The organism is Streptomyces diversicolor (genome assembly GCF_057537855.1).
Genome location: NZ_BAAJXA010000018.1, coordinates 55,728 through 169,251, shown reverse-complemented (window position 1 = coordinate 169,251; position 113,524 = coordinate 55,728). Strand labels below are relative to the sequence as shown.

Genomic DNA, 113,524 nt, shown 5'->3' with positions numbered 1-113,524 from the left:
CCCTCCTGCGACAGACGGCGACGCACCTCACGGACCCGAGTCGTTCCGTCATCCGTGTTCGCCATTACTGACCACCCCTCCTCGGCAAGACAGCAACGGACCTCACCCTCACCATAGGAGCGACGACCTTCCAGCGGGCAAGTTCGTCTCGGGGAACCCGGCGGCGGCCACGGCCATGGCCAGGCGGACGGCTCCGGCGGGCTGCGCCCTCGCTCACCGCTACGCGGCGGCAAGCACCCAGTGACAACAATTCACACCGACATTGATCACGAGAACGCTCAGTGAGTGACTTTCGAACTCACGTCGAAACGAGACCCACGGAGAGCGGCACAGCCAGCAAAATGCCGGACCGCCCCGGGCGTGAACTGCCGTGCTGTCAGCCACGCCAGGGGCTGGCGAGCCGTCTTTCAGCTCAGAGGTGTCGGCGTACACCTGAACGTCCCCAGCCACGTACGGATGAACGCGGCCAGGTTCTGACGCGCCGAAGACCGTGCAGTGGCACCCTGCTGCTCGGTCGGTGTGGGGCGGCAGAGGACGGCTGACGATGGTTCTGGATCCGCATCGCTGGTTGGAACTGTCAAGTTCTATGTCCTGGAAGCCCGTCCCAGGATCGCTGAGGAACTCGGCATCACGCCGCGGAGACTGCCCGCCGCCCGCCGTCGCCTTCCCGTTGCCTGACCCCACCGCGGCTAACGCAAGGATCGTCAATTCCCGCCGTGCGCCCAGCGCCCACTGCGAGAGTGCGCACGCCTGGCATGATCAGCAGTGTGAGTCTTGATGCTTCGCTGGAGTCACCGATGGATGAGACCGCGTCACGACACGCTGCGCGAGTCTCCGCTCACGCGACCGTGGGAGCACGGCTGTCTCTGTTCGGCGATCGGCAACTTGCGGATGCCCTGGCCGCCGCGCCGGGCCTGGGCTCCGGTATCGGCGGTAGGTCGGCGGAGATGGAAGTCGAGGGGAGGCACGTCTTCATCAAGCGGGTCCCGTTGACGGACATCGAGTTGCGGGCGGAGCACCTGCGGTCGACCGCGAACCTGTTCGAGCTTCCCCTCTTCTACCAGTACGGAGTGGGGTCGACGGGGTTCGGCGCCTGGCGTGAACTGGCCGCTCACCTCATGACCACAGGCTGGGTCCTGAAGAACGAGTACGCGGGTTTCCCTCTTCTGTATCACTGGCGGGTCTTGCCTGACTGCCCTCCTTCTGGCTTCGCCGACGAGTTCGGGGGCGTTGAGGGGGCTGTGGCGCATTGGGATGGGTCATCGGCCGTGCGCCGTCGGCTGGAGGCCATCGGCCGGTCGGCCTTCAGCCTGGTGCTCTTCTTGGAGTATGTGCCTCAGACACTCGCCGGCTGGCTCGGCGAAAGGCGTGATGCGGCCCAGACGGACCTACGAGGCGCATCGCCCTATCGGTGGGCCGAGGAAGAGCTGCTGCGGGGGACGGAGTTCATGAGTACGCACGGACTGGTCCACTTCGACGCGCACTTCGCCAACCTGCTCACCGACGGCCGGCAGGTCTACTTCGCGGACTTTGGGCTTGCGCTGAGCCGCGAGTTCGAACTCGCGACGGAGGAGGTCGACTTCCTTGCCGATCATCTTGTGTACGACCGCTGCTATGCACCTGCCCACCTGCTTCGCCATCATCTGCCAGTCGGCATCCGGGGCGGCATCGAACACGGGGCGTTCCTGCGTGAATGGGTGAAGGGGCGCCGACCCGACGGCGTTCCGCCCGACATCAGCGCGATCATCGACCGGCACGCCCAGCACTCCATCGTCCTGGACGACTTCCACCACCGACTCCTCACGCAGAGCAAGCGCACTCCATTTCCCGCCCGCGAGGTCCGGCGGGCCCTCGCCGGCACGTCAGCATCGGGGTAGCCCCGGCCGCCGCAGTCGCTCCGCCGGCCGCGAAACAGTGAGCTTCATCGGAGTATGACCTGCTGACCCTCGCTGCAGTGCCCGCCATGTCACGGACATCCACGCGACGCAGTCATGCAGTTCACAATCCATCCGGTGAGAACGGCGCTCGGTAAAGGCCCAGTTGCGGCGCAAGTGTTTCTCCGGCGCCCGCCTGTGGGCCGCTCGCAGGGCCGGGACGGGCGGCAGCGGTTCGAGACGGCCCAAGGACCTCAAGCTCGCCCATACCTGTCGGTCTGGCGCCCGCGCGCCCTCATCGTCGAACGACCTGCGGTTGCAGTCCGCTGCGCCAGCCCCGGCCGGGGCCTACTCGGCGGACGGGTCCGCGGTGCGGGCCTCGCGGAGGCGGAGGGCGATGGTCGCGCGGACATCGGCACGCAGGCGGTCCTGCTCGGCGGCCTGGCCCGTGTCGTGGTCGTGGGCGATCAGAGGACCGAGGTCGCGACGCAGGCGCGCGATGACGGCGTCGACCTGTCGGCCCGTGTTCTCGCCGGGCCGCCGCACCCACTCGGCGATCACCCGCAACCCTTCCCCCAGCAGAGCCCGCTCCCGCGGGCCGACGCCTTGCAGGGCGTCTGCGGCATCGACGGCCGGGGCCGGGGGCGCGTCCGGCCCTGGGGCAGCTGCCTCGGCGGCCCGTTGCCGCAGCCGCTCCGCGGACTCGCCCCCGAGCGCCGCCAGTGTGGCCAGCAGCCGCGTCATCGCCGCGTCGTCCACTCCGTCGCCCGTCACGTGTGTCCCCCTACGGCCTCGGGCGGTTCGTCGGTGTCGAGCCGGGTCTCGTGCCCGTCGATGATGGTCCAGCACTCCAATCCGTAGGGCCACAGCCGCGGGAGGTGTGCGCGTGCCTCGTCCGGGTCGAGGAAGACGAATGCGATGGCCTCGACGGGCTGTTCGGGGGCCAACGCATTGTCACGGAGGGCTGCGCAGGCATCGCGCATTTCGACAGACGAAACCGTCCGCCCCAGAACAACGACCTTCAGTACACACCGGTCCGCGTCATAGAAGCCCTTGATCTCATTGCGATAGGTGTACGGCTCGTGGAGGAATCCGCCCTCGTCGGAATGACCCATGCGTTGATGCGCGGGCCGCGCCATTTCCAGTGCGGCGGAAGCGTCCAGACCGAGGTCATGGAACTGTACCAGCGTGGTGTCGTCGGGGCCGTGGTGAAGGCGCCACGGTCCGGTTTCCAGCCAGCGGCGGGAGACCAGTCTGCGGTGCCCTTCGCCTCGGAAGGCGCAGGCCCAGCCATGCGGGTAATGAACCCCGCCGAACCCGGGCCCCGCGTAATTCCAGTTGACCTGCCACTCCCGGTGCCTGCTCCTGAAGGAGGCGATGTCGAAGGGGTAGCGGCTCAGCGTTTCCACAAGCTGCTCCGGCCCTCCGTCGAAGTCGAAGGTTGCTTTGACGAGTCGGCCCATGTGGAGGACCAGGCCGCGACTGTTGCTGGGGCCGTAGAACGCGGCCACCGAGTCGGAGGCGTGCGCGTGCCGGTCCAGCCAGTCCGCTGACGAAGGAACCGCATGGCCGTCCACCAGCACTCTTTGCGGCGTCTCCCCCTGAAACCACTGCTCGCTCAGCGTTCGTGTCAAGCCGGTGGGATCGGCGCCCGCCAGCGCCAGGCCCAAATCTTTCAACGTCATCCTCCGCCTCCCTTGGGCGCCTTCTGATCACCGAGCCATTCGCTCAGAGGCTTGCCGCCGCATCCCTCCGGGCTCAACGAGCGCAGCCCCAGGGAGAAATCCAGCCCCGAAGCCGCATGGATCACCACTCTTTGCCCGCTGGCGTTGAATATTTCGAGTTGGAGATTGAGGCTCTGGTTCACCTCAAGGAACGACAGAAGCCAGTCCGCATTCGTCCGGAAGCCTGTGGGGTCCAGAACGCTGTACACCACGCCGTTGACACTCCTGTAGCCGTCTCCGACGGGAACTTCGTGGCCGATCATGTTCACGAGATCCTGGAGTTGTTCCTTGTACTTCTTCTCGTTCCTGGCGGTGATGTTCTTGATCTCCCGGATGGTGTTCCCGTCGAGGAGGTCTATTCTGCGTTCCGTGCCGAGCGTGAAACCCGAGTCCTGGGCCTGTCTTGGGGTGACGGTCACTTGCGGTGTCGCATTCTGTGCGTAGTGATGTGCGTACCATGCCTCGCCCAGGCTCCCCTGGTCCCCGCTGCCGAGCGTTGTGCCGGCCGCCAGCAGTTCGGCGTGAGTCAGTTTCTCCGCCAACTTCTCGATATAGCCGTCCTTGGCGTTGCTCCGCACCGTCCTGTGGGTGAGGCCACCTGGTTCCTGCATGCTGCTGATGAATGTCTGCTTGTCGGGGATCAGGCCCTGGTCCTCCAGGAGTTTAATGAAAGCCCCGAACTCGTCGCCAGGGTTGTTGCCACCGAGCCGGTCGAACGCCTCCTCCTTGGTGAGCCCCTCGGGGAACCGCGGCTCCGGCTTCCTGGTCGGGGCTGGGAGACGTTCGCCGGTCTCGGGGTGGTAGTCGCCCAGCTTCTCGGCCGAGGTGCCCAGGCGGCTGCTCCAGTGTTCCAGCCTGACGATGTCCCCATCGGAGTCCAGGCCGACGCGGAACTGTTCGGGCGGTTTGAGTTGCGGCAGTCTCCCGGGGTGATCGGCCTCGATCCTGGCGGCCAGTTCGGCACCGGTGAAGTCCGCGGCGACGTAGCCACGGCCGGGGTCGAGGTTCCAGTCCTTGAGAGCCTGGGCGTGGGCCTCGACCTGGTCGATGAGGGAGGCGAGTTCGGCTTCCAGTTCCGCGCGGGCGGCCGGGTCGGCGTCGGCGTAGGCGCGGGCGCGGTCGGCGACGACCTTCGGAAGCTTCTGGAGTTCGAGGTGCGCCTCCCAGGCGCGGGAGCCGACCGGGGGAGCGCCGTGGATGCCGATCCACTCCGCGGCCTGGCGCAGCACCTGGCGAACGCGGCCGGTCAGGCCGCCGTAACGGAGCATCGTACGGGCCGTGGGGATGTGGAGGCGGATGTCCGCCGGAGTGGCGGACGCGCCCGCGACCATGCGGACATCGGTGATCAGACCGTCTGCGTCGAGGTCGTAGTGGACGCGCACGGAGCGGCCGGGCAGGGCGGGGTCGACGGTGATGTCGACGCGGCCCGCCAAGGGGCCGAGCGCGGTGCGCAGTTCCGCGGCAATGGCGCCGGGGTCGCGGGGGCGCACCGGGCTGTGGGCGCTGCCGGCGCCGCCGCTCGGGTCGATGTCGGACGGGTTCCAGGAGATGGCGCCGTCGGGGCCACGGCCCGGTTGGGGGGTGGCGCCGGACGCACCGCCGTCGGCTCCCGTGCCGGTGATGCTGCCCGCTCCGGTCGACGGGGCCTCGACACCTCCCGCGTCGGGGGCGCGGGGAGTGTCGGGTGCCGGGACGTCGGCACCTGCGCCAGGGACGTTGATCCCGATTTTGCCCAGGCCCGCCGAGACGCCCGCCTGGACGCGGGCCGTCATCGCCTCCACCCGGGGGTGGGCCATCACGCCGGAGACCGCGACCGTGGTCACGACGCTCAGCAGCACGTCCTCCCAGCCGAACGCCCGGCCGCTGATGGCCGCGTCGGCGGCGCCCAGGCCGACGTCCGTCACCACCTCGACGGCCATCTCGACGCTGACCCGCGCGACCGTGCCCAGGCCCGAGCGCAGCGCGGCGGCCGACGCACCGCCGCCGATCGCCCCGCCGATCGCGCCGAAGACGGCTGCCTTGACGACGCCGTCCAGCAGCGGCTGCCCGTTGAGCGCGTTGCTGACCACCTGTCCGACGGCGCCCGCCGCCGCGCCCACGATCGCGCCACCGACGATCAAACCGATCGCGCTCGCCGCGGCCCCCGCGCCCAGCGCCGCCGCGCCCGCCGTGACGGCGCCGATCACCAGCGGCCCCAGCGCGATCGACAGCGCGATCACGACGACGATGACGATGACGATCGTCAGGACGGACTGCCAGCGCGGCTTGACCTTGTCGGCTGCCTTGTCGGCCTCCTCGGTGATCTTGGGATGGATGTCCTGCGTCGCGGCCTTGGTCAAGGCCGCGGCCACCGCCTGTACCTGGCCGTCCGCTCCCTGCTGGAACTGGGAGGCCAGCTCGGTGTACGCCTTGTCGAGGCCCTGGAGGACCTGGTCGCAGGCATCCTGGTGGCCGTCTCTCATGGCCTGCGCCGTCCGGGCGTGCCCCTGCTGGAGTTCCCTCAGGCCGCTTGCGGTCTGCGCGGCCGTGCGGCCGAGTGTCTGCCCGGATGCCGCGGCGCTGCGCCGGGCGGAGGACGCCGCGGCGCCCGCGGTCGCGGACATGGCGCGCTCTGCGCCCTCCGCAGCAGAGCCCAGCGACGTGGCGGTCCGTCCCGTCAGCGCCTGCAACTGCTGGGCAGCGCTGTCCGCATGACCGTCCATCCGGGTGCCGGTGCGGGTGAGGACCTCGTCGAGCTGACGGGGGTCGGGCACCTCGTCCTGTGACAGGACTTGCAGGAACCCTGCCAGGCCGTCGTCCAAGCCCCGGCGCGCGGACGCCGCGCCCTTGCTGATCGTGGCGGATGCGGCGGACGCGCCGCGCTCCACGGCCTGCCGCTGCCGCGCCGCCTGAGCCTTGATTGCCGCGGTCTGCGACGCCTGGAGCTGCGCGAGGCTCTCTTCGGCGGAGGCCAGAGCCTGGCCGATGGCCTGGTGGGCGGTCGCCATCGCGTCCTGGGCTCCGTGCGCCGACTGGGTGTGGGCGCCGGCGAGGGCTTTCTTGCTCTGCGCCAGGACCGTGGTGAGGGTGCCGCGGACGTCGTCGGCAATGGAACGCACGGTCGCGTTGGCCTGCGGGCGGCCCTTGCGCAGGTCGGCCACCGGCTCGTCCACCGCCTTCGGCAGCTCGTCGCGGTAGGCGTCGCCGACGGCCGTAGCGGCGTCGGCGCGGGCCTTGCACCGGTTGTCGGTCAGTGGGCCGTCGAGCCAGCTGTCGTCACGGTGAATCATCTGCGCGCGGTACTGCCGGGCGCGTTGCGCCGCTGCGCCGACGGCCTGGCCGCCCGCCTGCGACGCGGCGGCCCGCATCCGTGTCTCCGTGTTGCCGTACAGGGTGTCCAGGACGGCCGTCCTGGACGTCACCCGTGCCGTCACGCCCTGGTTGGACGCAAGGTGGCCGCTGTTGACGGCGGTCCGTGCCGCCGCGGTCGCCTCCTCCATCGCCGCGGCCGCCGCCGCGTGGGCTGCCGCCACCTGGCCACGTGCGGCCTGAGCCTGAGCCCGGACATCCGACAGCGCGCCGGCGACCGCCGACCGCACCGCCGCCACGCCGGACGCCTCCGCGGAGCCGATCCGCGCCAGCGCCGCGGCCCGCGCGCCGCCCACCTGCTGCACCAGTCGGCGCCCAAGGGCCGCCAACTGCGCCGAGCGGGCGCGACGCTGCCCGGCGAACGCCGCGACCTTCGCCTGTGCGGTGCCCCGGTCCTGCGCCAGCTCCTGCCGGTAGACGCGCACCTCGTCGGCGTGCTGCTGGGGTGACTGACCCCACAGGGGCGGGAGGAGCGGCTCAACGTCCAGTTCGGTGAACCCGACCGCCTCGCCGCGGATCTGGCCCCCGGAGCCTTCGGCCGCGCTCGTTGCGGTTTTCTCTTCGACGGTGGGGTGGTCGGGCTGCGGTTGCCGGGGACCGGTGTCCTCTGCGGCCTCGCGGGCTGTACCGGTCGTGGCGGCCGCGGTGGTCTGCTGCTGCTTGAGCAGGGCCGCCCCCGGGCGTGGCCCGGACCTTGCCGCCGCCAGTTCGCCCTGGTGGGCGCGAGCGGCGCTCGCGGCCGCGGTCGCGGCACCGTCGGGAAGCCGTTCCGGGACGGTGGACGCGTCTGCGGACGGTCGCGGACGGTCCGGGCCTTCGACGGTCACGGCCCTGTGGACCGCGGGGGCACCAGAGCCCGGCCGCCCCCACCCTGTCCCGGCCCCCTCCTGCTGCACCGGGCCGCCGGACGTCTGCTCCAGGGTGCCGGGAGCGGCCGCTGGGGCCGTCGCTGCCCTGGCGGCCCCTGCTTCGCCCTGACGGAGCGTCGGTCCCGGGGCACGTCGTGCCGCCAGGAGCCGGGCGACGGCCGCGTTGCCCGCACCGCGCTGCAGCCGTTGCACAAACCGGGCGTCGAGCGTGCTGGATCCGCCGCCTGTCGGGCCAGTGGGTCGTTTTCGTCCGTCGCTGTCGCTTTCGGAGCGGATCTTTGGGGTGTCGGTTTCGTCGCTCTCGGGTGCGCGTTTGTCAGCGTGCACGTGGGGGTGGTCCCCTCAGCGGAGTACGGGGTGATGCGCAGTCCGTATCGAGCCTCTGACGAGGGCGGCGCTGTGGGGACCGGGCGCGGGGGCAGCACCACGGGCACCCGCCATGGCCCGTTTGGGCAGCGGTCGGGGCGGTTTCCGTGCCCGAGACATTGAGGTGCTCCTTGCCCGTTCGCCGCTGCTCCGGCGAGAAGGTTTCGTCCCGGCTCGCGGGTCGCGTGGGCCAGCAATCCGGGCGGTACGGCGGCAATTGGGTGCGAGACCGGTCGAACGGCCTATGGCGCGACGGGGGCTTCGTCGACTGGCGCCCGCGCGACGGACGCCCTCACCTATGCGCTGCCCATGGAGCTGGACGATCCCGCCGCGCTGGAACATCGAGGCACACCGAAGGCGTCCAGCTGCTCCTGGACCGCGATGGCCCTCACGGCACAACCAGGCGCTGGGCTTCTTCCGCAAGCAGGGCGGGAAACCCCTGGGCGTTACGGACTACGCGGAAGCCCTCTGCAAGGACGGCCGACCGCTGCCGTTCGATCGCAGCCGCATCTTCGCCTACGCCTTCCGGCCCACCTGCGCCCAGCGCCACGCGGATGCTGGCAACGCGGGAACGGCCGCTCGTCGTGGTCATCGACGACGTGCACCACTGCGACGACCTCACCCAGCAGGCGGTTCGCACGCTCACCGTGCAACTCGCCGACCTGCCGGTGCTGTGGATGCTCTACCTGCACACCGTGCGCGACCTCATCGACTTCTAAGTTACCGGTCTTGAGGCTAGCGTCTCATCGGTTGGAGGCGATGCGGTGGGTGTTCTCGTGGGTGGCGATGCCGTTCTCGGTGATCAGGATCGGCATGCCGTCGGTGACCTCGATCACTTCACTGGCACGGTCTCCCCGAGCGTGATTCCGCCTTCGCCGAACGCGGCCACCGCGACCCAGTAATCGGCTCCGGAGTTGAGGCAGCGCAGGTCGAGACCGGTCTGCTCGTACACCTGCCAACTGTGGTACAGCTTCCGCGGATGGCGGCCGTAGTGGATGGTGTAGCCGGTCGCCCCGGTGGCGGCATCCCACTCGATCCTGGTGCTGCGGCCGTCGACACGGTGGGCCCGGACGTGAATCGACGCCGGTGCCGCGCAGTCACTCGTGCCGAAGACGCGTACGCCGCTGAGTGCGAAGTCGCCCTCGAAGGGCATGCGGCCGCCGGTGACCCGGACGTACCTGGCGGGTACCGGTTCATCGGGCACGATGAACGCGTGCGGGGCATCGGTGTTCGTTCCCCGGGTGTCGTGCAGGACGGTCCACCGCTGTGCGTCCTGCGAGACCTCCACCGCGATCTCGGCCGGCGCATGGGTGGGGTAGACACCGCGCCAGATGCGGCGGTTCCAGTCCGTTCCCTCGGGGACCTCGGGGGCGCTGTCGCCCAGGCGATGATCCGCCAGGTTGACCTGGAGCGCGTGCACCGTCTTGGTCGCGCCGAGGTCGAGGGTCAGGGACTGGCCGGGTTCGCGCTTGCCGGCCGCCCACCACGTACGGATGTCCTCGTCGGCCGCCGACGCGGGGGCGTGGCCGGGGAGGGAGGACGAGGCGGTGGCCTCGGCCTTGTAGGACAGCAGCATCCAAGCCGGGGGCGTCCACGGGTCGAAAGGACCGTCCGGGACAACGAAGGGGTAGTCGGCGTAGTTCTGGTTGCAGAACAGGACCCCGTCCTCGTCGAATCCCGCGGGGAAGATCCCGACGCGCCGTTCGAAGTCGTCGTTCACCGAGATGCGCATGGTCGCCGCATGCCACCAGTTGCCGTGCCGGTCCTGGAAGGTGCTGCCGTGGCCCGCTCCTGTGATGAAGCCGCCCGGCTTCGACGAGAAGGGGCTGTCGAGCGAGTACGTGAACGGGCCCAGCGGGGACGAGGACGTGTAGTAGCCGTCGGCGTAGGTGTTGAGCTGCGTGGCGGGCGCCGCGTACTGCAGGTAGTACGTTCCGTCGTGCTTGGTCATCCAAGCGCCCTCGATGTAGGGCTTGCCCTGGAGCCGGGCGAGGACTCCCTCCTGCTCGGGGCGCGCCGGCGTCGTGAGGTAGTCCTCGCCGACCTGTTCCCAGCCGTGCGTCGCGACATCGGACAGGAACAGGGGTACCGGTTCGCCGATCCGCTCGAAGGTGCCGGACAGCCGCACCCCGTAGAGGGGCGCTTCGTTGTCGCAGCCCCAGTAGAGGTAGACCTCGCCGTCGTCGTCCTGGAACAGGTTCGGGTCCCAGAAGGGGAAAGTGCCCGGCGTCACCTCGACGAAATCGTCGGCCAGCGGGTCGACGCTGCGGAAGAACGGGCAGTTGGCGGTCTTCCTCGACGCGCTGATATACAGCGCGCCGTCGACCTCCCGGACGTCCGGCGCGTAGTCGAGGACGGGCAGCTTGGCGGTCGGACGGTACTCCCACCGCAGCAGGTCCTGTGAGTGCCAGAAGCCCGCCGACATCGAGACGAACATGTAGAAGCGGCCCCGGAACAGTACGACCGAAGGGTCCGCCGCCTCCCGGTGGACAGAGCGACGTACGCCGGTGCTCGTGCCGTCGGTGGTACGGATGTCCTGGTAGCGGTACGGGAGGTCGAGGGGATTGCAGAGCACGCGTTGGGCAGAGTGCATCGATGCGTCTCCTGCCGTGTGTGACATCGGATGGTGGGTGAGGTGAAGCGGAGGCCGGGTCAGCCGCGTTCTGTGAGCACCTTCACGTCCCAGGGGCCGAGTTCGACCGACTCGCCCGCCTGGTACGCGGTGGGGGTGAGGACGTCGTCCGCGGCGACGGGCAGCGTGACGGACACCGAGTTCCATGACCAGTTGTGCAGGAAGCGGACGCGGCGGCCGTCACGGGCGCCGGCCGACGTCGCCGTGACACTCGGATGCGGGCGGCCCCAAGCACCCTCGGGAGCAACCCAGTTGAAGAGTGCCTCGCCGAAGGCCGGGTCGGGCACCGTGCCGACGTAGGTGATGCGGCCGGCGCCGTACGGGCGGGTCGTGGCCGCGGGCCAGCGGCCGAGGTGCGGATCGTTGTAGGTGGCGAGTACGTCGGCGCCGTCCGGGACGAGGAAATCCGCCCAGTACAGGGCCCCCGCCTGGGGAGGCAGCGGGAGTTCGGTGCTGCCCCGCACCTCAACCGCCGTGTCCAGGTTGGTGAATTCGTCGTACGAGACTCCGGCGGGCCCGGCGAGGCGGGCCGGCTGGACGTCGGTGCGGGCCCGGGCTTCGTGGTCCGCATAGCCGGTGCGCGGGCCGATCACCAGGTGGCCGCCGGACTGCGCGAAGGCGAGCAGCCGGTCCAGCGTCGCGTCGTCCGCGACATAGAACGCCGGGGCGACGAGGAGCGGTGGCAGGTCCACCGTCCCCAGTTGGCCGGGGTGGACCAGGCGTGCCTGGAGGCCCGCGTCGAACGCACCGCGGTAGAAGGCGTCGAAGACGGTGGCGTGGGAGCGCTCGTCAGCCGCACCGTCCGGCGTGGCCAGTGCGGGCGTGGCCGCCAGCGCCCACTTGCTGGGCAGCGAGTACAGGAAGGCGACGTCCGCGTCCGGAGTGAGGGCGGCGACCAGGTTGCCTGCTGTCTCCAACTCGGATCCCAGGGCAGCGAGTTCGTGGTACATCCGGCCCGGGCGGCCGCTGTGGGGGAGGATGCCGCCCACGTAGGTCTCGGTGCCGAAGCGCAGGGTGTGCCAGTGCCAGTACTCGATCATCGAGGCGCCCCGCGCGACCAGCGCCCAGGCCGTCTGGCGCCACTGCCCGTCGTAGGCGGACTGGTTGCGCCACGAGGGGCCGATGCTCTGGGCGTTGGTCTCGGTGACCAGTAAGGGTTCCTGTCGGGAGGCGTAGATACGGTCGGCGATGCGGTAGAGCGCCCAGGTTCCCTCGTTGGCGGCCGCGGTCTGGCGCGTGGGGTGCGGGTTCGGCAGGGCGAGGGAGTCCTGCATCGGGTAGTAGGGGTTGCCGGCGGTGACGTCGAGGGTGCGGGTGAGCGCGTCGTCCTCGACCGCGGGGCGGTCGTAGGCGATACAGGTGGTGACGAACTGGTCGGGGCTCGCGTACCCGCGGACGATGTCGGCCTGCCAGTCGATGAACTCGGTGGTGAGAGCGGCCTGGAAGCGGCGCCAGGCCAGGTCGTACTGCGGCTGGCTGTTGCCGTCCGGTGTCCACAGGTCGGCCCAGGTCGACAGGCGGTGCGACCAGTAGGTCAGGCCCCACTCGCGGTTGAGGGTGTCCACGTCGCCGTAGGTGTGGCGCAGGTGGTCGACGAAGCGGTGGAAGACGCCGTGGTTGTGGAACAGTTCCAGACCGGGTTCGTTGTCGACCTGGAACCCGATGACGGCGGGGTGCTCGACGTACCGGGCGACGACCTTGCGGATGACGCGCTCGGCGTGGAAGCGGAACGCCGGGTTGGTGTAATCCACCTCCTGTCGGGAGCCCCAGCCGATGCGCTGCCCGGTGCCGCGTTCGCCGGCGATCTCCGGGTACTGACGGGCGAGCCAGGGGGGTATCGCGTAGGTCGGGGTACCGAGGACCACGGCGATGCCGCGCTGGTGCGCGCCGTCCAGGACCGGCTGAAGCCAGTCGAGGTCGAAGCGGCCGTTGTCGGGTTCCCAGGTCGACCACACCGACTCGCCGACGCGAATGACATTGAAGTGCGCCTCGACCATCAGGTCGAGGTCGTCCTCAAGGCGTTCGTAGGGCTGGTACTCGTGGTAGTACGCGGTTCCGAACAGGACGCGCTGGGGCAGCTGGAACATGGCTCTCCGTAGGTTTGTGAGGCGGCCCGGGAGGGCCCGGGCGCTCCGTCATCCGTTCGCGAGCGGGTCCGGGCGCCGGTCGCGTTGCACGCACTGGTCCGGTGCGAAGGAGTCGGCGAGGGCGGACCGGCGTGCCGTCATGGGTGGTCAGCCGGTGCCGGAGGCATTCGGCAGAGGGCTGGGGAACACGCCGTGGGAACGGGGCGCGGATGGTGGCGCGGTCGACGCCGGGGGATCCTTCGCGGTGTGGTGGCGGACATTGAGCGGTGGTGGAGCAGAGGCGTTCGAGGACGGTCGGCCGTGGGGAAGGGGCTGTGGTCGGTTTCGTGGACTGCGGGCGTCGCGTCGTCGGCGGTGATCCGTGAATGCCAGGCGTCCAGCCTCAGGAGGCGGCGCGGAACAGGCTCAGGGCAAGGCGATGGGGTCTTCCTCGACGGGGTGGGACCAGGGCGGAGACCCCCGGCAGCCGGTGACGGCGCGTCCAAGGGCGGGCTCCCGGATCAGTCGCGCGGCGGCTGGGTTGACTCCCGTACGACCAACTGCGTTGCCAGCTCGACGTGGTGGGAGTCGATCTTCTCGTCGGCGGCCAGTCGCAGCGCGGTGCGCAGGGCCACGGCCGCCATCTCCTGGACCGGCCCGTGGATGGTGGTCAGCGGCGGGGAAGTCACCTCGGCCAGCCGGGTGTTGTCGAAGCCGACGACGCTGAGATCCTCCGGTACGCGCAGGCCACGTCGCCGGGCGGCCTCGATGACCCCGGCGGCCAGTTCGTCGGATGAGGCGAACACCGCGGTGGGTACGGGGTCCACGGCCAGCAGTCGCGTTCCGTGCTCGGTGCCCTCGGCGGCGTGGAACGTACCGGCGTGGCGGATCAGTTCGGGTAGCACTGGTGCGCCGGCCGCCTCCATCGCGCTGCGAAAGCCGTGCAATCGAGCCTGGTTGGAGCCGGCGTGCTCCGTTCCGCCGAGGTAGGCGATCCGGCGGTGGCCGAGGCGGAGCAGATGGGTGGCCGCGGCGTGGCCGCCGGAGAAGTTGGTCGCACCGACACTGACGATCGAGTCGTCGGGCAGTGATTCCGGGTCGAGCAGCACCAGCGGTATCCGGTAGCTGCGCAGGGCGTCGCGGACCGGCGCCGACAAGGTGTTCGCCGTGACCGCGATGACGGCACGCCGTCCGGCGGCGGCCAGACCGCGGGCCCAGGGCACGGGATCGGCCGTCGGGTCCTGGTTTCCGCGCCTGCTCACCACGACGGCGATGCCCTCGTCGGTCCCGGCGTCCACCACGCTCTGAATGATCTCGGTGTGGTAGATGCTCAGCCGGTCGAAACCGAAGAGCAGCTCCACGGTGGGGTGCGAGCGCAGATCGTCCCGGTTCCCGCCGTAGTTGTAGCGGCGCAGGAGGTCCATGACCTTGTCGCGCGTCTGCTGGGCCACGTCCGGGCGGCCGTTGATGACCTTGGAGACGGTGGCCACGGAGACGCCGGCGGACTCGGCGACCTTCGCGAGGGTGACGCGTTGAGGCTCGGATGCCATGGCTCTCCCAGGGGGCAAGGAGGCGGGTCAGTGGCCCGCGCTGCGTAGCACCGTAGCACCGAAATTTTTTTCGAAACACCTCTGAGTCAAGACTGGCTGGACGCTGGGAAATTCGCCGTGCCGTAAGGATTGACGAAGGTGTGTCGTGAGCCTGGCGTTCACCGCCAGCGCGATTGGCAGAAACATATTTCGAGTAATGAGGGCCGGTCTTTTCGGTCCTGTGTGGCCGCAGCCCCCTCGCGCGACGTCTTCGCCACTCACTCAAAGGGACGGACCCACGATGAAGCGATTCCACACGGCGGGCACGACAGGTTCGACCACCTCCACGGGACCCTCCCGACGCGGCTTCCTCCTGGGAGCGGTCGGGACCACCCTCGCCGCCACCTCGCTGGCGGCCTGCGGCTCCGGCGACTCTGGCGGCTCGGGCGGCGGCTCGGAGATCGTGTTCATGAACCAGTCCCGCGGCCAGGCCGCGACGCTGAAGAAGCTGGCCGAGCAGTACACGAAGCAGACCGGCGTGAAGATCAGGATCGACGACGTCGGCCCCACCGATTTCCTGACCAAGCTCCAGTCGAGCTCGCAGTCCCGCGACATGCCGGACATGTACTCGGTGGTCGACGGCCACTCCATGGCCCCCTACTACAAGGCCGGCTGGGCCATGGACCTGACCGACCGGATGAAGGGCAGCTGGGGCGACAGCTTCAGGCCCGCCACGCTCAAGACGACGGCGTTCGGGGCGGACAACCCGCAGGGTGTGAAACCGGGCATCTACAGCGCCCACTGGGAGGCCCCGGCCCTGGGCGTCTTCGTCAACGCCGCGATGTACCAGGCCGCCGGTCTTGACCCGGACAAGGCGCCCGCCTCCATGAGCGAGTTCATCGATCAGATGCGGAAGATCAAGAAGTCCGGGAAGGGTCCCTTCTGGTTCGCGACCAGCCTCTCCAATCAGGTGGTCCAGTCGTACGCGTCCAACTACATGACCGACGAGGAGCTGAACGCCACCTTCGTGGGCAAGAACAGCTGGAGGAGCGAGGGTTGGCGCAAGACCCTGCAACTCGTGGTCGACCTGCGGGACGCCGGCGTGATCGCCACCGGCTCGCTGCCGAGCGGCAACACCGACAACCCCACAGTGGAGAAGGCCTTTTTCAACACCCAGGGCGTCGCGGCCGTCTTCGACGGCACCTCGGCCGTCGGCGTTGCCCGTGCAACTGCCCCGGACTTCACGGACTTCCGCTCCTTCCCACTCCCCAAGGCCGACGACGGCACGCAGACGCCGCGCCTGGTCAGCGGCGCGGCCAAAGGCGCTGCGGTCAACCCCCGCAGCAGGAAGGCGGCCGAGGCGCTGAAGTTCCTCCAGTGGCTGACCGCCGCGGACCAGCAGCGGGTCTGGGCCACGGGGGTCCCTCTGATCCCCTCCGCGCGCGCCGTTTCCGACAAGAACGTCCCCAAGCAGCTGGCCGGCGTCGCCGCGGAGATCTCTCACATCCAGCTCGTCCAGAACCAGATTGTCGAGCAGGTCAACACCGCCTTGCAGAAGGGCACTCAGGCCATCGTCCTCAAGGAGCGCACGGTCGCCCAGGTTCTCGGTGACCTCGACACGGCGCAGAAGAGTGCGTGATGAGGCGCCGCAACCGGATGCTGGCGGCCTGGGTATTTCTGGCACCGGCCCTGGCCGTGATCGCCTTGTTCACGGTGGTTCCGTTCGTGCAGGGCATTCTCCTGAGCTTCCAGTCCTGGGACGGGGTGAGCCTGGACACGCCGTACATCGGGCTCGACAACTACCGATACGTGCTGCACGACACCCAGTTCTGGGGCTCGATGAAGAACGCCGTCCTCTACGGCGTGGTCGGCCTGATCGTGGCCAACGCGGTGTCGATGGTGATGGCGCTGGCCGTGCACCGGGTCCGCCGCGGGTCCGCGTTCTTCCGGACCGTGTACTACCTGCCCGGCGTGTTCTCCACGGTTGTGGTGGGCGTGACGTTCTCGTGGTTCCTCGACCCGAACATCGGGATCGTCAACCAGATGCTCAAGACGGTCGGTCTCGGCGGGCTTCAGCACAACTGGCTGGGGGATCCCAAGACGGCGGTGATCGCGGTCGCCGCCGTGTTCGTCTGGTACCACTGGGGATTCGGTTTCATCCTCTTCCTGGCCGGCCGGCAGGACGTGCCCAAGGAACTGTACGAGGCCTCGTCACTGGACGGGGCCCGGGGATGGACTCAGTTCCGCTACGTCACCTGGCCCGGCATGTCGCATGTCACCGGCATCGTCAGCGTGCTGACCCTGCTGAGTGGTCTGCAGATCTTCGGCACCGTCCAGGTGCTGACCAACGGCGGCCCCGCCGGTCACACCGAGGTCCCCACCCTGCACATCTACCAACAGGCATTCCAGTACAGCGAGTACGGCCGCGCGGCCGCGATGTCCGTCGTCTTCGGGCTGTGTCTGGTCGTCCTGGCCTGCGTTCAGCTGTGGGTCTCCCGCCGGCTCGGCGCAAGCACCGACTCCCGGACGGAGAAGGGAGGACGTTGACCATGAACACGCTTCTGGAACCGGCACAGGAATCCGATGCGTCGTCGGTGTCGCATCCGGCACCGGGCCCGAGCCGCCGCCGCAACCGTCTGCCGCGGATGGCTCTGTACGGCCTGCTGATCGCCGGAGCGCTTGAGGCTCTGGTGCCGGTGCTGTGGGTGCTGAGCGGATCCCTGCAGAGCGCGAAGCAGCTGTACAAGGGAACCGACCCCCGTCCCGCACCCGTTCGCATGGGGCAACTTCGCCACCGCGTGGAACGAGGGCGGCTTCCGTCAGTACCTGCCCAACAGCCTCCTTTACACCACGGCCGCAGTCCTCGGGATCCTGATCACCGCGAGCCTGGCCGGGTACGCGCTGGCCCGCATCGAGTTCCCCGGCCGGAGCGCGATCGTGGGGTTCATCCTCGTCATCATGATCATCCCGCTGCCGGCCTCGTTCATCGCCCAGTACAAGCTGCTGATCACGCTCGGGCTCGCCAACACCCGCATCGGCTACATCCTCGTCCTCATCGCGGGCGGCCTGCCGATCTCCATCCTGATCATGCGCGGATTCTTCGCCAGCCAGCCCAAGGAACTGGAGGAGGCCGCCGCCATTGACGGCGCCTCCCTGTTCGGCACCTTCTGGCGCATCATCCTCCCCCTCGCCAAGCCGGGTCTGGTCGCGGTGGCCGTCATCCAGGCCATGCAGGTCTGGAACGAGTACCTCATGGGCCTGGTCCTGTTCAACGACAGTTCCCTGATGCCCGTACAACGCGGACTCACCAACTTCGTCTCGGCTGATTCCCCGCAACAGCAGATCCTGCTCGCCGCCTCGCTGATCGCGGTGCTCCCGATCGTCATCTTCTACGCGATCGCCCAGCGCCACATCGTCAGCGGGCTCTCGGCGGGCGCGCTCAAGTGACCAGGGCTTGGGTGGCCAGGCCTCCAGCGACACGTCTCAAGTGACCCAGCAACGACCAGTGAGGGAGCCGCAGTGTCCATAAGAGCTGGAAGAAGCATGCGTTGCACCCTCGTGAGAGGTGCCGCGGCCGCCGTACTGGCGCTCGCCGCGGCCCTCTCCAGCGCCCAGGCCCAGGCGGCCGTCGGCCCGTCCACGGCCCCATCGACGGCGGCGGACACGTCGAGCGCGCGTCAACCGCAGGTCACCATCAGCGAGTTGCCGGTGCCGCCGACTGTCCCCGAGGACGGCGTGTGTACCCACTCCACCGGTTGTGTCTCGGCCGACTGGGGTGGGATCGGATCTCCCGGCCAGGCCAGGAACGCGAAGTACGTGTTCCTGGGCATCACCTACGCCGGGGCCCCGGAGTCCGGCCCTGTGAGCATCTACACCGGCCCGCAGGTCCTGGTGGTCCGCACCGACGGCACCACCTTCCCGAACGGCGAGGCATGGAAGTGCCTCACCTGCGGGGTGTCGTACGGCTCCGAGATCGCCACCAGCCAGTTCACCTACCCGCCCGCGAACGAACTACCCGACCGCAAGCGCGTCCTGGTGGGCAACGGCATCCTGTCGTGCGGTACCGACGGCGCCGAGTACGCGGTCACCGACCCGCGCTGTACCGCCGCCAACACCCGTATCACCCCCATCTACTGGAACGACAGGCCGCTCTTCGAGCCCGACAGCAACGGCATCGACAACGGCCGGGAATGGCGGCTGAGCCCCGACGGCGTGCACCTGGTGTGGGATGTCCTCGACTACAGGCTCCTCTCGGAGATCCCGTACGTCGGCCGGATCACCTACGACAAGAAGAACAGCCGCTACGAGCTCACCGGCGTCTCGGTCCTCGCCAACCCCTCGGCCGCGTACCAGCCCCTGGTCGTCGAAGACGGCGGCAAGCTCCGGCTCAACAACGCCGGCATGGTCGGCGAACCGCGCGGCTTCACCGCCGACGGGCGGGCGACCCTCGGCATCCAGAGCGCGAACTCCGACAGCATGGACGCCTGGGCCACCGACCTGGCCACCGGCGCCTCCCACCCGGTGACCCGGAACGCCCAGTACACCGACCCGATGGCGGCATCGCCCAACGGCAAGTGGCTGCTCGCCGAAGAGGTCAGGGGCTCGGACCGCCTCGACTTCATCGCCGGGATGCCGGGAATCCCGGCGCTCACCGCCCACGTGGGCACCGCCGCGTACGTCGCCGGGATCCGCAACGAGGGCAACCGCCGCTACTTCTCGCCCTGGCTCGTCGACCCCAGGACCGGTGACGGCTTCCAGCTCAACGCCGGGTCCGACCGGGACTGGAACGCCGCCGCCGACCCGGCGTGGCTCGCCGACAGCACCGCCGTCGTTTACACCGAGAACCGCGCCTGCGGCGCCAACCCGGCACCGCACCGCTGCGCCGGCTCGACCGAACCCGGCGGCCGCAACAGCCGGCTGATGATCGCCCGCTTCCTGGACCTCAGGCCCACCGCGCCGGTGACTCCCGCGCAGGTCTCCGACAAGACCTGGGGCGTGCCCTACGACCCGGACGCGACGCCGCCGACGGCGAGGCAGATCCCCAACGGCACGTACACCCTGCGCGGCAAGGCCCGGGGCTCGGCCACCGTACAGATCACCAACAACAGCGCCGGCACCCAGCCCCTCAGCGTCGCCGTCGACTACAACGACTACAGCGACGACGGCATGAACATCATCAACGGCACCGAAAAGGTGGAGCGCGCGTCGAACACGGCGCTCGGCTGCACGCCGGGTACCGCCTCGGCCCTCGCCTGCCTCACCTGGACCGAGGACCTGACCCTGTCCGGCCGGCACACCGGTACCAAGCGCACCGGCCCCGACGGATTCACCCTCGGCCCGTCCGTGATGCTCAGCAACGAGTTCCATGCGGTCGGCACACTCACCACGACCATCGACGGCACCCCCCATACGCAGCCGGCCGACGGCCACTGATCCCAGCGGATCCAGATCCGGACACCGGAGGAAACAGACCGGATGACTCACCAGGCCCCCGACACACCGTACGAGCTGTGGATCGATGGTGGCGGCGACCGGTTTCCGGTGTCCGGCAGCCACCCGCGCCTCTCCTGGAAGCCGCCCCGGAGCGCCGGAGCGCCGGACGACCCATACGAACTGCAGATCCACATCGACGGGCGGCCGGTGCAAGGAGCCCTGACCGTCGGCCACCTGTTCACCGACTGGCCGCTGTGCCCGCTGCGCAGCGGGGAACGCGTGCGTTGGCGGGCACGGCTCCGTACCAGCACCGCGGCCCGCGCGTGGAGCGCCTGGCACGCCTTCGAGGCCGGCCTGCTCGACGCCGACTGGACCGCGTCCTGGATCACGCCGGCCGACGACCCGCAGACCACGCACCTTCGCCCCGGCACACGGCCGGCGCGCACCCTGCGCGCCACGTTCAGCACCTCAGAGGTAGTGCGGGCGCGCCTGTATGCCACGGCCCTCGGGGTGTACGAGGCGTTCCTGAACGGCGAACGCGCCGGAACCACCGAACTCGCGCCCGGCTCGACCTCGTACGACCGCACTCTGTACGCCCAGGCGGCCGACGTCACCTCGTTCGTCCGCCCCGGCACCAACACCCTTGAGATCGTGCTCTCCGACGGCTGGTACCGCGGCCAGGTGGGAGCCTTCCGCAAACCGGCCGGCTGGGGCGAACTCCTGGCTGCCCGCCTGCAGTTGCATCTCGATCGCGCCGACGGGACGCGACAGATCGTCCGCACGGACGAGCACTGGACCTCCTGTGCGGGACCCGTCGTCCGGGCCGACTTGATGGACGGTCAGATCACCGACTTCCTCAGCGCGTCCGGCGAGCAGCGGCCCGTTCTCGTCGACGCCGTGACGGCACCCCCGATCGACTGGTCCCCGGCCCCGCCCGTACGCGCCGTCGAAGACCTTCCCTGCATCTCGCTTACCCGGCTGCAGGGCGGCGCCTGGATCGCCGACTTCGGCCAGAACGCCTCCGGTTGGATCATCCTCACCGATCTGGGCCCTGCCGGCACCCGTACCATGATCGACTACGGTGAACACCTCGACCCCCTGACCGGGGATCTGACCACCACCCATCTCGACTGCCAGCGCCCCGGCGACCCGGTGACCGTCTTCGTCCAGCACGACGAGGTCGTCTCCTCGGGCGCCGCCGACGAGGTCTTCGAACCCCGCCACACGGTGCACGGATTCCGCTACGCCCGGCTGGAGCGCGGCGACGCACCGCTGAACACGCCGAGCCTCACCATGCGGGTGGTCCACACCGACCTGCGGCCCACCGGCACCTTCGCCTGCGGCAACGAAGACCTCAATCACCTGCACTCTGTGGCCCGTTGGAGCTTCAGGGGCAATGCCGTCGACGTGCCCACCGATTGCCCGACCCGTGAACGGATCGGCTGGACCGGGGATTACCAGGTCTTCGCGCCCACAGCCGCGCGCCTCTACGACATCCACGGATTCAGCCGCAAGTGGCTGCGCTCGGTCCGCGACGATCAGCTCGACGACGGACGCATCGCCAACTTCTCCCCGGACGGACGGCGCATCAAGCTCCACACCGACCAGCGCCTGGACACGATGACGGGCTCGGCCGGCTGGGGCGACGCGGTCGTCCTGGTGCCGTGGCTGCTGTACGAGACGTATGGTGACCGCCAAGTCCTCGCCGAGAACTGGGACGCGATGGTCGGCTGGGTCGAGTGGGCCCTGGCCACCGCCCGCACGGCTCGGCACCCCTCCCGCACGGCCCGGTCCGCCGAACCCTTGCCGCACGAGGAGTTCGTCTGGGACGGCTCTTTCCACTGGGGGGAGTGGTGCGAGCCGAAGCCCCGCGCCCGTGACGGCTCGATCATCGAATGGGCTCCGGGCGAGCCGGAAGCCTGGATGGCGGCAGACAAGGGAGAGGTGGGCACCGCCTTCCTGTACCGCTCCACCGCCACCCTCGCCGCGGTCGCCGACCTCCTGGGCCGCGCGGACGAGGCCGCCCGGTACACGCGCCTCGCGGAGCGGATCAAAGACGCCTGGTGCACGGAGTTCCTCGGCGGCGACGGCCGCACCACCGTGGACACGCAAGCGAGTTACGTTCGTGCTCTGTCCCTCGGCCTGGCCCCCGAGAAACTGCGCGACGCGGTCGCAGCGCGCCTGGCCACACTGATCCGTGAGGCCGGCACGCACCTGGGCACCGGCTTCCTCTCCACCGCCGACCTGCTTCCCGTCCTCGCCGACACCGGCCACGCCGACCTGGCGTACGAGGTCCTGCTCCAGCGCACCTCACCGTCCTGGCTCGGCATGCTCGACCGCGGCGCCACCACCATCTGGGAGGACTGGGACGGCGTCGACGAGAACGGCGACGCGCACGACTCGCTCAACCACTACAGCAAGGGCGCGGTGATCAACTTCCTGCACACCCACACCCTCGGTCTGCGTCAGGCGGAGGGTTCCGTGGCCTGGGAACGGTTCGTTGTCGCGCCGGTACCCCACGCCTCTGTCGGCTGGGCGCGCGGCTCCTTCGACAGCCCGCGCGGCACCATCGTGGTCGAATGGCGCACGGAGGACGGCGAGTTGGCGATCACCGTCGATGTCCCGCCCACGGCTTCCGCTGCCGTAGTCCTCCCTGACGGTGAGGAACTGAGGGTGGGCCCGGGCCTGTCGCACATCGTCAGGCGACAGACCGGCCTCTTCGGGGTGCCCCGGCCAGCGGCACGGCCGTGTCGGTGAACCCGGCGGGCGCCCGTCCGGTCCCGGTGACTTCCCGAGCGCGGACTCTCCCGTGGTGCCCGAGGAGGCGAGCGTTCTGCAGCGCGGGCTCGGCCTTCGCGGAGCCGGCCCGGCGGCTGGCTGTCAGCCACAACTTCATCAACGACCGCTACGGATCCAAGGCGGTCTTCTGGCGCGCCGTGATCGACTCCGCTTTCGGACCTCAGCTCGCGCGTGTGCCTCAGGCCGACCCCTGACCGTCGGCCCCCAACCAGCAGTTCCCGGCCGTGTCGGCCAACGGTCCGGCACTCGGACCGCCAAGGCCTGCTCGGTCCAGGTCAGCGGCTTCAGTGCAGGCCGGGTGCGAAGACCGCTCGGCCACGGCCGGTTTCACCCATGAACGACTGCCCGCCCCTGTCGATCCGGGCAGGTGCGATCGGAGCGCAGGGCCGCATCTGGCCGCGGGCGCCACGTCGGCCGACTCGGCCGACGGCTCTGGTAGGTGCGACGTCTGAGGTGACGACCGTATCGACGGGTGCCGCCCGGTAGCTCACGAGGAGCTGAGCGAGTCGGCTCGGGCCGACCCGCCTCGGGCGTCGGCGAGTACGGCGAGAACGTCCTGAGCCGCGGCGCGCACGGTGGCCTCCGTGGGCGGCACGGTCGGTTCGCAGAATCTCCTGATCACCTGGCCGAACAGGTCCGCGCGGTGTTCCGCCGGGGGAACCTGGTCCGCCGGTACGGCGAGACCGCCGACGAGGAACCCCGTCAGGACCGTGTCCACCACGTAGACGTGGTCCGCGGGCGACGCGTGGGCTGCCAACAGGAAGTGCTTGCGCCACACGTCGACGAGGCGTGCGAGCAGGGGGTGGAAACCGAGCTCCAGGCTGATCGGGTGTCCGTCGCCGGTCACGGCGAGTGCGCCGAGAACCTCACTGTCACTTGTGTGGATGGCCCGGGCGAGGGGGCGTTCAAACTGTTGCGCGAATACTTCTCGGGTCAGCCGGTCGGGCAGCGCTGCGGCCGGATCCTGTTCGATCCGGGCGGCGACGGCCGCGAGCACGTCGTGGAACTCACGTCGCAGCAATTCGGTGAAGAGCATGTCCTTCGTCTTCCAGTGCAGGTAGACGGTCCCCTTGCCGATGCGGGCGCGGCGCGCGATCTCGTCGATGGTGACCCGCTTGTAGCCCCATGTGAGCAGGAGTTCACGGGCGGTGGCGAGGATGCGTTCGGCTCGCTCACCCTCGATCGACGCGGGAGTGGCGGAATTTCTCACGGTCATGGTCTCAGCATTCCACCACAGAACTGGATGACCGAATATCGAAACTGGTCATCAAGTTTCGATCTAGGATAGGGTCGGTTCATGACCGCCAAGGCATTCCTCCCACCGTCCGCCCGGCGCGCCCTGATCATTGGCTCAGGTCTCTCCGGCCTCGCCGCGGCCCTGACCCTGCACCGTGCCGGCTGGCAGCCCCTGATCGTCGAGCGGGCCCCCCAGCGCCGTACCGGCGGCTACTTCGTCCGTTTCTTCGGCCCCGGCTACGCCGCCGCCGAACGCCTGGGCCTCCTCGACGCACTGCCCAACCGTCAGCAGCCGGACAGTCGCGGTTTCGAAATCGACCTCCACGGCCGGATCACCCCCGGCCTGACCTTCCCGAGCCGGGTCAACGGCAGCCCGCTGCGGCTGCTGCTGCGCAGTGACCTGGAGCGCGTCCTGTACGAGGCCGTCCACGACCTGGTGGAGATCCGCTACGGCGTGGGACCCGCCGCCATCTCCCAGGATCGCCACCAGGTGACCGTGACCATGACCGACGGATCGGTGGAGACCGCCGACCTGCTCATCGGTGCCGACGGCATCCACTCCACCGTCCGTTCCCTCGTCTTCGGCCCCGAAGACCTCTACCGCCAGGATTTCGACCACATCGTGGCCGCCTGCGTGATGGACGGCTCACTGCCCGGCGTGCGCGACGGCGACGCCCTGGTGGCCACAGCCCCCGGGCGCTCGGCATGGATCAACACGTACGTCGACCACCCCCCGGTGTCCTTCCTGCTCTACCGCACACCCTGGCCCGCCGCCGAGGCCCGCAGGAACGCCGCCGAAGCGGTGCGCGAGGCGTTCGGCGACTTCGGTGGCGCCGTCATGCCGACCGTGCTGGAGGCGATCGACCGCTCCGACGCCGTCCTGTTCGATCAGGTCAGCCAGATCCACATCAACCGTTGGAGCCAGGGCCGGGTGGTCCTGCTCGGTGATGCCGCCTGGTGCATGAGCCTCTACTCCGGACAGGGTGCCGGCATGGGCATCGCCGGCGCCGAACTGCTGGCCAGGCTGCTGGACGAACACGACCGCCCGTCCGCCGCCCTCGGCACGTGGGAACAGCAACTGCGCCCGCACGTCACCCGCTACCAGAAGGAGGCCATGCTCATGCAGCACTTCTTCATGCCCGTCAACCGCTTCGGGCACCTCGCCCGCCGGGGCCTGGTCCGTGTGGCCGCCCATCCCGTCGGCGCCAAGATCGCCCAAGCCATCATGAACTGACGCTTCATCAATCCAACGGGACATGGCAGCCGGGGCGTATTCGGCTCCGGCAGGAAACGAACCGGGCGGCCGAGCGCCGGGCCCGGCCCCGGGGATGGCGCATGGCCGGGCCGGAACGGAACACCCGGATGCTCCTCCAGGAGCGTCCGCGGCTGATCATTGCATGGTGATGGTGAGCGTCCCGCAGCCGGCGGCGGCCGGCTGTGCGGCCACTTCTCCGAACTACTTGTTTGTCTGGCGGCCTTTTCGCCATCCTTCAGCTCTTGGCGTGCGCTAGTTCTGGCTTGTGGGACTGTGGAAGGTCGCGCTCGCGTCGCATCGGGCTCGTGGCGAGGATGAGCCAGCTGGGCGCGACGACCCCCGTCATGATCCACATGGCTGGCCGGTACCCTACGGTGTCGCCGAGCACGCCGCCGAGCAGGGACCCGAGTGGGATGGTGCTGTGGTTGATCATCATGGCCGTCGCGACGACCCGGCCGAGCATGTGCGGCGGGCAGTAGGCCTGCCGGAAGCTGCCGACCACGATGTTGGCCACGGAAATGCCGATCCCGACGAGGAACGCTCCCATCGCGAACAGCAGCAGTCCCGGCCCCGTCGTGGTCATCGGCAGGAGCAACGCGAACGGCGCGGTGGCGCCCTGCAGGAGAAGAAGCCCGCGCGCGGTACCGAACCGCCGGCTGATCCTCGTGGCCACCAGCGCGCCCACGATGCCACCGGCGCTGCCGCTGGTCAGCAGCAGACCGACCATGGCGGGGTTCAGCTCGACGGTGCGGACCAGGAAGACGACCTGAACCGCCTGGTAGCCCATCAGCGCCATATTGATCACGGCGCCCCAGGTGACCATCGGCCGCAGATACCGGTCCCGGCCCACGAAGCGGAGCCCGTCGCTGATCTGCCGGCGGAGGGGGACGCGTTCCTCGTCCGGAGCGCGGTCCGGCTCGGCCACGCTGATCCGCTTCAGGCAGACCGCGGATACCAGGAACGTCACCGCGTCGGCCACGAGTGCGATGACCGCGCCGAACGCCTGGGCGAGCACTCCCGCCACCCCCGGCCCGGCAACCTGGGTGGCGGCCTCGCTGCCTTGCAGCTTGGCGTTGCCCTCCAGCAGGTCGCGGCCGTCGAGCACGATCCGGATGTACGAGTGGTAGGCGGTGTTGAAGCACACCGCCGCGGTGCCGCATATCAGCGCGACAGCGACCAGGTGCTGAAAGGTGAGCGCGTCGAGCCACGCCGCCAGTGGAATGCTCACCAGCGCCGCGACGGCCACCAGATCGCACGCGATCATCAGTGGCCGCTTGCGTATGCGGTCCACCCATGCGCCTACTGGCAGCCCCACCAGCAGCCAGGGCAGCCAAACCGCCGCGGCGAGCAGGCCGACGGCGGTGGAGCTGGCGTCCAACATTTCAACCGCGATCAGCGGCAACGCGACCACGGTGATGCTGTTGCCCAGCCCGCTCACGGTCTCGCCTGTCCAGAGCAGGCGGAAATCCGGTTGGGTGAATACTCCCCAGGGGGCTCGGGGCCGGTCCGGCGCGTCATTGATCGAGTCCACACGGGGCATCATGCCGTAGCTCTTCAACCTGCCGTACCCGTTATGGATGGACGCCCCGCGGCCGCTCCACTCGGCGGCTCTTCGTCCATGTAGCGGGCGGCGGATGGCCCCGGCCTCGTCGGCCGGCACAGCGGCGAGGACTCTGACGGCGGCTCGTTCCGCCGGATCTCTGTGCGCGGGTGGGACGAGTGGCTTCGACGGCTCGGTGTCGTCGGGTATGACGTCATCGCGTGGGCGGCCGCCGCAGTGGTCCGTCCCTGCGGCGGCTCCGCCGTCATGCTGGGCGCTCTGGTCGGGGAACTCCTCCTGGCGAAGGCCGGGAGCGCCGGCATCGATGCCGAGGCCGCCGCCGGGCTCGGGCGCGGAACCGCGCCGCAGCCCGTACCGGTGGCATCGGGCGGACCGAGCGTGAGTGCCCCGGGTCACGCGCTCGTGGTGCGGCCGTCGGCCGGGTGGCCGGATCCGGGCTCGGGGGTGCCCTCGATCCGCTGGAGGACCCGCTCCACGAGGTCGAGGGTCTCCGTGTGCCCGGCGGTCATGCCGAGGGACCTCTCCATGACGAGGACACGGGCGAGCGCCGTTGTCACGACGAGCAGTGCGACGGGAGGTACGTCCGGCAGACAGAGCCCCCCCTCGGCGGCCTTGCGGACGATGATCTCCTCCTGCGCCCGGCGGTAGCGTTCCGCGTGGGCGGAGAGTTCGGCGTGGATGGCTTTGCGGTGGTTGGCCAGCGCCATGAACTCCGTGATCAGGGCGGCTCCGGGCTGGCTGCTGAGCTCCCACAGGGCGTGCAGCGGCTGCGGGGAGTCGAGCACGCGCGCCGAGATCTCCAGTTCCTGCTCCGCCCGCCGCCGCAGCACCGCGAGGAAGAGGTCGTCGAGTGTGCGGAAGTAGTAGAGAACCAGCGCGGGCGCGACATCGGCCTCCCGCGCCACCCGGCGGATGCCGACGGAGGCGTATCCCTCCTTGAGCATCAGCCGCTCGGTGATGTCCAGCAGCCGCAGGCGCGTTCTGGAGTTCTCGGTACCCATACGGCGAGGCGCAGTCATGGGGCCATTGTCCTTGACGGGCCCGGGGCCCGGTGTTAAACAGTTGTTCAGCGCGCCTGTTAAACAGTCGTTCAGCACCGGGCTTCTTCGGGCTGATCCACCCATCACCGGCATGTGGGCCGGGTGAACGGAGGGCGAGGCCGATGGCAGGGACCACGGACGAGGCGGCGACGGCCGGCTCCTTCCAGGCTCTTTGCTCCGATCGAGCAGGGCAGAGCCCGTACACGGGCACCCGCACCCCGCGCGTTGAGGACCCGCGGCTGCTGACCGGCACCGGCACCTATGTCGACGACGTGGTGCGGCCCGGGATGCTGCACGCCTGCTTCGTACGCAGTCCTGTCGCACGGGCACGCATCACCGGGGCGGACGTCTCGGAGGCGCTGGCCCTTCCGGGTGTCCACGCCGTCTTCGTCGCGGCCGATCTCAATCGCGGCGTACACGAACAGTGGTACTCGCTCAACGGGCGGGACGACCCCGACACCCCCCGCCCGCCGCTCGCCGAGGGTGAAGTGCGCTTCGTCGGAGACCCCGTGGCGATGGTCGTCGCCGTGGACCGCTACATCGCCGAGGACGCGGCCGAGCTGGTCGTGGTCGACTACGAGCCCCTGCCACCCGTCGTCGACTACACCACCGCGCTTCAGTCGTGCGAATCGGTCCACGCCACCCACCCCGACAACCTGGTGGGCCGGCTCGGCGGGCGTCCGATGGACGAGCTCGCGCCGGTCTTCGAGGGCGCGGCGCATGTGGTGAGCAGCACCGTCCACCAGCAGTCCCACGGGCCGGTGCCGATGGAGACCCGTGGGGTCGTCGCCGAATGGTCGGCGCCCGCCGGTGAGATGACGATCTGGGCGGCGACCCAGTCCCCGCACGAGGTCCGCTCCTTTTGCGCGCGGCTGCTCGGCGCCGACGAACACCGGGTGCGTGTGGTGGCGCGGGACACCGGCGGGGGATTCGGGCAGAAGGTGCTGCCGCAGCGCGAGGACATGTGCGTCATGCTGGCGGCGGTCAAGCTGCCCGTGGCGCTGAAGTGGATCGAGGACCGGCAGGAGCATCTGCTGGCGGCCGGCCAGGCGCGCCACGAGCACGGCGAGGCGAGGATGGCCTTCGACGACGACGGGCGGATCCTGGCCGCCACCCTCGACCACGTCCAGGACGCGGGCGCCTACCCGACGCCGTCGCCGGTACAGAGCGGCATCGCCGTGGGCATGTTGTTCCCCGGCCCGTACCGCATCCCCGAGGGCACCTTCTCTTCCCGGTTCGTGTTCTCGAACACCAGCGGCCGGGTTGCCTATCGAGGTCCCTGGCAGTTCGAGTCGATGGCGCGCGAGGTCCTCCTCGACACCGCCGCGCGCCGGCTGGGCATGGACCCCGTCGAACTGCGGCGCCGGAACATGCTGCGCCGCGAGGACCTGCCCACCGCGAACTGCCTGGGGATGCCCTACGACCACATCACTGCCTACGAGACCTTCGAACAGGCGCTGGAGATGCTCGACTACCCGGCCTTCCGGCGGGAACAGGAACGGGCCCGCGCCCAGGGGCGCCACCTCGGCGTCGGCACCTGCACCTATGTCGAACCCACCGCGGGCGCCACGGCGTTCCACGGCACCGAGGGCGCGACCATCCGTATCGAGCCCTCCGGCAAGGTCAATGTCTACGTCGCCGGCGGCTCGTGCGGGAACAGCCTGGAGACAACCGTCGTCCAGCTCACCGCCGACGCGCTCGGTGCCGCCATCGAGGACGTCAGCACCATCCAGGGCGACACCGCGGTCACCCCGTTCGGCGGCGGTACGGGCGGCAGCCGGTCGGGGCCCATGACGGCCGGCGCGATCGCCGAGACCGCCGCCGGACTGCGGACACGCATCCTCGCGATCGCGGCGCACCGCTTGGACGTCGCCGTGGGCGAGGTGGAGTTCGCCCGGAGCCGGGCATCGGTGAAGGGCAGCCCCGAGCGCGGACTGACCCTCGCCGAGATCGCCGACATCGCCTACTTCCAGGTCCACGCCCTGCCGCCGGGCGTGCCGGCCGGACTTGAGGCGAGCGGCCGCTACCGCACACCGCACCCCATGATCTGGGCCAACGCCACGCACCTGTGCACCTGCGAGGTGGACGTGGTGACCGGCGGCGTGCGACTGCTGCGGTACATCGTCAGCGAGGACTGCGGGCCCATGATCAACCCCAGTGTGGTGGAGGGCCAGATCCTCGGCGGCACCGTCCAGGGAATCGGCGGCGCCCTCTACGAACACCTCGCCTACGACGCCGAGGGCAACCCGCTGGCCACCACCTTCATGGACTACCTGCTGCCCACGGCCACCGAGGTGCCCACCATCGAACTCGGGCACGTCGAAACCCCCGGCCCCGGTCCCGGGGGATACAAGGGGGTGGGCGAGGGCGGCGCGATCGGCTCCGCCCCGGCCGTCGTGAACGCCGTCGCCGACGCCCTCGCGCCGTTCGGAGTGGAGATCACCAGGCTGCCGTTGACACCGGCGTCGATCGTCGGGCTCCTCGAAGAGGCCAGGACCGGGCCGCGCGGGGCGGTGGCCGTATGAAACCGGCATCGTTCGAGTACCACGCCCCCGCCGACGCCGAGGAGGCCGTCGCCCTGCTCGCCGACCTGGGCGACGAGGCGAAGGCCATCGCCGGCGGGCAGAGCCTCGTCCCCATGCTGGCGCTGCGCCTCGCGTCCTTCGGACACCTCGTCGACCTGCGCCGCCTGGACGGACTGCGGGGCATCGAGCACCGCGCCGGGGCGCTGCGGATCGGTGCGACCACGACCCAGGCCACCGTGCAGCGATCGCGGGAGGTACGGACCGCCGTGCCCCTCCTGGCCCGCGCCACCGCGCTGATCGGCCACTTCCAGATCCGCAGCCGCGGCACCGTCGGAGGCTCGCTCGCCCACGCCGACGCCGCGGCCGAGTATCCCGCGGTGGCACTGGCCCTGGACGCCGAACTGGAGGCCCTGTCGGTCCGCGGACGCCGCACCGTCCCCGCCGCGCGGTTCTTCACCGGCATGTGGAGCACCGCCCTGGACGAGGACGAACTGCTGACGGCCGTGGTCTTCCCCGTCTGGCGCCGCCCCTGCGGATTCGCCGTCGAGGAATTCGCCCGCAGGAGCGGCGACTTCGCCCTCGCCGGGGCCGCCGTCGCCGTGGGCCTCGACTCCGGCGGACGGATCGACCGGTGCGCCATCGCCCTGTTCGGCCTCGGCCCGGCCCCCCGCCGGGCCGAGACGGCGGAGACGGCGCTGATCGGATCCGAACCCGCCGAGGAGAAGGCCGACGACATCGCGGACCTCGCCCTGTCGGCCCTCGACTCCATTCCGTCCGATCTGCACGGATCGGCCGGCTATCGCAAGCGCGTGGGCGCGGCCATGGTGGCCCGCGCCTGGCGGCGCGCCGTACGGGAGGCAGTCCATGGCTGACATCGGCATCCAGATGCGGATCAACGGCGTCCCGCGCCGTGACACCGTGCCTGCCCGGCTCACCCTCGCCGACTTCCTGCGGATCAACTGCGGGCTGACCGGCACACACCTGGGATGCGAGCACGGGGTCTGCGGCGCCTGCACGGTCCTGCTGGACGGCGAGGCAGTCCGGGCCTGCCTGGTGTTCGCCGTGCAGGCCGACGGCTCGGAGGTGACCACCGTCGAGGGGCTTGCCTCGCCGAACGGTGAACTCTCCACCGTCCAGGAGGCATTCCGGGAGCAGCACGGACTGCAGTGCGGGTTCTGCACTCCGGGTTTCGTGGTCTCGGTCACCGCGTTCCTCGCCGAGAACCCCAAGCCCACCGACGAGGAGATCCGCGACGCCCTGTCGGGGAACCTGTGCCGCTGCACCGGCTACCAGGCCATCGTCAACGCCGTCCGGGCCGCCGCCGACACCGGGGACTTTGCATGAAGCTGCAGAACAAGCTCAGCATTCCTGCGCCGGCGCAGGAGGCATGGCGGGTCCTGCTCGACATCGAGCGTGTCACCCCCTGTGTGCCCGGCGCGACGCTCACCTCCCGCAGCGGCGACAGCTACCACGGCTCGATCAAGGTCAAGCTGGGGCCCATCGCCCTCACCTACCGCGGGAGCGTGAGGTTCCTGGCGCGGAACGAGACGGACAGGACCGTCGTGCTGGAGGCCGGCGGCCGGGAGACACGGGGCAACGGCACCGCCAAGGCACGGGTGACCTGCCGCCTGGTCGGCTCCGGCGACGCCTCCACCGACGTGTTCGTGGACACCGATCTGGCCATCACGGGCAAGCCCGCCCAGTTCGGACGCGGCACCCTCGGCGAGGTCGCGGGCACGCTCATCGGTCAGTTCGCCGAGAACCTCGCCCGCGAGCTGGCCGGGAGCTCGCCTACGCGTCCGGCGTCCGCCGGACTGTCGTCCGCAGACCTGTCGCCCACGGGTCCGCCGTCCGTCCCTCCGGCGTCGCAGGACCGGACGCCCGCAGAGCATACGCCAGCGGGTTCGCCGCCCGCCGACGGGGCGTCCCCGGGGCCGCCGTCCGCCGGCCGGCTGACCGGCGCCCCGCCGTCCCCCGATTCGATGTCCTCGGGCCCGCCCCCTGGCAACACACCGTCCGCGGAGGAGTCCCGTGCCTGCCCGGCGGACGGTGAACGGCCTCTGCGGACCGCGGACTTCGGTCAGGACGCGCCGGGCCGCGCCGCACCGCGCCGGACCGCTGAACCGATCGACCTCATCGCCGCGGTCGGCGCGGGATCCGTCAAGCGCCTCGTGCCGCCCGTCACGGCACTCGCCGCGCTGCTGATCATCGCGCTCGTGCTGCGCGGCCGGCGACGCGACGACCGGTGACCAGGTCTCCTCGTCGCCATGACCATGCCCCCCAATCCAGGAAACGAGGTAGTCATGTCCGGACGAGTCGCAGGCAAGGTCGCCTTCATCACCGGCGCGGCACGCGGCCAGGGACGCAGCCACGCCGTGCGGCTGGCCGAGGAGGGCGCCGACATCATCGCCGTCGACGTGTGCAAGCAGCTCGACGGCGTGCAGTTCCCCATGTCCACGCCCGAGGATCTGCAGGAGACGGTCAACCGGGTGCAGAAACTGGGCCGGCGCATCATCGCCGCACAGGCGGACGTGCGCGACCACGACGCGCTCAAGTCGGTGGTGGACCACGGTGTGGCCGAACTCGGCCGTCTGGACATCGTCGTGGCCAACGCGGGCCTCGGCAGCGAGGGCAGCCGGCTCGATGTCATGTCCGAGAAGACCTGGCGCGACATGATCGACGTCAATCTGACCGGCGTATGGCTGACCACCAAGGTGTCCACCCCCCATCTCCTCGCGGGCGGTCGCGGCGGGTCGGTCATCCTGACGAGCTCCGTCGGAGGACTCAGGGGCCACGCGAACATCGGCCATTACATCGCCGCCAAGCACGGTGTGGTGGGACTCATGCGCACCCTTGCCTGGGAGCTGGGGGAACACGGCATACGCGTCAACTCGCTGCACCCCACCCAGGTGAACACGCCGATGGTGATGCACGAGGGCACCTACCGTATGTTCCGTCCGGACCTGGAGAACCCCACCATCGACGACTTCGCGGCGGTGTCGCAAGACATGCACCTGCTGCCCACCGCGTGGGTGGAGCCGCTGGACATCAGCAACGCCGTCCTGTTCCTGGCCTCCGAGGAGGCCCGCTTCGTGACCGGCGTGACGTTGCCGGTCGACGCCGGCGCCCTGCTCAAGTGAGCCGCCGGACACCGGCCGCAGCAGTGCGAACGAGGCACGCGGCCGGCACAGATCCCGTCGCACACCGTCAGGAGGTGTGTCCGTGACCACTGCCGACACGATCTACTGGGACCCCTACGATCCCGCGCTCGCGCGCGACCCCTACCCCGTGTACAGCCGGCTGCGTGAGGAAGAGCCGCTCTACTACAACGACAAGCACGACTTCTACGCCGTCAGCCGCTTCGCCGACTGCCAGCGCGGCCTCGCCGACTGGCAGACCTTCTCCTCGGCGCGGGGAGACATCCTGGAGATCATCCAGGCGGCCGTCGACCTTCCGCCCGGCACTCTCATCTTCGAGGACCCTCCCGTCCACGACATCCACCGCCGTCTGCTCGCCCGGGTGTTCACACCACGTCGGATCGCCCTGCTGGAGCCGCGGGTACGGGCCTTCTGCCGGCGGGCGCTGGAGCCGGTGACCGACGCAGAGCGGTTCGACCTCGTCGGGGCCGTCGGCGCGGAGATGCCCATGCGTGTGATCGGGATGCTCCTCGGCATCCCGGAATCGGACCAGTCGGCCATCCGCGACCGCACCGACGAGACGCTGGGCACCGAGGACGGCGGAAAGATCAACCAGGAGGACATCCTCAGCACCGAGGCGTTCCGCGACTACATCGAGTGGCGCAAGCAGCACCCCTCGGACGACCTCATGACCGAGTTGATGACCGCCGAGTTCGAGGACGAGCGGGGAGCCACGCGCACGCTCACGGACGACGAGGTCCTCACCTACTGCACCGTGGTGGCCGGCGCCGGGAACGAGACGACGGGGCGCCTCATCGGCTGGTTCGGCGCCCTGATGGCCCGTTACCCCGAGCAGCGCCGGGAGCTCGTGGCCGACCCGTCGCTCATCACGAACGCGATCGAGGAGATCCTGCGTTTCGAGCCGACCGGCCCGTTCACCGCGCGCTACGTGACGCAGGACGTGGAACTGTACGACCGGACCGTGCCGGCCGGGAGCGCCGTCCTGTTCATCCAGGCCGCCGCCAACCGCGACCCCCGGCGCTTTTCCGACCCGGACCGGTTCGACATCCACCGGGTCACCCAGCACCTGACCTTCGGCGTGGGCGCCCACTACTGCCTGGGCGCGGCTCTGGCAAGGCTGGAGGGCCGGGTGGCGGCGGAGGAGATCCTCAAGCGCTTCCCGGCCTGGGACGTGGACTGGGACCACGCGGAACTGGCGCAGACCTCGACCGTGCGCGGCTGGAAGACGCTGCCGCTCGTCATCGAAGGAGCGTCGCGGTGACCGATCGCTGGAAGGTCGCCGTCGACCCGCGGGTCTGCGTCCGCACGGGGCTGTGCGCGGCCTCCGCGCCCGCGGAGTTCGAACTGGACCGAAACGGCCGGGGACGCGCGCGCTCCGAGACGCTGCCGGCCTCCGAGGCGGTGCTGGAAGTGGCCGAGTCCTGCCCCATCGAGGCGATCTCGATCACCGACGCGGACACCGGAAAAGGGGTCTTTCCGCCGGAGCCATGAGTGAGCGGCCCGGACGGCGCGGCCAAGCCGTGCGCCGCGCCGCTTCGCCCCGATTCCACCCGGAACGCCGGGCGCCGGCGCTCCCGCAAGAGGAAACGTATGCCGCGCAAGCGGTCAGCGATGCGCCGCGATCACCGGCTGGGGTCCGCGACCGGTGGGCAGTGGGGCCCGTCGGCCATGTGGCGCGAGACGACCGCGACGCGGACCGGACGTGACACCTCGCTCACCAGCGCGGGACTCGTCTCCCACGAGCCCTGCACCGACGGCGGCGGGATGCACGGCCCAGGTGTTCGATCCGCTGCCCTCGGCCCACGTCCGGACGGCGTGTCCCCGCACCATCGACGTCACCGTGCGGCTGCGGGGCGGACGGAACATCATCGAAGTCGTCCGGGACATGGCCCTCTCGTACCGGTGCCCGGCCCGCCGCACGCGGCTACCGGAAGGTGTTCACCGCGCCGCTCACGCCGGACGGCCCGAGTGGTCTCGGCAAGCGTGATGCCCCGGCGAGGGCGACCGGCCCGCGCGGCGCGATCGGCTCTCGCCGGCACCCGGGAAAGGCCCGGCCGGCCCACCCGTCCGCGTCCACCGGGTGGTCCCCGGGAAGTCATGTCCTGGGCGTCTCCTGACCGTCGTGTCGACGTGCCGGCGGGGTGCGCCGGAGTGCCGGCCGGTGCGGGAGGGGCAGGCGCACTTTCGGCAGCAGCGGGGCGAGTGAGCGGTGGCGCCAGGCCGAGGCGGTCACACCGGTGCCGTACGCCAGGTCGTCGAGGCATCTGAGGGCCGTCCACCGTCCGAGATCCAGGGCGGGGCCGCGCACGGCCCACTCCGCGACGATGGGGGCGAGCATGGCGGCCGAGGCCACGCGGGCGGCCCTGCTGCGGTGCGCCGCCCCGAGACACAGCAGTCCCAGCGGCCACCACTCGCGGCGCAACGCCAGCCCGAGCATGGCCGTGTCGGCGACCAGGCCCTGAGCCGCCACGGACGCGCTCAGCCCCGTCGAGCCCGGCGTCCCCTTCAGGCGGTGTCGTAGCAGCGCCGCGGCCAGCAGGGTGCTCACGACCGCCGAGCGCGGGTGCCCACCGGCGGCGCAGGCCAGGGCGAGGAGGCTCCAGGCGGAGGGCCGGGCCGGTGCGAGCCTGCCGGGGTGGCGGTCGGCCAACGCCGCGGCGGACGTGCCGTACTCATGGCGGCGCCGTGCCCAGTCACGCCGGCCGAGCCGGGGCGTGTGGGCGACGCGGGCCCGCGGCTGGTACCGCACGTGCAGGCCGCGGTCGTGCAGCCGCCAGACGAGGTCGACATCCTCGCCGATCCGCAGGTCCTCGTCGAAGGCGCCGTCGCGCAGCACGTCCCTGCGGACGAGGAGCGTGGCGGTCGGTACGAAGCCGACTCGCGCGCCGGGACGTACCAGCGCCTGGTCCTGCCCCAGGTCGAGGGCGGAGCGGGCGGCCTCGTAACGGGCGAGCAGACCGGTCGGTCGCAAGGGGACGGCCGGCACGATCCGCGGGGCGACGGCGGCGACCTTCGTGTCGTCGAAGGACGGGACGAGGATGTCGAGCCAGCCGTCCTCGGGGCGGCAGTCGGAGTCGACGAACGCGACCAGCGGGCTGCGGACCAGAGCCAGACCGGTGTTGCGGGCCGCCGCCGGGCCACGGTTGACCGCGTGGCGCACCAGGCGGGCTCCATGGGCCTCGGCGGCGGCGCGCACCGGTGCGGGGTCGGGCGAGCCGTCGTCCACGACGATGACCGGCAGGCCCCGCAGTGAGGCCAGGCAGCGGTCCAGTTCCGCCGGCCGTCCGAAGGCGGGGACCACCACCGTCACCGGGTGCGGACCCGGCCGGGGCGCGGGTACCGGGTGGGCCAGACCCCGGTCGAGCAACTGCCGGGCCAGGACGCGCCCCACCGTCGTACCGGGGGAAAGACCGGCCCGCCCGGCGCGGCGCAGTGCGGCGAGATGGGGGAGCGCGGCCTCCTTGAAGAGGGCGACTCCCCACGGGGCTCCACCGGTCACCACACGCCCTCCGGCCCGGAAGACGAGACCGCGGTCGAGTGCGACCGGCAGCCCGCGCGGTGCGGGCGACGACGGTCCGTTCGTGCTCATCGCATCAGCCTCCCCAGGCCGTCGACGCGCCAGGCCGTGATCCGCCCGGACACGTCCGACACCAACTCCCTCAGCATGCGTCTGCCTTGGTCCGCGCTCGCCCTGGTCGGATCGCCCAGCACGCCGGTGGGAGACACCGAGCGGACTCCGTCGGTCCGCAACCGGGGCATGATCGCCGCGAGCGGCCGGCGCTCACCGGGGGCGGCGCGTGGCATGAGCACCCGTTCCGGGGCGAGGTGCAGCAGCAGCGAAGTCTCCGTGACACCGGCGTGGGCGTCGCCGCCGGGGACGTCGCAACAGGTCCAGCCGACGTCGTGCCCCTCGCGGCGCAGCGCGCCGACGGCCGCTTTCAGGGTTTCGAGGTTGCCGCCGTGCCCGTTGACGAACGCGGTCCGGCCGGCCCACAGGTCCAGGGAACGCACCGTTTCGACGAGCACGGCCCGCAGGGCCTCACGGCCGAGGGAGACGGTGCCGGGGAAACCCGCGTGCTCCCCGCTCGCCCCGTACGGGAGCGCCGGTGCCACCAGTGCCGTACCGGGCAGGAGGCCGGCGGCTCGTTCCGCCACGGCCCGTGCGATCACGGTGTCGGTGGACAGGGGCAGATGGGGGCCGTGCTGCTCGGTGGAGCCGAGCGGGACGAGGACCAGGGCGCCGTATAGAACGTCGGGCCAGAGCGTGTCCGCGAGCCGGCCGGGCACCTCAGCGCCCCGCGGCGGGGCCGCCGCCGAGTCTCACGGTGAATCCGGGCGGCAGGTGCAGGTCCTCCGGGCACAGTTCGTGGACCGAGGAGCGGCCGAGTCCGAGGACCGCGGAGTCCAGGCCGCCGCGCAGGATGTCGAGGACGTTCTCCACACCGGCCTGGCCGTTCGCGGCCAGCCCCCACAGACAGGCGCGGCCGATGAGCACGGCCCGCGCGCCGAGGGCGAGCGCCTTGGCGACATCGCCGCCGCGCCGCACCCCGCCGTCGAGCAGCACCTCGATCTCGTCCCCGACCGCCTCGGCGATCGCGGGCAGCAGCCGGATGGTCGCGGGTGTGGTGTCCAGGTTGTTGCCCCCGTGATTGGACACGGAGATCGCGTCCACCCCCGCGTCGACCGCCCGCCGCGCGTCGTCGACCCGGCACACTCCCTTCAGCAGGAACGGCCCGTCCCACTCGTCCCGCAGCCACTTGACGTCGTCCCACGTCGGTGGCGGGGTTCCCATCCACTCGCCGTACGCCCCGAAGAACGTCGGCGCGGACTGTCCCGGCGCCGCCAGGTTCGGCACGGTCAGCTCCGGTACGCCGCCGGAGCGCGCGAACCGCCACGACCAGGCGGGCCGGGCGAGGACCTGGGGCGCCATCCGCAGCGCCGTCCGCATGTCGATCCGCTCCGGGATCTGCGGACTGCCCCAGTCGCGGCCCTGCGAGAACGACCAGTCCAGGGTCGCGATGAGCGCCTTCGCCCCGGCCCGGCGCGCCCGGTCCATCCGTTGCACCATCACCTGGCGCTCGCCGCTCCAGTAGACCTGGAAGAACACGTTCGGATGGGCCGCGCAGACCTCCTCCACCGGCTTGCTCGCGAACGAACTCAGCCCCATGATCACACCCCGGTCCGCCGCCGCCCGGGCGACGGCGACCTCGCCGTCCGGATCGACCGCCTGGACGCCGGTGGGGGAGACGACCACGGGGAAGGAGCTCTCCACTCCCATCACCGTCGTGGCCAGCGCACGGTGGCCGTGATGTCCGGCCACCCGCGGCGCGAAGCCGAGGTCGGCGAAGGCGGCGGTGTTGTCGCCGGCCGTCCGGCCGCGTTCGGACCCGGCCAGCAGCGCGCCGTAGACACTGGCGGGCAGGCGCCTGCGTGCCCGGCGCTGCGCCTCGGCGACCGTTTCGAACCAGGGATTCCTGCGGATGGGACTCATCGCGTGTGCCTCCTTGGCGGACGCGACCCGGACAGGGGGTTCTCGTCGCAGGCGGATACGGGCGGCCGGCGGGACAGGGGGACGAGGACCGGCCGGGAGTGATCGGCGCCCGGGCGTGGCAGGTGTGCGCGGTCGGCGGGACGTCGCGCCAGGAGCTTCTCCCCGAAACCGCGCACGCATTCGGGGTCCGGTCCGTCCAGCGGCAGACCGGTGAAGAACTTGGCGGCCATGCAGCCGCCCTTGCAGGTGTCGTAGAAGGCGCACGACGCGCAGGCCCCGCCCGTCTGCGGCGCCCGCAGGCGCCGGAAGAGGGGCGAGGTACGCCAGACGCCGGTGAAGCCGCCCGGATCGCGGACGTTTCCCGCGAGGAAATCCTCGTGGATCGCGAACGGGCAGGCGTACACGTCACCGACCGGATCGATCAGGCACACCACGCGCCCGGCCCCGCACAGGTTCAGCCCGGGCAGGGAGCGTCCGTACGCGGACAGATGGAAGAAGGAGTCCCCGGTCAGCACGTCGTCGCCGTGGGCGAGCAGCCACTCGTACAGCTCCCGTTGCTGTTCGGGGGTGGGGTGCAGCTCGTCCCAGACGTCGGCGCCGCGTCCCGACGGCCGTAGCCGGGTCAGTCTCAGCTGCGCGCCATAGCGGTCGGCGAGCCGCTTGAACTCCTCGATCTGGGGGATGTTGTGGCGGGTGCACACCACCGACAGCTTGACGCCCCGCAGGCCGGCCTCGGCGAGGTTGCGCAGGGCCCGCACGGCGGTGGCGTACGAACCCGGCCCGCGCAGTGCGTCGTTGACCTCCGCGGTCGCCCCGTCGAGCGAGACCTGGACGTCCACGTAGTCGTTGGCGGCCAGCCGCCGGGCGGCCTCGGAGGTGATCCGCACCCCGTTGGTGGAGAACTTGACGCCGACCTGGTGGGCGGTGGCGTGGTCGAGCAGGTCCCAGAAGTCGGGGCGCACGGTCGGCTCGCCGCCCCCGATGTTGACGTAGAAGACCCGCATGGCCCGCAACTCGTCGATGACGGCCCGGGCCTCGGCCGTGGTCAGCTCCCGCGGATCGCGCCGGCCCGAAGCGGACAGGCAGTGGGCGCAGGACAGGTTGCAGGCATAGGTCAGTTCCCAGGTCAGGCAGATCGGCGCGGCGAGACCTGACTCGAACAGCTCGGTCAGGCGCCGTGGCTTCGCGGGGGCGGTCATGGGCACCGGGTCCTTCGGGTCGTGGGGTCTCTGGCACGTTCAGGCGCGGACGGCGGTGTCGCCCGGGTGGTCGTGATGGAGGGGCCCGCAGGTGCTCCGCAGGGGCAGCGCGCTGCCGCCGTGCCGGAGGGCGACCGTCTCGGCGGCGATCGCCACCGCGGTCTCCTGCGGAGTGCGCGCACCGAGGTCGAGCCCGATGGGGGAGCGCAGGCGGGCCAGTTCCCGGTCGGTGAGCCCGGCCTCACGCAGCCGGGCCAGCCTCTCGTCGTGCGTCCTGCGTGAGCCCATGGCGCCCACGTAGCCGACGGGCAGGCGCAGGGCCACCGCCAGCAGCGGCACGTCGAACCGGGAGTCGTGGGTGAGCACCACGACCAGCGTGCGCGTGTCCGTCGGGGTGGACGCCAGGTAGCGGTGCGGCCAGTCGGCCACCACCTCGTCGGCGTCCGGGAAGCGCGCGGGTGTGGCGAACACCGGGCGGGCGTCGCAGACCGTCACGCGGTAGCCGAGGAATCTCCCGACGGACACCACGGCCCCGGCATGGTCGGTCGCGCCGAAGACCAGCATGCGCGGCCGGGTGGTGTACGAGGCGATGAAGACCTCCGTGTCCGGGCGGCAGCGGACCGCGCGGATCCCGTGGGCCCCGACGTCCAGCATGGCCCTCGCCTCGGCGACGACCGCGGCGTCGACCTCCGCCGAGCCCAGACTGCCGTGGTGGACATCCGGGCCCACCGCCACGGTGGTGCCCCGGCTGTGGAGGAGATGGGCCACGGCCACCGGCCGGGAACCGGCCACCGCCCGCACCACCTGGGGCCCGGGCTGCGGCTGCACGAACACCTCGATCGTCCCGCCACAGGTCAGCCCGGCCTCCAGGGCGGTGCCGTCGGAGTAGCCGAAGCTCTCGCGTACCGCGACACCGCTGTGGATGACCTCGCGGCACCGCTCGTACACCGCGCCCTCGACGCACCCTCCGGACACACTGCCCAGTGCCTCACCGTTCTCGGCGACGGCCATGGCCGCCCCCGGCCCGCGGGGCGCGCTGCCGGTCACCGCGATCACGGTGGCGACGGCATAGCGCAGCCCGGCCCGGTCCCAGGCCGAGAGCCCCGCGGCGATCTCACGCATGCACCCGCTCCGGCCGGGGGGACGCCGGTGCGCCAAACGTTCGGTCGACGAGCATGCCGGTTGCGGCCAGCGAGGCCAAGGCCGCCTGGAATACGGGCAGTTCATCGTCCGGGACGCCGCAGGACGCGCATGCGGACCGTGCCGAGGGCGCGTCGGGCAGACGGCGGACCACCTCGACGAGCCGGGGGTCCTTGAGGAACGTCAGCCGCCGTGTCCCGAAGTGGTAGAGCAGCGCGCCGAACGGCTCCGGGCGCAGCGAGACCCGGGGGTGCAGCGCCCACGCGCGGTCGGGGTCGAAGCCGGGCATCAGTAGACGCCGCACATGCCGTCGATGGAGACGTCCTCGATCAGCGAGTCGGCGAGGACGTCCGCGTCGGGGGCGTGGTCTTCCGGGGTGTCCGCGCGCTCGGTCCTGGCCGCGTCCACCGCGTTCGTCTCTCCCATGGAAGCTCCTGCGCGTCAGCTAGATAGGATAGTTCTCGAATACCGAGAATCATATTTCCGTCAAGCGCGGAAGGGAACCCCGGGACTGTGCGGAACCCAGACGTTGTGGTGGTGGGCGCGGGTGCCGGCGGCGCCGTGCTGGCGGCACGGCTCAGCGAGGACCCGGGCTGCGACGTGTTGCTGCTCGAAGCCGGACCGGTGCCCCGGCACGGGTTCGGGCAGGAAGCGCTGGACGCCCGGCTGGTCCCGGGCGCGCAGCCCGGCCACCCCTACGTGCGCCCGTTTCCGGTACGTCTCACCTCCGACCGCCGGTACGCCGCGCCCAGGGGCCGCGTGCTCGGCGGCTCCACGACCGTCAACGGCGGTTACTTCGTCCGGGCGCGGCGGGCGGACTTCGAGCGGTGGTCCCGGGTGTGCGGCGATCCGCGCTGGTCGTACGAGCGGGTGCTGCCGTCGCTGCGGGCACTGGAGACCGACCTCGACCACCCGCACGACCCCGGGCACGGCGCCACCGGACCCGTCCCGGTCCTGCGGACCTCCCTGGCCCACCCGGCGGCGGCGGCCTTCGCCGCGGCCGCCGGCGAGTTGGGACATCCCCCGGAACCCGACAAGAACGCGCAGGATGCTCCCGGCATCGGCCCGGTGCCGACGAACACGCTCGGCGGCCTGCGCGTCAACACGGGCCTGGCCTTTGTGCTGGGTGTCCTCGACCGGCCGAACCTCACCGTGCGCGGCGGCAGTACGGTCCGCTCGGTCGTCATCACCCGGGGACGCGCGACCGGTGTGGTCGTCGAGACCGACGGGCGCCGCACCGTCGTCGCGGCCGGTGAGACGGTGCTGTGCGCCGGGGCCCTCGCCACGGCGCACCTGCTGCATCTGTCCGGGGTGGGCCCCGGAGCCCGGCTCGCGCGTCTCGGCATCCCGGTCACGGCGGACCTGCCCGCCGTGGGCGCCGCGCTCAGCGATCACCCCCAGGTGGCCCTGGCGTGGCGCCCACGGCACCCCCTGGCCGACCCCGTGGGCGCCTGGCTCGGCGGCGCGCTGCATCTGACGTCCTCCGTAGCAGAGCCGGGCGCGGGGGACCTGGAGATCCTTCAGTCGCTGCTGCCCATGGCCGCCCTGACCGGTGGGACCACCACGGCCGGGCGGGCGCCCCAGGTGTTCCTGGTGTCCGTGCAGACGCCCCGAACGCGCGGCGGGCTGCGGACCGTGTCCGCCGACCCGGACGTCCCGCCGTGCGTCGACCACGGCTACCTCGGGACCCCGGCCGACCTGGACGGTCTGCGCGAGGCCGTGCGGGCCGCGGCCGACGTGGTCGGCACGAGGGCGTTCGGCGAGGTCAGCGCGGGACTGTCCGATCCGCGAGCCGGCGTCCTCGATGACGACCGCGCTCTGGACGGCTGGATCCGGGCACGCCTGGGCACCGCCCAGCACACCTGTGGCACCGTCCCGATGGGTCCCTCGGGAGCGGTCGACGCCCACGGGCGGGTGCACGGCGTCGCCGGCCTGCGGGTCGCCGACACCTCGATCCTGCCGGACGCGCCGTCCCGCGGCCCCGCCGCGACCGCCGTCCTCATCGGGGAACTCGCCGCCGGCTCCCTGCGGCGCGGCGCCTGAGGCGGGCGCGGACCGCCGGCATGGGGCAGGTGCCATGCCTCTTCTGCCTGAGGGCTAAGGCAGTTGACTTCCCCGACAGGGCGTGATTCGATGCCCGTCATACGGAAATTGCATTCTCACGAACACGAAACATAACTCTCTCAAGGGGTCCGGTGTCGTGGTGCGACCGTCCGTCAAGGAACAGATCGTCCTGGCCGCCGAGCGCCTGTTCGCCGAGCACGGCCTCGACGGTGTGTCGCTGCGTCAGATCAGCGCGGCCGCCGGGAACGGCAACAACACGGCGGTTCAGTACCACTTCGGCACGAAGGACCGTCTGGTGCAGGAGATCTTCGAGTTCCGGCTGCCGGGCCTGAACGAACGCCGCAGGCTGCTGGTCGCCCGCCGGCGCCCGGACGACCTCGCCTCATGGGTGGAGTGCCACGTCCTGCCCGTCCTGGAACAGGGCGAACAGGAGGGCAGCCACTATCTGAGCTTCGTCGCGATGCTCCAGCAGCACGGCCGCCGGGACGTCTTCGAGCGCCTGACCGAGGAACTGAGCAGGCCCACCGCCGAGTTCATCGAGCGGGCCGGTGCGCTGCTCACACACATCCCCGAACCGCTGCGCGGCCACCGCATCGCCCAGGCCCTGGCCTTCAGCGTGCACGCCACGTCCGAACGCGAACGGACCCGGGCCCGTGACGGGAACGTACTGCCCTTCGCCGCGCACGTCGGGGACCTGCTCGACGGCCTGACCGGTTTCCTCCGGGCCCCGGTGTCCCCGGCGACGTCCTCGGCACTCGCGGAGACCGGTCCGCGCCTTTTGGCCCTGCCGCTTCATCCCTGAGCACGTGAGTACATGAGCACCTGAGCAAGTACCTGAGCGCCGCCCGCCCATCCGTCCCTCCCTCTCTCCTTCCTTCCTTCATTCCGTCCTTCCGCGAGCAGAGGAACCACCGTCCGATGAGCATCGAACTGCACAACGCCGTGGCGGTGGTCACCGGCGCCGGCAGCGGGATCGGCCGCGCCACCGCCCATGCCCTCACCCGGCGCGGTGCGCGCGTGGTGGTCACCGACGCCGTCGGCGAGCGGGCGCACACCGTCGCCGGTGAACTCGGGCCCGGTGCCGTCGCCGCGGTGTGCGACGTCACCAGCCTCAGTGACCTGGAGGCGGTCCGGGAACTGGCCCTCGACCGCTTCGGCCGCGTCGACCTGGTGATGAACAATGCCGGGATCCTGGCCGTCGGGCCCGTCGAGGCCGTTCCCCTGCACGCCTGGCAGCACGTCATCGACGTCAACCTGCTGGGCGTGGTGCGCAGCAACCTCGTCTTCCTCCCCGTACTGCTGGAGCAGGGCTCGGGCCACGTGGTCAACACCGCTTCCACCGCGGGACTGCTGCCCTACGGATCCGACCGGCTGCCGTACACCGCGACCAAGCACGCGGTCGTCGGGCTCTCCGAGGCGCTCGCGCTCTACCTGCGGCCCCGAGGCATCGGAGTCTCGTGCCTGTGCCCGGCCGGCGTCGCCACCAACATCGTCGAACAGATCACCGTCTACGGGGAACCGGCGCCGCCGCGCGGCCCGAGCTTCCCCGTCCTCGACGCGGCATCCGTCGGTGAACTCGTCGCCGACGGCGTCACACAGAACCGCTTTCTCATCCTCACCGCACAGGAAGCCGCCGACGAACTGCGCGAGCACGGAAAGGACGTCGACGCCTACCTGTCCCGTCTGACCAAGGACGCCCTATGAGCACACTCGACCGGCTACGCCTGGACGGCAAGGTCGCCATCGTCACCGGCGGCGCCGGAGCCATCGGCCAGGTCTACGGCCGCGCGCTGGCCGAGGCCGGCGCCGCCGTGGTGCTGGCGGACCTCGACGCCGACGGCGCCGAGCACGCCGCCACGAACCTGGCCCGCGACGGTCTGCGCGCCCTCGGCGTGCGGGTCGACATCACCGACCGCGCCTCGGCGGCCGACCTGGCCGCGAAGACGACCGCCGCCTTCGGCGGCATCGACATCCTCGTGAACAACGCCGCGCTCATGGCCGAGATCCCCCAGGTGGACATCCTGGACCTGCCCATGGACTGGTTCGACCGGGTCATGCGGGTGAACGTGCTGGGCGCCGTCGTGTGCGCGGGGGCGGTCAAGGCGTCGATGGTCGAGCGCGGTGGCGGGCGGATCGTCAACCAGGTCTCTGCCGGCGCCTTCATGGGAGGCGGCATCTACGGGGTCAGCAAACTCGCCCTGGTCAGCGTCACCGTCGGTCTCGCCCGTTCACTCGGCCCGCTGGGCATCAACGTCAACGCCATCGCGCCCGGCCTGGTCGAGAACGAACCGGGCCTGCGCAGCCTGCCCGCCGACCACCCCGCACGGGCCGCCCTGACGGCGTCCATCCCGGGCAAGAAGTCCGCGCCCGCGGACGACCTGCTCGGCACGCTGCTCCTGCTGGCCTCTCCGGCCGGCGAATGGATCAACGGCCAGACGATCAGCGTCGACGGCGGCTGGGTCACCCGGCTGTGACGGCGCACCCCGGCGAAGCCCGCTGCGGTTCGGCAGCGCCCCGAAGGGGCGCGGGGAACTGTGCGACCGGCCGCGACGGCGCACCGGAGGCCCGGCGGCGCATCGGGCACACCCCGGCGACGCCGGAGCGGTCGCCTGCGCCGTGAGCACCGCACAGGCACCAGCGCGCAGGGCGCGCCCATGACGGACGAAGCGCGGCTCCCGCACACCGCCCACCCGGACGACAGCAAGGCGGAACCGACATGACCTCCACCACCTCCGTGTCCCACGACCTCGGCACCACCGGCCCCCTCCTCGACGGCACCTGGCCCAACCGCACGTCGGCCGGCGAGACGGACCACATCGATCCCGCGACCGCCCGCGTGAACGGCACCGTCCTGCTGAGCGGGCCACAGGAGGTCGACGTGGCCGTCGCCGCGGCCAGGGCCGCCTTCCCCGCGTGGCGGGCGACGTCCCCGGACGAACGCCGCCGCATCCTCCAGCGCGTCGAGGAGCTGATGCGGGAGCGCCTGCCCGAGCTGGGCCGACTGAACACCCTCGAACTCGGGGCCCCCTTGAGCACATCGGCGGCGCTGGCCCACCTGTGCGCCGGATGGTTCGGCTACTACGCCGGCTGGACCGACAAGATCGAGGGTGCCACGATTCCGCCGAGCCCGCGGATGGTCCCGGGGCTCGACTACACCGTCCCGGAACCGTACGGGGTCATCGGTGTCATCCTGACCTGGAACGGCCCGATCATGTCGGTCGGCATGAAGGTGGCTCCCGCGCTCGCCGCGGGAAACTGTGTCGTGGTCAAGTCGCCGGAACTGGCTCCCTTCACGGTGGCCCGGTTCGCCGAGATCGCCCTGGAGGCCGGGTTGCCTCCCGGTGTGCTGCACGTTCTGCCCGGCGGCCCGGAGGCCGGCGACCACCTGGTCCGGCACCCCGACGTCGCGAAGATCTCCTTCACCGGCGGGATACCGACCGCGAAGAAGATCCTCGACGCGGCGCGTCACACCCTCAAGCCGGTCCTGCTGGAACTGGGCGGCAAGACGGCCGCCCTCGTCTTCCCCGACGCCGACCTGGACGCCGCCGTCACCGAGACGGTCCGGTCCTGCTACACCCTCTCCGGCCAGGGCTGCAACCTCACCACCCGGCTGCTGGTACACCGCGAGGTGTACGACCGGGTGGTCCGCTCCACCGCCGACGCCGCGGCAGCGCTGCGCGTCGGGGACCCGTTCGACCAGAGGACGGCACTCGGCCCCGTGATCGGCAAGGCCGCCCACGAGAGGATACTCGGGGTGATCGAGCGGGCGGCCGAGGACAGCCGGGTGGTCGTCGGCGGCCGTGTCCCCGACCGGGCGGCGCTGGCGCCCCGGATCCGCGACGGCTACTTCATCGAACCGACGGTCCTGGCCGACGTGGACCCCCACAGCGAGGTGGGCCGGCAGGAGGTGTTCGGGCCGGTGCTGTCCGTCATGCCCTTCGACAGCGAGGAGGAAGCGGTCGAACTGGCCAACTCCACTCCCTACGGCCTGGGCACCGTCCTGCAGACCCGCGACGTGTCGCGGGTGCAGCGCATGGTGCCTTTGCTGCAGTCGGGCACGGTGCTCGTCAACGGCGCGTCTGGCCAGCCGCCCGGTGCCCCGTTCGGGGGCTACAAGAACAGCGGTTACGGCCGCGAGGGCGGCAAAGAGGGCCTGTACGAGTTCCTTCAGACCAAGAACGTCTTCATCCGGGCGTGACCGGCTCACTCCCGGCTCTCTGCCGACGTTCTCCCGCGTTCTTCTACCGGCATCAGGAGGCACTCATGGACGACGGCCGCGTGGAGCGGACCATGACCGAGGTCATGGCCGGCGGCGAGCCACCGGCGGCGACCACCCCGTTCGGCCGGGCCTCGCGGGACTTCCTGTTCGGCGAGGTGTGGTCGCGCCCCGGACTGAGCCGCAGGGACCGGCGGTGGGTCACGCTGACGTGTGTGGCCGCCGCCGACTCCCCGCGGCCCATCGAGGACCACGTCCACGCGGCACTCGCCGGCGGCGACATCGGACTCGAAGCGCTGCTGGAGTTCGTGCTGCACTTCGCGGTCTACTGCGGCTGGCCCAAGGCATCGCACCTGGAGGGGGCCATCGCCCGGCAGTGGGACCGCGTCCACCGCGATCGCGGCGAGGAGCCCCCGCCATGGCCGCTCCTCGCCGGCGACACGCTCGGCCCCGGCGCGTGGGACGAGCGGATGAAGCGCGGCGTGCGGGAGTTCATCGACGTCAACCTCACGCCCGCGCCGCCGCCCGACTCGCCGTACCGGCACGCCGGCATCCTCGGCTTCGTCTTCGGCCACGTCTGGCAGCGGCCCGGACTGAGCCGCCGGGAACGCCGGATCGTCACCGTCGCCAGTGTGGCGCTCGACGACTCGCCCGTCCCGCTGCGGACACATGTCACCGCCGCGCTGCACTCGGGCGACCTCACCAAGGAGGAACTGGACGAGATCGTGCTGCAGTTCGCCGCGTACTACGGCTTCGCGAAGGGGGACGCGCTGGCCGACGCGGTCGAGGCGGCCTGGGCGTCCAGGCCGAACCGACCGTGAAATCCACTGTGGTTCGGCGGCGCCCTGCAGGCGCGGGGGACCGCGCGACCGGCCACGACGGTGCCGCGGACGACCGACGGCGCATCACGGCATGTCGCGCGGAGCACTTGCCCCCGCGCGTCCTTACTGTCAGGTCTTGCCGCGCGAGGCCCGGGTCGGGGCGGTCCCGGCCGCCGTGCCCCGCGAGGAGGCCGTCTTCTTGGCGGGCACCCTCTTCGCCGCAGGCTTCTTCGCCGTGCTCGCCGGGGCCTTCGCCCTCCTGCGGGCCGGGGTTTGTACGGATACCGGGGGGCCCGCCGGGCCGGTGATGCCGCCCAGGCAGAACTCCCACACCTCCTCCGCGGTGATGGGGGAGGGCAGGCCCCCGACCGGAGCCGAGGGGGCCTGGGGTGTGAACATCGCCGTCTGCATGATCAGGGACGCGGTGCGGCGCGGCTTGGCGGCGACGGCCTGGCCCGCCGCGACGGCCTGTTCCACCAGCTCGGTGAAGAAGCCGAGCAGCGGCAGATGGGCGGTCGCCACCTGGTCCGGGTGGCTGACCAGCAGCTGAATCGCGAAGTCCGTGAACAGCGCGGACTGTCCGCCCGGTCCGGGCTGCGAGGAGTGGTAGAGCAGGTCGACCGCGACGCGCAGCCGGTCCAGCGGATCCCGCCCCGCCGCGGCCTTCTTTCGGATCTCGCCGGCGGACCTGGACAGGGCGTCCTCGAAGAGGGCGAGCAGCAGTTCGTGCTTGCCGTCGAAGTGCTGGTAGAAGCTGCGCAGTGACTGGCGGGAGCGCTCCACGACCTCCTGCACGGTGAAGTCGGTGGTGCCCTTGTCGGCGATCAGTTCCTGTGCCGCGTCCAGGAAGCGCTGCACGCGCTGCTCGGCGCGCAGCTTCGCGGCCCGGGTGGAACGCTCGACGGCGCGCTGCCGCCAGGCGGGCTCGGGGGTCTCGACGGGCTCTGCGGGGACCTCGCTCATGAGTAGAACGGTACTGCACGCAGCTGAAAAGCGAACAGCGCCCCCCTACCGCATCGCGCTCCACGAGAAGTAAGACTCCGAGTTTCTCTACGCGAGAACATTATTCTTTCAGTGGCTCATCCCTCCGTCGTCCATGCCCGGATCGGGCTCCACTGCGAAGGTGTTGTAGGCCATGGCCAGCAGCGTGTACGTGCCGACCGTGAACACGAAGTCCATCAACTGCCGCTCGTCGAGTTCCTTCGCGAGTTCGGCATAGGTCTCGTCGCAGAGAGCGGACGTGGCGGTGAGTTCGTCCACGGCCCGGTTGACCAGGGTGCCCGTGCCGCGGCGCACCTGGTCCAACTCTTCTTCGCTCACGCCTGCCTGACGTGCCGTCAGTACGTGATGGGCCCACTCGTACCGGCAGCGGTGCCGCCAGGCGGTCCTGAGGACCGTCAGCTCGCGCGTCTTCGCCGGCAGGGTGCTGCGGTATGCCAGTTGGGTACTGAAGGTCAGGAACGTCTTGGCCAGGCGCGGATGGTTCAGCAGCAGACCGAGGGCGTTGGACGGGGGGACCGTGCGCCCGCCCGTGAGGGGGCGCAGGGCGTCGGGGTCCCACTCGTCGTAGGGAACCGGGGGCAGTCGCGTCATGTGTTGCGTCCTCCGTTCACACCGATGATCTGGCCGGTGACGTAGCCGGCTTCCTCGCTGACCAGGAACGCGCAGGCCGCCGCGATGTCCTCCGGCCGGCCCACCCGGCGCACCGGGGTGCGCGCGATGTGGTCCTCGATGGTGCCGCCGAGCCGGTGGTCGCGCTCGGCGGTGCGCAGCATCGGCGTGTCCACGAATCCGGGTGGGATCGCGTTGACGGTGATGCCCTTCGGGCCGAGTTCCAGCGCGAGGGACTTGGTCAGGCCGTTCACCGCGGACTTGGCGGCGACGTAGTGCGCCATGAACGGCTGGCCGGAGTGCGTGCTGGACGAGGAGATGTTCACGATCCGGCCCCAGCGGGCCTCGGTCATGTCCGGCAGCGCCGACTGCACACAGTGGAAGACCCCGTTGAGATTGATGTCGAGGACCCGTTGCCAGTCCCGGAAGTCCAGATCGGCGAAGCGGGTGAAGCCGTCCCTGCCCGCCGCGTTGACCAGTACCTGGATCGGGCCGAGGCGCTCGCGCACCGTGGCCAACGCCTTGTCGACCTGGCCGCGGTCGGTGACGTCGGCCGTGAGGGTCAGAGCGTCCTTGGCAGGGGTCAGGTCGAGTACGGCGACCCGCATGCCGTCCGCGGCGAGCCGGCGCGCGATCGCCCGGCCGATCCCGGACGCCCCGCCCGTCACCACGGCGGTCCTCATGCGAACGCCTCGTCGCCGACGAGGGTCGTACGGTGGTCGCGGGTGGGCACGGTGCGCCGGCCCGTCGGCTCCCTCTGTGCCGGATGCGGGTGCACCAGGCGCTGGGAGGCGCCGAAGTGCCAGTGGAGCACGCCCCGCCATGTCAGTGCCTCGACGCGGCGGTGGCGGAAGGCGCCGTCGAGGGGGTCGGCCACTCCGGTGGACTCCACCCCGAGCGACGGGCTCAAGGCCCTCGATTCGATCATGGAAACTCCCCTTCCCTATGTGGAGAATCATATTCTCCACCTCTGCCGCGCAGGAAGCCCCGCGCAGGAGGGGGTACTCATCGGTGATGCGGCAGTTACTGTGTGCGGGCACCTGTCCGGTGGAGGAAGGGGCCACACGTGATGTCGGCGCGGCGTGAGCAGATCCTGGAAGCGGCGCTGGAGGTCTTCGCCGCACGTGGTGTCAAGGGCGCTTCGATCGACGCGGTCGCCGAGCGCGCCGGCCTGACCCGGCAGGGTGTCCTGCATTACTTCCCGAGCAAGAAGCGGCTGCTGCTGGAACTCCTCGCCTTCCGGGAACGGCTCAACCGGGAGCACCTGTCCGACCGTCCGGCGGACAGCGACTGGGCCGCCGACCTCGCCGAGGCGGTCGCCTTCGAGCAGGAGCACCCGTCGTTCGCGCGGGTGCACAGCGTGGTCCTGGCCGAGGCGGTCGCCGGGCAGGAGCCGGCCGCCGGATACGTCCGTGAGCGCTGCCGCAGCCTCCAGGACCTCCTGACCACATACCTGGCCGGGCGGTACGGGGAGCGGCTGCCGAGCGGACTGAGCGCGCCGACCGCCGCTGCCGCCGTGCTCGCCCTGATGGAGGGTGTCCACCAGCTGTGGCTGGTCGACCACGAGGCGGAACGGTACCCGCCGATCGTGCGGGAGGCATTGTCCGTGCTGCTCGGCTCGGACCGCGCCGGCACCCCGCTGCCCGCGGACACGGAGGACAGGCCGCCCGCGGTGAAGGAATAGCCGCGGGCGAAGCCGGCGCGCCGGGCTGCCCCGCGGTGAACCCCTGCCGCACCGCCTCAGTCGCCCAGCAGCCACCGGCGATCAGGCGAGCGCCGCGGTGAACGGGGGCAGCTCCGGGGTCGTACGGATGCCGGGGGCCGCCGCGCAGACGGCGGGGACGGCGTTGACGGCCCGGTGGGCGGTGTAGCCGGGGGAGACGGTGCCCATCCGGTCGACGGGCACGGGGAAGCGCATGTCGATGTCGAGCGGTGCGTCCCCGTCGACCGTCAGGTGCCAGCCGGTGGGGCGGACGTCCCAGGCGGGGGTGAGGTCCGTGGTGCAGTACCAGGTCGCGTTGAACTGCAACAGCGTACGGCCGTCGCGTACACCGGACAGCGTCATCCGCTGCGCGGCCACTGTTCCGGCCCGCAGGCTCCCCGCGGCGATGCGGGTCGTGCGGGCGGCGGTGGCCAGTCGCCCGTGTGCCTCGACGGCGTCGAGGGGCAGGCCGAGGGCGTCGGCGACCAGACGCAGGGACGGGCCGAAACTCGACCGGGCGTGCGTGAGGCGGCGCTGGTCGAACTCGGCGGTCGGGGCTCGGCCGAAGCCCATTACGTCGAACAGCAGCCCGGGTGAGTCCCGCCGGGACAGGTCGGCGTATTCGTGGATGGTCAAGGTGTCCAGCCGGCGCTGGACGGAAGCCAGCACGAGCGGCACCGCCTCGGTGATGAACCCCGGGCTGCTGCCGGTGCTGTGGATCGAGGTACCGCCCTGCTCGCATGCCTCTTCGACGCGTTCCAGGTCGGCGGGATCCAGGCCGGCCGGGTGGTGGAACACGCCGCACGTGCTGACCACATTCGCGCCGGACGCGAGCAAAGCGCACACCTCGTCGTGGTCATGGGAACGCGGCATGTACAGCACGCAGTCGGCGCCGAGGCCCAGGATCTCGGCGCGGTCGTGGGTGGTGGTGACGCCCGTGGCACCCATCCCGCACAGCTCGCCGGCATCGCGCCCGGCCTTGTCCGGAGCGTGGACGTACACACCCGCCAGTTCCAGGTGCGGATGTTCGAGAGCGGCGCGAAGCGATCGCGTGCCGATGGTGCCCGTGGCCCATTGGACGACGCGAAGCAGCCTCGGGCGGTCCGTGCGATGAGAACCGGGCAGGGAGCCGGGGTACTGCATGTCCACCACCTTGTCGTCGGGTTGCGGGACCCGGTCGGCGCGTGCGGGCCGTCTCAGTCCACCGCGGCGGCGCGCTCCGGGCAGCTCGCCGCCGCGGTGCGCGCCGCCGACTCGTACTCCGGTGGGACGTTCGGGAGCAGGACGATGGCGTACCCGTCGTCGCTCAGGTCGAAGACCTCGGGACACACCGTGGAGCAGACGCCGTGTCCGCGGCAGCGGTCCTCGTCGACGGCGGCCCTCACCGTGTGCTCCCGCCGGCCCGGGTGAACTCCAGATGGAGGCGGGTCAGGCCCCGCAGCATGTACGTCGGCAGGTAACGGTAGCGGCGCGCGTCCGCGGGGCCGTGCACGCGCTCGGAGATCCTGATGTCCGTCGTGCGGTCCAGCAGGCGCTCGACGGCCACGCGTGCCTCGGCCCGTGCGAGCGGCGCGCCGGGACAGGTGTGGATGCCGCGGCCGAAGGAGATGTGGTGCCGGGCGTTCGGGCGGGCGGGGTCGAAGACGGCGGGGTTCTCGAAGCGACGCGGGTCACGGTTGGCCGCTCCGTTGACCACCATGAGCGTGGTGCCGGCCGGGACGGCGACGCCGCCGACCGTGGTGGGGACACGGGAGAGGCGGAAGTCGCCTTTGACCGGGCTCTCCGTACGCAGCGTCTCCTCGACGAAGTTGGGGATCAGGTCGCGTTCCCCGCGCAGCAGTTCCTGGACGTCGGGGCGTTCGGCGATCACCATGAGGGCGGAGCTGAGCAGACGGACGGTGGTCTCCTGCCCGGCGGAGAACAGGTTGGCGGCCACCCGGACCGCGTCGGTGACCTCGGGCAGGGACCCGTCGGGGAACGTGGCGGTGGCCAGGCCGGTCAGTACGTCGTCGCGGGGCTGGCGGCGCCGGTCCTCGACGTAGTCGGCGAACCGCCCGTACAGGAACTCCAGTGGTGAGTGCGCGAGCGTGTCGTCGCCGGTGCTGCCGATCGCACCGCCGGCCCGAGGCCGGCGCTGGAGCCGGTCGAGGAACTCCTCCCGGTCCTCCTCGGGCACGCCGAGCAGATCGGCGATGACGAGAAGCGTGAAGGGTCCGGCGAACTCGCCGATGAACTCGCCCTCTTCGCGGGCCAGGAAGGTGTCCAGCAACCGGTCGGCGATCTCCCGGACGGCCGCCCCGTTCTGCTTGAGGCGCTTGGGAGTGATCAGCCGCATCAGCAGCCCGCGATGCGCGGTGTGCACGGGCGGGTCGAGTGTCGGCAGCTGGTCGCTCATCGGGAGTTCCGCGCGGTGCCGCTCGATGAGGTCGCTCACGTCGTCCCCTTCGAGCGGTACCGGGAAGCCGGGGAAGGGCCCGGTCACCGACACGCACGCGGAGAACGTCCGGGAGTCCTGGAACACCTCGACCGCTTCGTCGTATCCGGTCACCATGACCACGCCGTGGTGGGGTTCGCGGTGCACGGGGCACCGGGCGCGCAGAGCCTCGAAGTAGGGGTACGGATCCGCCACCAGTGCGTCGTTGCGGAAGAAGTCGATCGCGTCGATGTCGTCGGACGGCTCGTCGTAGCGCGCCACTGGCCCGCCTCCTTCATGGTGCGACGGCAACAGGGAACGGTCATTGTGTTCTCTTCAGAGAGAATCTAGTTCTCGAAGTCCGTGATTGCTAGTCGGCTGCGCCGGTCCGGGCGGCGCAGGCGAGGCCCGGCCCTTCGTCGATCTCGTCGACCAGCCCCCAGCGCTGTGCTTCCATGGCCGTCAAGGAGGCACCGGTCAGGGCCAGATACGCGGTGCGCTCCCGTCCGATGCGGACCGGGAGGCTCGCCGTCCCACCCGCACCGGGGATCAGGCCCATGCCGGTCTCCGGCAGCCGGATCACCGTGTCCGGCGCGGCCGTCACCCGCCCCGCGAACGCCGCCAGTTCGATGCCCGCCCCCACACAGGCGCCGTGCAGGTGGGCGGTCACCTTGGACGCGCACCGCTGGAGCAGCGCGGCCGGGCTGCGGTGCACCCGCACGCGATGGGCCGCGGCCGGATCACGCGCCGTGCCGAACTCGGCGAGGTCACCTCCGCTGCAGAAGGCGGGACCGCTGCCGTACAGGTCCACCCGGGTGATCGTCGGGTCCGCCGAGGCGACCTCCAGCGCCTCGCACAGCGCGTCCCGCGTGGCCGCGTCGAAGGCGTTGCGCACCCAGGGCCGCTCCAGCGTGACGGTGAGCCGGTCGCCGTCGCGACAGAGCCGGACGGGCCGGGCGGCGGGACGGTGAGTGCGGGCGGGCGCCGAGGCCAGCCAGTTCCGGAACACCGCGCCGGCTTGCAAGGCGGAGTAGGCGAGGGATTCGACGATCAGCCGGTCGGACGGCGCGAGAGCGGAACCCAGGCGGAGCACCTGGACGAGCGCGAGACAGGCGTCGGGCAGCCGGGCGACGGTCTCCTGGAGCCGGCGTGCGGTGGTGTACGGATCCGCGGACGGCACCCAAGGGCGCGGCGGGTCCGGGGCGGCCGTGATGAGTACGTCGAACTCCCCCTCCACAGGACGCGGTTCGGCGGCCAGCGCGACCCGAACCCGCTGGCCTCCCGGCGCGGCGGGCGCTGCGCGGTCCAGATCGACCAGCAGGAAGGGCGGCTCCATGGCCAGCGGAGTGTAGTCTTGCCTCACCGCTGGGAGAAGGGTGTTCGCACAATGAAGAATGCCGCTCTCGATGACTGGATGAGCACCGTCGAGCCCCGCCTGGGCCCGCTCTCCGCCGTCGTGGACGACTTCTCGGGCCTGACCGGAGTCACCGTCGACCTGCCCACCACGCTGTTCCTGCGCGCCCGGCTCGCCGGGTACGCCCTGCCCGGCAGGTGGTCGGCGGGCGGCTCGTGCCGCCTTGTCGCGACCGCCGACGGCTGGAGCGCGGTCAACCTGGCACGTGCCGACGACCACGCGTCCCTTCCCGCCCTGCTCGCGCTCCTCGGCGCACCCCACGCGGACCTGGCAACGGCCGCGTGGCGCAGCACGGCGGTCGAACTGGCCCGCAGCGCCCAACTGCTGGGCATCGCAGCCGCGGCGCTCGGCTCGGCCCGCGGCGACCGCGGACCCGTACGCGTCGAGCGCCATGGGGAGCCCCGGCCGCGCACGCTCGCCGGCCTGCGGGTCGTCGACCTGTCCGCGCTGTGGGCGGGGCCCCTGTGCGCACGGTTGCTGGGGCTGGCAGGCGCGCACGTGACGAAGGTGGAGAGCACGACGCGGCCCGACGGGGCCCGCTTCGGGTCGCCGGCCTTCTACCACTGGCTGCACGAAGGGCACGAGAGCCTGGTGCTCGACTTCGCCTCGGGCGCCCTGGCCGCCACGGTCGCCGACGCCGACATCGTGATCGAGGCGTCACGGCCGAGAGCACTGCGCCGCCTCGGGGTGCGCGCCGAGGACTTCCTGACCGCACGCCCCGGCCGGATCTGGGTCGGCATCACCGGGTACGGCCGCGCCGACGACCGCATCGCCTTCGGCGACGACGCCGCGGTCGCCGGCGGACTGACCGGCCGCGACGCCCACGGCGCCCCGGTGTTCCTCGGCGACGCGCTCGCCGACCCCGTCACCGGCCTGTACGCCGCCCGTGCCGTCGCCCGCGCCGTCGACCGGGGAGGCGGCGAACTGCTGTGCGTGTCCATGGCGGCCTGCGCGGCATCGCTCTCGACAGGCCAGGTACGGCCGTGCTGATCAGGGACGTGGAGATCGAGGGCCGGGGCCGGGTGGACGTGCGCGTCACGGGCGGCCGGATCGCCGCGGTCCAACCGCGCCTTGCGGGCCCCGCCGACGTCGACGGGCGCGGCGGGGCGCTGCTGCCGGGCCTGCACGACCACCACATCCACCTCGCGGCGCTGGCCGCCGAGGCGTCCTCGGTGCGGGTCGGCCCAGCCGACGTGGCCGGACGCGACGGCCTGGCGGCGGCGCTGCGGGCCGGAGCGCCGGGGGAGTGGGTGCGGGCCACCGGCTACCACGAGAGCGTCGCCGGGGACCTCGACCGGTGGGCGCTGGACGCGATCGTGCCCGACCGGCCGGTCCGGGTGCAGCACCGCGGCGGCGCCCTGTGGATCCTCAACAGCGCCGCCCTGCGGGCGGCCGGGCTGGACAACGGCGGTGGCGACGGATGCTTCTGGCGGGAGGACGAGCGGCTGCGGTCCTTCGTGCCGCCCGTGCCGCTCGACCTGGCCGGGCTCGGACGGCGGGCCGCGCGGCTCGGCGTCACCGGCTTCACCAACGCCGACCCGCACCCTGCCGCGGGCCTCAGGCAGCTGCTGTCCGTGCTGCCCCAGCGGCTCGTCGTCATGGGCGTCGACGCGCCGGTGAAACTGATGCTCGATGATCCGGTTCTGCCCACTCCCGCGGACCTGGCCGCCACGGTGGCCGGCATACGGCCCCGTCCGGTCGCCGTGCACTGCGTCACCCGGGTACAGCTGATCGTGACGCTGCTCGCACTTCGGGAGGCGGGCCCGGTCGAGGGGGACAGGATCGAGCACGGGTCCGTGATCCCGGCGCAGACCGTCGGGTGGCTGCGGCGACTCGGCGTGACGGTGGTCACCCAGCCGCACTTCCCGGTCGAGCGGGGCGACACATATGCCACCGACGTCCACGCCGACGACCGCCCGCACCTCTACCGCTGCCGGAGCCTGGACGAGGCGGGCGTCCCCGTGGCCGCCGGAACCGACGCGCCGTACGGCACCCATGACCCCTGGGCGGCCATGCGGGCCGCCGTGGCCCGCCACGACGGGGAGGGCGTCACGCCGCGGGCGGCCCTGCGGCTCTTCCTGGGCTCGCCCCGACGCCCCGGCCGGGTCCGGAGGCTGACGGTCGGCGCGGCGGCGGACCTGTGCCTGCTGCATGTGCCCCTGCACGAGGCGCTGGACGCGCTGTCCGCCGACGTGGTGCGGGCCGCCTACGTCGGCGGCCGGCCGGTCTTCCCATGACCCGGACCGCGGTTCACACGCTGTAACCGCCGTCCACCCCCAGCGCCTGCCCGGTGATGAACCCGGCCCGGTCCGAGGCGAGGAACCCGACCGCCTCCGCGATGTCCTCGGCCCGCCCGAAGCGGCGGAGCGGGATGTTGCGCCGGGTGATGTCGAGGGCTTCCGGGGAGAGTTCACCGGTGCTGACGAGCCGGCCCGCGATGCCGTCCGTGAGCATGCCGGGAGCGACACAGTTGACGCGGACTCCGTAGCGGCCCTCCTCGGCGGCCAGGGCCCGTGCGACCGCCTCGACGGCCCCCTTGGTGCCCGAGGACAGCCCGTCGCGGACCGGGAAGCGGCGGGTGGCGACCGTCGTCACGGCGACCGCATTGCCCCGGCTCTCCCGCAGCAACGGCAGCGCGGGATGGACGAGGTTGAAGAACGCCACCGCGTCGGCTTCGAGCTGCGCGCGGTACTGAGCGGGTGTCACCTTGCTCAGATGCGTCATCGGTACGTGCGGTCCGGCCGCGTACACAAGGGTGTGCAGGCCGCCGCCCGCCGTGGCGAGTTCGGTGACGGCCCGCGCCGCGGCCTCCTCGTCGGTGAGGTCAAGGCGCAGCGAGTCGACGCGGCGGCCGTACGCCCTCACTTCGTCGGCGAGGGCGGTCGCCGTCTCCTGGTCGGAGCGATAGGTGAAGGCGACGGCGCTACCACGCTCCGCGAGGAGCCGGACGACGGCCGCTCCGATGCCGCCGGTGCCGCCCGCGACGAGGGCGACGCCCGGCCGGTGGGAGAAGTCGGTCACGGACATGTCTCACAGCCCCAGCGACTTGGCGATGATGACCTTCATGACCTCACTCGTCCCGGCATAGATGCGGGTGACGCGCGCGTCCGCGTACAACCGGGCGATCGGGTACTCCAGCATGTAGCCGTATCCGCCGAAGAGTTGAAGACAACGGTCCACGGCGCGCGCCTGCGTCTCGGTGCAGAACAGCTTGACCTTCGCGGCGTCCGCCCCGGACAGCCGGCCCTCGACCAGTTCCAGGACGGCCCGGTCGAGCATGGTCTGCGCGGCCTCGACCTCCGCGGCCACGGCGGCGAGTTCGAACTTCGTGTTCTGGAAGGAGGCGACCGGAGCCCCGAACACCCTGCGTTCCTTGACGTAGGCGATCGTCATGTCGAGCGCGGCCCGGGCCTGGGCGACCGAGCCGACCGCGACGGTCATCCGCTCCTGGGGCAGGTTGTGCCCGAGGTACTCGAACGCCCTGCCCTCCTCGCCGAGCCGGTTGGCGACGGGCACCCGGACGTCGTCGAAGGACAGTTCCACGGTGTCCTGCGCCTTGATGCCCACCTTGTCCAGCACCCGGCCGCGCGTGAACCCGGGCATGCCGTCCTCCACGACCAGCAGGGTGAGCCCCGCCCTGCGGTCGTCCGGGTCGGTGGAGGTGCGTGCCACCACGATCACCACATCGGCGAGCAGCCCGCCCGTGATGAAGGTCTTGGCGCCGCCCAGGACGTAGCAGTCCCCGTCGCGCACGGCGGTCGTGCGGATCCCGGCGAGGTCGGAGCCGGTGCCGGGCTCGGTCATCGCGATCGCCGTCAGCAGCCGGCCGGAGGCCAGGCCGGGAAACCAGCGCTCGCGCTGCTCGTCGTCCGCGTAAGCGAGGAAGTACGGCAGCACGACGTCGAGTTGGGTGCGGACGGTGCCCAGGGTGACCAGGCCGCGGGCCGCCTCCTCCTGGAGGACGACGTTGTACCGGTAGTCGCTTCGCCCGTCCCCGCCGTACCTCTCCGGGATCGCCACGCCCAACAGACCCAGGGACCCGAGCCGTTCGAAGAACTCCCTGGGCAGCCGCCCCGCCTCCTCCCACGCGGCGTAGTGCGGCACCACCTCCTTCGCCACGACGTCCCGAACCAGCTCACGGAACGCCTCGTGGTCGGCGGTGAACAGATCCCGTCGCACGGCAACCACCGCTTTCAGTCGATGAGTTCGACGAGCGTCGCGTTCGCGGTGCCGCCGCCCTCGCACATGGTCTGCAGGCCGTAGCGGATCCCCCGCGCACGCATGTGGTGGATCAGGCGCGTCATCAGGACGGCCCCCGAGGCGCCCAGAGGATGCCCGAGCGCGATCGCCCCGCCGAGCGGGTTCAGCCGTTCTGGGTCCGCGCCGGTCTCGGCGAGCCAGGCCAGCGGGACCGGAGCGAATGCCTCGTTCACCTCGAAGACCCCCACCTCCGAAAGCCGGACCCCCGCCTGCCCAAGCACCTTCCCGGTCGCCGGGACGGGCCCGGTGAGCATCAGCACCGGATCGGAGCCGACCACCGCCCCGGCCCGGTGGCGCACCAGCGGTGCAAGCCCCGACTCCCTCGCCTTCTCCGGGGTGGTGACGAGGAGCGCCGCCGCGCCGTCGGAGATCTGCGAGGCGTTGCCGGCATGGATCACTCCGCCGTCCAGGAAGGAGGGCTTGAGGCCCGCCAGCGTCTGCACGCTGGTGCCCCGGCGGATCCCCTCGTCCGCCGCGACCCCGGCCACCGGCACGATCTGCTCGTCGAAGGCCCCGCCGTCCTGCGCGGCGGCCGCCCGCTCGTGCGACCGGGCGGCGTACGCGTCGAGCCGGTCCCGCGTCAGGCCCCACTTCTGCGCGATCATCTCGGCGGAGATCCCCTGGTTGAAGGAGAAGTCCTGGTAGCGGGCGAGGACTTCGGGGCCGTACGGCACACCGCCCGCCTTGGCCGAACCCAGCGGCACCCGGCTCATCACCTCGACCCCGCCCGCCACGACCACGTCGTGCTGCCCGGACATCACCGCCTGCACGGCGAACTCCAGTGCCTGCTGGCTCGATCCGCAGGCCCGGTTGACCGTGGTCCCGGGGACGCTCTCGGGCCAGCCCGCCGCCAGCACCGCGTAACGGCCGATGTTGCCGGACTGGTCGCCGGTCTGGGACACGCATCCCCAGATCACGTCGTCGACGATCTCCGGATCGAGCCCCGTCCGCTCGACGAGCGCCTGGAGCACGGCCGCGGACAGGCCGGCCGGATGCATGCCGGCCAGCCCGCCGCCGCGTTTGCCGACGGCGGTACGGACCGCGGCCGCGATCACCGCTTCCCTTGTCATGCGCCGTCGCCCTCCGTTCGCCGGGGCACCGCCCAGCCGCCGGTGAAGCGTGGATCCCTCTGGTCGGCGAACGCCGCGTACGCCTCCGGGACGTCGCTGCCGGCGAAGTTCACCGACTGCGCCCGCGCCTCACTCGCCAGCGCGTCCCGCAGCGTGCGGTCCGCGTTCTCGTTGAGCAGAGCCTTGGTCTGTGCCAGCGCCACCGGAGGGCCGGCCGCCAGCCGCGCGGCGAGGTCCCTCACGAAGGCGTCCACCTTGTCGGCCGCCACGACCCAGGCCACCAGGTTCAGCATCCGTGCCTCCTCGGCGTCGATCACGTCGGCCAGCAGGGCCAGCCTCTTGGCCTGCTGGAGTCCGACGAGTTTCGGCAGCAGCCAGGAGCCGCCGCAGTCCAGGGACAGTCCGCGCCGCGCGAAGATCTGCGAGAACCGTGCTTCGGGAGTGGCGACGACCAGATCGCAGCCGAGGGCCAGGTTCCAGCCCGCGCCCACCGCCACGCCGGTCACCTGGGCGATCGTGGGGACGGGCAGCTCGTGCAGCAGCAGGGTGACCTCGGTCAGCGTCCGCATCCGGTTCAGGGGGTGGGCCGCGCTCACCCCCTGGGAGATGTCCGCGCCGGAGCAGAAGGCGCCTCCAGCGCCGGTGAGGACCAGTACGCGGACCGAGTGGTCACGGCCGGTCTCGACGAGGGCGTCGCGCAGCGCATCCCACAGCGCGGCGTCGAGGGCGTTCCTGCGGTGCGGGCGGTTCAGGGTCAGGGTCCGTACGCCGCCGGCGTCATCGGTGAGGAGCCCGGTCATCGCACGGCCCCCTGCTCGCGGAGCGCGCCGATCTGCGCGCGGGTCATGCCGAGTTCGCCGAGTACGGCGTCCGTGTGCGCGCCCAGCGCGGGCACCGCCCCCATCGGCGGCTCGTATCCGGCGATGACGGGGGGCGGCAGCAGTGCCGGCACCGGCCCGCCCGGGGTCTCGATCTCCCGCCAGCGGTCGCGGGCGGTCAGATGCGGATGCGCCAGCACGTCGGCCTGCGTGTTGAAGCGGGAGTTGCCGATCCCGGCGGCGTCCGCGCGTTCCTGCGCCACGCGCAGGTCGTGCCGCGCGCACCAGGCGGCGATCTCGGCGTCCAGGACGGCACGGTGCGCCACCCGTCCGGCGTTCGTGGCGAACCGTTCGTCGTCCGCGAGGTCCGGCCGGCCGAGCACGTTTTTCGCCAGCCGCTGCCACTCGTGGTCGTTGGTGGTGCCGAGGACCACCGTGTGCCCGTCGGCGGTGCGGTAGGCGCCGTACGGGGCGACGGCGGGCGAGCCCATGCCGAGCGGTTGCTGCTCGACCCCGGAGTGCCGGGTGTAGGTGAGCGGGTAGCCCATCAGCTCCGTCATCGTGTCGAACATGCTCACCGCGACCGAGGCGGCGGGCCGTCCCCGCCCCTTGCTGTGCAGCAGCGCGAGGACGGAGAGCGCCGCGTACAGGCCGCTGCACACATCGGCCACCGGCGGACCCGGCTTGGCGGGCGCACCCGGGTGTCCGGTCACCGCGCACGCTCCCGACTCGGCCTGGACGAGCAGGTCGTAGGCCCGCTTGTGGGACAGGGGTCCGCCGGGGCCGTACCCGTCGATCTCCACGGCGATCACCTGCCGGTGGCGGACCTCCAGGTCGGCGGGGGACAGGCCCAGCTTCGCGGTGGTGCCGGGGGCGAGGTTGGAGACCAGCACGTCGGCGCGGTCCAGCAGCCGGTGCAGCACGGCGAGTCCGGCACCGGACTTGAGGTCGAGCGCGACCGACTCCTTGCCCCGGTTGACCCAGACGAAGTGGGCCGCGAGGCCGCCCACCACGTCGTCGTAGTGCCGTGCGAAGTCTCCTCCCCGAGGGTTCTCCACCTTGATCACGCGGGCGCCGAAGTCACCGAGGGCACGGGTGCACATCGGTGCCGACACGGCCTGTTCCAGCGCCACCACGGTGACCCCGGACAGCGGCCCCTCCATCAGCGCTCACCGTCCTGGTACCGGGCGCGCAGATCGTCCTTGAGGACCTTCAGGCCGGCGTTGCGCGGCAGCGCGTCGACGAACCGCACGTGCCGGGGCACCTTGAAATTGGCCATGTGGTGCCGTGCCCATCCCACGACGTCCTCCTCGGTGAGGCGGGCGCCCGGCGCGGCTACGACGAAGGCGCAGCCCACCTCGCCCATGCGCGCGTCGGGCACGCCGACGACCGCGACCTGTGCGATGTGCTCGCAGCCGAGCAGCAGCTTCTCGATCTCGGCCGGGTAGGCGTTGAAGCCGCCGACGATGTACATGTCCTTCTTGCGGTCGACGATCACGAGGTTGCCCGCCGCGTCGAGCCGCCCGATGTCGCCGGTGTGCAGCCAGCCGTCGCCGTCGATCGCCGCCGCGGTGGCTTCCGGGTCCTCCCAGTAGCCCCGGGTGACGTTGTAGCCGCGTACCCGGATCTCCCCGTCCCGGCCCGGTGGCACCTCTCCTCCCGAGGCGTCGGTGAGGCGGACCTCGACGTCCGGGATGGGGCGCCCGGCGGTGCCGGCCACGGTCTCCTCGGGGTCGCCGACGCGGGTGGTGGTCACCAGCGCGGCCGACTCGGTGAGCCCGTAGGCGCTCAGCACGATGTCGAAGGACAGGTCCTTCTTCATGGCGTGGACCAAGGACTCCGGGACGGCCGAGCCGCCCGTCATGGACACCCGCAGGGACGACAGGTCGCGGTCCCGGCGGCCGGGGTGACGGAGCAGGTCGTGGAAGATGGTGGGCGGGCCGAGCAGGACGCTGACCCGTTCCCGCTCGATCAGCTCCAGCGCCCGTCCCGCGTCGAAGACGGCCATCGGTATCACCGTCACGCCGTGCAGGAACGCGGCGAGCCATCCCGCCTTGTAGCCAAAGCAGTGGAAGAACGGCGGGATGACCAGGAAACTGTCCGAGGCGCGGAAGCCGTACTCCGCCGACATCCAGCCGTAGGCGCGCAAGGACTGCCCGTGGGTGAGCATGACGCCCTTGGGGTGGCCGGTGGTCCCCGAGGTGAACATCACGTCGCTGACCTGGTCCGGGGTGAGCCGGTCGATGGCCTTGTGCGCCGCGCGGGACGCGGTGCCCAGGCCGAGGAACTGTCCCCACGTCAGGCCGGCCGCGCCGCTTGCCCCCGGCAGGGACACGGTGGTGGTGAGCGCGGGCAGGCCGGCATCCGCCCGTTTCAGTTCGGCCGTGTAGTCGGTGCCGAGGAAGGACGCGGCGGCGAACAGGGCTCTGGCACCTGACCTGCGCAGAACGTAGGACAGTTCCCGCGCCTTGAACCGGGTGTTGAGCGGTACGACGATGCCCCCGGCTCCCTGGATGCCGAGGGCCGCCACGATCCACTCCACCGAGTTGGGCGCGCACAGGCCGACCCGGTCGCCGGGGCCGATGCCCAGGGCCTGCGCCGAGGCGACCGCCCGGACCATGTGATCCTCCAACTCGCGAAAGCCGATGCGCCGGTCCCCGTCGACGAGTGCGGTGGAGTCACCGAACCGCCGCGCGGCGGCCCTGACCACGTTCGGGATGCTCTGGAATGCCAGGTCGTGTCGCATGACGGGACTCCGTTCAGCCACGGTCGTCGGCGGTGAGGCGCAGCAGCCGCTTGGCGATGATGTTCCGCTGGATCTGGGACGTGCCGCCGTACACGGACGCGGCCCTGGAGTACAGGTAGTCCTTGAAGACCTCCCCGCCCTCCCCGTACAGCTCCTCGGGGAACACCTTCAGCGCCGTCTCGTACAGCCGCTGCTCGGCCCGGGTCATCAGCAGTTTGTCGACGGAGGACTCCGGGCCCGCGGCCCGTCCGGCCAGTCGCTCGGCGGTGCGGCGGCGGGAGTGGGCGACCAGGACGTGGTAGTCGACCACGCACCGGCCGATGTCCGACAGCAGCCCGTCCGGAAGGCTGCCGCGGCTCTCTCGCGCGCGGTGGCGCAGCCGCTCCACCAGCAGCCCGTACTTCGACAGGTGTCCGGTGTCGAGAGCGTTGCGCTCATACGCCACGGTGGTCATGGCCAGCGCCCAGCCGTCCCCTTCGGCGCCGACGCGGTCGGACTCGGTCAGGCGGACGTCATCGAGGAACAGCTCGCAGAACTCGTCGTCGCCGCTTGCCGCGCGCAGCGGGCGCACCGTCACACCGGGGCGGTCCAGGGGCAGGACGAACGCCGAGATGGAGGCGTGCGCGGGCGCGGTGAGGCCGGTGCGGGCCAGCAGCAGACACAGATCGGAGTACTGGGCGTAACTCGTCCACAGCTTCTGGCCGTTGACGGTGTAGTGGCCGTCTTCGCCGCGGTCGGCGCGGGTGCTCAAGCCGGCCAGGTCCGAGCCGGCGCCCGGTTCGCTGAAGCCCTGGCACCAGACGTCGTCGCCCGCGAGCATCCGCGGCAACAGACGCCGGCGCTGTTCCTCGGAGCCGAACTCCAGCAGCGCGTGTGCGAGATAGCCGATGCGGGGCACTCCGGGCGCGCCCCGGGCCCCCAGTTCGTCGCTGACCGCGACCTGGTGCAGGGCGGTCAGTCCGCGTCCGCCGTACTCCCGCGGCACGTCGAGACCGACCCAGCCGCCGGAGTGCAGCATGCGGTGCCAGCGGTGCAGGAAGACGGGGACCGGCTCGTCGGCGCCGCGCGCGGGGAGCGGGTGGCCGGCGAGCCAGGCGCGGAAGTCGCGGCGCAGGCGGTCCAGGTCGCAGGGGTCGCCGAAGTCCAGCGGCTGATCACTCATCGCGTCATCTCCGGTCCGGCGGGGGCCGGGGCGTCCTCGGCCGCGGCACAGCGGGACTCCTCGGCCAGGACCGGCAGCAGGTCGTCCGTGGTCGCCAGCAGCCGGGCCCCGACCAGGACCCGGCGCAGGTAGAGGTGGGCGACGTGCTCCCAGGTCTGGGCGATGCCGCCGAACACCTGCATGCCCGCGTACACCGCCTCGACCGCCGAGGTGTTCACCTCGGCCTTGGCGACCCGTGCGGCCGTCAGTGCGAGGTCCGGCGGCTCGTGGTCCAGGCACCAGGCGGCGTAGCGGGTCGCACTGGTGCAGACCTCCACCAGGACCCGGGCGTCGGCGAGCAGGTGCTGTACGGCCTGGAAGGACCCGATCGGCCGTCCGTACTGGCGGCGGTCGCGGGCGTACCGCGTGCTCAGTTCCACGAACGCGTGCGCCGCGCCGACCAGTTCGGCGGCCACGACGACCAGGGCGTACGCCTGCCAGCGCCGCCGGCCGTCGGGGCCGAGCCGTCCGACGACCTCCCCGCCGCCGTCGCCCGGGACCGCGCGCACACCACGGAGCAGATCGGCGGTCCGCACCGGCGGGCCGAGGCCGGCCCGCCGCACGGTCCCGTCGGGCTCGACGCAGAGCGCGCCGTCGGCCGCGTCGCTGTCCCAGGCGACGAGCGGCGACCGATGCGGACCGGGAAAACGCAGGTCACGGGCGAGAGCGATGGTGGGGCGGGACGCCGCGGCCGGATGTTCGAGCAGGCGCAGCAGCTCCGGGGCGAGGAGAGCCGTGCCGAGCAGGGACGTCGTCAGCGGTTGCCTGCCGTGCTCCTCGGCGAGCAGCGCGCACTCCTGCGCCGTCGCGGCCGGCGGGGAGGCCAGGCGCAGTTCACCGAGGCCCAGTTCGTCCAGCGCCTGCTGCGCGGTGGCGCGGGCCAGCGGGTTGATCTCGTCGGCGCGGTCGACGCGGTGCCGGGCCGCGAACGACCGCAGCGCGTCACGGACCAGGGTGAACTCCTCGGGCTCCACGCTCAGTCCACCTCGGATGCGGCCGGGCGGCGGTCCGCACGGGAGGCCAGTTCGTTGATGACTCGGATGTGGTCCGGGCTGGTCATCGTGGACCGCTCGGCCAGCAGGGCGGCCTCCATGCCGCCTCGCGACACCTGTTCCACCACGGCCGCCAGTGCCGCCTTGGTGGCCCGCAGCGCCTCCGCGGGCTGGGCGGCCAGCCGGTGGGCGAGCGCGAGAGCGTCGTCCATCAGGTTTCCGGCGGGGACCGCGCGGTTGGCCAGCCCCAGTTCGACGGCGGTGGCCGCGGGGATGCGGTCGCCGGTGAAGAGGTACTCCTTGACCCGCAGCAGGCTGGTCAGCAGCGGCCACAGCGTCACACCGCCGTCGCCCGCCACCAGGCCCACCGACACATGGGGGTCGGCGAGGTAGGCGTCCTCGGCCATCAGGACCAGGTCGCACCCGAGGGCCAGGCTGCAACCGAGCCCGACCGCCGGTCCGTTGACGGCCGCGACCACGGGAAGGGGAAAGCGGATCAACTCCGTCTGGATGGTCCGGTCGAGGCGGATCGAGCGCTCCCGCAGCTCCGGGTCGTGATGGTGGCGGAGCAGGTGGTCGAAGTCGCCGCCCGCGCTGAACGCCCGTCCCGCCCCGGTCAGGACGACCGCCCGGGCCCCGGGGTCCTCCGCCAGCTCGCGCCACACCTCGGACAGCCGGCGGTGCAGTTGCTCCGATACACCGTTGAGTCGTTCGGGCCGGTTCAGGGTGACGACGCGGACGTCGCCGTCGGCGGCCACGGTCAGGACGGGGCTCACGTCGCTCATGCGGCGATGGTATTGAAGGTCGGACCGATACTGTCAATGGCCTTGCCGAAATACGAGAATTCCATTCTCGAAGGACGATCCGGTGTCGCGGCGCTCGACCACCGCGGGCACGCCGTAGGGCAGGAGTCAGTCGTCGGCTGCCGGCAGGTCCACCAGCTCTCGCCCGTCCACCTCGGTGGCGGCCCGTGCGAAGCCGCACACGTGGCGGCTCATCCGCCGGTGTGCCGCCTCCGCGTCGCCCGCCCGGATCGCTTCGGTGATCCGCGCGTGGGCGCGGGCGGTGAGCCGGCGGATGCGCACGTCCATGAACTGCGCCAGGTCCGTGGAGGCGTGGATCGACTCCGAGAGCGCGGCGAGGAAGCCGATGAGCAGTTCATTGCCGCCGGCCCTCGCCACGGTGTTGTGCCAGCGGATGTTGGCTCGCAGGAACCGCGGCACGTCCTCGCCCGCCCCGGCCAGTTCGGCGTGAGCGGCGTCCAGGTCCGCCAGGTCCTCCTCGGTGCGGCGCCGTGCCGCCAGTGCCGCGCACGCCGGTTCGATCGCCTCGCGGGTCTCGTGCAGCGCCTCCAGCCGGATGCGCTGCCCGCGGATCACCAACTGCACCGTGTCGGCGAGGGACTGGCGTCCCGGACGACGCACGAAGGCCCCGCCGCCGCGCCCCGGCCGGATCTCGACCAGCCGTTCGACCTCCAGGATGCGCAGCGCCTCTCGCACCGTCGCCCGGCTGAGTCCCGTCTGCTCCACGAGCTGACGTTCCGGCGGCAGCGCCGTGCCCTCGCTGAACTCCCCGGACAGGATGCGCTCCCGTACCTCGGCCGCCAGCACGTCCGACGCCTTCGGCACGGTGAGCGTCCCGAAGCGCGGCGCGGGCTGCGTGTGTTCGGCGCTGGACACGGTGCGGGCCTCTCGTCGGGCGTCCCTGTTTCGGCTGGACCATTCAACACAGCCGGGACGGGAGCTGTCACATGACCATGCCCCCGTCCACCGGCAGGACCTGCCCGGTGACGAAGGAGGCGGCGTCCGAGGCGAGGAACACGAACGCCCCCGCGACCTCATCCGGTTCGGCCCACCTGCCGAGCGGGATGCGGGCGAGCATGCGCTCCGCGAACCTGGGGTCGGTGCGGATGGTCTGCGTCATCGGGGTCGCCGCCAGCGGCGCCAGGGCGTTGACCAGGATGCGCCTGCGCGCCAGTTCCCGGGCGAGCGACTTGGTGAGGCCGATGATGGCCGCCTTGGCCGCCGAGTAGTTCACCTGGCCGAGGGTGCCGGTGAGGCCGGCGGAGGACGTGACGTTGATGACCCTTCCGGTCCCGTCGGTCGGCAGGTGGGGCAGCGCCGCCTGGGTGCAGTGGAAGGCGCCCATCACATGGATCTCGATCAACTGCCGGACGGAGTCCTCCTCCAGCTTGTCGAACATCGCGGGCGCGGTGATTCCGGCGTTGTTGACGAGGATGTGCAGCGCGCCGCCGGCGAGCGCGGCGGCCCGGGACACCGCGCGGTCGGCGGCGGTCCGGTCCGTCACGTCGAGCGCCGCGCCGCCGGCGGTGAGCCCGGCGGCGGTGAGCCTCCCGGCCACGGCCGCCGCCGCGTCGCCGTCCACGTCGGTCACGAGCACCGCGGCCCCGGCGCGGGCCAGCGCCCCCGCCACCGCGGAGCCGATCCCGCCGGCGGCCCCGGTGACCAGCGCCGAGCGCCCCGTGAGGTCGAACAGTCCGGTACGGTCGGTCATGCTCGCTCCTGGTCGTAGAGGCAGGGATTCAGTAGCTGCGCGGGAGTCCCAGGGCGTGGGAGCCCAGATAGTTCAGGACCATCTCCTGGCTGACCGGTGCGATCCGCGTCAGCCGGGCCTCCCGGAAGAAGCGGGCCACCGGGTACTCCTCGGAGTAGCCCATCCCGCCGTGGGTCTGCAGGGCGCGGTCGGCGGCGATGAACCCGGCATCCGCGCACAGGTACTTGGCGGTGTTCGCCGCCCGCCCGCACGGGCGGCCGTTGTCGTACAGCCAGGTCGCCTTGCGCAGCACCAGCTCCGCCGCGTCGAGCCGGGCGAGTGAGTCGGCCAGCGGGAACTGGATGCCCTGGTTCATGCCGATGGGGCGGCCGAACACCTCTCGGTCGCGGCCGTACGCCACCGCCCGGTCCAGCGCCACCCGGCCGATGCCCAGCGCCTCGGCGGCGATCAGCATCCGTTCGGGGTTGAGGCCGTCGAGCAGATAGCGGAACCCCTGGCCCTCCTCGCCGACCCGGTCCCGGACGGGGACGCGCAGTTCGTCGATGAACAACTCGTTCGAGGTGACGGCGTTGCGTCCCATCTTCGGGATCGGCCGGATGTCCACGTGGTCACGGTCGAGGTCGGTGAGGAACAGGGTCATGCCGTCCGTCGGCCTGGCCGCCTCGTCGCGCCGGGACGTGCGGGTCAGCAGCAGGATCTTCTCCGACTCCACCGCCTTGGAGATCCACACCTTGCGGCCGCTGACGACGTAGTGGTCGCCGTCCCGGCGGGCGTACGTCGTGATGCTCGTCGTGTCCAGGCCGGCGCCGGGCTCGGTCACCGCGAAGCAGACATGCAGGTCGCCGTCGGCGATGCGGGGGAGCGTACGGCGCTTGAGCTCCTCGCAGCCGTGGACCACGACGGGGTGCATGCCGAAGATCGACAGGTGGATGGCGCCGGCGGCGTTCATCCCGCCCCCCGAGCGGGCCACCTCCTCCAGCAGCAGGGTGGCCTCGGTGATGCCGAGGCCGTGGCCGCCGTACGCCTCCGGGATGGTGATGCCGAGCCAGCCGCCGCCCGCGACGGCGGCGTAGAACTCCTCGGGGAAGGCGTGGTCGCGGTCCTTCTCCATCCAGTACCGGTCGTCGAAGTCGCGCAGGAGACCGGCCACGGCCTTGCGGATCGTCTCCTGGTCCTCGGTCAGCTCGAAATCCACGGCGGGGACCCCCTCTGCCGACTGCTGATGTGTGGAACATATCAAAGGTCAGACCAAAAGGGGCCGTCAACTGCCCGGTGCGGATCGCGGGTTGGTGCGGACGGGCCGGCCCGGCGGGCGAAAAGGGCCCGCATCGAGTGCGGACCCTTCGCGGCGGACGGCGGGTGTCAGGCCATGCCGCGTGCGGCGCGCTTGGCGGGGGCGGACTTCTTGGCGGTGGTCCGCTTCGCCGCCGTCTTCTGGGCTGCGGGGGTCTTCCCGGTCCGGGCCGTGGTCTCACCGGTTCCCGGGCCCGCCCCGGTGATACCGCCCAGGCAGAACTCCCACACGTCCTGCGCGCCGATCCGGGAGGGCTGCGCCCCGACCGGGGCAGCAGGCGCCTGGGCCGTGAACATCGCCGTCTGCATGATCAGGGAGGCGGTGCGGCGGGGCCGGGGCGCGACGGCCCGGCCGGACTCGACCGCGCCCTCCACCAACTCGGTGAACAAGGTGAGCAGGGGCAGATGCGCGGTGGCCACCTGATCGGGGTGGCTGACCAGCAACTGGATCGCGAAGTCGGTGAACAGGGGGGACTGCTGCCCCGCGCGGGGCGTGGAGGACTCGTACAGCAGTTCCACCGCGACCTTGAGCCGCTCCAGTGGATCCGCCATGGGCGCGACCTTCTCCCGCAATGCGGCGGCCGACCTCGACAGGGCGTCCTCGAAGAGGGCGAGCAGCAGTTCGTGCTTGCCGTCGAAGTGCTGGTAGAAGCTGCGCAGTGACTGGCGGGAGCGCTCCACGACCTCCTGCACGGTGAAGTCGGTGGTGCCCTTGTCGGCGATCAGTTCCTGTGCCGCGTCCAGGAAGCGCTGCACGCGCTGCTCGGCGCGCAGCTTCGCGGCACGCGTGGAACGCTCGACGGCGCGCTGCCGCCACGCGGGCTCGGGGGACTCGACCGGTTCGGCGGGGACGACTCTCATGGAAGAACCGTACTCCACATATGCGGAAAGAGGCGGCGGTCCCCCTACCGAGTCACGCTCCACACAGAACGAGACTCTTACTTGCTGTGTGCGAGAATGTTATTCTCGTCCGTAGGGCGCCGCACGAGGGGCCACGGGAGAGCGGAGGCCGTGCGTGGAGTTCGAACTCGACGAGGAGCAGCGGATGCTGCGCCGTACGGTGCGCGAGACGGTCGCCAAGGTGCGGGCGCAGCCCGTGGACCGGCAGTGGGAGACCTATCGGAAGCTCGGCTGGCTTGAGGCGCCTTCGCTGGAGCTGGTCCTCATCCTGGAGGAGCTGGGGTACGCGGCGGACCCGACCCCGTTCCTGGCCACCGCCACCTGGTTCGCGCCGCTGGCCGGCCGGCTCCCCGAGGGCAGTGGCACGGCCGTCCTCGACGGCACCGGCCGCTACGTCCTGGACGCCGACCGCGCCGACGAGGTCGCGCTGCTCACGCCCGACGGCGTCTCCGTCGTCCCTGGGGCGAGCCTGGGCGCCGAGCGCGTCGACGTCCTCGACCCGCACCTGCACGTGGCGCACGTCGACGCGGGCCCTCTCACCAGTGGCGTCCCCGACCTGGCCCTCGCGGGCCTCGCGGCCACCGCGGTCGGTGCCTGCCGCCGCATCCTCGACCTCGTTCTCGCGCATGTGAAGCAGCGCACGCAGTTCGACCGGCCGCTCGGCTCGTTCCAGGCCGTCAAGCACAAGGCCGCCGACATGCACGTGGCGATCGAACGCGCCCGCGCCCTCACCCACTTCGCCGCGCTGACCATCGCCGAGGACGACCCGCGCCGCGTCCAGGCCGCGCACATGGCCAAGGCGGCGGCGGGGGAGTGCCAGCGCCTGGTCGTCCGGCACGGTCTGCAGTCGTTCGGAGCGATGGGTTTCACCTGGGAGAACGAACTGCAACTGCACCTGAAGCGGGCCCAGGCATGCGACCTGCTGCTCGGCACCGCGTCCGCCCACAGGAAGGCCCTGCTGACCGCATGAAGCTCGCCGACGACCCCGAGGTGGAGACCTTCCGCGCGGAGTTCTCCGCCTTCCTCGACGCCCGTCTGCCCGCCGAGGCGGAGGCCCGCGAACGCTCCCGCTCCAGCGGCCACATCCCCGAGTGGGCCCGCCGCTGGCAGCGCACCCTCTTCGAGACCGGCTGGCTGCTGCCCGGCCGGCCGCCCGAGTACGGCGGCCGGAACGCCACGCTGCCCCAGCAGCTCGCCCACCTGGAGGAGTTGGCCCGCCGCCGGATCTACCACAGTTTCAACCCCCAGGGACTCGGGATCGTCGCGGCCTCCCTGCTCACCTTCGGCACCGAGGAGCAGAAGCGGCGCTGGGCCGTGCCGATCCTGCGCGCCGAGATCACCGCCGCGCTCGGCATGAGCGAACCCGAGGCCGGCTCCGACCTGGCCGCCCTGCGCACCCGGGCCGTCCTCGACGGGGACGTCTTCACGGTGAACGGGCAGAAGATCTGGACCTCCGGCGCCCACGACGCCGACGTGCTGCTGACCTTCGTGCGCACCGACCCGGACGTCCCCAAGCACCAGGGGCTCAGCGCGCTGCTGATCCCGACCGCCACCGACGGCGTCGAGTGCCGGCCCTTCGGGTCGATCGCCGCCGAGGACGACCACGACTTCAACGAGGTGTTCCTCACCGACGTACGCGTGCCCCGCGAGAACCTGGTCGGCCCGCCGGGCGAGGGCTGGCGGGTGGCCAACGGCTCCCTCGGCCACGAACGCACCCTGCTGTGGCTGTCGTACGCCGAACGCCTCCAGAACCTGGTCGACGACGCCGCGGACGTCGGCGGCGACCAGGAGTGGTACGCCACCCTCCGCATGGATCTGACGGCGCTGCGGCTGCTCGGCTACCGGCAGCTCGGCCCTGACCGGAACCCGGCCGAGACCTCCGTGCTCAAACTGCTCGGCAGCGAAGCCGTCCAGGCCGCCTCGCTGCACGCTTTGGAGGCGCACGGCGCCGACGGACTACGGCATCCCGCGCGCACCGGCCCCTATCACCACATGAACTACGAGCACTTCATCTCCAGTTGGTTCGAGCGGTACGCGCGCAGCTTCGCCGGCACCATCGCCGGCGGCACCAGCGAGATCCAGCGCAACATCATCGCCGAGCGCCTTCTCGGCCTACCGCGTTAGGACGCCGGTCATGGCACAGATCCTGTACGAAGCCGAAGACGGCGTCGCCGTCATCACGCTCAACCGTCCCGAGGCCGCCAACGCCCAGACCATGGCTTTCCTCGACGACCTCGACGGCGCCTGGACCCGTGCGGCCCGTGACGAGGAGGTCCGGGTGGTCGTGCTGCGGGCGAGCGGCCGGCACTTCTCCGCCGGGCACGACCTGAAGGACCGCTGGCCCGGCCCGGGCGAGATCACCCTGGAGTGGATCTACGACACGGAGACCCGCCGCTATCTGGAGTACGCGCTGAAGTGGCGCAACGTGCCCAAGCCCACCATCGCGGCTGTCCAGGGCAAGTGCATCGCCGCCGGACTGATGCTGTGCTGGCCCTGCGACCTGATCGTGGCCGCCGAGAACGCCGAGTTCTCCGACCCGGTGGTGCACATGGGCATCGGCGGGGTCGAGTACCACGGGCACACCTGGGAGCTGGGCCCGCGCAAGGCCAAGGAGATCCTGTTCACCGGCCGGCCGCTCACCGCGGGCGAGGCGGAGCGGGTGGGCATGGTCAACAAGGTCGTCCCGCTCGGCGAACTGGACGACTGCGCCCGTGAGCTGGCGGCGCGGATCGCGAGGATGCCGGCTTTCGGGCTGCGGCAGGCCAAGCGGGCCGTCAACCAGACCCTGGACGTCCAGGGCTTCTACGCCGCGCTCCAGGCCGTCTTCGACGTCCATCAGACCGGCCACGGCCACGCGCTGAGCGTGGACGGCTTCCCGATCCTGACCCGGCTGGACGACATGAAGCAGCGCCTCAAGCAGGACTGAGGACCACATCGACGGGGCGCACGTCGCCGCGATGTCCTGCGGGCGGCCCCCGGCGCACCGGGGTACGCGCAATGCGCTCCCCGACACGGGCGGGGCCGACCGCACGCCTCGTCACCCACGGCGGTCATGCGGTGCGGCAGCCGCCCGGAGTTCTCGTCGTCGGGCGGCGCCCGGTGCCGGGCGCGGTCCACCGTGGGTGCCTTGACGGGCACGTCGTCGCCGGCGCCGTCGAGGTGCGGCCCGCCCACGAGGAGGGTCCCGCGCCATGTGCGGCCTCTGCGGCGTCGTCGACCTCGGCGTCGGGCAAGTATGGGGTTCTCTTGTCTGAATCCTTGATTGACTGAAATGGAGAATGTAGTTTCCGACCAACCGAGCAGGGAGGCTGGGATGCGGTTCAAGGACAAGGTGGCGATCGTCACCGGAGCCGGCCAGGGCATCGGAGAGGGATACGCGAAAGCGCTGGCCGCCGAGGGCGCGCGGGTCGTCGTGGCCGAGCTGAACGAGCAGCAGGGACAGCGCGTCGCCAAGGAGATCGGCGACGCCCTCTTCGTGCGGACCGACGTCGGCGATCCGGCGTCCGCCCAAGCGCTCACCGACACGGTGATCCACGAGTTCGGACACATCGACCACCTGGTCAACAACGCCGCGATCTTCCAGGGCATGCGCCGCGAGGGCCTCACCAGCGTCGACTACGACTACCTCGACCGGTTCCTCAAGGTGAACCTGCTCGGCGCACTGCACCTGACCCGCGCCGTGCTGCCGCATCTGAAGGCGGGCTCGGCCATCGTCAACCAGTCGTCCACCGCGGCATGGCAGGCCACCGGCTTCTACGGCCTCGCCAAGGCCGGCATCAACCACCTCACCGCCTCCCTCGCCGCCGAACTCGGCGACCGAGGCATCCGCGTCAACGCGATCGCGCCCGGCCCGACGGACACGGAGGGGTCCCGCGACATCATCCCGGAGCAGGCCCGCGAGGCGCTGGTGCGGTCGCTGGCACTCAAACGCATGGGACAGCCGGCGGACCCGGCGGGCCTGCTGTTGTTCCTGCTCTCCGACGCGGCGAGCTGGGTGACCGGCCAGGTCGTCGCCGTCGACGGCGGATCGGTGGTGCGGCTGTGAACACCCCCACCAGGTCCCAGCTGATCGACGGCAAACTCGTCACCGCCGAGGCGGCCTTCGCCTCACACAATCCCGCCACCGGGGAACTGGTCGGACACGCGCCCGATGCGACGCCCGCGGACGCCGCGGCGGCCGTCGCCGCCGCCCGCCGCGCCTTCGACACCACCGACTGGCCCACCGACCGCGCCCTGCGGCTGCGCTGTCTGCGCCGGCTCCACCAGGCCCTCTGCGAGCACCGCGAGGAACTGCGCGAACTGACCATCGCCGAGGCCGGCGCGCCCCGCCAGCTCACCCACGGCCCACAGCTCGACGAGCCGATCGGCATCGTGGAGTACTACGCCGACCTGCTGGAGAGCTACGAGTTCACCGAGGACCTGGGCGAGAGGGAGTCCCGCGGACAGCGTCACCACCGCTGGGTGGAGAAGGAACCGGCCGGCGTCGTCGCCGCGATCCTGCCGTACAACTTCCCCAACCAGCTCGCCCTGGCCAAGCTCGCCCCGGCGCTCGCCGCCGGCTGCACCGTCGTCCTCAAGGGCGCCCCGCAGACCCCGCTCACCACCCTCGCCCTCGGCGAACTGATCGCCGAGCACACCGACATCCCGCCCGGCGTCGTCAACGTCCTCAGCTCCTCCACCCCTGAGGTCGGCGCGGTGCTCACCACCCACCACGGCATCGACGCGGTCACCTTCACCGGCGCCACCGCCACGGGCCGGCGCATCATGGCCGCCGCCTCCGGATCGGTGAAACGGGTCTTCCTCGAACTCGGCGGCAAGTCGGCCATGATCATTCTGGACGACGCCGACGTCACCAAGGCCGGCCTGTTCGCCGCCTTCACCATCTGCTCCCACTCGGGTCAGGGCTGCGCCCTCACCTCCCGGCTCCTCGTGCCGCGCGCCCGGCACGACGAGATCGTGCGGACGGTCGCGGCCGGACTGGACCGCGTCCGGGTCGGCGACCCCACCGACCCGCGGACGAACATGGGCCCGCTCATCAGCGAGGAGCAGCGCGACAAGGTCGACGGCATGGTGCGCCGGGCCGTCGCCGACGGAGCCGTCCTGGTCCGCGGCGGCAAGCGCATCGACCCGGGCTTCTTCTACGCGCCCACCCTGCTCGCCCAGGTCGACCCGGACAGCGAGATCGCGCAGGAGGAGGTCTTCGGCCCGGTGCTCGCCGTGATCTGCTACGACGACGAGGAGGACGCCGTCCGCATCGCCAACAACAGCAGGTACGGGCTGTCCGGCGCGGTGCACGGCGCCGACGAGGAGCGGGCGATCCGGATCGCCCGCCGCATCCGCACCGGCACCTTCTCCATCAACGGCGGCAACTACTTCGCCCCCGACGTGCCCTTCGGCGGCTACAAGCAGTCGGGCATCGGCCGGGAGAGCGGACGGGCCGGCTTCGAGGAGTTCCTGGAGACCAAGGCGTTCGGCCGGGTCGTCGTGCCCGAGGAGCGGGCATGAGGCCGCTGGAGGGGATTCGCGTCCTGGAAGTCGCGATGTACGGCTTCGTGCCCTCGGCCGGTGCCGTCCTCGCGGACTGGGGCGCCGACGTGGTCAAGGTCGAGCACGCGGTCACCGGCGACCCGCAACGCGGACTGCGCCAAACCGGCGCCTTCACGGTGGAGGGCGACCCCAACCCCAACGTCGCCCACGCCAACCGCGGCAAACGCTCCATCGGCCTCGACATGGCCACCCCCGAGGGCCGTGAGGTGCTGCACGAACTGGTCCGGGACGCCGATGTCTTCCTCACCAGCTTCCTGCCCGCCTCCCGCACCCGGCTCGGCATCGACGTCGGCGACATCCGCGCCGTCAACCCGCGGATCGTCTACGCCCGCGGCAGCGCCCTCGGCCCCCGCGGAGCCGAGTCCGACCGGGGCGGCTACGACATGACCGCGTTCTGGGCCCGGGCCGGCACGGCCGCCAGCATCACCCCGCCCGGCACACAGGGCATGATCAGCCCGCCCGGACCGGCCTACGGCGACACCGTCTCGGGCACCAACCTGGCCGGCGGCATCGCGGCGGCGCTGCTGCGCCGGGAACGCACCGCTGAGCCGTCCGTGGTCGACGTCTCCCTGCTCGGCAGCGGCCTGTGGGCGCTCGGCCACTCCATCGGCCTGTCCCTGCACCTGGACCGCGCCTGGGAGGGCGTCACCCCCAGCACGCACGCCTCGCCCGCCAATCCGCTGACCGGCCTCTACCGCACCCGCGACGACCGGTACGTCTCCTTCGTGATGCTCCAGCCCGCGAAGTTCTGGGCCAACGTGTGCCACTGCGTCGGCCGCCCCGACCTCGCGGACGACCCCCGTTTCGCCACCGCCGAATCCATCGCCGCGCACACCAGGGACGCGGTGAAGATCCTGCGCGAGGTGATCGCCACCCGGCCGCTCGCCGAGTGGTCGGAGCGGTTCGCCGCGCTGGACGGCCCCTGGGCACCCGTGCAGGACACCCTTCAGGCCGCCGCCGACGCCCAGGTACGCGCCAACGGCTACATCGGGCAGGCCGGCGACCTCGAACTCGTCACCAGCCCGGTTCAGTTCGACGTCGAGGACACCACTCTCGGCCCCGCCCCGGAGTTCGCCGCGCAGACGGAGGAGATCCTGACCGAGCTCGGCTACGACTGGGACCGCATCCTCGCCCTCAAAGCGAGCGGGGCGGTCACCTGACCCACCCTTCCCGACCTCCCCCGGACGACGGCGTCCGGGCCTTTCGAGGAGGCACCATGCGCAGGCTGCTCACCGGCGGTGTCACCGCGGTCGCGGTGCTCCTGGCCGCCGGCTGCTCCACCCGGTCCGGCGACGGCACCGACTCCGCGCGGCGAAACGGCCCCACCGCGCAGGCGACCCAGGCCACGTCGTCCGACTTCGGCACGCTCAAGGACGTGTGCGGCCCCGGCACCGCCGACAAGTCGTCCGTCCAGGGCGTCACCGACGACGCGATCCAGGTCGGTGTCCTCTCCGACATCGGATTCACCAAGAAGTCCGAGTTCGTGGACGCGGCGAAGGTCTTCACCTCCTGGTGCAACGACGCGGGCGGCATCAACGGCCGCGCGATCGAACCGGTCGACCGGGACACACGGCTCACCGAGGTCCGTCAGCGGACCCTGGAGGCATGCAAGGAGGACTTCGCGCTGGTCGGCGGCGCAGCCGCCCTGGACAGCCTGGGTGTCAAGGACCGGCTGAAGTGCCTGCTGCCCGACTTCCCCGCCCAGACCAGCCAGATCGGCGCCATCGGCTCCGACCTCCAAGTGGTCGCGTCACAACCGACCGCCGGGTATTTCCAGTACCCCGGCTACTACAACTGGCTGCTGAAGGAGAAGTACCCGGGCTCCGCCCGCAAGGTCGGCGTCATCGCGGGTGACTCGCCCGTCACCAAGGTGATGTCCGCCCAGTTCGAGGAGGCGGTGGCCGGCCTCGGCGGCAAGGTCTCCTACACCGACCTGTACCCGGCCTCCGGCGTCTCCGACTGGACACCGTACGCGCAGTCGATCAAGAAGGAAGGGGTCAAGGGACTCGTCTTCCTCGGTGACTTCGCGAGCCTGGCGAAGCTGGAGCAGGCCCTCACCGCCATCGACTACGCGCCCGACTGGATCGACGCCAACTCCAACGCCTACGGCCCCGCCTTCCCGCGACTGGCGGGCACCGCGCTGGCCAAGCAGCACAACTACGCCGAACTGTTCGCCACAGCACCGCTGGAGAGCGCGGCCGGCAACCCCGCCACCCAGCAGGTCCTCGACCTGTTCAAGAAGTACGCGCCCGGAAAAGAGGTGTCCTACGGCGTACTGCGTGCCTTCTCTGCCTGGCTGCTGTTCACCACGGCCGCCCGCGACTGCGACACCCTGACCCGCGCCTGCGTGTACGACAACACCAGGAGGAACACCGACTGGACCGCGGGCGGTCTGCAAGCCCCCTTCGACCTGGCCTCGAAGGAACCGACCAGGTGCTACTCGGTCGTGGAAGCCACCCCCAAGGGCTGGCAGCCGGCGGACTTCGAGCCCGACCAGGGCGCGTTCCGCTGCGACGGCCCCATCTACAAGTACCAGGGCGACTACGGCACACCCGCCACCCTCGCCTCCGTGGGCAAGTCCCTGTCCGACCTGACCTGACCTGACCTGAACGTGAACGGGAGCTGAGTGACGTGAAGGTACGCGTCGACCCCGAGCGCTGCCAGGGGCACACCCTGTGCGCCATGCGCGCCCCGAAGGTATTCGAACTGAGCGAGATCGACGGCCACTCCTCCCCGGTCAGCGAGGAGGTCCCCGACGACCAGCGGAACCAGGTGGTGGAGGCCGTGCGGTCCTGCCCCGAGCGAGCGATCAGCGTCTTCTGAGGGGCGCGGCCGACACGAGGAGAAGACACACCATGACCGCATCCGAGCCGCACGACGACAGCCGCAAACAGCCCCGGGTCCACTTCGACCGGCACGCCCCGAAGTACCGCGACCAGTTCGAGGCACAGACCCGTACCTTCCACGCGGGCTGCCCGCTCGCCTGGTCCGACACCTACGGCGGACACTGGGTCGCCGCCGGCAACCGTGAGCTGCTCGCCTTCGCCCGCGCCGGGCAGCGGCTCTCCAACGACCACGACGTACACGGGGAGCGCCGCGGCTACCAGGGCATCAGCATTCCCGCGCCGCAACGCGGCAGGGGCTTCCGCGGCGGCTTCCTGGAGATGGACCCGCCCGAGCAGCGTGCCTACCGCAACGCCCTCAACCCCTACCTCTCCCCGGCGGCCGTCACCCGCTGGATCCCGTTCGTCGACGAGGTCGTCCGTGCCTGCCTCGACGAGCGGATCGAGTCCGGCCGGATCGACTTCGTCGACGACCTCGCCAACATCGTCCCGGCCGTCTTCACCCTCGCCATGATGGGCATCCCGCTCGCGAAGTGGCAGCTGTACAGCGAGCCGGCCCACGCCGGCGTGTACACGCCGCCCCAGTCCCCGGACATGGCGCGTGTGGTCGAGGCACACATGGCCATGATCAAGGACATCGGCGCCGCCCTGCACGAGGTCCGCGCCCACCCGCGCCCCGGCCTCGTCAACGCGCTCGCCCGCATGGAGACGGACGGCGAACCCCCTTGCGAGGCGGACCTGATCGGTTCCCTCACCCTGCTGATCGGCGGTGGTTTCGACACCACCACCGCCCTGACCGCACACGCCTTGGAGTGGCTGTCCGAGCACCCCGCCGAACGGGCCCGGCTGAGCCGGGAGCGCGACACCCTGCTCGACACGGCCACCGAGGAATTCCTGCGGTACTTCACGCCGGCGCCGGGCGACGCGCGGACGGTCGCGGAGGACTGCGAGATCGCCGGAAAGGAGTTCAAGGAGGGCGACCGCATCTGGCTGTCGTGGGCGATGGCCAACCGCGACCCGGCCGTCTTCCCCGACCCCGACCGCGTCGACCTCGAACGCGGCGGCAACCGCCACACCGCCTTCGGCCTCGGCATCCACCGCTGCATCGGCTCCAACGTGGCCCGCACCGTCTTCAAGCGCATGCTGCTCCAGGTGCTCGACCGCATCCCGGACTTCGTCTGCGACCCCGAGGGCACCGTGCACTACGAGACCATCGGGGTCATCCAGGGCATGCGCCACCTGCCCGCCGCGTTCCCACCCGGCCCGCGCCTCGGCCCCGGTCTGGACGAGACGCTGACAATCCTCCAGCGGGCGTGCGACGAACAGGGACTGGCCGAGCCCGTGACGGTGCGCAAGGCGAAGGCGAACCTCCGTTGACCGCGCCCCACGCCGGGCCCGCCCGGCCGCAGCCCCAGCCGGACCAGGAGACCGAGTTCTTCTGGGCCTCCGGCCGCGACGGGCGGCTCCGTTTCCGGTCCTGCACCGACTGTTCCGCCCTGATCCATCCGCCCCAGCCGGTGTGCCGCCACTGCCGCGGCCACGACACCGCGATCCGCGAGGTGTCCGGCCGGGCGATCCTGATCGGCTTCACCGTCAACCACCGCTTCCCGCACCCCGGACTGCCCACGCCGTTCGTCGTCGCGCAGGTCGCGATCGAGGAGGACCCCCGGGTCCGCCTCACCACGAACGTCGTCGGCTGCGCGCCCGAGGACCTGCGCCTCGGCATGCTCATGGAGGTCGCCTTCGAGCAGGCCGGCGACACCTGGCTGCCACTGTTCCGCCCCGCGGCCGACCAGCCGGACCCGGCCCCGCTTCCGCGCGACGACCCGCCCCCCGAACGCCTGCGGGACCACGTCCGCCGCACACGGACGCACCGCAAGTTCGAGGACCGTGCCGTCATCAGCGGCGCCGGGGCCTCCCGCATCGGCCGCCGCCTCATGGTCCCGCCCCTGCACCTGACCGTGCAGGCATGCGAGAGGGCCGTCGCCGACGCGGGGCTCACCCTCGACGACATCGACGGCCTGTCGACCTACCCGGGCGGCGGCGCGTACGGCGGCTTCGCCGAGGGAGGCGTCACCGCGCTGGAGTCGGCGCTCGGCATCCGCCCCGTCTGGCACAACGGGGCAGGGGAGACCTTCGGACCCGGGGGCTCCGTGATCGCCGCCATGCTCGCGGTGGCCGGCGGCCTCGCCCGGCACGTGCTGTGCTTCCGCACCGTGTGGGAGGCGACGTACGCCGAACTCATCCGCCGGGGAAGGCTCCGACCACCCCAAGGGAGCACCGCCGACGGCTGGTTCAAGCCGTTCGGGGCCGTCTCGCCCGCGATCATGCTGGCGATGAACGCCCAGCGGCACATGCACCGCTACGGCACCACGCGCGAGACACTTGGCTGGATCGCCCTCAACCAGCGCGCCGGCGCCGCCCGCCACCCGGACGCGATCTACCGGGACCCGCTGACCATGGACGACTACCTGTCGGCCCGCCCGATCTCGACCCCCTTCGGCCTCTACGACTGCGACGTCCCCTGCGACGCCGCCACCGCCGTCGTCGTCTCCGCCGCCGAGACCGCACCCGACCTTCGCGAACCCCCGGTCCGCGTCGAGGCCGTCGGGACGCAGATCGTCGAACGCCCCGAGTGGGACCAGGCGACGCTCACCCACGAGCCCCAGGTACTCGGCCAGGCCGCGCACCTGTGGACCCGCACCGACCTGCGCCCCGCCGACGTGGACGTGGCCCTGCTCTACGACGGCTTCACCTTCAACTGCCTGTCCTGGATCGAGGCGCTCGGCTTCTGCGGCATCGGCGAGGCCCGCGACTTCCTGGACGGCGGCAAGAACATCGCCCGCGACGGGGTCCTCCCGCTCAACCCGCACGGCGGACAGCTCTCCCACGGCCGCACCCATGGCATGGGGCTGCTCCACGAGGCCGTCGTCCAGGTGCGCGGCGAGGCGGACGCCCGCCAGGTGCCGGACGCGCGCACGGCGGTGGTCTCCAGCGGCGGGCTCACCCCCAGCGGCGTACTCCTGCTCAGGACGGACGGATGACCTCGACCGAACCCGAACTCGCCACCGGCGTCCACCGGGAGGTGGCGGACGCGCACGGCGTCCCCGCCTCCGCGCTGGTCGCCGAGGCCGCCCGCCCCCGGGCCGTGATCGTGGCCCTGCACGGCGGGGCCACCACCTCAGCCTACTTCGACCACCCCGGCCATCCCCGGCTCTCCCTGCTGCGCACCGCCGCCGCGGCCGGCTTCACCGTCATCGCCCTCGACCGTCCCGGCTACGGCAGTTCGGCCGGACACGACGAGCACCTGCGGACCGTCGAACAGCGCACCGACTTCGCCTTCGCCGCCGTCGGCGCCCTCCTTGTGGACCGGGACGGCGGCCTCGGCGTGTTCCTCTGGGCGCACTCGGCCGGCTGCGAGCTGACCGTCCGGATGGCGAGTGATCCGCGCGGTGCCGGCCTGCTCGGCGTGGAACTCGCCGGCATGGGCCGCACCCACCACCCCAAGGTGCTCACCGCGATGGAGGAGTGGCGGCGCGACCCCGGCCGCACCCGGCCCAACCTGCGCGGCGCGCTGTGGGACCCGCCGCACGCCTACCCGCCCGACGTCTACGGCGGACGCGGCATCGGCGCCACCTCACCGTCGTACGAGGGACGCCGGGAGGACTGGCAGGACGAGTTCGCGCGGCTCGCCGCACGCGTGCAGGTCCCCGTCCACATCACCCTCGCCGAGTACGAGCAGGTGTGGACGAACGGCCCGGAGGGACTGGCCGACCTCGCCTCCATGTTCACCGGATCGCCCCGCCTGGTGCTGCACGAGCAGGCGGGCGCCGGCCACAACACCAGCGTCAGCCGTGCCGCCCTCGCCTACCACCTGCACGTCCTGGCCTTCGTCGAGGAGTGCGCGCTCGGCGTGCCGGCCCTGCCGTCGCAGCGGGGCCGGCGCGATGGGTGAGTCCGCGAGCGCCGCCCTGCTGGTCGTCCGGGTCGTGCTCGGCGTGGTCATGGCGGCCCACGGCTGGAACCACTGGCGCGGCGGGGGCGGCATCGCCGGCACGGCACGCTGGTTCGCCGGCCTCGGCCTGCGCCGCCCGCGCCTGCAGGCGTGGTGCAGCGTGGTCACGGAGATCGGCGCGGGAGTGCTGCTGGCGGCGGGCCTGTTCACCCCGCTGGCCTGCGCCGCCGTCCTGTCGGTGATGCTGGTCGCCGGGCTGCTCGCCCACCGCCCGCACGGCTTCTTCGTCTTCAAGGAGGGCTACGAGTACGTCCTCGTCCTGGGCGTGCTCGCGGTGGCACTCGGGGCCTGGGGACCCGGCAAGTACGCGCTCGACACGGCGGCGGACCTCGCCGTGACCGGATGGGCGGGCGCCGGCCTGGTGCTCGCGGTGGCCGTGCCGGCGACGGGCGGGCTGCTCGCCGCGTTCTGGCGGCCACGGGAGACGACGTGAGAGGACGACGTGACATGCGGGTCGGTTTCATCGGACTGGGCAGCCAGGGCGCGCCCATGGCACGGCGGATCATCGAGGCGCGGTACGAGACGACCCTGTGGGCACGCGGGTCCGCCACGCTCGCCCCGTTCGCGGACACCGCCGCGAAGACCGCGGGGTCGCCGGTCGAACTGGCCGCCGCCAGCGACGTGGTGTGCCTGTGCGTCGTGGACGACGCCGACGTCGAACAGCTGACCACCGGGCCGGACGGTGTCCTCGCGGGGCTGCGCCCGGGAGGGGTGCTCGTGGTGCACTCCACCGTTCACCCCGAGACCTGCCGCCGGCTGGAGGAGCGGGCCCGCGTCCAGCGGGTCGCCGTCCTGGACGCGCCGGTCAGCGGTGGCGGACGGGGCGCGGAGCAGGGGACCCTGCTCGTCATGGCGGGCGGCGATCCGCAGGTCTTCGCCTTCTGCCGACCGCTGTTCGCCACATACGGCGATCCCGTCGTCCATCTCGGGCCGACCGGCGCCGGACAGCTCGCCAAACTCCTCAACAACGTGCTGTTCACGGCTCAGTTGGGGCTGGCGGCGGACGCCCTCGCGCTCGGGGACCGGCTCGGTCTTGACTCCGCGGCGCTGGGCCGGATCCTGCCCCGCGGCAGCGCGGCGAGTTTCGCCCTGGAGCGGATCGTCGACGCGGGCGGCTCCCTGGAGCGCATCGCCGCGCACGCGGGCGGGCTGCTGGCCAAGGACGTGCGGCTCTTCACGGACATCGTCGAGACCGCCGCTTCGGGTGGCGAGCGGCGACCGGGCCCGGTGCAGGAAGCGGCCCGCTCCACCCTGGACGCGATGAGCCGGTGAGGCCCGGCGCCGCGGCGGGCACCTCCCTTGTGTCCGCTCGGGCACTCGCCGAACGGTGTCGGAAACAGTATTCTCCTCATCGAGAGTATCGTTATCGTTCGTCTCGCCGAGTCCTGTGCCCTCCCGCGAGCAGACACGGAGGTTCCCCGCATGGCCCCTGTCCTCACCGTCACGCCCACGCCACCCGGACCAGGCGACGGGGCGGCCGGCTGATGGCGCCGCGGGACAGGGCGCGGCGGCCACCCGTACTGCTTCGGGCGGCACGGCTGCTCGACATCGACAAGGGCGAACTCGTCGAACCGGGCGCACTGCTGGTGACCGGCGAGCACATCACCGAGGTGGGACGGCCGAGCCGGCTCCCCGAGGACACGGTGGTACGCGACCTCGGTGACGTCACCCTGATGCCCGGCCTGATGGACATGGAGGTCAACCTCTTCCTCGGCGGTCCCGACCACCGCAGCCCGCTCATCCCGGTGCAGGAGGACCCGGCCGTGCGGACCCTGCGCGCGGCGGCCAACGCCCGCCGGACCCTCAGACGCGGCTACACCACCGTGCGCAACCTCGGCCTGTTCGTGCAGACGGGCGGCGTCCTCCTCGACGTCGCGCTGAAGAAGGCCATCGACCTCGGCTGGGTCGAAGGCCCGCGCGTGGTGCCCGCCGGGCATGCCATCGCACCGACCGGAGGACACCTCGACCCGACCATGTTCCAGGCGTTCGCCCCGGGCGTGCTGCCGCTCACCGTGGAGGAGGGCATCGCCGACGGCGTGGCCGAAGTGCGCAAGGCGGTCCGCTACCAGATCAAGTACGGCGCACGGGTCGTCAAGGTGTGCGCGTCCAACGGGGTCATGTCGCACACCGGTCCGGCGGGCGCCCAGCAGTACTCGGACGAGGAACTGCGCGCCATCGTGGACGAGGCCCACCGCGCGGGCGTGAAGGTCGCCGCGCACTGCATGGGCGACTCCGCGATCCGGGCCGCGGTGCAGGCCGGCGTCGACTGCATCGAGCACGGCTTCCTGGCGAGCGACGCCACCCTCGACCTGATGGTGGAGCGCGGCACCTTCCTGGTCGCCACCACCTCCCTGACGGAGGGGATGGACACCGAGCACGCCGATCCCGCCCTCAGGGCGAAGGCGGCCGATGTCTTCCCGCGTGCCCGTGAGTCCACGGCCCGCGCGATCCGGCGCGGTGTGAAGGTCGCCCTCGGCACCGACGCCCCCGCGATCCCGCATGGCAGGGGAGCGCTGGAGCTGCGCGCCCTGGTGGACCGCGGCATGCGGCCCGTGCAGGCGCTGCGCGCGGCCACCACGGTCGCCGCCGACCTGATCGACGCCCACGACCGGGGACGCCTGGAGCCCGGTCTCCTCGCGGATGTCGTCGCCGTGCCCGCAGACCCGCTCGCCGACGTCTGCGTCACGGAGCGGGTGACCTTCGTGATGAAGGGCGGTCAGGTGTACCGCGACGACACACCGGAGCCCTGACCCCACGACCACCCGGTCGGCCGAGTCGGGCCCGCGGGCCGGCCGCGACCCCGCCCCACGGCGGTGCGGGGCCCGCGGACCGCACCGGTGCCGGCGCCGACCATCGCACGCAGCGCGGTCTCCCGGCACCGACCGGGTGTTCCCACCGCCGCCCCGAGCCGCGAAGAAGGAGTCCCACGAGATGTACGACTACGTGATCGCGGGCGCCGGATCGGCCGGCTGTGTGCTGGCCGAACGGCTCTCACGCGACCCCGGTGTCCGGGTGCTGCTCGCCGAGGCGGGCGGCCCCGGCCGCCACCCCTGTCTGCGCATTCCCAAGGGCGTCGGGAAGCTCTTCGGTGACCCGTCCTACTCCTGGCACTACCGCACGCGCCCGGTACGGCCCGGCGGGAACCCGGACATGTGGGTGCGCGGCAAGGTGCTCGGCGGATCGAGTTCCGTCAACGGCATGGTCTACAACCGCGGCACCCCCGCCGACTGGGACGGCCTGGAGGCACTGGGCAACCCCGGATGGGGCTGGGACTCGGTCCTGCCCGCCTTCCGCGCCATCGAGAACCATGCCCTGGGCGCCTCGCCCACCCGGGGTGCCGGCGGCCCCCTGTACGTCTCCACCGTCCGCGACCCGGACCCCCTGTGCGACGAACTGATCGCCACCGGCGAGGCGTTCGGGCTGCGGGCGGTGCCCGACGTCAACGAGCACGACGGTGAGCGCATCGGATACGCCATGGCCACCATCAAGGCCGGTCAGCGTTTCAGCGCCGCCCGCGCCTTCCTTGGCCCCGCGCGCTCCCGCCGGAACCTGGTCATCGCCGCGCACACCGTCGTCACCCACGTGCTGTTCGACGGGGACAAGGCGACCGGCGTACGCGTGCGCACCGCCGGCGGGTCGAGTGAGGAGATCCGCGCCCGGCGCGAGGTGATCCTCAGCCTCGGCAGCCTGGGCACGCCCAAGCTGCTCCAGCTGTCCGGCATCGGTCCGGCCGAGGTCCTGCGCGCCGCGGGCGTGGACGTACGCCTCGACCGTCCGATGGTGGGAGCCAGGCTGCGCGAGCACCGCTGCCTGGCGCTGCGGTTGCGCCTGAACGCCCCGCTCGGCGCCAACCGGCAGCTGGCCGGCTCCTTCGCCCAGGCCCGCACCGGCGCCGCCTATCTGCTCACCCGCAAGGGCCCGCTGGCCAGGCCCGCCTACGACGTGATGGCCTTCGTCAAGTCCCGTCCCGACGCCGAACGCCCCGACGCCGAGGTGCTGCTGGCGCCCTGGTCCCTGAGCGCGCTCAACCCGGGCAAGCCCGCGGAGGTGGAGCGCGAGCCGGGGATGTCGGCGTGTGCGATGGTGCTGCGCCCCACCTCGGAGGGGTCCTTGGCCATCACCTCGGCCGACCCCGACGCCGCCCCGGACATCGACCCCGGCTATTTCTCCTCGGCGCACGACCGGAAGGTGGCCGGGGACCTGTTCCGGCGGCTGCGCGACTACTTCGCCACCGACCCCATCGCCTCCCGCGTCCGGCGCGAGACCTTCCCCGGCCCGGCCGTCGCCTCCGACTCCGAGGAGGACGTCGTGCGGTCGGCCCTCGACGGGGGTTACTGCGGCTTCCACGCCGTCGGCACCTGCGCGATGGGCTCCGCGCCGGAGAATGTGATCGACCCGGAGCTGCGGGTGCGGGGCGTGCACAACCTGCGGGTGGTCGACGCGTCCGTGCTGCCGGTGATGGTCGCGGGCAATCTCAACGGGCCGGTGATGGCGATGGCCTGGCGGGCCGCGGAGTCCCTCCTCGGCGACAGGTGAGGACCGGCGCGGGCGTGCGGGCCCCCGGCCGGCCGTCGGCACAGCGGTTTCAGACGTCCGAGGAACTGAACGACGCCGACCTGTGCCGCGACGTCAGGAACGCCGCCGCGGCGCCCAGCGCCCTCCGTCCCAGCGCCGGCAGATCCTCGTAGACGCGCAGGTCCACGGCGACCCCGGAGTGCGCGGCCCGGGTGGCGAACGACAAGGTGTCGTCCAGCAGTACCTCCGTGCCCGCCGCGTGCAGTTGCACCGGGGGCAGGCCGTGCAGGTTGCCATGCAGCGGGCTGAGCAGCGGATGGTCGCGCGGGGTGGTTCCCGCGTACGCCGCCGCCCGCGCGGGGAGCGACTGGGCGTCCATCGCGCGGTCGGCCACCGCGTTGAGCAGCAGGCTCGGCGCGTCGAGGGTGAGGTCGAGCACCGGGGACGTCAGCACCGCGCAGGTCGGAAGCGGTGCGCCCGCGTCCCGCAGGCGCAGCAGCAGCCCGGCCGCGAGAGCGCCGCCGAGCCGTTTGCCGGCCACCGCCACCGGCCCCCGGTCGTGGCAGTGCTCCCAGGCGGCGTACACGTCCTCCAGCGCCCGCGGGAAGCGAGGGCGGTACCGCGCGCACACCACCGCCCGGCCGGTGAGCCGGGCAAGCTCCCGGGCGGTCGGCAGAGCGTCCTGCGGGGTGCCCGCCAGCCGCGGATCGCCGTGCACGTACAGCACGGTCTGCTCGGCCGCGGCACCCCGAGGCAGTACCTCGGGCCCGAACGGCCCTTCCTCCACACGGACCTCACTTGCCACGGGGCATCACCTTCTGCGCCGCCTCCCAGTGTTCCTGCGACACCCACAGCCGGGCGAAGGCCGCGGCGGCCTCCTGGGGCGAACGGACGCGCGTCGTCAGGTGCTTGATCTCGCGTCCCTGGCGCGTCGCGAGAGACCGCGCCACCGCCCGCCAGCCCCGCTCGAACTCCGCACGCGGCAGCACCAGGTCGACCAGTCCCGCCCGCTCCGCGTCGGCGGCGTCCAGCACCCGGCCGGTCCCCGCCAGCAGCAGGGCCCGCCCCGGTCCCACCAGCCGGGCCAGCCGCTCGGCCCCGCCCCAGGCCGGCACGATCGCCAGCTTCGTCTGGTTGAAACCGATGCGGACGTCGTCCGCCGCCACCCGCAGGTCCGCCGCGACGGCGACCTCCGCCCCGCCGCCCAGCGCGTGCCCGTTCAGCGCGGCCACCACCGGGCCGGGGAAGGCGGCGATCCGGTCGCACAGTGCCCGCATCCGCAGCGCCATCGCGGACGCCTCCGACTCCGTACGGAGCTTGGACAGCTCCTTCAGGTCACCCCCGGACACGAACGCCCGGTCGCCCGATCCCGTCACCGCGAGCGCCGCCGCGCCGTCGGCCGCGTCCAGTGCCTTCCCCAGTTCCTCCATGGTGTCGAGGTCGAGGGCGTTGCGGGCGTGCGGGCGGTCGATCGTGACGACGGCCAGGCCGTCCTCAAGCTCCAGGTCAACCATGCGCGGCCTTCCGGTCGTCGGGCTTGACGGTTCAGTCCTCGTACACCACGGTCACCTCGGCGCAGGCCGGCTCGGCCTGGCAGGTGAGCACCCAGCCCTCCGCCACCTCGTCGGCGTCCAGGGCGTTGTTCACCCGCATCTTGGCCTCGCCGGCCGTCAGTTGGGCCATGCAGGTGGCGCAGTCCCCGGACTCGCAGGAGAAGGGCGGGCTGAACCCCGCCCGGCGTGCGGTCTGCAGCAGCGTCTCGCCCGGCCGCTGCGGGACGGTACGGCGCTGTCCGCGCAGGACGACGGTGACCGTGCCGGGCGGGGGAGCGGGTGTGCCGGCCGGCGGGGGCGCCGTGAGCGGTGTGGAGGATGCCGGTGACGCCGGCGTGAAGCGCTCGACGATGATCTGCTCGGGGCTCACCCCCGCCCCGGCGAGCGTCCGCCGCACCAGATCCATGAACGGGGCCGGCCCGCACACATAGAAGTCGGTGTCCCGGGGCCGCTCGCCCACCAGGGCGCGGATCTCGTCCCCGGTGACCAGTCCGTCCCGGTCGTCCAGGTGATGGCGCACCTCGAACCGCCCGCAGTAGCGGACGGCGAGCGCGTCCAGGGCCGCGGAGAAGATGGCGGCCTCGCGCCTTTGATGGGCCGTCAGTATCCGGACGGACCGGGAGGTGGTGACCAGCGCGCTCTTGACGAGGGAGAACACGGGGGTGATGCCGCTGCCGCCGGCGAAGGCGACGAGCGCCCGTTGCCCGCCCTCCTCACGCAGGCAGAACGCTCCGGCGGGACGGGTCGCATACAGGGTGTCGCCCGGCTTCAGTTCCTTGTGCATCCACTCCGAGACGAGCCCGCCGGGCACCCGCTTGACGGTCACGCGCACCTCGCCGTCGGTGTCGGGGCAACTCGACATCGAGTAGCTGCGCAGGGCTCCGCGGGCCTTGAACGTCAGGAACTGCCCGGCACGGTAGGGGAAGGGAACGTCCAGGGCGAAGGTGCGCACATCCGGCGCCTCGTCGAAGACCCGGGTGATCCGTACCGGATGGAAGCCGTGGTCGCGTGCCATGTATGGAACTTACCTTCTCGTCATGGGAGAGTGCAATTCTCGTAACGCTCATCGCGTGGAGAGGAGTGCCCCAGGCATGTCGACGTTTTCCTCCGCCGCACTGCGGACCGTTCCGTCCGACCTGGTCACCCGCTACGAGGAGGCCGGCTGGTGGACGCGTGAGACCATCGGGGACCTGCTGGCGGGCGGACTGGCCAAGTCGGGGGACGTGGAATTCCGCGTGCACTCCGCTGCCCGGCCGTGGTCCGGGACGTTCGCCGAGGTGGAGCTGGCCGCCCGGCGCCTGGCAGCGGGGCTGCGCGAGCGCGGGGTCGGACCCGGTGACGTGGTGGTCATGCAACTGCCCAACTGGATGGAGGCCGCCGCCGTGTTCTGGGCCTCGGCCTTCCTGGGTGCCGTGGTGGTCCCCGTCGTGCACTTCTACGCAAGGAAGGAGGTCGCCTACATACTCGAAGCGACCCGTCCGAAGGCGTTCTTCGCCGCCGAGCGCTTCGGACGGCAGGAGTTCCACCCGGACCTGTGCGCACAGGTGCCGGTCGTCGGGGTCGTGGGCCGTGACTTCGACGGCCTGCTCGCCGACGAGCCGATGCCCGGCGTGCTCCCGGTCGACCCGGGCGCGCCCGCGCTGATCGCCTTCACCTCCGGTACCACCCGGGACCCGAAGGGCGTGGTGCACAGCCACCGCACGCTGGGCTACGAGACGCGGCAGCTCGCCGCCTCCTACCCGCCCGACCGCGGACGCCAGTTCACCGTCGCGCCGGTCGGCCACTTCATCGGGATGGTGAACGCCTTCCTGATCCCCGTCCTCGACGGATCGCCCGTCAACCTGGGCGACACCTGGAACCCCGCCCAGGCGCTGGCCCTCATGCGCGGCGAGGGCCTGACCGTCGGGGGCGGGGCGACGTACTACATGACCAGCCTGCTCGACCACCCCGACTGCACCCCCGAGCACATCGCCCGCCTGAAGTACGCCGGCCTCGGCGGCGCGGCCGTGCCCTCGGCCATGACGACCCGGCTGGAGTCCCTGGGGATCAGCGTGTTCCGCGCGTACGGCTCCACCGAGCATCCGTCCGTCACCTGCACCCCGTACGACGGTCCCGCCGGCAAACGCCTGCACACCGACGGCATCCCCCTGCCCGGTGTCGAGCTGCGCCTCGCCGGGGACGGCGAGATCCTCACCCGCGGCCCCGACCTGTGCCTCGGCTACACCGATCCCGACCTGACCCGGGCCTCGTTCGACGCCGACGGCTGGTACCGCACCGGTGACATCGGCACGCTCGACGCCGACGGCTGGCTGACGATCACCGACCGCAAGGCGGACGTGATCATCCGCGGCGGGGAGAACATCGGTGCCCTGGAGGTCGAGGAGATCCTGCTCGGCCTGCCCGGGGTGGCGGAGGCCGCCGTGGTCGCCGTACCCGATCCGGGGCTCGGTGAGCGCGCCGCCGCCGTGCTGCGCATGCGGCACGGGTGGCGGACTCCGGGTCTGGCCGAGCTGCGGCTGCACCTCGAACGGGCCGGCCTGGCACGGCAGAAGTGGCCCGAGCAGATCCACGCCGTGGACGACTTTCCGCGCACTCCCAGCGGCAAGGTGAAGAAGTTCGCCCTCCGCAGCCACATTGCCACTCCCGCCCAGTGAGAATACGATTCTCTAAATGAGCGAAGGAGGATCTTCATGCCGTCCCGCGAACTCGCGTATCCCCTCTTCGACGCGGACAACCACCTCTACGAGACCAGGGAGGCGCTGACCAAGTACCTCCCGAAGGAATACGACGGGGCCATCGAGTACGTGACCGTCCGCGACCGCACCAAGATCGCGATACGCGGGCATATCAGCGAGTACATCCCGAACCCCACCTTCGACGTGGTCGCCCGTCCCGGCGCCATGGAGGAGTACTTCAAGGTCGGCAACCCCGACGGCAAGACCCGCCGGGAGATCTTCGGCGAGCCGATGCACTCCATCCCCGCCTTCCGCGAGCCCGGCCCGCGCCTGGAGCTCATGGACCGGCTGGGGGTGCAGCGCAGCCTGATGTTCCCGACGCTGGCGAGCCTCATCGAGGAACGCATGAAGGACGACCCGGAGCTGATCCACGCGGTCGTCCACTCCCTCAACCAGTGGCTGCACGAGACCTGGGGCTTCACCTACAAGGACCGCATCTTCACGGTCCCCGTCGTCAGCCTCCCCATCGTCGAGAAGGCGATCGACGAGCTGATCTGGGTGGTCGAGCGAGGAGCGCGGGCGATCCTCGTCCGGCCCGCCCCCGTACCCGGCTACGGCGGCACCAGGTCCTTCGCCCTGCCGGAGTTCGACCCGTTCTGGAGGCGGGTCGTCCAGACCGGCGTCCTGGTCGCCCTGCACTCCTCCGACTCCGGGTACGCGAACTACGCCAACGACTGGGAGGGCAGGCGGCGCGAGTTCCTGCCGTTCAAGCCCAACGCCTTCCGCCAGGTCCACGAGTGGCGGCCCATCGAGGACGCGGTCACCTCCCTGGTCTGCCACGGGGCGCTCTCCCGCTTCCCCGAGCTGAAGATCGCGGTCATCGAGAACGGCGCCTCCTGGGTGGAGCCGGTCCTCGGCCGGCTGGCCGACGTGTACAAGAAGATGCCGCACGAGTTCCAGGAGGACCCGGTCCAGGTCCTGCGGCGGAACATCCACATCAGCCCGTTCTGGGAGGAGGACATGGCCCGGCTCGGCGACGTCATCGGCATCGAGCGCGTCCTGTTCGGCTCCGACTACCCCCACCCGGAGGGTCTCGCCGACCCCGTCACGTACGTCGACCACCTCGCCGGGCTCAGCGAGGAGGACAAGGCGAAGGTGATGGGCGGCAACCTGGCCCGGCTGATCGACGCATGACCACCACCGGTCGTTGGCGCAGCATTCCCCACCTGGTCCGGGACGCGGCCGACCGGTTCGGCGACGCCGAGGCCGTGGTCGACGGCGAACTGCGCCTGACCTTCACCGAGCTGGCCGACCGGGTCCGGCGCACCGCGGGGGCGTTCGCCTCGGCGGGCGTCGGCCCGGGGGACCGGGTCGCACTGTGGGCGCCCAACTCGGCCGAGTGGATCGTCGCCGCCTTCGGGCTGCTGACCGCCGGCGGGGTACTGGTCCCGGTGAACACCCGGTTCCGTGAGGAAGAGGCGCACGACATCGTCGAACGCAGCGGCGCCAAGGCGCTGCTGGTCCAGAACGGCTTCCTGGACCGGGAGTTCACCGCACCGCCCGGCGTGCCCGTCATCGACCTGGGCAAGGACGGGTTCCTCGGCTCCGGGAAGCCGCTGGAGCGGGAGGTCGGCGAGGACGACCTGGCCGACATCGTCTACACCTCCGGGACGACGGGCCGCCCCAAGGGCGTGATGACCACGCATGGGCAGACCCTCAGGCTGTACGCGCAATGGTGTGACCTGGCCCAGCTCCGGCAGGGCGACCGGTATCTGATGGTCAACCCGTTCTTCCACATCTTCGGCTACAAGGCGGGACTGGTCGCCTCCCTGATCCGGGGTGCGACCGCGCTTCCGCTCGCGGTCTTCGACGCGGACCGCGTCCTGGAACTGGTGGAGAAGGAACGGGTGACCGTCCTGCCGGGCCCCCCGACCCTCTACCACAGCCTGCTGGAGGCCGACGGAGGCCGGGACCTGTCGTCGCTGCGCGTCGCGGTGACCGGCTCCGCCGACATCCCCGTGGAACTGGTACGCCGGATCACCACGGAACTGCCGTTCAGTCATCTGATGACCGGTTACGGCCTCACCGAGGCCGGCACCGTGACGGCGTCCCGGCCCGGTGACCCGTACGAAGCGGTCGCGACGACCGTCGGCAGGCCCTGCGACGGCTTCGAGGTGCGTATCGCCGACGACCAGGAGGTCCTGGTACGGGGCTACTTTGTGATGCGCGGCTACCTCGACGATCCCGGGGCCACCGCCGAGGCCGTCGACGCGGACGGCTGGCTGCACACCGGCGACCTCGGAGAACTGGACGCGGAAGGCCGGTTGAGGATCGTCGGCCGCAAGAAGGACATGTTCATCGTCGGGGGCTTCAACGCCTACCCCGCCGAGATCGAGGGCTTCCTGCTGAAGCACCCGGCCGTCGCCCAGGTCGCCGTCGTCGGCGTGCCCGACACACGGATGGGCCAGGTCGGCAAGGCGTTCGTGGTGCGGCGCGCCGAGGTGACGGAGGCCGAGCTGATCGCGTGGGCCAAGGAGCGGATGGCCGGTTTCAAGGTGCCCCGCCACGTCGAGTTCCGCGCCGGGCTGCCGCTCACCGCGACCGGCAAGGTGCTGAAGGCCCGACTGCGCTGACCGTCCGCGGCCGGCCGCCCGACGTCCCGAGCGAACGCCGGGCCGGGTTCGCGCCCCACACGCCCGACGACCTCGCGGGCGCAAGCCCAAGGCCGCCCCATCCACCCGAGGACGACGCCCCGCCATGACCGATGACATCCGCACCGCATCCGGAATCCCGCTGAAGCCCGTCTACGGTCCCCTCGACCGCCCCGCGGACCCGCCGCCTCCCGGCGTGTTCCCCTTCACCCGCGGCAACTACCCCACGGGCTACCGGGGCCGCACCTGGACGCTGCGCCAGTACTCCGGCTTCGGCACCCCCGAAGAGTCAAACCGCCGCTATCGTTACCTCCTCGGCCAGGGCGGCACCGGCCTGTCGGTCGCGCTCGACCTGCCCACGCAATGCGGATACGACTCCGACGACCCGGAGTACGCCGACGAGGTCGGTCGCGTCGGCGTCGCCCTCGACACCCTCGCCGACGCCGAGATCCTCTTCGACTCCATCCCCCTGGACCTGATCAGCACCAGCTTCACCATCAACGGCACGGCCGCGATCCTGCTCGCCTTCTATGTCGCCGCCGCCGAGAGACGCGGCATCCCGCGCGCGAAACTGACCGGCACCATCCAGAACGACGTGCTCAAGGAGTACGCCTCCCGCGGCACCTGGATCTGGCCGCCCGAGCCGTCACTGCGTCTTATCGCGGACACCATCGAGTTCTGCGCCGCCGAGGTGCCCCGCTTCAACGCCATCTCCGTCGCCGGGGCGCACTTTCGGGACGCGGGCGCCAACGCCGTGCAGGAGATGGCGTTCACCCTGGCCGACGGGGTGACGTACTGCGAGACGGTCCTCGCACGCGGGCGCATGACCATCGACGAGTTCGCCCCGCAGATCTCCTTCTTCTTCTACACGCACGGCGATTTCTTCGAGGAGGTCGCCAAGTACCGCGCCGGGCGCAGGCGCTGGGCCACCCTCGTGCGGGAGCGGTTCGGCGCGACGACCGACCGGGCGAGCATGTTCCGCTTCGGCTGCGTGGCCGGCGGGGCCTCGCTGTACGCGCCGCAGGCCCGCAACAACACCGTCCGCGTCGCCTACGAAGCGCTCGCCTCCGTCCTCGGCGGCGTGCAGTCGATGTTCACCGCCGCCTGGGACGAGCCGTTCGCCCTGCCCAGCGAGGAGTCGGCGACGCTCGCCCTGCGCACCCAGCAGATCCTCGCCCACGAGACGGGCGTGACCCGGGTGGCCGACCCACTGGGCGGCTCGTACTTCGTGGAGGCCCTCACCGACGTCACCGAGGAGCGCATCGAGCGGATCATGGCCGACCTGGAGGCGCACGGCGGCATGGTCCGCTGCATCGAGGACGGCTACCTCCAGAGCCTCATCGCCGACGAGGCGTGGCGGCTGCACCAGGACGTCGACAGCGGGCAGCGCCCGGTCGTCGGCGTCAACCGCTTCACCGCCGAGGAGCCCCCGCCCGACCTCGCCACCTACGAACTCGACGCCGAGGGACGCAAACGGCAGCTGAAGCGGCTCGCGCGGGTCAAGGCCGAGCGCAGCGCCGCCGACGTCCGCGCCCGCCTCGTCGGCCTGAAACGCGCCGCCGAAGGAGACAGCAACCTCATGGCCCCCCTGATCGACTGTGCCAACGCCTACTGCACGGTGGGCGAGACGGCCGGCGCCCTGCGCGAGGTGTGGGGCGAGTTCCGGCAGCCGGTGGTGTTCTGATGACGCCGCCGGTACGAGTCCTCGTCGCCAAGCCCGGACTCGACGGGCACGACCGCGGGGCGAAACTCGTCGCGCGCACACTGCGGGACGCCGGGTTCGAGGTGGTGTTCACCGGCATCCGCCGCCGCGTTGACGACATCGCAGCCACCGCCGTACAGGAGGACGTCGCCCTGGTCGGGCTGTCCGTCCTGTCCGGCGCCCATCTCGCGCTGACCCGCCGCACGGTGGAGGCGCTGCGCGCGGCCGGCGCGGACGGCATCCCCGTCGTGGTCGGCGGCACCATCCCGGCCGCGGACGTGGAGCGGCTGTACGAGGCCGGGGCCGCCGCCGTGTTCCCCACGGGTACGGCACTGGACGCCATCGTGGCGGACGTCCGCGCCCTGACCGCCGCTTCCCAGGCCCTTTCGATCCTGGAGGACTGACATGCGAGTCGGAGTGATGAGCGGCCCCGAGCGGGGCGACGCCGCGTACAAGGCGGACCGCATGGCCGACGACGCCCGCTGGGCGGAGCAGGCCGGATTCGACACCGTGTGGGTGCCGCAGGTGCCCACCGACTTCGACGCGCTGACGGCCGTCACCCTGATGGGCCGGGCCACCTCGCGCATCGAACTGGGCACGGCGGTGGTGCCGGTGCACGCCCAGCACCCCGTCGCCCTCGCCCGCCAGGCCCTGTCCGCGCATGCGGCGGCCGGTGGACGTCTCGCCCTGGGCGTCGGCGCCTCCCACCACTGGATCGTGCGCGACATGCTCGGCATTCCGTACGAGAAACCGGCCGCGTACACCCGCGCCCACCTGGAAGTGCTGACCACCGCGGTCGGCGGCACGGCGTCGGTGGATGTCGAGAACGACGTCTTCCGCGTCCACAACCCGCTCACCCTCGGCCCGGTCTCCCCGCTGCCGGTCCTGCTGGCCGCGCTGGGCCCGGTGATGCTGCGCGTCGCCGGCGCGCTGACCGACGGGACCGTGCTGTGGATGGCGGACGAACGGGCGGTGGCCGAACACGTCGCCCCCACCCTCACCAAGGCGGCGCGGGAGGCGGGCCGCGCGGCACCGCGCATCGTGGCCGGCATCCCGGTGTGTCTGTGCGGCCCTCACGAGGTGGACGCCGCCCGCGAGCGCGCCAACCGCATCCTCGGCGAGGCCGAGGTGTCGCCCAACTACCAGCGCCTGCTGGAGTACGGCGACGCCCGCGATGTCGGCGACCTGTGCGCGGCCGGCGACGAGGCCGCCATCCGGGCCCGCTTCAAGCGGTTCGCGGACGCCGGGGTGACCGACCTGTCCGTCCGCCTGCTGCCCATCGGCAGCGGCCGGGAGGAACTGGTGGCCTCCAAGCTCCGCACCCGAGACGCGGTGGCGGCGATCGCCCGTGACTTCCGGTGAGCGGGCCGGGCCCCCTGTCGGGGCTGCGCGTCCTGGAGGTCGGGCACATTCTGGCCGGCCCCTACGCCTCGATGCTGCTGGCCGACCTCGGCGCGCAGGTCACCAAGATCGAACCGCCCGGCGGGGACCTGTCGCGCCAGGTCTCGGACGCCTACTTCGCCAGCCTCAACCGGGGCAAGCGTTCCCTGTGCCTGGACCTGGGCACCCCGCAGGGCCAGGGGCGGCTGCACGAACTCGTCCGGGGTGCCGACGCGCTCCTGGTCAATCTCAAGCCGTCGGCGGTCCACCGCTACGGCCTCACCTACCAGGCGCTCAGACCCTGGAACGAGCGCCTGGTGTGCGTGGCCCTGACCGGCTGGGGCATGGACGCGGGCGACCGGCCCGCCTTCGACTACGTCGTGCAGGCCGCCACCGGCATCGCCGCGCTCACCGGCGAATCCGACGGCCCGCCCCAGCTGCCCGGCTACTCCTCCGCCGACAACTCGGCCGGGTTCGCCGCCGCTCTGGGCCTGCTGGCGCAGGTGGTCTCCGGGCGGGGCGGGCAGATCGACGTCTGTCTGCGGGACGTGATGCTCTCGCAGCTCAACTACCACGCCTCGGCCTGGCTGAACGAGGGCACGGCCCCGCGGCGCCTCGGCGGCGCCCACGCCTACTACGTGCCCGCCCAGCTCTTTGCGACCGCCGAGGGCCACCTGGCCCTGTTCATCACCCATGACGGCTTCTGGCGCGCGTTCGCCGCCGAGGCGGGCATCGACGGCTTCACGACGATGCCCGAGCGGGCGGCCCGTCGCAACGAGGTCGTCGCCGCCGTCACGAAGGCACTCGCCGCGGACACGGCGGCAGGCTGGGAGGCCCGGCTGCGGCCCCTGCGCGTGCCCGCCGCGGCCGTACGCACCGTGCCCGAGGCCCTCGCCGACGCGCCCGACGCGGTGGTGGAGGCGGGCGGTTACCGGATGGTCGGCAGTCCGTTCCGGGTCAGCGGATACGAGCCGGAGTACGGTCCGCCGCCGCTGCTCGGTGAACACGGCGACCATGTCTGACGGGACGGCGGCCGCGCCGGTGGCGAGGCCCCTTGGTCGGGGACCGGCTCGACTGCACCCGCCGCTACTTCGGAGGGAAGCGCAACGCCCCGTCCAGCCGCACCACTTCCCCGTTGAGGTAGTCGTTCTCGCACAGATGCTGCACCAGCGCGGCGTACTCCGCGGGGCGCCCCATCCGCCGCGGGTGCGGCACCTGGGGACCCCAGTACGCCTCCAGTCGGTCCCCGGCCTTCCCGTACGCCGGCGTCAGGACGGTTCCCGGGGCGACGGTGACCACGCGTATGCCGAGCGGTGACAGATCGCGGGCCGCGACCAGGGTCATCGCCGAGACACCGCCCTTCGCCGCCGCGTACGGCAGTTGGCCGATCTGTCCTTCGTACGCGGCGATGGACGAGGTGGTGACGACGACCCCGCGTCCGCCGTCCCCGCCGACGGGCTCCGTGCGGCCGATGGCCGCCGCGGCAAGCCGCAGCACGTTGAAGACTCCGGTCAGATAGATGTCGATGGTCGTGCGGAAACCTTCCAGTGCCAGGGGAGAGCCGTCCTTGCCGACGAGCCGCCCGCCGCTCGCGGGCCCTCCGTGGCAGTCCACCGCGATCCGGAAGGTGCCCGCCCGTTCGGCCTCGGCGATCGCGGCCAGGACAGAGTCCTCGTCGGTGGCGTCGGTGCGGACGTAGCGCACTTCCAACTCCGCCTCCAGGGCCTTGCCCTTGTCGTCGGCGAGGTCGGCGACCACGACCCGGGCACCCGCCGCGCGCAGCCGCCGGACCGTGGCCTCGCCCAGTCCGCCGGCGCCCCCCACCACCAGGGCCGCGCAACCATCGATGCGCATCCTCATTCCCCTCTCTTGCGAGTAAGGATCTGAGTGTATGAGAATGTCATTCTCATGAACATAGCCGTGATCCTGGAAATGGCCGCCTCGGCCCAAGACCGGCCGGCCGTCACCGAAGGCGGCCGTACGCTGTCCGCCGCCGAACTCCAGCGCCTCGCGCGTCACGCGGCCGACCGCTTCCGCGGCCGTTCCGCCGTCCTCCACCTGGGGCCGAACCACCCGGCCTACCCGGTGGCCCTGTTCGGTGCGGCACTGGCCGGCATCCCCTTCGTCCCTCTCAACTACCGGCTCGGCGAGGACCAGTTGACCGCGCTGATCGCCCGGCACCCCGGAGCCGTGGTGCTCCGCCCGGACGGTCTCGACGCGCTGCTCACCGCGCGCGGGGAAGCCGCGTGGCGAGCAGCGCCGCAGGACCAGGAGGCCGTCGCGGTCGTCCTCTACACCAGCGGCACCACCGCCGCCCCCAAGGCGGCCCTGCTGCGCCACCGCCACCTGCTCGCCTACGTCTTCAACACCCAGGACTTCGCGTCGGCACAACCGGGCGACGCCGCCCTGGTGGCGCTTCCGCCGTACCACGTCGCCGGGCTGATGAACCTGCTCACGAACCTGTACGCCGGCCGCCGCGTCGTCTATCAGAGCGCCTTCGCACCGGCCGACTGGCTGGCGACGGTGCGCCGCGAGGGCGTCACCCACGCCATGGTCGTACCGACCATGCTGGCGCGTCTGACCGCCGAACTGGGCGACGCGCGGGCGGACGTACCGACGTTGCGCAACCTCGCCTACGGCGGCGCGCGCTGCCCGCTCCCGGTGGTGGAGCGAGCCCTGTGGCAGTTCCAGGACACCGGATTCGTCAACGCCTACGGGCTGACCGAGACCGCCTCCTCCGTCTGCGTGCTCGGCCCCGACGACCACTGGCGGGCCGTCGCGGCCGAGGACCCGGCGGTGCGCGCGCGGCTGGGCTCGGTGGGCCGTCCGCTGCCCGGCGTCGAGGTCGAGATCCGCGACGAGGACGGCAAGGTGCTCGGTTCCGGGCACCGGGGCCTCGTCTTCGTGCGCGGCGCGCAGATCTCGGGCGAGTACGAGGGCGCGAGTCAGTCCGGCGGCGGGGACGGATGGTTCGCCACCCGCGACCGGGGCCGCCTGGACGAGGACGGCTATCTGTTCCTCGACGGCCGCGCCGACGACACGATCATCCGGGGCGGCGAGAACATCGCGCCCGCCGAGATCGAGGACGTCCTGCTCCAGCACCCGGGCGTCGAAGAGGCCGCCGTGCTCGGGCTGCCCGACCCGGAGTGGGGGCAGCGGCTGGTCGCCGTGCTGGTGGGCGCCGGGGACCCGGACGAGATCCGCGCCTTCGCCAAGCGGCGCCTGCGTTCCTCGAAGACCCCGGACACCGTCGTCTTCCGCCCCGATCTGCCCCGCACCCCCACGGGAAAGCTCTTGCGCCGCACTCTCGTGGCCGAACTGGCCGAACCGGCCGAACCGGAGGAGACCGCCGATGCCTGAAGCCGTGCTCGTCGCCGCCCTGCGCACCCCCATCGGCACCGCGTTCAAGGGGAGCCTGCGCGAGACCACCGCCCACGAACTGGCCGACCGCGTCGTCACCGCGGTCGCGGACGGACTCGACACCGGCCTCGTGGACGACGTGGTTCTCGCCGAGTCCCACTACGGCGGCGGAGTCGTCGCCCGGCACGCCGCGTTGACCGCCGGACTGCCGCGGGTGCCCGGACTCGCCCTGAACCGGCACTGCGCGGCCGGCCTGGCGGCGGTGCAGACGGCCGCCGCCTCGGTCCGGGCCGGCATGGACCGGCTGGTGCTCGCCGGCGGCGTCAACTCCGCCTCCACCGCGCCGAAACTCTCCTTCAAAGGCGTCGACGGCCCATGGGTACCGCCGTCCCACCCGGATCGCGCCGACGCGCCCAACCTCGACATGTCGATCACCGTGGGCTGGAACACCGCGGTGCGCGCAGGGATCACCCGCGCGGAGATGGACGCCTGGGCGCTGCGCTCGCACCGCAACGCCGTCCGCGCCCTCGACGAAGGACGCTTCAAGGACGAGACCGTGCCCGTCGACACCCCGCACGGCCCCTTCGAGGCCGACGAGCACCCGCGCCGCGACACCAGCGCGGAACGCCTCGCCGCGCTCAAGCCGCTGCACCCGGAGATCGAGGGTTTCTCCATCACCGCAGGCAACGCCTGCGGGGCGAACGACGCGGCGGCCGCGGTGGCGGTGGCGGACGACCGCCTCGGCCTGCCCGCGCTGGCCACGGTACGGTCCTGGGCCTCGGTCGCCGTCGACCCCGCCGAGACCGGTCTGACCCCGGTCCAGGCCATCCCGAAGGCCCTGCACCGCGCCGGACTGACCGTGTCCGACGTCGACCTCTTCGAGATCAACGAAGCCTTCGCGTCGGTGGCCGTCGCCGCCGTCCGCCGGCTCGGCCTGGACCCGGACACCGTGAACGTCAACGGCAGCGGCTGCTCCCTCGGTCACCCGGTCGCGGCGACCGGCACCCGCATGATCGTCACCCTGGTCCACGAACTGCGCCGCAGGGGCGGAGGAGTGGGGGTCGCCGCCATGTGCGCGGGCGGAGGCATGGGTTCGGCGCTGGTGCTTGAGGTGCCCGCGCCCTGACCGTCTGCACGCGAGAGCCCGGACCGCAGCAGGAGGCCCGGGCTTCCGGTCGTGCTCAGACGAACCGCAGCAACGCCTCCTGGGCGAAGGACGCGAGCAGTTCGCCCTCCTCGGTGAGTACGTCCCCGCGCCCGAAGCACCGCCCGTGCGCGGCCAGCGGACTGTGCTGGCGCAGCAGCAGCCACCGTCCGGTGCTGAACGGCCGGTGGAACCACACCGTGTGCGCGGTGACGGCCGACACGAACACCGTGCCCGAGTCCGCCTGTCTCACCCCCGCCACCGGCCGCAGCGCGGTACCGATCGGTGTCAGGTCGGTGGCGTACGACAGGAGGGCGGGCGCGGCGGCCCGGGGCGCCGCGGGGATGCGGGTCCACAGCTCGTGGACGGCCGGCTCGGCCTTCTCGGTGTCGAGGTCGCTCGCCGCCCGCGACTCCCACGGCAGCAGACCGAGGTCCACCCTGCGCTCCGGGCCGGGAAGGGCCGCGGGCGGGTCGGCCGACTGGCGGTCCGGTCCCTCCTCCCACGCGTGCAGGCCGGCGTTCGCCACCGCGATCACGCCGTGCTGCTGCCGGGCGGTGAGCCGTACGGTGGCGAACGTGCGGCCCTGCTGCGCAATCTCGGCCGCGTAGCGCACCGGTTCCCCGGTGCGGCCCTCGCGCAGGAACTGGGCGTGCAGGGACTTGAGTTCCTTGCCGGTCACGGACCGGCAGGCCGCGCCGGCGAACTGGGCCAGGAGCTGTCCACCGAACAGGCGGCGGTACTCCAGCCGCTGGGAGCGGCCCTCGAAGGCGTGCTCGTCCACGGCCGTCAGGTCGAGGCAGTCGAGCAGGTCGTTCCAGAGGTCGATGGTCACGCGGCTCTCCTCACAGGTCGACGAGACGCGGCGTCCGGGCCTCGCGCAGCAGCAGCGTGCCCGCCTCGCGGGTCAGGTCGCGGGCGGAGCCGAGCAGCCCGTCGAGGACCAGGGCGCGCTTGACGTGCCGGTGCAGATCGTGTTCGGCGGTGAAGCCGATCCCGCCGAGCGCCTGTTGGCAGTGGCGGGCGGCGGTGAGGGCGGCCCGGCCGGCGGCGGCCTTGGCCAGCAGGGCGGAGGTGTCGTCGTCCCCGGGGGCCGTCAGGGCCGCCTCGGCGCCCTCCAGGGCGACGTACGTCTCGGCCAGCCGGTGCCGCAGCGCCTGGAAGGAGGCGAGCGGGCGGCCGAACTGGTGCCGGTCGAGGACATGCCGGCGGGCCAGCGCGAGCATCGCCCGGCCGGTGCCGAGCAGCCACCAGCCGAGCGCCCGGCGTCCGTCGGCCAGGGGCACCCGATCGCCGGCCGTGACGCGCCGCAGCGGCAGCGCGGGGTCGAGGGCACGGCCGTCCGCGCTGTCGTCCCGTGCCCACTCCACCCACGTCCCGCCGGTGTACGGCAACGCGAGCGTCCGGCCGGGCGGGCTCCCCGCCTCCCGCAGGACCACGTCGTTGAGGACCGACGCGTGCGCTCCCGTCTCCCCGAGCAGACGGAACACCAGCGGGATCGCCGTGCCGGGCTCCTCGGTCAGCATCCGGGCCCAGCCGAGATCGGCGAGCGAGGCGTCGACTGCGGTGCCCGAGGCGCCCGTCATCGTCTTGCGCAGGACCTGCTCCAGCAGGTCGCGCTCGTCGGCGTCCACGCGCGTTCACTCCTTCCCGAGGTCCAGCAGACGGCGGGCGACGATGTTGCGCTGGATCTCCGCCGTGCCGCCGTAGATGGTCGCCGCACGCGCGTAGAGGTACTCGGTGCGCCACGCGCCCGCGCCGGTCAGCTCGACGGTCCCGGGCAGCAGGTCTCGCGCGGTGTCGTACAGCCGCTGTTCGGCGGTGGCGAGGAGGATCTTGTCCACGGATGTCTCCGGCCCCAGCCGGCCGTCCTCGGCCGCCGTCCGCTGGGTGAGCGCGGACCGGCAGCGCGCGGTGTGCAGGTCGAGCCAGGCGGCGCCGAGGGAGTCGGCGTCCGGCTCGCAGCCGTCGGCCAGCAGCCGGTCGAGGCGGCTGTGCAGATGCGCGATCCGGTGCCAGAAGCAGGTGGACCGCTCGTGCGGCAGCAGGTCCATGGCCAGCCGCCAGCCGTCGCCGGGCGCGCCGAGCAGTCGCTCACCCGGGACGCGTACGTCGTCGAGGAAGACCTCGGCGAACTCGTCGACGCCGTGCAGGGTGCGCAGCGGACGGACGGAGATGCCGGGGGTGTCCATGTCGAGCAGGAACGCGCTGATGCCGCCGTGGCCGGGATCGCCGGTGCGGGCCAGCAGGACACAGCGGGCCGCGTACTGGGCGAGACTCGTCCACACCTTCTGCCCGGACACCAGCCAGTCGTCCCCGTCGCGCACCGCGCGGGTGGACAGCGAGGCCAGGTCACTGCCCGAGCCCGGTTCGGAGAAACCCTGGCACCACTGCTCTTGGCCGCTCAGCAGCCGGGGCACCATCGCGGCGGCCAGCGCGGGCGGCGCGTAGTCGATCAGGGTGGGCACCAGGACCTCGACCATCGACCAGATGCCGGGCTCGGCCAGGCCACGGGAGGCGACCTCCTCGCCGAGCACCGCGCGCAGGACGCTCGGCCCGCCGAGTCCGCCGGCCTCGGGCGGCCAGCCGTGCCGCATCCACCCCGCCTCCCACAGCGCCCGTCGCACCCGCGCGAGCTGGGCCACCTGGGCGTCGAGGCCGTGGTCGTCGCCGGGGGACAGGTCATGGGCGTCGAGCCAGCTCCTCAACTCCCGCCTGAAGTCCGCGACGTTCATGGACGCGAGCGCTCGAAGGCGTGGGGGCGGCCGGAGTCGTGGTCGCCGCTGCGGCGGATGAAGGTCATGGCGCGGGTGCGCAGCCGCCACCCCTGGGCCGTCCGTGCATAGGTGTCGTGGTAGTAGCCGATGCGCATCGTGTGCTCGGAGTGCTCCACGAAGCACAGCGGCTGCGTACCGGTGGCCGCGTCGCCGTCCAGTTCGACCACCGGCGTGCCCACGAGGAACAGCCCCTTGGGAGCCGCGGAGATCAGCGCGGGGAACTCGTCGAGCGGGTAGGTGTCCCCGAACGCGCTGTAGCTGCCGTCGGCGGTGAACACGCCGAGCACCCTGTCCACGTCGCCGCGGGTCATGGCGACCGCGTAACGGGCGAGGAGTTGCCCGATCTCCACCAGGTCGTCGGTAGGGCTCAAGGGACCGCCTCTCTCGTCGTCCGCCTCGTCGTCCGCACTGACGAGAACGGGCTTCTCTTCGATGAGTATCGTGTACGAATGGTTGATTCTCCAATAGCGAGAAGCTAGTTTCCAAACATGGATCAGTTCCTGGCCTTCACGGTGGTGGGCCTGAGCACCGCCGCGATCTACGCCGTGATCGGCAGCGGCCTGGTACTCACCCACACCACGGCGGGTGTCTTCAACTTCGCCCACGGCGCGGCCGGCATGCTCGCGGCCTTCTCTTACTGGCAGCTCGCCGTCGGCTGGGGGTGGCCGGTTCCGCTCGCCCTCGCCACCGTGCTGCTCGTCCTCGCGCCCGCCTTCGGCCTGTTCGTGGAACGCGTGCTGATGCGCCCCGTCCAGTCCCTCGGCGAGGCCGAACGCCTCGTGATGACGGTCGCCCTGCTCACCGGGTGCATCGCCCTGGCCCGATGGGTCTGGGATCCCAACACCGCCCGGCCGCTGTCCCCGTTCTTCGCCGACCGCTCCGCGCTCCGCCTGGGCCCCGCCTCCGTCACCTGGCACCAGGCCGTCACCATGGCCGTCGCGGTCGCCGTCGCCGCGGCGCTGTGGCTGCTGCTCCACCGCACCCGGGCCGGCACGGAGATGCGCGCCTCGGTCGACGACCGCGCCCTCGCCGGACTCACCGGCGCCGACCCGCTGCGGGCCGGCCGCCTCGCCTGGGTCCTCGGTATCCAACTCGCCGCCGTCGGCGGCATCCTCATCGCCCCCACCGTCGCGCTCGACGCACAGCAGCTCTCCCTGCTCATCGTCAGCGCCTACACCGCCGCCGTCTTCGGCAGGCTGCGCAGCCTCCCCCTCACCTTCCTCGGCGCGGTCGTCGTCGGCCTGCTTGAGGCGTACCTCGCCGGTTACCTGCCGCAGAACGACTACCTGCCGGGCCTGCGCCTGGCCGCCCCCGCCCTGCTCCTCCTCCTCGCCCTGCTCGCCTTCCCGCACCGCCGGCTGCGCGGCCGCGACCGACGGCTGGTCCGTGTCCCGCTGCCCACCGCACGCGGCAGCCTCGTCTTCGCGGGCAGCGTCCTGCTCCTCGCGCTGGTCCTGGTCACCGTCCTGACCGAAGACGCGATGATCTCCTACGGCACGGTCTTCTCCCTGGGCGTCATCGCCCTGTCCTACGTCCCGCTGGCCGGATACGCGGGGCAGATCTCGCTGTGCCAGTGGTCCATCGCCGGGATCGGCGCGGTCGTGTGGGGCCACCTCGGCGCGCACGGCGCACTGTGGGCGCTGCCCGCCGCCGTGCTGGCCGCGGCGGCCGTCGGGGCGGTCGTGGCCGTGCCCGCCCTGCGCCTGTCCGGAATCTATTTGGCCCTCGGCACCGCCGCGTTCGCCGTGATGCTCGACCGCTGGATCTTCACCCTCCCCGCCTTCGACGTACTCGGTGTGCGCGTCTCCCTGTTCGACCAGGGCTCGGTGGAGGTCACGGGCCCCGACCTGTTCGGCCTGCGCCTCACCTCCCCGGCCCGACTGCTGCTCCTCGCCGCCGTCTTCCTCGCCCTCGCCTCGCTCGCCGTGGCCGCGCTGCGCCGGGGCCGCTTCGGCCGCCGGCTGATCGCCCTGCGCGACAGCGAGGCCGCCTTCGCCACCCTCGGCGGGCGCCTGCTCGGAGCCAAGATCGCGGTCTTCGCGCTGTCGGCCGGCCTCGCGGGCCTCGGCGGCGCCCTGTACGGCATGCAACTCCAGACCGTCACCGCCGAGCAGTTCAACCTCGTCGCCGGACTGCCGCTCTTCCTCATCGCGGTCGTCGCAGGGCTCGGCGCCGTCGGCACCGGCCTGTTCGCGCCAGTCGCCTTCGTCGTGCCCACTCAACTCCTCGCGCACGCCGGCTCCTCGGCACACGACCTGTCCGCGCTGCTCATCGCCCTCGCCGGCATGGGCCTCGCCCACAGCCCGGCCGGAGTCGTACCCCGTGTGCACGCCGAGTGGCAGCGGCTCGTCCGCGAGCGGACCCTGTTCCCCGTCCTGCTCGGCGTGCTCGCCCTGTGCTGGCTGCTCGCCGCCACCGGCGCGGTCAGCGGTGGCCTGGCGCTCGTCGCGGCCCTCGCCGCCGCCCTCGCGTGCAACGCCCGCGCGTCGGCGCGCCGGGAGACGGACCGCGACGTTCCCGTGGAGTGGTGGGGCGTCCGCCGCCCCTGGCGGCCCGAGGACGGGGAGGTGCTGAACCGTGCCACTGCTGCGCGCTGAGGAGGTGAGCGTGTCCTTCGGGGGCCGCCGCGCCCTGGACACGGTGTCCCTGGCCGCGGAGGCCGGCCGCGTCACCGGACTCATCGGACCGAACGGAGCCGGCAAGAGCACCCTGTTCGACGTCGTCTCGGGGCTGCGCCGGCCACGGACCGGCCGGGTCCTGCTCGACGGCCACGACGTCACCCGCGAGGGCCCGGCCCGCCGGGCCCGGCGCGGCCTGTCCCGCACCTTCCAGCACCTGGAGCTGTTCGGCCGCCTCACCGTCCGCGACAACCTGATGGTCGCCGCCGAACTCGGCCCGCAACGACGGCACGCGGCCGCCCTGACGGACCGGGTGCTGGCCCGCCTGGATCTGACGGACCTGGCCGACGCGCCCGCCGACGCCCTGCCCACCGGCGCGGCGCGGCTCGTGGAGGTCGCCCGCGCGCTCGTCCTGGAACCGAGGGTCCTCCTCCTGGACGAACCCGCCGCCGGGCAGGACGCGAAGGAGACCGCGCGCTTCGCCGGCCTGCTGCGCTGCGTCGCCGACGAGGGCACCGCCGTCCTCCTCGTCGAACACGACATGAGCCTGGTGATGACCGTCTGCGACGAGGTCCACGTCCTCGCCCTGGGCACCGTCGTCGCGAGCGGCCCGCCCGAGCGGATCCGCCACGACGAGACCGTGCTCGCGGCCTACCTGGGGGAGGAATGATCATGGGCGCCGGCGGAGAACCGCTCCTCGAACTGAGCGGAGTACGCGCCGCGTACGACGGCATCACCGTGCTGCACGGGGTGGACCTGGCCGTCGACGCCGGCCGGGTCGTGGCCCTGCTGGGCCCCAACGGCGCGGGCAAGACCACGACGTTGAAGGTCGCCGCCGCAGTCCACCCGCCCAGCGGCGGCCGGCTCCTCCTCGGCGGCCGGGACGTCACCGGCGTCCGCGCCGGGGACCTCGCCCGCGCCGGGGTGTGCCTCATCCCCGAGGGACGGGGAATCTTCCCCAACCTCTCGGTGCGCGACAACCTCTGGATGATGACCTTCACCGGTCGCACCCGGGCAGAGATCGAGGACACCGCCTACGCCCGCTTCCCCGTTCTCGCCGACCGGCGCACTCAGCCCGCCGGCACCCTCTCCGGCGGCGAGCAGCAGATGCTCGCCCTCGCCCGCGGACTCACCACCGACCCCGCCGTCCTGCTGCTCGACGAAATCTCCATGGGCCTGGCCCCGCTGGTCGTGGCGGACCTGTACGAGCGGGTCGCGGACATCGCCCGCGAGGGCGTCGCGGTCCTGGTCGTCGAGCAGTTCGCCACCGCCGTACTGAAGATCGCCGACCATGCCGCCGTCCTGGTCCGCGGACGCATCCCCTGGCAGGGACACCCCGACAGCTCCCTGCACGCCGAACTCTCCTCCTACTACCTGGGGAGCGCCCCATGACGCCCAGCCACGCCCCGGAGCCACGCGCGGAGCGGTTCGCCCGCGAACTGGCCGAGCTGAAGATCCCGGATCCCGCGGTCGCGCGCGCCGCGCTGTGGCTACGCATCGGCCAACTGCTGATGGCCGTGGGACTCGTGCTCGGCGCGATCGCCTTCCCCCTCGCGCACGGCACGGACGACTCCCTCGCCCAGGGCGACGCCCTCGCCGCCGGCCTCGGCGGCATCGCCGCCGCGGTGGTGGGGGCGGCCCTCTTCCTGCGCTACTCGCTCACCGGCTTCCTGCGCTTCTGGCTGGCCCGCCGCTCCCTGGACCTGGAACTGCTGGGGGAGCGGCTGACCACCACGCCCCCGACGACCCCCCTCACGGAAGGAGATCAGCACCATGGCGTCCCCCGCACCGACCCCGCGCCCCGGTGACCAGCTGGCCTCGGCCACCGACACGACACGGGTGATCGTCATCCGGGCCCCGCAGCAGGCGGCAGGACCGATCGAGTGCGGCGGCAGCCCGATGGTCCCCGCGGCCCAGGCCCCCGCCCCGGCCCCGGCCCCGGACGGCGGCGACCCGACGGGCACCCTCATCGGCAAACGGTACGTAGACGCCGCCGACACCATCGAACTCCTGTGCACCGCGTCCGGCTCCGGCCGTCTCGCCTACGCAGGCGAACCACTGACCGTCAAGGCGCCCAAGGCGCTGCCCGCCTCCGACTGATCCGAGACCGAGCCCCGAGGAGGGTCCCCATGGACCGCGACGACATGATCCTGATCAGCGTCGACGACCACATCATCGAACCGCCCGACATCTTCGCGAACCATCTGCCGGCCCGTTACAAGAAGGACGCACCGCGTCTGGTCCACCGCGAGGACGGCACCGACGTCTGGCAGTTCCGGGACAACTCGGTCGGCAACGTGGCGCTCAACGCGGTCGCCGGACGCCCCAAGGAGGAGTACGGCATGGAGCCGCAGGGCCTGGACGAGATCAGGCCCGGCTGTTACGACGTCGATGAGCGCGTCGCCGACATGAACGCCGGCGGTGTCCTGGCCCAGATGAACTTCCCCTCCTTCCCTGGCTTCTCGGCCCGGATGTTCGCCACCGAGGACTCCGACTTCTCCCTCGCTTTGGTGCGTGCCTACAACGACTGGCACATCGACGAGTGGTGCGGCGCCCATCCCGGCCGGTTCATCCCGATGGCACTCCCCGCGATCTGGGACGCCGAGCTGTGTGCCCAGGAGATCCGGCGGGTCGCCGAGAAGGGCTGCCACTCGCTGACCTTCCCGGAGAACCCGGTCCCGCTCGGCTACCCCAGCTTCCACACCGAGTACTGGGACCCGGTGTGGCGGGCGCTGACCGACTGCGGCACGGTGATGAACCTGCACATCGGCTCCTCCGGACGCCTCGCCATCACCGCCCCCGACGCCCCGCCGGACGTCATGATCACGCTCCAGCCGATCAACCTGGTCCAGGCCGCGGCCGACCTGATCTGGTCCCGTGTCCTCAAGCAGTACCCGACCGTCAGGATCGCACTGTCCGAGGGCGGCACCGGCTGGATCCCGTACTTCCTGGACCGCATCGACCGCACCTTCGAGATGCACGCCACCTGGACCCTCCAGGACTTCGGCGGGAAGCTGCCGTCCGAGATCTTCCGCGAGCACTTCCTCACCTGCTTCATCTCCGACCCCATAGGGGTGAAGCTGCGTCACGAGATCGGCGTCGACAACATCTGCTGGGAAGCGGACTACCCGCACAGCGACTCCATGTGGCCCGACGCCCCGGAGGAGCTTCACCGCGTCCTCACGGCGAACGACGTGCCGGACACCGAGATCGACAAGATGACCCATCTGAACGCGATGCGCTGGTACTCCTTCGAACCGTTCGCGCACATCCCGCGCGAGCGGGCAACGGTGGGCGCGCTGCGCGAGGCGGCCGAGGGCCACGACGTCTCGGTGCGGCCCCGCAGCAAGCAGGCGGCCGTCGCCCCGGCGGAGAAACTGGCCAACTACCGCAGGAAAGCGGAGGCGGCCCTCGCGGCGGCCCGGGACTGAGGCGGCGCCGCTCCGGTACGGGGCGCCGGAGCGGACGTGCGGGGGTGTCGTTCTGGCCGGTGAGAAGGACATGGAGGGTGGACCCGGTCACGGCGTCACCGCGGCCGGATCGGCGTCGGCCCGTAGCTCGTCTGACCTGAACGTCGGCGCGCAGAAGGCCGACGACGGTCGCGTGCCGGTCCCCGGTGGGGTGCCGCTACCGCGGCTCCGCGTCCTGCGGGCTCTCCGCCGCCGTCAAGCCAGGACGAGGGCGGCATCGCGTGGCTCGGAGGGCGCCTGCGTGCGGGAACCGGACCACGCCGCCACCGCTGATGCGACCTTGTCTTGTGCCGGCCAAGCACGCCAACCGCCTTGGCGCGCAGGCCGCGAGCACCGTCTGGGGCGAGCGCGAGGTGCGGATCAACTCCGTGAGCCCGGCGTGATCGGCGCTTCCATGGGGGCGTGGGAACTCGTCGGTGACGGCGGTCGGCGCGTGCGGGCCATGGTCGAGGCTTCCGGTACCGGCGGACCGCGCACCGCCGCCGACGTCGCGGACACCGCCGCCTTCCTCCTGGGCCCCGCCGCCACCTTCATCACCGGTAGTGACCCGCTGGTCGACGGCGCGGTGATCGCCGCGGTGCGCTCCGGCCGCCTCGGCGAGGTTGTCTGAACCATGCCTGCGCCCGGCCGATATCCTCCCGGTGTGACACGGCGTCCCCTCCCTGACGAGCGACGGCCCGCGAACGACGGGCCGAAGGCCGCCGCGCGCAACCGAGCCGCTCTCATCGCCGCGGCCCGGGAGATCTACGCGGAGGAGGGGCTGGACACTCCGCTCTCCGCGATCGCGCGCCGGGCCGGTGTCGGGCAGGGCGTGCTGTACCGGCACTTCCCCGACCGGGCCGCGCTGGCGCTCGCCGTACTGGAGGAGAACGTCGGGCAGATCGAGCGGGCGGCGGCAGCGGACGGCACGGACATCGCCGGCGTGCTCGGCGTCCTGACCTGGCATCAGACGGAGTCGACGGCGTTCGTCGGCATCCTGCACGCCGACTGGACGGGCAGTCGTTCCGGCCCCCCGGCCTACGCCCTGACCTTGGCCCAGCGGGTCGAGCGAGCCCTGCGCAGGCATCTTCCGGACGGGCATCGGCTCGCCGCGGAGCCCGACGACCTCATGACCGCCGTCGGCATGGTCTCGGGTGCGGTCACCGGCCCCACGCGCGAGCAGCGGGAACGCCGGGCACTTGCGGCGTGGCGGCTGCTCGGTGTCGAGGTGGGACCGGTGCGGCCCTTCGCGGGCTGAGCGATGGCGGAGCGTCAGCCACCGTTGGACTGGCGGGTTCCCTCCGCGAGCGCGTCGAAGGAGTACAGATAGCCGCCGTCCGGCCCGCTGACGGTCATGTAGGCCCTCGTGCCGCCCGGCGTGATGGCCACGTTGGTCGCCGACGTGAGCCCTTCGGAGGCGCGGCCGGTCACCTCGACGGTCGCCAGGCGTTCACCGTTCTCGCCGTACACCGCCATCGCCGGCCGCCCGTCCAGGCCCTGGTAGAGGTTGCCGTCCGCGTCCACGGCGATCGAGTCGGTCCGCGCGATCCCGCCGTCGACCCGGATGGCGGTGTGCCGGGACGCGACCCGGCCCTCGCGGTCGAGCAGGAGGTAGGAGATGCGGTTCTGCGTCAGTTCGCTGAACCACAGCCCGCGGTAGTCCGCGTCGAAGGAGATGCCGTTCGGCGCGGCCAGGCCGTCCGCCAGAACGGTGGCGTCCTTCCCCGCGCGGTCGATCCGCACGACGCGGCCCTTCGCCTCGCCCTCGGTCAAACCGCGCGAGTCGCTGATGTACAGGTTGCCCTCCTGGTCGAAGGCCAGGTCGTCGGGGTTCATCCGCGCGCCGTCGACCTCGCCGGAGAAGAAGGTCCGCGGGTCACTGCCGTCAGGGGCCAGGCTCACGATGTCACCGTGGGAGAAGTCGGTCAGGTAGATGCGCCCGTCGTACGGGCTGAACTGGGCCGAGGTGTAGGCGCCGCGGTCGTCGGTGTGCACCTTTTGCGAGGTCTTCTTGC

103 protein-coding genes (2 of these 103 only partly in view) are annotated in these 113,524 nt (G+C 71.8%); 56 read left to right on the top strand and 47 right to left on the bottom strand.

Translation table 11 applies throughout. From position 1 onward, the window contains the following. A protein-coding gene (locus tag AC27LF_RS22715; RefSeq protein ID WP_479662950.1) for a hypothetical protein crosses the window boundary here: on the bottom strand, positions 1 to 65 show its 5' portion. 493 nt of this gene lie to the left of the window's left edge; the window shows 65 of its 558 coding nt (coding positions 1-65); it begins with the start codon at positions 63 to 65; its stop codon lies off the left edge, out of view. A gap of 732 nt (positions 66 to 797) precedes the next feature. Between AC27LF_RS22715 and AC27LF_RS22710 the strand changes: the two genes are divergently transcribed. Further along, a complete protein-coding gene (locus AC27LF_RS22710; RefSeq protein WP_479662969.1) occupies positions 798 to 1,877 on the top strand; it encodes a protein kinase family protein in 1,080 nt (359 codons plus the stop codon). 345 nt (positions 1,878 to 2,222) lie between these two features. Here the strand turns inward: AC27LF_RS22710 and AC27LF_RS22705 are convergent, their stop codons facing one another. From AC27LF_RS22705 to AC27LF_RS22695, 3 genes are read right to left on the bottom strand one after another with little or no spacing between them, the layout of a single operon-like run. Beyond that, the gene (locus AC27LF_RS22705) at positions 2,223 to 2,648 is read right to left on the bottom strand and encodes a hypothetical protein (RefSeq protein ID WP_479662949.1); all 426 of its coding nucleotides are present in this window, start codon (positions 2,646 to 2,648) and stop codon (positions 2,223 to 2,225) included. Further along, complete coding sequence (locus AC27LF_RS22700; RefSeq protein ID WP_479662948.1) at positions 2,645 to 3,559, bottom strand: hypothetical protein; 915 nt, start codon at positions 3,557 to 3,559, stop codon at positions 2,645 to 2,647. Before AC27LF_RS22700 ends, AC27LF_RS22705 begins: the two co-directional genes overlap by 4 nt. Next, on the bottom strand, positions 3,556 to 7,773 hold the full coding sequence (locus AC27LF_RS22695) for a hypothetical protein (RefSeq protein WP_479662947.1): 4,218 nt from the start codon (positions 7,771 to 7,773) through the stop codon (positions 3,556 to 3,558). The genes AC27LF_RS22700 and AC27LF_RS22695 overlap by 4 nt, the downstream gene beginning before the upstream one ends. Before the next feature lie 962 nt (positions 7,774 to 8,735). On the opposite strand from AC27LF_RS22695, the gene AC27LF_RS22690 reads away from it, so the two are divergent. Further along, a complete protein-coding gene (locus tag AC27LF_RS22690; RefSeq protein WP_479662946.1) occupies positions 8,736 to 8,900 on the top strand; it encodes a hypothetical protein in 165 nt (54 codons plus the stop codon). A 113-nt stretch (positions 8,901 to 9,013) separates the two neighbouring features. Here AC27LF_RS22690 and AC27LF_RS22685 read toward each other — a convergent pair whose 3' ends face one another. From AC27LF_RS22685 to AC27LF_RS22675, 3 genes are all read right to left on the bottom strand, one after another. Continuing rightward, entirely contained in the window at positions 9,014 to 10,774 is a 1,761-nt protein-coding gene (locus tag AC27LF_RS22685) for a family 43 glycosylhydrolase (RefSeq protein ID WP_479662945.1), read from the bottom strand. A 59-nt stretch (positions 10,775 to 10,833) separates the two neighbouring features. After that, positions 10,834 to 12,900, bottom strand: a complete 2,067-nt coding sequence (locus AC27LF_RS22680) for a beta-galactosidase (protein WP_479662944.1) — start codon at positions 12,898 to 12,900, stop codon at positions 10,834 to 10,836. A 500-nt stretch (positions 12,901 to 13,400) separates the two neighbouring features. Beyond that, positions 13,401 to 14,429, bottom strand: coding sequence for a LacI family DNA-binding transcriptional regulator (locus tag AC27LF_RS22675; RefSeq protein WP_479662943.1), 1,029 nt, complete (start codon positions 14,427 to 14,429; stop codon positions 13,401 to 13,403). A gap of 280 nt (positions 14,430 to 14,709) precedes the next feature. Between AC27LF_RS22675 and AC27LF_RS22670 the strand changes: the two genes are divergently transcribed. The 5 genes from AC27LF_RS22670 to AC27LF_RS22650 all read left to right on the top strand — a co-directional run bounded on the left by AC27LF_RS22670 (position 14,710) and on the right by AC27LF_RS22650 (position 22,598). Then, the gene (locus tag AC27LF_RS22670) at positions 14,710 to 16,047 is read left to right on the top strand and encodes an ABC transporter substrate-binding protein (protein ID WP_479662942.1); all 1,338 of its coding nucleotides are present in this window, start codon (positions 14,710 to 14,712) and stop codon (positions 16,045 to 16,047) included. Next, on the top strand, positions 16,047 to 16,955 hold the full coding sequence (locus AC27LF_RS22665; protein WP_479662941.1) for a carbohydrate ABC transporter permease: 909 nt from the start codon (positions 16,047 to 16,049) through the stop codon (positions 16,953 to 16,955). The genes AC27LF_RS22670 and AC27LF_RS22665 overlap by 1 nt, the downstream gene beginning before the upstream one ends. Before the next feature lie 390 nt (positions 16,956 to 17,345). Beyond that, positions 17,346 to 17,855, top strand: coding sequence for a carbohydrate ABC transporter permease (locus tag AC27LF_RS22660; RefSeq protein WP_479662940.1), 510 nt, complete (start codon positions 17,346 to 17,348; stop codon positions 17,853 to 17,855). A 96-nt stretch (positions 17,856 to 17,951) separates the two neighbouring features. Beyond that, the gene (locus tag AC27LF_RS22655) at positions 17,952 to 19,841 is read left to right on the top strand and encodes a TolB-like translocation protein (protein ID WP_479662939.1); all 1,890 of its coding nucleotides are present in this window, start codon (positions 17,952 to 17,954) and stop codon (positions 19,839 to 19,841) included. Between the two features lie 42 nt (positions 19,842 to 19,883). Continuing rightward, entirely contained in the window at positions 19,884 to 22,598 is a 2,715-nt protein-coding gene (locus AC27LF_RS22650; RefSeq protein ID WP_479662938.1) for a family 78 glycoside hydrolase catalytic domain, read from the top strand. Positions 22,599 to 23,127: 529 nt separating this feature from the next. Here AC27LF_RS22650 and AC27LF_RS22645 read toward each other — a convergent pair. After that, positions 23,128 to 23,856 carry a TetR/AcrR family transcriptional regulator gene (locus AC27LF_RS22645; protein WP_479662937.1) on the bottom strand — a complete coding sequence of 243 codons (729 nt, stop codon included), beginning with the start codon at positions 23,854 to 23,856 and terminating at the stop codon, positions 23,128 to 23,130. Positions 23,857 to 23,937: 81 nt separating this feature from the next. On the opposite strand from AC27LF_RS22645, the gene AC27LF_RS22640 reads away from it, so the two are divergent. Further along, entirely contained in the window at positions 23,938 to 25,110 is a 1,173-nt protein-coding gene (locus AC27LF_RS22640; protein ID WP_479662936.1) for an FAD-dependent monooxygenase, read from the top strand. A 256-nt stretch (positions 25,111 to 25,366) separates the two neighbouring features. On the opposite strand, the gene AC27LF_RS22635 is transcribed toward AC27LF_RS22640, so the two are convergent. Both AC27LF_RS22635 and AC27LF_RS22630 read right to left on the bottom strand, forming a co-directional pair. After that, entirely contained in the window at positions 25,367 to 26,662 is a 1,296-nt protein-coding gene (locus tag AC27LF_RS22635; protein ID WP_479662935.1) for an MFS transporter, read from the bottom strand. Positions 26,663 to 27,084: 422 nt separating this feature from the next. After that, on the bottom strand, positions 27,085 to 27,711 hold the full coding sequence (locus AC27LF_RS22630) for a TetR/AcrR family transcriptional regulator (protein ID WP_479662934.1): 627 nt from the start codon (positions 27,709 to 27,711) through the stop codon (positions 27,085 to 27,087). A 143-nt stretch (positions 27,712 to 27,854) separates the two neighbouring features. On the opposite strand from AC27LF_RS22630, the gene AC27LF_RS22625 reads away from it, so the two are divergent. From AC27LF_RS22625 to AC27LF_RS22595, 7 genes are all read left to right on the top strand, one after another. Next, on the top strand, positions 27,855 to 30,257 hold the full coding sequence (locus AC27LF_RS22625) for a xanthine dehydrogenase family protein molybdopterin-binding subunit (protein WP_479662933.1): 2,403 nt from the start codon (positions 27,855 to 27,857) through the stop codon (positions 30,255 to 30,257). Further along, a complete protein-coding gene (locus tag AC27LF_RS22620) occupies positions 30,254 to 31,129 on the top strand; it encodes an FAD binding domain-containing protein (protein WP_479662932.1) in 876 nt (291 codons plus the stop codon). The genes AC27LF_RS22625 and AC27LF_RS22620 overlap by 4 nt, the downstream gene beginning before the upstream one ends. Then, a complete protein-coding gene (locus tag AC27LF_RS22615; RefSeq protein WP_479662931.1) occupies positions 31,122 to 31,601 on the top strand; it encodes a (2Fe-2S)-binding protein in 480 nt (159 codons plus the stop codon). Before AC27LF_RS22620 ends, AC27LF_RS22615 begins: the two co-directional genes overlap by 8 nt. Further along, on the top strand, positions 31,598 to 32,506 hold the full coding sequence (locus AC27LF_RS22610; protein ID WP_479662930.1) for an SRPBCC family protein: 909 nt from the start codon (positions 31,598 to 31,600) through the stop codon (positions 32,504 to 32,506). Before AC27LF_RS22615 ends, AC27LF_RS22610 begins: the two co-directional genes overlap by 4 nt. 54 nt (positions 32,507 to 32,560) lie before the next feature. After that, positions 32,561 to 33,397, top strand: a complete 837-nt coding sequence (locus AC27LF_RS22605) for a mycofactocin-coupled SDR family oxidoreductase (protein ID WP_479662929.1) — start codon at positions 32,561 to 32,563, stop codon at positions 33,395 to 33,397. An 82-nt stretch (positions 33,398 to 33,479) separates the two neighbouring features. Beyond that, the gene (locus AC27LF_RS22600) at positions 33,480 to 34,676 is read left to right on the top strand and encodes a cytochrome P450 (protein WP_479662928.1); all 1,197 of its coding nucleotides are present in this window, start codon (positions 33,480 to 33,482) and stop codon (positions 34,674 to 34,676) included. Further along, positions 34,673 to 34,906: a ferredoxin gene (locus tag AC27LF_RS22595; protein WP_479662927.1), complete on the top strand. Its 234-nt coding sequence runs from the start codon at positions 34,673 to 34,675 to the stop codon at positions 34,904 to 34,906. Before AC27LF_RS22600 ends, AC27LF_RS22595 begins: the two co-directional genes overlap by 4 nt. Before the next feature lie 604 nt (positions 34,907 to 35,510). Here AC27LF_RS22595 and mftF read toward each other — a convergent pair. The 7 genes from mftF to mftA are packed head-to-tail and all read right to left on the bottom strand — an operon-like array spanning position 35,511 to position 41,671. After that, positions 35,511 to 37,004, bottom strand: a complete 1,494-nt coding sequence (mftF, locus tag AC27LF_RS22590) for a mycofactocin biosynthesis glycosyltransferase MftF (RefSeq protein WP_479662926.1) — start codon at positions 37,002 to 37,004, stop codon at positions 35,511 to 35,513. Next, a complete protein-coding gene (gene mftE / locus AC27LF_RS22585; RefSeq protein WP_479662925.1) occupies positions 37,001 to 37,702 on the bottom strand; it encodes a mycofactocin biosynthesis peptidyl-dipeptidase MftE in 702 nt (233 codons plus the stop codon). Before mftE ends, mftF begins: the two co-directional genes overlap by 4 nt. Before the next feature lies 1 nt (position 37,703). After that, complete coding sequence (gene mftD / locus AC27LF_RS22580) at positions 37,704 to 38,906, bottom strand: pre-mycofactocin synthase MftD (protein ID WP_479662924.1); 1,203 nt, start codon at positions 38,904 to 38,906, stop codon at positions 37,704 to 37,706. After that, a complete protein-coding gene (mftC, locus tag AC27LF_RS22575; protein ID WP_479662923.1) occupies positions 38,903 to 40,105 on the bottom strand; it encodes a mycofactocin radical SAM maturase in 1,203 nt (400 codons plus the stop codon). Before mftC ends, mftD begins: the two co-directional genes overlap by 4 nt. A 39-nt stretch (positions 40,106 to 40,144) precedes the next feature. After that, entirely contained in the window at positions 40,145 to 41,227 is a 1,083-nt protein-coding gene (locus AC27LF_RS22570) for an XdhC family protein (protein WP_479662922.1), read from the bottom strand. Beyond that, positions 41,220 to 41,534, bottom strand: a complete 315-nt coding sequence (gene mftB, locus AC27LF_RS22565; RefSeq protein ID WP_479662921.1) for a mycofactocin biosynthesis chaperone MftB — start codon at positions 41,532 to 41,534, stop codon at positions 41,220 to 41,222. Before mftB ends, AC27LF_RS22570 begins: the two co-directional genes overlap by 8 nt. After that, a complete protein-coding gene (gene mftA, locus AC27LF_RS22560) occupies positions 41,534 to 41,671 on the bottom strand; it encodes a mycofactocin precursor MftA (protein ID WP_479662920.1) in 138 nt (45 codons plus the stop codon). The genes mftB and mftA overlap by 1 nt, the downstream gene beginning before the upstream one ends. 87 nt (positions 41,672 to 41,758) lie before the next feature. Between mftA and mftG the strand changes: the two genes are divergently transcribed. The 6 genes from mftG (at position 41,759) to AC27LF_RS22530 (ending at position 48,346) form a co-directional block, all read left to right on the top strand. Then, positions 41,759 to 43,288 carry a mycofactocin dehydrogenase MftG gene (gene mftG / locus AC27LF_RS22555; RefSeq protein ID WP_479662919.1) on the top strand — a complete coding sequence of 510 codons (1,530 nt, stop codon included), beginning with the start codon at positions 41,759 to 41,761 and terminating at the stop codon, positions 43,286 to 43,288. A 157-nt stretch (positions 43,289 to 43,445) separates the two neighbouring features. Next, a complete protein-coding gene (locus AC27LF_RS22550; protein WP_479662918.1) occupies positions 43,446 to 44,111 on the top strand; it encodes a TetR/AcrR family transcriptional regulator in 666 nt (221 codons plus the stop codon). Positions 44,112 to 44,227: 116 nt separating this feature from the next. Further along, positions 44,228 to 45,013 carry an SDR family oxidoreductase gene (locus AC27LF_RS22545; protein WP_479662917.1) on the top strand — a complete coding sequence of 262 codons (786 nt, stop codon included), beginning with the start codon at positions 44,228 to 44,230 and terminating at the stop codon, positions 45,011 to 45,013. Continuing rightward, positions 45,010 to 45,783 carry an SDR family oxidoreductase gene (locus AC27LF_RS22540; protein WP_479662916.1) on the top strand — a complete coding sequence of 258 codons (774 nt, stop codon included), beginning with the start codon at positions 45,010 to 45,012 and terminating at the stop codon, positions 45,781 to 45,783. Before AC27LF_RS22545 ends, AC27LF_RS22540 begins: the two co-directional genes overlap by 4 nt. Before the next feature lie 242 nt (positions 45,784 to 46,025). After that, positions 46,026 to 47,507 (top strand): aldehyde dehydrogenase family protein, encoded by a 1,482-nt coding sequence (locus AC27LF_RS22535; protein ID WP_479662915.1) that lies wholly within the window; start codon positions 46,026 to 46,028, stop codon positions 47,505 to 47,507. 65 nt (positions 47,508 to 47,572) lie between these two features. Continuing rightward, the gene (locus tag AC27LF_RS22530) at positions 47,573 to 48,346 is read left to right on the top strand and encodes a carboxymuconolactone decarboxylase family protein (RefSeq protein WP_479662914.1); all 774 of its coding nucleotides are present in this window, start codon (positions 47,573 to 47,575) and stop codon (positions 48,344 to 48,346) included. A gap of 129 nt (positions 48,347 to 48,475) precedes the next feature. Here AC27LF_RS22530 and AC27LF_RS22525 read toward each other — a convergent pair whose 3' ends face one another. The 4 genes from AC27LF_RS22525 to AC27LF_RS22510 form a co-directional block, all read right to left on the bottom strand. Next, a complete protein-coding gene (locus AC27LF_RS22525) occupies positions 48,476 to 49,309 on the bottom strand; it encodes a TetR/AcrR family transcriptional regulator (protein ID WP_479662913.1) in 834 nt (277 codons plus the stop codon). 108 nt (positions 49,310 to 49,417) lie between these two features. Beyond that, positions 49,418 to 49,939, bottom strand: coding sequence for a carboxymuconolactone decarboxylase family protein (locus AC27LF_RS22520; RefSeq protein ID WP_479662912.1), 522 nt, complete (start codon positions 49,937 to 49,939; stop codon positions 49,418 to 49,420). Beyond that, positions 49,936 to 50,640 (bottom strand): SDR family NAD(P)-dependent oxidoreductase, encoded by a 705-nt coding sequence (locus tag AC27LF_RS22515; RefSeq protein WP_479662911.1) that lies wholly within the window; start codon positions 50,638 to 50,640, stop codon positions 49,936 to 49,938. The genes AC27LF_RS22520 and AC27LF_RS22515 overlap by 4 nt, the downstream gene beginning before the upstream one ends. Beyond that, positions 50,637 to 50,885: a hypothetical protein gene (locus AC27LF_RS22510; protein WP_479662910.1), complete on the bottom strand. Its 249-nt coding sequence runs from the start codon at positions 50,883 to 50,885 to the stop codon at positions 50,637 to 50,639. The genes AC27LF_RS22515 and AC27LF_RS22510 overlap by 4 nt, the downstream gene beginning before the upstream one ends. Positions 50,886 to 51,026: 141 nt before the next feature. On the opposite strand from AC27LF_RS22510, the gene AC27LF_RS22505 reads away from it, so the two are divergent. Then, on the top strand, positions 51,027 to 51,641 hold the full coding sequence (locus tag AC27LF_RS22505) for a TetR/AcrR family transcriptional regulator (RefSeq protein WP_479662909.1): 615 nt from the start codon (positions 51,027 to 51,029) through the stop codon (positions 51,639 to 51,641). Between the two features lie 81 nt (positions 51,642 to 51,722). Here the strand turns inward: AC27LF_RS22505 and AC27LF_RS22500 are convergent, their stop codons facing one another. From AC27LF_RS22500 to AC27LF_RS22485, 4 genes are all read right to left on the bottom strand, one after another. After that, positions 51,723 to 52,802 carry an NAD(P)H-dependent amine dehydrogenase family protein gene (locus AC27LF_RS22500; RefSeq protein WP_479662908.1) on the bottom strand — a complete coding sequence of 360 codons (1,080 nt, stop codon included), beginning with the start codon at positions 52,800 to 52,802 and terminating at the stop codon, positions 51,723 to 51,725. 53 nt (positions 52,803 to 52,855) lie between these two features. Next, positions 52,856 to 53,044: a ferredoxin gene (locus tag AC27LF_RS22495; RefSeq protein ID WP_479662907.1), complete on the bottom strand. Its 189-nt coding sequence runs from the start codon at positions 53,042 to 53,044 to the stop codon at positions 52,856 to 52,858. Next, positions 53,041 to 54,354, bottom strand: coding sequence for a cytochrome P450 (locus tag AC27LF_RS22490; RefSeq protein WP_479662906.1), 1,314 nt, complete (start codon positions 54,352 to 54,354; stop codon positions 53,041 to 53,043). Before AC27LF_RS22490 ends, AC27LF_RS22495 begins: the two co-directional genes overlap by 4 nt. Positions 54,355 to 54,442: 88 nt before the next feature. After that, complete coding sequence (locus AC27LF_RS22485; RefSeq protein ID WP_479662905.1) at positions 54,443 to 55,435, bottom strand: enoyl-CoA hydratase/isomerase family protein; 993 nt, start codon at positions 55,433 to 55,435, stop codon at positions 54,443 to 54,445. A 24-nt stretch (positions 55,436 to 55,459) separates the two neighbouring features. On the opposite strand from AC27LF_RS22485, the gene AC27LF_RS22480 reads away from it, so the two are divergent. Together AC27LF_RS22480 and AC27LF_RS22475 are read left to right on the top strand one after the other, a co-directional pair. Continuing rightward, positions 55,460 to 56,476, top strand: coding sequence for a CoA transferase (locus tag AC27LF_RS22480; protein ID WP_479662904.1), 1,017 nt, complete (start codon positions 55,460 to 55,462; stop codon positions 56,474 to 56,476). Beyond that, a complete protein-coding gene (locus tag AC27LF_RS22475; protein ID WP_479662903.1) occupies positions 56,470 to 57,723 on the top strand; it encodes an amidohydrolase family protein in 1,254 nt (417 codons plus the stop codon). Before AC27LF_RS22480 ends, AC27LF_RS22475 begins: the two co-directional genes overlap by 7 nt. Before the next feature lie 13 nt (positions 57,724 to 57,736). On the opposite strand, the gene AC27LF_RS22470 is transcribed toward AC27LF_RS22475, so the two are convergent. The 13 genes from AC27LF_RS22470 to AC27LF_RS22410 form a co-directional block, all read right to left on the bottom strand. After that, on the bottom strand, positions 57,737 to 58,513 hold the full coding sequence (locus AC27LF_RS22470; RefSeq protein ID WP_479662902.1) for an SDR family NAD(P)-dependent oxidoreductase: 777 nt from the start codon (positions 58,511 to 58,513) through the stop codon (positions 57,737 to 57,739). Between the two features lie 3 nt (positions 58,514 to 58,516). Continuing rightward, on the bottom strand, positions 58,517 to 59,665 hold the full coding sequence (locus AC27LF_RS22465; protein ID WP_479662901.1) for an acyl-CoA dehydrogenase family protein: 1,149 nt from the start codon (positions 59,663 to 59,665) through the stop codon (positions 58,517 to 58,519). 14 nt (positions 59,666 to 59,679) lie between these two features. Next, positions 59,680 to 60,816 carry a thiolase family protein gene (locus tag AC27LF_RS22460; RefSeq protein WP_479662900.1) on the bottom strand — a complete coding sequence of 379 codons (1,137 nt, stop codon included), beginning with the start codon at positions 60,814 to 60,816 and terminating at the stop codon, positions 59,680 to 59,682. Next, positions 60,813 to 61,616, bottom strand: a complete 804-nt coding sequence (locus tag AC27LF_RS22455; RefSeq protein WP_479662899.1) for an enoyl-CoA hydratase/isomerase family protein — start codon at positions 61,614 to 61,616, stop codon at positions 60,813 to 60,815. Before AC27LF_RS22455 ends, AC27LF_RS22460 begins: the two co-directional genes overlap by 4 nt. After that, on the bottom strand, positions 61,613 to 62,797 hold the full coding sequence (locus AC27LF_RS22450; RefSeq protein ID WP_479662898.1) for a CaiB/BaiF CoA transferase family protein: 1,185 nt from the start codon (positions 62,795 to 62,797) through the stop codon (positions 61,613 to 61,615). The genes AC27LF_RS22455 and AC27LF_RS22450 overlap by 4 nt, the downstream gene beginning before the upstream one ends. Continuing rightward, on the bottom strand, positions 62,797 to 64,380 hold the full coding sequence (locus AC27LF_RS22445) for a FadD3 family acyl-CoA ligase (RefSeq protein ID WP_479662897.1): 1,584 nt from the start codon (positions 64,378 to 64,380) through the stop codon (positions 62,797 to 62,799). Before AC27LF_RS22445 ends, AC27LF_RS22450 begins: the two co-directional genes overlap by 1 nt. 13 nt (positions 64,381 to 64,393) lie before the next feature. After that, entirely contained in the window at positions 64,394 to 65,542 is a 1,149-nt protein-coding gene (locus tag AC27LF_RS22440) for an acyl-CoA dehydrogenase family protein (RefSeq protein ID WP_479662896.1), read from the bottom strand. Then, entirely contained in the window at positions 65,539 to 66,555 is a 1,017-nt protein-coding gene (locus AC27LF_RS22435; protein WP_479662895.1) for an acyl-CoA dehydrogenase family protein, read from the bottom strand. Before AC27LF_RS22435 ends, AC27LF_RS22440 begins: the two co-directional genes overlap by 4 nt. A 2-nt stretch (positions 66,556 to 66,557) precedes the next feature. Further along, positions 66,558 to 67,358, bottom strand: a complete 801-nt coding sequence (locus AC27LF_RS22430; RefSeq protein WP_479662894.1) for an enoyl-CoA hydratase/isomerase family protein — start codon at positions 67,356 to 67,358, stop codon at positions 66,558 to 66,560. 126 nt (positions 67,359 to 67,484) lie between these two features. Next, positions 67,485 to 68,252 carry a FadR/GntR family transcriptional regulator gene (locus AC27LF_RS22425; protein ID WP_479662893.1) on the bottom strand — a complete coding sequence of 256 codons (768 nt, stop codon included), beginning with the start codon at positions 68,250 to 68,252 and terminating at the stop codon, positions 67,485 to 67,487. A gap of 67 nt (positions 68,253 to 68,319) precedes the next feature. After that, positions 68,320 to 69,087: an SDR family oxidoreductase gene (locus AC27LF_RS22420; RefSeq protein ID WP_479662892.1), complete on the bottom strand. Its 768-nt coding sequence runs from the start codon at positions 69,085 to 69,087 to the stop codon at positions 68,320 to 68,322. Between the two features lie 28 nt (positions 69,088 to 69,115). Further along, entirely contained in the window at positions 69,116 to 70,282 is a 1,167-nt protein-coding gene (locus tag AC27LF_RS22415) for an acyl-CoA dehydrogenase family protein (RefSeq protein ID WP_479662891.1), read from the bottom strand. 167 nt (positions 70,283 to 70,449) lie between these two features. Further along, entirely contained in the window at positions 70,450 to 71,241 is a 792-nt protein-coding gene (locus AC27LF_RS22410; protein WP_479662890.1) for a TetR/AcrR family transcriptional regulator, read from the bottom strand. A gap of 154 nt (positions 71,242 to 71,395) precedes the next feature. Between AC27LF_RS22410 and AC27LF_RS22405 the strand changes: the two genes are divergently transcribed. The 15 genes from AC27LF_RS22405 to AC27LF_RS22335 all read left to right on the top strand — a co-directional run bounded on the left by AC27LF_RS22405 (position 71,396) and on the right by AC27LF_RS22335 (position 88,221). Further along, positions 71,396 to 72,250, top strand: a complete 855-nt coding sequence (locus tag AC27LF_RS22405; protein ID WP_479662889.1) for an acyl-CoA dehydrogenase family protein — start codon at positions 71,396 to 71,398, stop codon at positions 72,248 to 72,250. Continuing rightward, positions 72,247 to 73,404, top strand: coding sequence for an acyl-CoA dehydrogenase family protein (locus tag AC27LF_RS22400; RefSeq protein ID WP_479662888.1), 1,158 nt, complete (start codon positions 72,247 to 72,249; stop codon positions 73,402 to 73,404). Before AC27LF_RS22405 ends, AC27LF_RS22400 begins: the two co-directional genes overlap by 4 nt. Positions 73,405 to 73,414: 10 nt before the next feature. After that, on the top strand, positions 73,415 to 74,206 hold the full coding sequence (locus AC27LF_RS22395) for an enoyl-CoA hydratase (RefSeq protein ID WP_479662887.1): 792 nt from the start codon (positions 73,415 to 73,417) through the stop codon (positions 74,204 to 74,206). A gap of 387 nt (positions 74,207 to 74,593) precedes the next feature. Further along, a complete protein-coding gene (locus AC27LF_RS22390) occupies positions 74,594 to 75,325 on the top strand; it encodes an SDR family oxidoreductase (protein WP_479662886.1) in 732 nt (243 codons plus the stop codon). Next, positions 75,322 to 76,785: an aldehyde dehydrogenase family protein gene (locus AC27LF_RS22385; protein WP_479662885.1), complete on the top strand. Its 1,464-nt coding sequence runs from the start codon at positions 75,322 to 75,324 to the stop codon at positions 76,783 to 76,785. Before AC27LF_RS22390 ends, AC27LF_RS22385 begins: the two co-directional genes overlap by 4 nt. Continuing rightward, a complete protein-coding gene (locus AC27LF_RS22380; protein WP_479662884.1) occupies positions 76,782 to 77,987 on the top strand; it encodes a CaiB/BaiF CoA transferase family protein in 1,206 nt (401 codons plus the stop codon). The genes AC27LF_RS22385 and AC27LF_RS22380 overlap by 4 nt, the downstream gene beginning before the upstream one ends. 56 nt (positions 77,988 to 78,043) lie before the next feature. Continuing rightward, positions 78,044 to 79,426 (top strand): ABC transporter substrate-binding protein, encoded by a 1,383-nt coding sequence (locus AC27LF_RS22375; RefSeq protein ID WP_479662883.1) that lies wholly within the window; start codon positions 78,044 to 78,046, stop codon positions 79,424 to 79,426. A gap of 32 nt (positions 79,427 to 79,458) precedes the next feature. Beyond that, positions 79,459 to 79,650, top strand: coding sequence for a ferredoxin (locus tag AC27LF_RS22370; protein WP_479662882.1), 192 nt, complete (start codon positions 79,459 to 79,461; stop codon positions 79,648 to 79,650). A 32-nt stretch (positions 79,651 to 79,682) separates the two neighbouring features. Next, positions 79,683 to 81,047, top strand: coding sequence for a cytochrome P450 (locus tag AC27LF_RS22365; protein ID WP_479662881.1), 1,365 nt, complete (start codon positions 79,683 to 79,685; stop codon positions 81,045 to 81,047). Further along, complete coding sequence (locus tag AC27LF_RS22360; RefSeq protein ID WP_479662880.1) at positions 81,044 to 82,714, top strand: thiolase C-terminal domain-containing protein; 1,671 nt, start codon at positions 81,044 to 81,046, stop codon at positions 82,712 to 82,714. The genes AC27LF_RS22365 and AC27LF_RS22360 overlap by 4 nt, the downstream gene beginning before the upstream one ends. Then, the gene (locus tag AC27LF_RS22355) at positions 82,711 to 83,625 is read left to right on the top strand and encodes an alpha/beta hydrolase (RefSeq protein ID WP_479662879.1); all 915 of its coding nucleotides are present in this window, start codon (positions 82,711 to 82,713) and stop codon (positions 83,623 to 83,625) included. The genes AC27LF_RS22360 and AC27LF_RS22355 overlap by 4 nt, the downstream gene beginning before the upstream one ends. Next, on the top strand, positions 83,618 to 84,118 hold the full coding sequence (locus tag AC27LF_RS22350) for a DoxX family protein (protein WP_479662878.1): 501 nt from the start codon (positions 83,618 to 83,620) through the stop codon (positions 84,116 to 84,118). Before AC27LF_RS22355 ends, AC27LF_RS22350 begins: the two co-directional genes overlap by 8 nt. Continuing rightward, positions 84,115 to 84,957, top strand: a complete 843-nt coding sequence (locus tag AC27LF_RS22345) for an NAD(P)-dependent oxidoreductase (RefSeq protein ID WP_479662877.1) — start codon at positions 84,115 to 84,117, stop codon at positions 84,955 to 84,957. Before AC27LF_RS22350 ends, AC27LF_RS22345 begins: the two co-directional genes overlap by 4 nt. A gap of 212 nt (positions 84,958 to 85,169) precedes the next feature. Continuing rightward, positions 85,170 to 86,435: a metal-dependent hydrolase family protein gene (locus AC27LF_RS22340; protein WP_479662876.1), complete on the top strand. Its 1,266-nt coding sequence runs from the start codon at positions 85,170 to 85,172 to the stop codon at positions 86,433 to 86,435. Between the two features lie 181 nt (positions 86,436 to 86,616). Continuing rightward, positions 86,617 to 88,221, top strand: a complete 1,605-nt coding sequence (locus AC27LF_RS22335; RefSeq protein WP_479662875.1) for a GMC family oxidoreductase — start codon at positions 86,617 to 86,619, stop codon at positions 88,219 to 88,221. 49 nt (positions 88,222 to 88,270) lie between these two features. Here the strand turns inward: AC27LF_RS22335 and AC27LF_RS22330 are convergent, their stop codons facing one another. From AC27LF_RS22330 to AC27LF_RS22320, 3 genes are read right to left on the bottom strand one after another with little or no spacing between them, the layout of a single operon-like run. Further along, positions 88,271 to 89,005: an alpha/beta hydrolase fold domain-containing protein gene (locus AC27LF_RS22330; RefSeq protein ID WP_479662874.1), complete on the bottom strand. Its 735-nt coding sequence runs from the start codon at positions 89,003 to 89,005 to the stop codon at positions 88,271 to 88,273. Next, entirely contained in the window at positions 88,995 to 89,714 is a 720-nt protein-coding gene (locus tag AC27LF_RS22325; protein ID WP_479662873.1) for an enoyl-CoA hydratase/isomerase family protein, read from the bottom strand. The genes AC27LF_RS22330 and AC27LF_RS22325 overlap by 11 nt, the downstream gene beginning before the upstream one ends. 31 nt (positions 89,715 to 89,745) lie before the next feature. Then, positions 89,746 to 90,768, bottom strand: coding sequence for a 2Fe-2S iron-sulfur cluster-binding protein (locus tag AC27LF_RS22320; protein WP_479662872.1), 1,023 nt, complete (start codon positions 90,766 to 90,768; stop codon positions 89,746 to 89,748). A gap of 76 nt (positions 90,769 to 90,844) precedes the next feature. Between AC27LF_RS22320 and AC27LF_RS22315 the strand changes: the two genes are divergently transcribed. The 7 genes from AC27LF_RS22315 (at position 90,845) to AC27LF_RS22285 (ending at position 99,183) form a co-directional block, all read left to right on the top strand. After that, a complete protein-coding gene (locus AC27LF_RS22315) occupies positions 90,845 to 92,407 on the top strand; it encodes an AMP-binding protein (RefSeq protein ID WP_479662871.1) in 1,563 nt (520 codons plus the stop codon). Between the two features lie 36 nt (positions 92,408 to 92,443). Then, a complete protein-coding gene (locus tag AC27LF_RS22310) occupies positions 92,444 to 93,622 on the top strand; it encodes an amidohydrolase family protein (RefSeq protein WP_479662870.1) in 1,179 nt (392 codons plus the stop codon). Continuing rightward, a complete protein-coding gene (locus tag AC27LF_RS22305) occupies positions 93,619 to 95,061 on the top strand; it encodes a FadD3 family acyl-CoA ligase (protein ID WP_479662869.1) in 1,443 nt (480 codons plus the stop codon). The genes AC27LF_RS22310 and AC27LF_RS22305 overlap by 4 nt, the downstream gene beginning before the upstream one ends. A gap of 124 nt (positions 95,062 to 95,185) precedes the next feature. Beyond that, positions 95,186 to 96,763, top strand: a complete 1,578-nt coding sequence (locus AC27LF_RS22300; protein WP_479662868.1) for a methylmalonyl-CoA mutase family protein — start codon at positions 95,186 to 95,188, stop codon at positions 96,761 to 96,763. Continuing rightward, the gene (locus AC27LF_RS22295) at positions 96,763 to 97,185 is read left to right on the top strand and encodes a cobalamin B12-binding domain-containing protein (RefSeq protein WP_479662867.1); all 423 of its coding nucleotides are present in this window, start codon (positions 96,763 to 96,765) and stop codon (positions 97,183 to 97,185) included. Before AC27LF_RS22300 ends, AC27LF_RS22295 begins: the two co-directional genes overlap by 1 nt. Before the next feature lies 1 nt (position 97,186). Beyond that, positions 97,187 to 98,143, top strand: coding sequence for a TIGR03564 family F420-dependent LLM class oxidoreductase (locus tag AC27LF_RS22290; protein ID WP_479662866.1), 957 nt, complete (start codon positions 97,187 to 97,189; stop codon positions 98,141 to 98,143). Beyond that, complete coding sequence (locus tag AC27LF_RS22285; RefSeq protein WP_479662865.1) at positions 98,140 to 99,183, top strand: CaiB/BaiF CoA transferase family protein; 1,044 nt, start codon at positions 98,140 to 98,142, stop codon at positions 99,181 to 99,183. Before AC27LF_RS22290 ends, AC27LF_RS22285 begins: the two co-directional genes overlap by 4 nt. Before the next feature lie 64 nt (positions 99,184 to 99,247). Here the strand turns inward: AC27LF_RS22285 and AC27LF_RS22280 are convergent, their stop codons facing one another. Then, the gene (locus tag AC27LF_RS22280) at positions 99,248 to 100,015 is read right to left on the bottom strand and encodes an SDR family oxidoreductase (protein WP_479662864.1); all 768 of its coding nucleotides are present in this window, start codon (positions 100,013 to 100,015) and stop codon (positions 99,248 to 99,250) included. Between the two features lie 54 nt (positions 100,016 to 100,069). Between AC27LF_RS22280 and AC27LF_RS22275 the strand changes: the two genes are divergently transcribed. Continuing rightward, positions 100,070 to 101,521, top strand: coding sequence for a class I adenylate-forming enzyme family protein (locus AC27LF_RS22275; RefSeq protein ID WP_479662863.1), 1,452 nt, complete (start codon positions 100,070 to 100,072; stop codon positions 101,519 to 101,521). Beyond that, positions 101,514 to 102,647, top strand: a complete 1,134-nt coding sequence (locus AC27LF_RS22270) for a thiolase family protein (protein WP_479662862.1) — start codon at positions 101,514 to 101,516, stop codon at positions 102,645 to 102,647. The genes AC27LF_RS22275 and AC27LF_RS22270 overlap by 8 nt, the downstream gene beginning before the upstream one ends. Before the next feature lie 55 nt (positions 102,648 to 102,702). Here the strand turns inward: AC27LF_RS22270 and AC27LF_RS22265 are convergent, their stop codons facing one another. From AC27LF_RS22265 to AC27LF_RS22250, 4 genes are read right to left on the bottom strand one after another with little or no spacing between them, the layout of a single operon-like run. Then, the gene (locus AC27LF_RS22265; protein ID WP_479662861.1) at positions 102,703 to 103,500 is read right to left on the bottom strand and encodes an acyl-CoA thioesterase; all 798 of its coding nucleotides are present in this window, start codon (positions 103,498 to 103,500) and stop codon (positions 102,703 to 102,705) included. Between the two features lie 10 nt (positions 103,501 to 103,510). Next, positions 103,511 to 104,299 carry an acyl-CoA dehydrogenase family protein gene (locus AC27LF_RS22260; RefSeq protein WP_479662860.1) on the bottom strand — a complete coding sequence of 263 codons (789 nt, stop codon included), beginning with the start codon at positions 104,297 to 104,299 and terminating at the stop codon, positions 103,511 to 103,513. Between the two features lie 6 nt (positions 104,300 to 104,305). Next, positions 104,306 to 105,400, bottom strand: a complete 1,095-nt coding sequence (locus AC27LF_RS22255; RefSeq protein WP_479662859.1) for an acyl-CoA dehydrogenase family protein — start codon at positions 105,398 to 105,400, stop codon at positions 104,306 to 104,308. Further along, a complete protein-coding gene (locus tag AC27LF_RS22250) occupies positions 105,397 to 105,813 on the bottom strand; it encodes a nuclear transport factor 2 family protein (protein ID WP_479662858.1) in 417 nt (138 codons plus the stop codon). The genes AC27LF_RS22255 and AC27LF_RS22250 overlap by 4 nt, the downstream gene beginning before the upstream one ends. Positions 105,814 to 105,930: 117 nt before the next feature. Here AC27LF_RS22250 and AC27LF_RS22245 point away from each other — a divergent pair, with 117 nt between their 5' ends. The 8 genes from AC27LF_RS22245 (at position 105,931) to AC27LF_RS22210 (ending at position 112,767) form a co-directional block, all read left to right on the top strand. Further along, the gene (locus AC27LF_RS22245; protein WP_479662857.1) at positions 105,931 to 108,039 is read left to right on the top strand and encodes an ABC transporter permease subunit; all 2,109 of its coding nucleotides are present in this window, start codon (positions 105,931 to 105,933) and stop codon (positions 108,037 to 108,039) included. Further along, positions 108,020 to 108,730 (top strand): ABC transporter ATP-binding protein, encoded by a 711-nt coding sequence (locus AC27LF_RS22240; RefSeq protein WP_479662856.1) that lies wholly within the window; start codon positions 108,020 to 108,022, stop codon positions 108,728 to 108,730. The genes AC27LF_RS22245 and AC27LF_RS22240 overlap by 20 nt, the downstream gene beginning before the upstream one ends. Positions 108,731 to 108,732: 2 nt before the next feature. Further along, positions 108,733 to 109,452 carry an ABC transporter ATP-binding protein gene (locus AC27LF_RS22235; RefSeq protein ID WP_479662855.1) on the top strand — a complete coding sequence of 240 codons (720 nt, stop codon included), beginning with the start codon at positions 108,733 to 108,735 and terminating at the stop codon, positions 109,450 to 109,452. Next, entirely contained in the window at positions 109,449 to 109,868 is a 420-nt protein-coding gene (locus AC27LF_RS22230; protein WP_479662854.1) for a hypothetical protein, read from the top strand. Before AC27LF_RS22235 ends, AC27LF_RS22230 begins: the two co-directional genes overlap by 4 nt. Next, the gene (locus tag AC27LF_RS22225) at positions 109,834 to 110,160 is read left to right on the top strand and encodes a hypothetical protein (RefSeq protein WP_479662853.1); all 327 of its coding nucleotides are present in this window, start codon (positions 109,834 to 109,836) and stop codon (positions 110,158 to 110,160) included. The genes AC27LF_RS22230 and AC27LF_RS22225 overlap by 35 nt, the downstream gene beginning before the upstream one ends. Positions 110,161 to 110,189: 29 nt before the next feature. Continuing rightward, positions 110,190 to 111,491 carry an amidohydrolase family protein gene (locus AC27LF_RS22220; protein ID WP_479662852.1) on the top strand — a complete coding sequence of 434 codons (1,302 nt, stop codon included), beginning with the start codon at positions 110,190 to 110,192 and terminating at the stop codon, positions 111,489 to 111,491. 418 nt (positions 111,492 to 111,909) lie between these two features. Further along, positions 111,910 to 112,140 (top strand): Rossmann-fold NAD(P)-binding domain-containing protein, encoded by a 231-nt coding sequence (locus tag AC27LF_RS22215; protein WP_479662851.1) that lies wholly within the window; start codon positions 111,910 to 111,912, stop codon positions 112,138 to 112,140. Positions 112,141 to 112,173: 33 nt separating this feature from the next. Then, a complete protein-coding gene (locus AC27LF_RS22210) occupies positions 112,174 to 112,767 on the top strand; it encodes a TetR/AcrR family transcriptional regulator (RefSeq protein WP_479662850.1) in 594 nt (197 codons plus the stop codon). 14 nt (positions 112,768 to 112,781) lie between these two features. Here AC27LF_RS22210 and AC27LF_RS22205 read toward each other — a convergent pair whose 3' ends face one another. Further along, positions 112,782 to 113,524 carry the 3' portion of an SMP-30/gluconolactonase/LRE family protein gene (locus AC27LF_RS22205; protein WP_479662968.1) on the bottom strand. 271 nt of this gene lie beyond the right edge of the window, so 743 of the gene's 1,014 nt are visible here — the last part of the coding sequence; its start codon lies beyond the right edge, outside the window; it ends in the stop codon at positions 112,782 to 112,784.

What these genes read in the sequence shown, in the direction of transcription:
- AC27LF_RS22710 (WP_479662969.1), top strand. Translation starts at nt 798, where the DNA reads ATGGATGAGACCGCGTCACGACACGCTGCGCGAGTCTCCGCTCACGCG.
- AC27LF_RS22700 (WP_479662948.1), bottom strand. Translation starts at nt 3,559, where the DNA reads ATGACGTTGAAAGATTTGGGCCTGGCGCTGGCGGGCGCCGATCCCACC.
- AC27LF_RS22690 (WP_479662946.1), top strand. Translation starts at nt 8,736, where the DNA reads ATGCTGGCAACGCGGGAACGGCCGCTCGTCGTGGTCATCGACGACGTG.
- AC27LF_RS22685 (WP_479662945.1), bottom strand. Translation starts at nt 10,774, where the DNA reads ATGCACTCTGCCCAACGCGTGCTCTGCAATCCCCTCGACCTCCCGTAC.
- AC27LF_RS22680 (WP_479662944.1), bottom strand. Translation starts at nt 12,900, where the DNA reads ATGTTCCAGCTGCCCCAGCGCGTCCTGTTCGGAACCGCGTACTACCAC.
- AC27LF_RS22675 (WP_479662943.1), bottom strand. Translation starts at nt 14,429, where the DNA reads ATGGCATCCGAGCCTCAACGCGTCACCCTCGCGAAGGTCGCCGAGTCC.
- AC27LF_RS22670 (WP_479662942.1), top strand. Translation starts at nt 14,710, where the DNA reads ATGAAGCGATTCCACACGGCGGGCACGACAGGTTCGACCACCTCCACG.
- AC27LF_RS22665 (WP_479662941.1), top strand. Translation starts at nt 16,047, where the DNA reads ATGAGGCGCCGCAACCGGATGCTGGCGGCCTGGGTATTTCTGGCACCG.
- AC27LF_RS22655 (WP_479662939.1), top strand. Translation starts at nt 17,952, where the DNA reads ATGCGTTGCACCCTCGTGAGAGGTGCCGCGGCCGCCGTACTGGCGCTC.
- AC27LF_RS22650 (WP_479662938.1), top strand. Translation starts at nt 19,884, where the DNA reads ATGACTCACCAGGCCCCCGACACACCGTACGAGCTGTGGATCGATGGT.
- AC27LF_RS22645 (WP_479662937.1), bottom strand. Translation starts at nt 23,856, where the DNA reads ATGACCGTGAGAAATTCCGCCACTCCCGCGTCGATCGAGGGTGAGCGA.
- AC27LF_RS22640 (WP_479662936.1), top strand. Translation starts at nt 23,938, where the DNA reads ATGACCGCCAAGGCATTCCTCCCACCGTCCGCCCGGCGCGCCCTGATC.
- AC27LF_RS22630 (WP_479662934.1), bottom strand. Translation starts at nt 27,711, where the DNA reads ATGACTGCGCCTCGCCGTATGGGTACCGAGAACTCCAGAACGCGCCTG.
- AC27LF_RS22625 (WP_479662933.1), top strand. Translation starts at nt 27,855, where the DNA reads ATGGCAGGGACCACGGACGAGGCGGCGACGGCCGGCTCCTTCCAGGCT.
- AC27LF_RS22620 (WP_479662932.1), top strand. Translation starts at nt 30,254, where the DNA reads ATGAAACCGGCATCGTTCGAGTACCACGCCCCCGCCGACGCCGAGGAG.
- AC27LF_RS22615 (WP_479662931.1), top strand. Translation starts at nt 31,122, where the DNA reads ATGGCTGACATCGGCATCCAGATGCGGATCAACGGCGTCCCGCGCCGT.
- AC27LF_RS22610 (WP_479662930.1), top strand. Translation starts at nt 31,598, where the DNA reads ATGAAGCTGCAGAACAAGCTCAGCATTCCTGCGCCGGCGCAGGAGGCA.
- AC27LF_RS22605 (WP_479662929.1), top strand. Translation starts at nt 32,561, where the DNA reads ATGTCCGGACGAGTCGCAGGCAAGGTCGCCTTCATCACCGGCGCGGCA.
- mftF (WP_479662926.1), bottom strand. Translation starts at nt 37,004, where the DNA reads ATGAGCACGAACGGACCGTCGTCGCCCGCACCGCGCGGGCTGCCGGTC.
- mftD (WP_479662924.1), bottom strand. Translation starts at nt 38,906, where the DNA reads ATGAGTCCCATCCGCAGGAATCCCTGGTTCGAAACGGTCGCCGAGGCG.
- mftC (WP_479662923.1), bottom strand. Translation starts at nt 40,105, where the DNA reads ATGACCGCCCCCGCGAAGCCACGGCGCCTGACCGAGCTGTTCGAGTCA.
- AC27LF_RS22570 (WP_479662922.1), bottom strand. Translation starts at nt 41,227, where the DNA reads ATGCGTGAGATCGCCGCGGGGCTCTCGGCCTGGGACCGGGCCGGGCTG.
- mftB (WP_479662921.1), bottom strand. Translation starts at nt 41,534, where the DNA reads ATGCCCGGCTTCGACCCCGACCGCGCGTGGGCGCTGCACCCCCGGGTC.
- mftA (WP_479662920.1), bottom strand. Translation starts at nt 41,671, where the DNA reads ATGGGAGAGACGAACGCGGTGGACGCGGCCAGGACCGAGCGCGCGGAC.
- AC27LF_RS22545 (WP_479662917.1), top strand. Translation starts at nt 44,228, where the DNA reads ATGAGCATCGAACTGCACAACGCCGTGGCGGTGGTCACCGGCGCCGGC.
- AC27LF_RS22540 (WP_479662916.1), top strand. Translation starts at nt 45,010, where the DNA reads ATGAGCACACTCGACCGGCTACGCCTGGACGGCAAGGTCGCCATCGTC.
- AC27LF_RS22535 (WP_479662915.1), top strand. Translation starts at nt 46,026, where the DNA reads ATGACCTCCACCACCTCCGTGTCCCACGACCTCGGCACCACCGGCCCC.
- AC27LF_RS22530 (WP_479662914.1), top strand. Translation starts at nt 47,573, where the DNA reads ATGGACGACGGCCGCGTGGAGCGGACCATGACCGAGGTCATGGCCGGC.
- AC27LF_RS22525 (WP_479662913.1), bottom strand. Translation starts at nt 49,309, where the DNA reads ATGAGCGAGGTCCCCGCAGAGCCCGTCGAGACCCCCGAGCCCGCCTGG.
- AC27LF_RS22520 (WP_479662912.1), bottom strand. Translation starts at nt 49,939, where the DNA reads ATGACGCGACTGCCCCCGGTTCCCTACGACGAGTGGGACCCCGACGCC.
- AC27LF_RS22515 (WP_479662911.1), bottom strand. Translation starts at nt 50,640, where the DNA reads ATGAGGACCGCCGTGGTGACGGGCGGGGCGTCCGGGATCGGCCGGGCG.
- AC27LF_RS22510 (WP_479662910.1), bottom strand. Translation starts at nt 50,885, where the DNA reads ATGATCGAATCGAGGGCCTTGAGCCCGTCGCTCGGGGTGGAGTCCACC.
- AC27LF_RS22505 (WP_479662909.1), top strand. Translation starts at nt 51,027, where the DNA reads ATGTCGGCGCGGCGTGAGCAGATCCTGGAAGCGGCGCTGGAGGTCTTC.
- AC27LF_RS22500 (WP_479662908.1), bottom strand. Translation starts at nt 52,802, where the DNA reads ATGCAGTACCCCGGCTCCCTGCCCGGTTCTCATCGCACGGACCGCCCG.
- AC27LF_RS22480 (WP_479662904.1), top strand. Translation starts at nt 55,460, where the DNA reads ATGAAGAATGCCGCTCTCGATGACTGGATGAGCACCGTCGAGCCCCGC.
- AC27LF_RS22470 (WP_479662902.1), bottom strand. Translation starts at nt 58,513, where the DNA reads ATGTCCGTGACCGACTTCTCCCACCGGCCGGGCGTCGCCCTCGTCGCG.
- AC27LF_RS22460 (WP_479662900.1), bottom strand. Translation starts at nt 60,816, where the DNA reads ATGACAAGGGAAGCGGTGATCGCGGCCGCGGTCCGTACCGCCGTCGGC.
- AC27LF_RS22455 (WP_479662899.1), bottom strand. Translation starts at nt 61,616, where the DNA reads ATGACCGGGCTCCTCACCGATGACGCCGGCGGCGTACGGACCCTGACC.
- AC27LF_RS22450 (WP_479662898.1), bottom strand. Translation starts at nt 62,797, where the DNA reads ATGGAGGGGCCGCTGTCCGGGGTCACCGTGGTGGCGCTGGAACAGGCC.
- AC27LF_RS22445 (WP_479662897.1), bottom strand. Translation starts at nt 64,380, where the DNA reads ATGCGACACGACCTGGCATTCCAGAGCATCCCGAACGTGGTCAGGGCC.
- AC27LF_RS22440 (WP_479662896.1), bottom strand. Translation starts at nt 65,542, where the DNA reads ATGAGTGATCAGCCGCTGGACTTCGGCGACCCCTGCGACCTGGACCGC.
- AC27LF_RS22430 (WP_479662894.1), bottom strand. Translation starts at nt 67,358, where the DNA reads ATGAGCGACGTGAGCCCCGTCCTGACCGTGGCCGCCGACGGCGACGTC.
- AC27LF_RS22420 (WP_479662892.1), bottom strand. Translation starts at nt 69,087, where the DNA reads ATGACCGACCGTACCGGACTGTTCGACCTCACGGGGCGCTCGGCGCTG.
- AC27LF_RS22410 (WP_479662890.1), bottom strand. Translation starts at nt 71,241, where the DNA reads ATGAGAGTCGTCCCCGCCGAACCGGTCGAGTCCCCCGAGCCCGCGTGG.
- AC27LF_RS22400 (WP_479662888.1), top strand. Translation starts at nt 72,247, where the DNA reads ATGAAGCTCGCCGACGACCCCGAGGTGGAGACCTTCCGCGCGGAGTTC.
- AC27LF_RS22395 (WP_479662887.1), top strand. Translation starts at nt 73,415, where the DNA reads ATGGCACAGATCCTGTACGAAGCCGAAGACGGCGTCGCCGTCATCACG.
- AC27LF_RS22390 (WP_479662886.1), top strand. Translation starts at nt 74,594, where the DNA reads ATGCGGTTCAAGGACAAGGTGGCGATCGTCACCGGAGCCGGCCAGGGC.
- AC27LF_RS22380 (WP_479662884.1), top strand. Translation starts at nt 76,782, where the DNA reads ATGAGGCCGCTGGAGGGGATTCGCGTCCTGGAAGTCGCGATGTACGGC.
- AC27LF_RS22375 (WP_479662883.1), top strand. Translation starts at nt 78,044, where the DNA reads ATGCGCAGGCTGCTCACCGGCGGTGTCACCGCGGTCGCGGTGCTCCTG.
- AC27LF_RS22365 (WP_479662881.1), top strand. Translation starts at nt 79,683, where the DNA reads ATGACCGCATCCGAGCCGCACGACGACAGCCGCAAACAGCCCCGGGTC.
- AC27LF_RS22355 (WP_479662879.1), top strand. Translation starts at nt 82,711, where the DNA reads ATGACCTCGACCGAACCCGAACTCGCCACCGGCGTCCACCGGGAGGTG.
- AC27LF_RS22350 (WP_479662878.1), top strand. Translation starts at nt 83,618, where the DNA reads ATGGGTGAGTCCGCGAGCGCCGCCCTGCTGGTCGTCCGGGTCGTGCTC.
- AC27LF_RS22340 (WP_479662876.1), top strand. Translation starts at nt 85,170, where the DNA reads ATGGCGCCGCGGGACAGGGCGCGGCGGCCACCCGTACTGCTTCGGGCG.
- AC27LF_RS22335 (WP_479662875.1), top strand. Translation starts at nt 86,617, where the DNA reads ATGTACGACTACGTGATCGCGGGCGCCGGATCGGCCGGCTGTGTGCTG.
- AC27LF_RS22325 (WP_479662873.1), bottom strand. Translation starts at nt 89,714, where the DNA reads ATGGTTGACCTGGAGCTTGAGGACGGCCTGGCCGTCGTCACGATCGAC.
- AC27LF_RS22320 (WP_479662872.1), bottom strand. Translation starts at nt 90,768, where the DNA reads ATGGCACGCGACCACGGCTTCCATCCGGTACGGATCACCCGGGTCTTC.
- AC27LF_RS22315 (WP_479662871.1), top strand. Translation starts at nt 90,845, where the DNA reads ATGTCGACGTTTTCCTCCGCCGCACTGCGGACCGTTCCGTCCGACCTG.
- AC27LF_RS22310 (WP_479662870.1), top strand. Translation starts at nt 92,444, where the DNA reads ATGCCGTCCCGCGAACTCGCGTATCCCCTCTTCGACGCGGACAACCAC.
- AC27LF_RS22305 (WP_479662869.1), top strand. Translation starts at nt 93,619, where the DNA reads ATGACCACCACCGGTCGTTGGCGCAGCATTCCCCACCTGGTCCGGGAC.
- AC27LF_RS22300 (WP_479662868.1), top strand. Translation starts at nt 95,186, where the DNA reads ATGACCGATGACATCCGCACCGCATCCGGAATCCCGCTGAAGCCCGTC.
- AC27LF_RS22295 (WP_479662867.1), top strand. Translation starts at nt 96,763, where the DNA reads ATGACGCCGCCGGTACGAGTCCTCGTCGCCAAGCCCGGACTCGACGGG.
- AC27LF_RS22290 (WP_479662866.1), top strand. Translation starts at nt 97,187, where the DNA reads ATGCGAGTCGGAGTGATGAGCGGCCCCGAGCGGGGCGACGCCGCGTAC.
- AC27LF_RS22280 (WP_479662864.1), bottom strand. Translation starts at nt 100,015, where the DNA reads ATGCGCATCGATGGTTGCGCGGCCCTGGTGGTGGGGGGCGCCGGCGGA.
- AC27LF_RS22275 (WP_479662863.1), top strand. Translation starts at nt 100,070, where the DNA reads ATGAACATAGCCGTGATCCTGGAAATGGCCGCCTCGGCCCAAGACCGG.
- AC27LF_RS22270 (WP_479662862.1), top strand. Translation starts at nt 101,514, where the DNA reads ATGCCTGAAGCCGTGCTCGTCGCCGCCCTGCGCACCCCCATCGGCACC.
- AC27LF_RS22255 (WP_479662859.1), bottom strand. Translation starts at nt 105,400, where the DNA reads ATGAACGTCGCGGACTTCAGGCGGGAGTTGAGGAGCTGGCTCGACGCC.
- AC27LF_RS22245 (WP_479662857.1), top strand. Translation starts at nt 105,931, where the DNA reads ATGGATCAGTTCCTGGCCTTCACGGTGGTGGGCCTGAGCACCGCCGCG.
- AC27LF_RS22235 (WP_479662855.1), top strand. Translation starts at nt 108,733, where the DNA reads ATGGGCGCCGGCGGAGAACCGCTCCTCGAACTGAGCGGAGTACGCGCC.
- AC27LF_RS22230 (WP_479662854.1), top strand. Translation starts at nt 109,449, where the DNA reads ATGACGCCCAGCCACGCCCCGGAGCCACGCGCGGAGCGGTTCGCCCGC.
- AC27LF_RS22225 (WP_479662853.1), top strand. Translation starts at nt 109,834, where the DNA reads ATGGCGTCCCCCGCACCGACCCCGCGCCCCGGTGACCAGCTGGCCTCG.
- AC27LF_RS22220 (WP_479662852.1), top strand. Translation starts at nt 110,190, where the DNA reads ATGGACCGCGACGACATGATCCTGATCAGCGTCGACGACCACATCATC.